The sequence below is a fragment of the Rhizobium altiplani genome (assembly GCF_001542405.1).
Lineage (GTDB): Bacteria > Pseudomonadota > Alphaproteobacteria > Rhizobiales > Rhizobiaceae > Rhizobium > Rhizobium altiplani.
On record NZ_LNCD01000091.1, the window covers coordinates 1 to 105,525 of the forward strand.

General features: G+C 61.1%; 104 protein-coding genes, 1 tRNA gene, 1 other RNA gene and 2 pseudogenes. 53 read left to right on the top strand and 55 right to left on the bottom strand.

The features are described 5' to 3' along the window. A pseudogene (locus tag AS026_RS21625) lies at positions 1-647 on the top strand (integrase core domain-containing protein); the annotation flags it as partial. Between the two features lie 44 nt (positions 648-691). Here the strand turns inward: AS026_RS21625 and AS026_RS21630 are convergent. The 4 genes from AS026_RS21630 to AS026_RS21645 all read right to left on the bottom strand — a co-directional run bounded on the left by AS026_RS21630 (position 692) and on the right by AS026_RS21645 (position 4,482). Continuing rightward, positions 692-768: transfer RNA gene (locus AS026_RS21630), tRNA-Met, on the bottom strand. Positions 769-878: 110 nt separating this feature from the next. Beyond that, positions 879-2,078, bottom strand: a complete 1,200-nt coding sequence (gene mnmA, locus AS026_RS21635) for a tRNA 2-thiouridine(34) synthase MnmA (RefSeq protein WP_018116390.1) — start codon at positions 2,076-2,078, stop codon at positions 879-881. Positions 2,079-2,256: 178 nt separating this feature from the next. After that, positions 2,257-3,666, bottom strand: a complete 1,410-nt coding sequence (gene chrA, locus AS026_RS21640; protein ID WP_062371718.1) for a chromate efflux transporter — start codon at positions 3,664-3,666, stop codon at positions 2,257-2,259. Then, positions 3,667-4,482, bottom strand: coding sequence for a chromate resistance protein ChrB domain-containing protein (locus AS026_RS21645; protein WP_025660925.1), 816 nt, complete (start codon positions 4,480-4,482; stop codon positions 3,667-3,669). It abuts the gene before it with no gap. A gap of 301 nt (positions 4,483-4,783) precedes the next feature. Here AS026_RS21645 and AS026_RS21650 point away from each other — a divergent pair, with 301 nt between their 5' ends. Further along, positions 4,784-5,992, top strand: a complete 1,209-nt coding sequence (locus AS026_RS21650; RefSeq protein WP_025660924.1) for an MFS transporter — start codon at positions 4,784-4,786, stop codon at positions 5,990-5,992. 61 nt (positions 5,993-6,053) lie between these two features. Here AS026_RS21650 and AS026_RS21655 read toward each other — a convergent pair whose 3' ends face one another. Continuing rightward, entirely contained in the window at positions 6,054-8,144 is a 2,091-nt protein-coding gene (locus AS026_RS21655; RefSeq protein ID WP_062371730.1) for a putative bifunctional diguanylate cyclase/phosphodiesterase, read from the bottom strand. Positions 8,145-8,284: 140 nt separating this feature from the next. Further along, positions 8,285-8,707: a MerR family transcriptional regulator gene (locus tag AS026_RS21660; protein WP_018859225.1), complete on the bottom strand. Its 423-nt coding sequence runs from the start codon at positions 8,705-8,707 to the stop codon at positions 8,285-8,287. Positions 8,708-8,778: 71 nt separating this feature from the next. Between AS026_RS21660 and AS026_RS21665 the strand changes: the two genes are divergently transcribed. Further along, on the top strand, positions 8,779-11,019 hold the full coding sequence (locus AS026_RS21665) for a heavy metal translocating P-type ATPase (RefSeq protein WP_062371733.1): 2,241 nt from the start codon (positions 8,779-8,781) through the stop codon (positions 11,017-11,019). A 27-nt stretch (positions 11,020-11,046) separates the two neighbouring features. On the opposite strand, the gene AS026_RS21670 is transcribed toward AS026_RS21665, so the two are convergent. From AS026_RS21670 to ybgC, 16 genes are all read right to left on the bottom strand, one after another. Beyond that, complete coding sequence (locus AS026_RS21670) at positions 11,047-12,234, bottom strand: transporter substrate-binding domain-containing protein (protein ID WP_245268003.1); 1,188 nt, start codon at positions 12,232-12,234, stop codon at positions 11,047-11,049. Between the two features lie 644 nt (positions 12,235-12,878). Beyond that, positions 12,879-13,037: a hypothetical protein gene (locus AS026_RS21675; RefSeq protein WP_025660921.1), complete on the bottom strand. Its 159-nt coding sequence runs from the start codon at positions 13,035-13,037 to the stop codon at positions 12,879-12,881. A gap of 148 nt (positions 13,038-13,185) precedes the next feature. After that, complete coding sequence (gene serA, locus AS026_RS21680) at positions 13,186-14,781, bottom strand: phosphoglycerate dehydrogenase (RefSeq protein ID WP_062371735.1); 1,596 nt, start codon at positions 14,779-14,781, stop codon at positions 13,186-13,188. An 86-nt stretch (positions 14,782-14,867) separates the two neighbouring features. Further along, positions 14,868-16,046: a phosphoserine transaminase gene (locus tag AS026_RS21685; RefSeq protein WP_025660920.1), complete on the bottom strand. Its 1,179-nt coding sequence runs from the start codon at positions 16,044-16,046 to the stop codon at positions 14,868-14,870. A 141-nt stretch (positions 16,047-16,187) separates the two neighbouring features. Next, the gene (locus AS026_RS21690) at positions 16,188-17,000 is read right to left on the bottom strand and encodes an outer membrane protein (RefSeq protein ID WP_062371738.1); all 813 of its coding nucleotides are present in this window, start codon (positions 16,998-17,000) and stop codon (positions 16,188-16,190) included. A gap of 179 nt (positions 17,001-17,179) precedes the next feature. Next, a complete protein-coding gene (locus tag AS026_RS21695) occupies positions 17,180-17,947 on the bottom strand; it encodes an outer membrane protein (protein ID WP_018859216.1) in 768 nt (255 codons plus the stop codon). Positions 17,948-18,128: 181 nt separating this feature from the next. Next, positions 18,129-19,481 carry a phosphoglucosamine mutase gene (gene glmM, locus AS026_RS21700; RefSeq protein WP_018859215.1) on the bottom strand — a complete coding sequence of 451 codons (1,353 nt, stop codon included), beginning with the start codon at positions 19,479-19,481 and terminating at the stop codon, positions 18,129-18,131. A 237-nt stretch (positions 19,482-19,718) separates the two neighbouring features. Beyond that, positions 19,719-21,650, bottom strand: a complete 1,932-nt coding sequence (ftsH, locus tag AS026_RS21705) for an ATP-dependent zinc metalloprotease FtsH (protein ID WP_025660918.1) — start codon at positions 21,648-21,650, stop codon at positions 19,719-19,721. Positions 21,651-21,748: 98 nt separating this feature from the next. Next, positions 21,749-23,074 (bottom strand): tRNA lysidine(34) synthetase TilS, encoded by a 1,326-nt coding sequence (tilS, locus tag AS026_RS21710; protein WP_062371740.1) that lies wholly within the window; start codon positions 23,072-23,074, stop codon positions 21,749-21,751. Positions 23,075-23,085: 11 nt separating this feature from the next. Then, positions 23,086-24,087, bottom strand: a complete 1,002-nt coding sequence (gene ybgF, locus AS026_RS21715; RefSeq protein ID WP_026372052.1) for a tol-pal system protein YbgF — start codon at positions 24,085-24,087, stop codon at positions 23,086-23,088. A gap of 160 nt (positions 24,088-24,247) precedes the next feature. Beyond that, positions 24,248-24,778 (bottom strand): peptidoglycan-associated lipoprotein Pal, encoded by a 531-nt coding sequence (pal, locus tag AS026_RS21720; protein ID WP_007802639.1) that lies wholly within the window; start codon positions 24,776-24,778, stop codon positions 24,248-24,250. A 156-nt stretch (positions 24,779-24,934) separates the two neighbouring features. Continuing rightward, positions 24,935-26,245, bottom strand: a complete 1,311-nt coding sequence (gene tolB, locus AS026_RS21725; RefSeq protein WP_018859210.1) for a Tol-Pal system beta propeller repeat protein TolB — start codon at positions 26,243-26,245, stop codon at positions 24,935-24,937. 22 nt (positions 26,246-26,267) lie between these two features. Then, positions 26,268-27,398 (bottom strand): cell envelope integrity protein TolA, encoded by a 1,131-nt coding sequence (locus AS026_RS21730; RefSeq protein WP_025660915.1) that lies wholly within the window; start codon positions 27,396-27,398, stop codon positions 26,268-26,270. An 8-nt stretch (positions 27,399-27,406) separates the two neighbouring features. Continuing rightward, a complete protein-coding gene (tolR, locus tag AS026_RS21735; protein ID WP_062371742.1) occupies positions 27,407-27,868 on the bottom strand; it encodes a protein TolR in 462 nt (153 codons plus the stop codon). 23 nt (positions 27,869-27,891) lie between these two features. Continuing rightward, on the bottom strand, positions 27,892-28,611 hold the full coding sequence (gene tolQ, locus AS026_RS21740; RefSeq protein ID WP_016557208.1) for a protein TolQ: 720 nt from the start codon (positions 28,609-28,611) through the stop codon (positions 27,892-27,894). A gap of 441 nt (positions 28,612-29,052) precedes the next feature. After that, positions 29,053-29,517 (bottom strand): tol-pal system-associated acyl-CoA thioesterase, encoded by a 465-nt coding sequence (gene ybgC, locus AS026_RS21745; protein ID WP_025660913.1) that lies wholly within the window; start codon positions 29,515-29,517, stop codon positions 29,053-29,055. Positions 29,518-29,636: 119 nt separating this feature from the next. Between ybgC and AS026_RS21750 the strand changes: the two genes are divergently transcribed. From AS026_RS21750 to AS026_RS21780, 7 genes are all read left to right on the top strand, one after another. Next, positions 29,637-30,857: an NAD-dependent epimerase/dehydratase family protein gene (locus AS026_RS21750; RefSeq protein WP_025660912.1), complete on the top strand. Its 1,221-nt coding sequence runs from the start codon at positions 29,637-29,639 to the stop codon at positions 30,855-30,857. Next, entirely contained in the window at positions 30,854-31,675 is an 822-nt protein-coding gene (locus AS026_RS21755; protein WP_062371743.1) for a glycosyltransferase, read from the top strand. Before AS026_RS21750 ends, AS026_RS21755 begins: the two co-directional genes overlap by 4 nt. Then, on the top strand, positions 31,672-32,556 hold the full coding sequence (locus tag AS026_RS21760) for an NAD-dependent epimerase/dehydratase family protein (RefSeq protein ID WP_062371746.1): 885 nt from the start codon (positions 31,672-31,674) through the stop codon (positions 32,554-32,556). The genes AS026_RS21755 and AS026_RS21760 overlap by 4 nt, the downstream gene beginning before the upstream one ends. Before the next feature lie 65 nt (positions 32,557-32,621). After that, positions 32,622-33,353, top strand: a complete 732-nt coding sequence (locus tag AS026_RS21765; protein ID WP_062371749.1) for a hypothetical protein — start codon at positions 32,622-32,624, stop codon at positions 33,351-33,353. Between the two features lie 96 nt (positions 33,354-33,449). Continuing rightward, complete coding sequence (locus tag AS026_RS21770) at positions 33,450-34,037, top strand: 5-formyltetrahydrofolate cyclo-ligase (protein WP_062371838.1); 588 nt, start codon at positions 33,450-33,452, stop codon at positions 34,035-34,037. Positions 34,038-34,039: 2 nt separating this feature from the next. After that, the gene (locus AS026_RS21775; RefSeq protein WP_016557201.1) at positions 34,040-34,864 is read left to right on the top strand and encodes a TIGR00282 family metallophosphoesterase; all 825 of its coding nucleotides are present in this window, start codon (positions 34,040-34,042) and stop codon (positions 34,862-34,864) included. 114 nt (positions 34,865-34,978) lie between these two features. Then, the gene (locus AS026_RS21780) at positions 34,979-35,815 is read left to right on the top strand and encodes an MBL fold metallo-hydrolase (RefSeq protein ID WP_062371752.1); all 837 of its coding nucleotides are present in this window, start codon (positions 34,979-34,981) and stop codon (positions 35,813-35,815) included. A gap of 30 nt (positions 35,816-35,845) precedes the next feature. On the opposite strand, the gene AS026_RS21785 is transcribed toward AS026_RS21780, so the two are convergent. Next, positions 35,846-36,349 carry a pyridoxamine 5'-phosphate oxidase family protein gene (locus AS026_RS21785; protein ID WP_025660906.1) on the bottom strand — a complete coding sequence of 168 codons (504 nt, stop codon included), beginning with the start codon at positions 36,347-36,349 and terminating at the stop codon, positions 35,846-35,848. Between the two features lie 174 nt (positions 36,350-36,523). Here AS026_RS21785 and AS026_RS21790 point away from each other — a divergent pair, with 174 nt between their 5' ends. After that, positions 36,524-37,270: a YebC/PmpR family DNA-binding transcriptional regulator gene (locus tag AS026_RS21790; RefSeq protein WP_062371755.1), complete on the top strand. Its 747-nt coding sequence runs from the start codon at positions 36,524-36,526 to the stop codon at positions 37,268-37,270. 61 nt (positions 37,271-37,331) lie between these two features. On the opposite strand, the gene AS026_RS21795 is transcribed toward AS026_RS21790, so the two are convergent. Both AS026_RS21795 and AS026_RS21800 read right to left on the bottom strand, forming a co-directional pair. Beyond that, positions 37,332-38,153 carry an anti-sigma factor family protein gene (locus AS026_RS21795; RefSeq protein ID WP_062371757.1) on the bottom strand — a complete coding sequence of 274 codons (822 nt, stop codon included), beginning with the start codon at positions 38,151-38,153 and terminating at the stop codon, positions 37,332-37,334. Continuing rightward, complete coding sequence (locus tag AS026_RS21800) at positions 38,150-38,905, bottom strand: sigma-70 family RNA polymerase sigma factor (protein ID WP_113472030.1); 756 nt, start codon at positions 38,903-38,905, stop codon at positions 38,150-38,152. Before AS026_RS21800 ends, AS026_RS21795 begins: the two co-directional genes overlap by 4 nt. 291 nt (positions 38,906-39,196) lie before the next feature. Here AS026_RS21800 and AS026_RS21805 point away from each other — a divergent pair, with 291 nt between their 5' ends. The 4 genes from AS026_RS21805 to AS026_RS21820 all read left to right on the top strand — a co-directional run bounded on the left by AS026_RS21805 (position 39,197) and on the right by AS026_RS21820 (position 41,760). Continuing rightward, a complete protein-coding gene (locus tag AS026_RS21805; RefSeq protein WP_062371761.1) occupies positions 39,197-40,171 on the top strand; it encodes an MBL fold metallo-hydrolase in 975 nt (324 codons plus the stop codon). A gap of 21 nt (positions 40,172-40,192) precedes the next feature. Continuing rightward, positions 40,193-40,669: a tetratricopeptide repeat protein gene (locus AS026_RS21810; protein WP_062371763.1), complete on the top strand. Its 477-nt coding sequence runs from the start codon at positions 40,193-40,195 to the stop codon at positions 40,667-40,669. Positions 40,670-40,905: 236 nt separating this feature from the next. Next, positions 40,906-41,394, top strand: coding sequence for an invasion associated locus B family protein (locus AS026_RS21815; protein WP_082728573.1), 489 nt, complete (start codon positions 40,906-40,908; stop codon positions 41,392-41,394). Positions 41,395-41,397: 3 nt separating this feature from the next. After that, positions 41,398-41,760 (top strand): SH3 domain-containing protein, encoded by a 363-nt coding sequence (locus tag AS026_RS21820; protein ID WP_062371764.1) that lies wholly within the window; start codon positions 41,398-41,400, stop codon positions 41,758-41,760. 16 nt (positions 41,761-41,776) lie between these two features. Here the strand turns inward: AS026_RS21820 and AS026_RS21825 are convergent, their stop codons facing one another. The 8 genes from AS026_RS21825 to AS026_RS21860 form a co-directional block, all read right to left on the bottom strand. Then, on the bottom strand, positions 41,777-42,112 hold the full coding sequence (locus tag AS026_RS21825) for a cytochrome C oxidase subunit IV family protein (RefSeq protein WP_018858844.1): 336 nt from the start codon (positions 42,110-42,112) through the stop codon (positions 41,777-41,779). Between the two features lie 10 nt (positions 42,113-42,122). Further along, positions 42,123-42,848 (bottom strand): heme-copper oxidase subunit III family protein, encoded by a 726-nt coding sequence (locus AS026_RS21830; RefSeq protein WP_018858845.1) that lies wholly within the window; start codon positions 42,846-42,848, stop codon positions 42,123-42,125. 10 nt (positions 42,849-42,858) lie between these two features. Next, entirely contained in the window at positions 42,859-43,569 is a 711-nt protein-coding gene (locus AS026_RS21835; protein WP_062371765.1) for a cytochrome c oxidase subunit 3, read from the bottom strand. Further along, positions 43,566-45,341, bottom strand: coding sequence for a cytochrome c oxidase subunit I (gene ctaD / locus AS026_RS21840; protein WP_062371766.1), 1,776 nt, complete (start codon positions 45,339-45,341; stop codon positions 43,566-43,568). Before ctaD ends, AS026_RS21835 begins: the two co-directional genes overlap by 4 nt. A 55-nt stretch (positions 45,342-45,396) precedes the next feature. After that, positions 45,397-46,206, bottom strand: a complete 810-nt coding sequence (locus tag AS026_RS21845; protein WP_018858848.1) for a cytochrome c oxidase subunit II — start codon at positions 46,204-46,206, stop codon at positions 45,397-45,399. 145 nt (positions 46,207-46,351) lie between these two features. Further along, positions 46,352-46,738, bottom strand: coding sequence for a c-type cytochrome (locus tag AS026_RS21850; protein WP_025660896.1), 387 nt, complete (start codon positions 46,736-46,738; stop codon positions 46,352-46,354). Positions 46,739-46,930: 192 nt separating this feature from the next. Continuing rightward, complete coding sequence (locus tag AS026_RS21855; protein WP_062371839.1) at positions 46,931-47,932, bottom strand: LLM class flavin-dependent oxidoreductase; 1,002 nt, start codon at positions 47,930-47,932, stop codon at positions 46,931-46,933. A 120-nt stretch (positions 47,933-48,052) separates the two neighbouring features. Continuing rightward, the gene (locus AS026_RS21860) at positions 48,053-50,368 is read right to left on the bottom strand and encodes a methyl-accepting chemotaxis protein (RefSeq protein WP_062371767.1); all 2,316 of its coding nucleotides are present in this window, start codon (positions 50,366-50,368) and stop codon (positions 48,053-48,055) included. 241 nt (positions 50,369-50,609) lie between these two features. Here AS026_RS21860 and ruvC point away from each other — a divergent pair, with 241 nt between their 5' ends. From ruvC to AS026_RS21880, 4 genes are all read left to right on the top strand, one after another. After that, positions 50,610-51,122: a crossover junction endodeoxyribonuclease RuvC gene (gene ruvC / locus AS026_RS21865; RefSeq protein ID WP_018858852.1), complete on the top strand. Its 513-nt coding sequence runs from the start codon at positions 50,610-50,612 to the stop codon at positions 51,120-51,122. A gap of 34 nt (positions 51,123-51,156) precedes the next feature. Then, positions 51,157-51,774: a Holliday junction branch migration protein RuvA gene (gene ruvA, locus AS026_RS21870; RefSeq protein ID WP_062371768.1), complete on the top strand. Its 618-nt coding sequence runs from the start codon at positions 51,157-51,159 to the stop codon at positions 51,772-51,774. A 79-nt stretch (positions 51,775-51,853) separates the two neighbouring features. Continuing rightward, a complete protein-coding gene (gene ruvB, locus AS026_RS21875; protein WP_007527359.1) occupies positions 51,854-52,894 on the top strand; it encodes a Holliday junction branch migration DNA helicase RuvB in 1,041 nt (346 codons plus the stop codon). 36 nt (positions 52,895-52,930) lie between these two features. After that, positions 52,931-53,494, top strand: coding sequence for a DinB family protein (locus tag AS026_RS21880; protein WP_025660891.1), 564 nt, complete (start codon positions 52,931-52,933; stop codon positions 53,492-53,494). A gap of 21 nt (positions 53,495-53,515) precedes the next feature. Here the strand turns inward: AS026_RS21880 and AS026_RS21885 are convergent, their stop codons facing one another. The 7 genes from AS026_RS21885 to AS026_RS21915 all read right to left on the bottom strand — a co-directional run bounded on the left by AS026_RS21885 (position 53,516) and on the right by AS026_RS21915 (position 62,308). Then, the gene (locus AS026_RS21885) at positions 53,516-54,898 is read right to left on the bottom strand and encodes a virulence factor family protein (protein ID WP_062371770.1); all 1,383 of its coding nucleotides are present in this window, start codon (positions 54,896-54,898) and stop codon (positions 53,516-53,518) included. Further along, entirely contained in the window at positions 54,895-57,498 is a 2,604-nt protein-coding gene (gene mprF / locus AS026_RS21890) for a bifunctional lysylphosphatidylglycerol flippase/synthetase MprF (RefSeq protein ID WP_062371772.1), read from the bottom strand. The genes AS026_RS21885 and mprF overlap by 4 nt, the downstream gene beginning before the upstream one ends. Positions 57,499-57,744: 246 nt before the next feature. Next, positions 57,745-59,853 (bottom strand): mechanosensitive ion channel family protein, encoded by a 2,109-nt coding sequence (locus AS026_RS21895; protein WP_062371774.1) that lies wholly within the window; start codon positions 59,851-59,853, stop codon positions 57,745-57,747. Positions 59,854-60,006: 153 nt separating this feature from the next. Further along, positions 60,007-61,026, bottom strand: a complete 1,020-nt coding sequence (gene gnd, locus AS026_RS21900; RefSeq protein ID WP_062371776.1) for a phosphogluconate dehydrogenase (NAD(+)-dependent, decarboxylating) — start codon at positions 61,024-61,026, stop codon at positions 60,007-60,009. A gap of 400 nt (positions 61,027-61,426) precedes the next feature. Continuing rightward, a non-coding RNA gene (ssrS, locus tag AS026_RS21905) (6S RNA) lies at positions 61,427-61,585 on the bottom strand. 59 nt (positions 61,586-61,644) lie between these two features. Then, positions 61,645-62,022 (bottom strand): cell division protein ZapA, encoded by a 378-nt coding sequence (locus AS026_RS21910; protein WP_062371778.1) that lies wholly within the window; start codon positions 62,020-62,022, stop codon positions 61,645-61,647. 13 nt (positions 62,023-62,035) lie between these two features. Next, positions 62,036-62,308, bottom strand: a complete 273-nt coding sequence (locus AS026_RS21915; protein WP_025660886.1) for a DUF4164 domain-containing protein — start codon at positions 62,306-62,308, stop codon at positions 62,036-62,038. 335 nt (positions 62,309-62,643) lie between these two features. On the opposite strand from AS026_RS21915, the gene tkt reads away from it, so the two are divergent. The 8 genes from tkt to AS026_RS21950 all read left to right on the top strand — a co-directional run bounded on the left by tkt (position 62,644) and on the right by AS026_RS21950 (position 72,127). Further along, positions 62,644-64,617: a transketolase gene (gene tkt / locus AS026_RS21920; protein ID WP_062371780.1), complete on the top strand. Its 1,974-nt coding sequence runs from the start codon at positions 62,644-62,646 to the stop codon at positions 64,615-64,617. A 61-nt stretch (positions 64,618-64,678) separates the two neighbouring features. Next, positions 64,679-65,689, top strand: coding sequence for a type I glyceraldehyde-3-phosphate dehydrogenase (gene gap / locus AS026_RS21925; protein ID WP_018858863.1), 1,011 nt, complete (start codon positions 64,679-64,681; stop codon positions 65,687-65,689). Positions 65,690-65,822: 133 nt separating this feature from the next. Further along, positions 65,823-65,951: a hypothetical protein gene (locus AS026_RS44035; RefSeq protein WP_280950902.1), complete on the top strand. Its 129-nt coding sequence runs from the start codon at positions 65,823-65,825 to the stop codon at positions 65,949-65,951. A 91-nt stretch (positions 65,952-66,042) separates the two neighbouring features. After that, positions 66,043-66,363 carry a hypothetical protein gene (locus AS026_RS21930; RefSeq protein WP_062371781.1) on the top strand — a complete coding sequence of 107 codons (321 nt, stop codon included), beginning with the start codon at positions 66,043-66,045 and terminating at the stop codon, positions 66,361-66,363. 335 nt (positions 66,364-66,698) lie between these two features. Further along, positions 66,699-68,549 (top strand): potassium/proton antiporter, encoded by a 1,851-nt coding sequence (locus AS026_RS21935; protein WP_018858866.1) that lies wholly within the window; start codon positions 66,699-66,701, stop codon positions 68,547-68,549. A gap of 70 nt (positions 68,550-68,619) precedes the next feature. Continuing rightward, positions 68,620-69,822 (top strand): phosphoglycerate kinase, encoded by a 1,203-nt coding sequence (locus AS026_RS21940; RefSeq protein WP_018858867.1) that lies wholly within the window; start codon positions 68,620-68,622, stop codon positions 69,820-69,822. 221 nt (positions 69,823-70,043) lie between these two features. Continuing rightward, complete coding sequence (locus tag AS026_RS21945) at positions 70,044-71,069, top strand: class I fructose-bisphosphate aldolase (RefSeq protein ID WP_062371783.1); 1,026 nt, start codon at positions 70,044-70,046, stop codon at positions 71,067-71,069. 140 nt (positions 71,070-71,209) lie between these two features. Next, the gene (locus AS026_RS21950) at positions 71,210-72,127 is read left to right on the top strand and encodes a PhzF family phenazine biosynthesis protein (protein WP_062371785.1); all 918 of its coding nucleotides are present in this window, start codon (positions 71,210-71,212) and stop codon (positions 72,125-72,127) included. On the opposite strand, the gene AS026_RS42420 is transcribed toward AS026_RS21950, so the two are convergent. Further along, a complete protein-coding gene (locus tag AS026_RS42420) occupies positions 72,124-72,288 on the bottom strand; it encodes a hypothetical protein (RefSeq protein WP_018858870.1) in 165 nt (54 codons plus the stop codon). The genes AS026_RS21950 and AS026_RS42420 overlap by 4 nt on opposite strands. 170 nt (positions 72,289-72,458) lie before the next feature. On the opposite strand from AS026_RS42420, the gene AS026_RS21955 reads away from it, so the two are divergent. The 3 genes from AS026_RS21955 to rcdA all read left to right on the top strand — a co-directional run bounded on the left by AS026_RS21955 (position 72,459) and on the right by rcdA (position 74,846). After that, a complete protein-coding gene (locus AS026_RS21955) occupies positions 72,459-73,739 on the top strand; it encodes an MFS transporter (protein WP_062371787.1) in 1,281 nt (426 codons plus the stop codon). Between the two features lie 22 nt (positions 73,740-73,761). Beyond that, positions 73,762-73,953, top strand: coding sequence for a DUF1192 domain-containing protein (locus AS026_RS21960; RefSeq protein ID WP_062371789.1), 192 nt, complete (start codon positions 73,762-73,764; stop codon positions 73,951-73,953). A gap of 377 nt (positions 73,954-74,330) precedes the next feature. Further along, on the top strand, positions 74,331-74,846 hold the full coding sequence (rcdA, locus tag AS026_RS21965; protein WP_018858873.1) for a protease adaptor protein RcdA: 516 nt from the start codon (positions 74,331-74,333) through the stop codon (positions 74,844-74,846). A gap of 350 nt (positions 74,847-75,196) precedes the next feature. Here rcdA and AS026_RS21970 read toward each other — a convergent pair. Together AS026_RS21970 and AS026_RS21975 are read right to left on the bottom strand one after the other, a co-directional pair. Next, positions 75,197-75,620, bottom strand: a pseudogene (locus tag AS026_RS21970) (RidA family protein). A 72-nt stretch (positions 75,621-75,692) separates the two neighbouring features. Beyond that, positions 75,693-76,127: a cupin domain-containing protein gene (locus AS026_RS21975; protein WP_062371792.1), complete on the bottom strand. Its 435-nt coding sequence runs from the start codon at positions 76,125-76,127 to the stop codon at positions 75,693-75,695. Between the two features lie 119 nt (positions 76,128-76,246). Here AS026_RS21975 and AS026_RS21980 point away from each other — a divergent pair, with 119 nt between their 5' ends. Next, positions 76,247-77,821 (top strand): winged helix-turn-helix domain-containing tetratricopeptide repeat protein, encoded by a 1,575-nt coding sequence (locus AS026_RS21980; protein WP_062371795.1) that lies wholly within the window; start codon positions 76,247-76,249, stop codon positions 77,819-77,821. 93 nt (positions 77,822-77,914) lie between these two features. Continuing rightward, complete coding sequence (locus AS026_RS41740) at positions 77,915-78,127, top strand: hypothetical protein (RefSeq protein WP_131815336.1); 213 nt, start codon at positions 77,915-77,917, stop codon at positions 78,125-78,127. On the opposite strand, the gene rpmE is transcribed toward AS026_RS41740, so the two are convergent. After that, positions 78,124-78,345: a 50S ribosomal protein L31 gene (gene rpmE / locus AS026_RS21985; RefSeq protein WP_007527409.1), complete on the bottom strand. Its 222-nt coding sequence runs from the start codon at positions 78,343-78,345 to the stop codon at positions 78,124-78,126. The two genes, AS026_RS41740 and rpmE, sit on opposite strands and share 4 nt — an antisense overlap. Positions 78,346-78,538: 193 nt before the next feature. Here rpmE and AS026_RS21990 point away from each other — a divergent pair, with 193 nt between their 5' ends. From AS026_RS21990 to AS026_RS22000, 3 genes are all read left to right on the top strand, one after another. Further along, complete coding sequence (locus AS026_RS21990; protein WP_062371840.1) at positions 78,539-80,341, top strand: ABC transporter transmembrane domain-containing protein; 1,803 nt, start codon at positions 78,539-78,541, stop codon at positions 80,339-80,341. 149 nt (positions 80,342-80,490) lie between these two features. Continuing rightward, the gene (locus AS026_RS21995) at positions 80,491-80,934 is read left to right on the top strand and encodes a hypothetical protein (RefSeq protein WP_062371797.1); all 444 of its coding nucleotides are present in this window, start codon (positions 80,491-80,493) and stop codon (positions 80,932-80,934) included. A gap of 150 nt (positions 80,935-81,084) precedes the next feature. Beyond that, on the top strand, positions 81,085-81,273 hold the full coding sequence (locus AS026_RS22000; RefSeq protein WP_018858881.1) for a YegP family protein: 189 nt from the start codon (positions 81,085-81,087) through the stop codon (positions 81,271-81,273). A 30-nt stretch (positions 81,274-81,303) separates the two neighbouring features. Here the strand turns inward: AS026_RS22000 and AS026_RS22005 are convergent, their stop codons facing one another. Beyond that, positions 81,304-82,944, bottom strand: coding sequence for an FAD-binding dehydrogenase (locus AS026_RS22005; protein WP_062371800.1), 1,641 nt, complete (start codon positions 82,942-82,944; stop codon positions 81,304-81,306). Positions 82,945-83,165: 221 nt separating this feature from the next. On the opposite strand from AS026_RS22005, the gene AS026_RS22010 reads away from it, so the two are divergent. Together AS026_RS22010 and AS026_RS22015 are read left to right on the top strand one after the other, a co-directional pair. Next, positions 83,166-83,504: a YciI family protein gene (locus tag AS026_RS22010; RefSeq protein ID WP_062371802.1), complete on the top strand. Its 339-nt coding sequence runs from the start codon at positions 83,166-83,168 to the stop codon at positions 83,502-83,504. A gap of 7 nt (positions 83,505-83,511) precedes the next feature. Continuing rightward, positions 83,512-84,762, top strand: coding sequence for an RNA polymerase sigma factor (locus tag AS026_RS22015; RefSeq protein WP_062371804.1), 1,251 nt, complete (start codon positions 83,512-83,514; stop codon positions 84,760-84,762). Positions 84,763-84,764: 2 nt separating this feature from the next. Here AS026_RS22015 and AS026_RS22020 read toward each other — a convergent pair whose 3' ends face one another. The 3 genes from AS026_RS22020 to AS026_RS22030 all read right to left on the bottom strand — a co-directional run bounded on the left by AS026_RS22020 (position 84,765) and on the right by AS026_RS22030 (position 87,802). Next, positions 84,765-85,796 (bottom strand): peptidoglycan -binding protein, encoded by a 1,032-nt coding sequence (locus AS026_RS22020; RefSeq protein WP_062371807.1) that lies wholly within the window; start codon positions 85,794-85,796, stop codon positions 84,765-84,767. 3 nt (positions 85,797-85,799) lie between these two features. Further along, positions 85,800-86,900 carry a hypothetical protein gene (locus AS026_RS22025; RefSeq protein WP_018858886.1) on the bottom strand — a complete coding sequence of 367 codons (1,101 nt, stop codon included), beginning with the start codon at positions 86,898-86,900 and terminating at the stop codon, positions 85,800-85,802. 101 nt (positions 86,901-87,001) lie between these two features. Then, positions 87,002-87,802 (bottom strand): inositol monophosphatase family protein, encoded by an 801-nt coding sequence (locus tag AS026_RS22030; protein ID WP_018858887.1) that lies wholly within the window; start codon positions 87,800-87,802, stop codon positions 87,002-87,004. 216 nt (positions 87,803-88,018) lie between these two features. On the opposite strand from AS026_RS22030, the gene AS026_RS22035 reads away from it, so the two are divergent. After that, a complete protein-coding gene (locus AS026_RS22035) occupies positions 88,019-88,597 on the top strand; it encodes a TetR/AcrR family transcriptional regulator (protein WP_062371809.1) in 579 nt (192 codons plus the stop codon). A gap of 70 nt (positions 88,598-88,667) precedes the next feature. Further along, on the top strand, positions 88,668-89,408 hold the full coding sequence (locus tag AS026_RS22040; RefSeq protein ID WP_062371811.1) for a 3-oxoacyl-ACP reductase family protein: 741 nt from the start codon (positions 88,668-88,670) through the stop codon (positions 89,406-89,408). Positions 89,409-89,464: 56 nt separating this feature from the next. Here the strand turns inward: AS026_RS22040 and AS026_RS22045 are convergent, their stop codons facing one another. Further along, positions 89,465-90,547, bottom strand: a complete 1,083-nt coding sequence (locus tag AS026_RS22045) for a tetratricopeptide repeat protein (protein WP_062371841.1) — start codon at positions 90,545-90,547, stop codon at positions 89,465-89,467. Positions 90,548-90,557: 10 nt separating this feature from the next. Continuing rightward, positions 90,558-91,211, bottom strand: a complete 654-nt coding sequence (locus tag AS026_RS22050) for a thiamine phosphate synthase (RefSeq protein ID WP_062371814.1) — start codon at positions 91,209-91,211, stop codon at positions 90,558-90,560. Between the two features lie 107 nt (positions 91,212-91,318). On the opposite strand from AS026_RS22050, the gene AS026_RS22055 reads away from it, so the two are divergent. Next, complete coding sequence (locus AS026_RS22055; RefSeq protein ID WP_062371817.1) at positions 91,319-92,083, top strand: sulfite exporter TauE/SafE family protein; 765 nt, start codon at positions 91,319-91,321, stop codon at positions 92,081-92,083. A 69-nt stretch (positions 92,084-92,152) separates the two neighbouring features. Further along, entirely contained in the window at positions 92,153-92,413 is a 261-nt protein-coding gene (locus AS026_RS22060; protein ID WP_018858893.1) for an ArsR/SmtB family transcription factor, read from the top strand. Between the two features lie 154 nt (positions 92,414-92,567). Here AS026_RS22060 and AS026_RS40225 read toward each other — a convergent pair whose 3' ends face one another. Beyond that, the gene (locus tag AS026_RS40225; protein WP_018858894.1) at positions 92,568-92,741 is read right to left on the bottom strand and encodes a YdcH family protein; all 174 of its coding nucleotides are present in this window, start codon (positions 92,739-92,741) and stop codon (positions 92,568-92,570) included. A 230-nt stretch (positions 92,742-92,971) separates the two neighbouring features. Here AS026_RS40225 and AS026_RS22065 point away from each other — a divergent pair, with 230 nt between their 5' ends. From AS026_RS22065 to AS026_RS22100, 8 genes are all read left to right on the top strand, one after another. Beyond that, positions 92,972-93,175, top strand: coding sequence for a YdcH family protein (locus tag AS026_RS22065; RefSeq protein ID WP_025660870.1), 204 nt, complete (start codon positions 92,972-92,974; stop codon positions 93,173-93,175). Positions 93,176-93,191: 16 nt separating this feature from the next. Continuing rightward, a complete protein-coding gene (gene purE / locus AS026_RS22070) occupies positions 93,192-93,686 on the top strand; it encodes a 5-(carboxyamino)imidazole ribonucleotide mutase (protein WP_018858896.1) in 495 nt (164 codons plus the stop codon). Beyond that, positions 93,683-94,759: a 5-(carboxyamino)imidazole ribonucleotide synthase gene (locus AS026_RS22075; RefSeq protein ID WP_062371820.1), complete on the top strand. Its 1,077-nt coding sequence runs from the start codon at positions 93,683-93,685 to the stop codon at positions 94,757-94,759. The genes purE and AS026_RS22075 overlap by 4 nt, the downstream gene beginning before the upstream one ends. 164 nt (positions 94,760-94,923) lie before the next feature. After that, positions 94,924-95,049, top strand: a complete 126-nt coding sequence (gene ykgO / locus AS026_RS22080) for a type B 50S ribosomal protein L36 (protein WP_003582204.1) — start codon at positions 94,924-94,926, stop codon at positions 95,047-95,049. A gap of 103 nt (positions 95,050-95,152) precedes the next feature. Next, positions 95,153-95,767, top strand: coding sequence for a tetratricopeptide repeat protein (locus AS026_RS22085; protein ID WP_062371821.1), 615 nt, complete (start codon positions 95,153-95,155; stop codon positions 95,765-95,767). 63 nt (positions 95,768-95,830) lie between these two features. Next, positions 95,831-96,904, top strand: coding sequence for an alpha/beta fold hydrolase (locus AS026_RS22090; RefSeq protein WP_062371823.1), 1,074 nt, complete (start codon positions 95,831-95,833; stop codon positions 96,902-96,904). 99 nt (positions 96,905-97,003) lie between these two features. Further along, entirely contained in the window at positions 97,004-98,743 is a 1,740-nt protein-coding gene (gene ggt, locus AS026_RS22095) for a gamma-glutamyltransferase (RefSeq protein ID WP_062371826.1), read from the top strand. Positions 98,744-98,885: 142 nt separating this feature from the next. Next, positions 98,886-99,860, top strand: a complete 975-nt coding sequence (locus tag AS026_RS22100) for a threonine ammonia-lyase (RefSeq protein WP_018858901.1) — start codon at positions 98,886-98,888, stop codon at positions 99,858-99,860. A gap of 34 nt (positions 99,861-99,894) precedes the next feature. Here the strand turns inward: AS026_RS22100 and AS026_RS22105 are convergent, their stop codons facing one another. Next, positions 99,895-100,692 carry an SDR family NAD(P)-dependent oxidoreductase gene (locus AS026_RS22105; RefSeq protein ID WP_062371828.1) on the bottom strand — a complete coding sequence of 266 codons (798 nt, stop codon included), beginning with the start codon at positions 100,690-100,692 and terminating at the stop codon, positions 99,895-99,897. Positions 100,693-100,811: 119 nt separating this feature from the next. On the opposite strand from AS026_RS22105, the gene AS026_RS22110 reads away from it, so the two are divergent. Next, positions 100,812-101,756, top strand: coding sequence for a GlxA family transcriptional regulator (locus tag AS026_RS22110; RefSeq protein WP_062371830.1), 945 nt, complete (start codon positions 100,812-100,814; stop codon positions 101,754-101,756). Here the strand turns inward: AS026_RS22110 and AS026_RS22115 are convergent. Next, a complete protein-coding gene (locus AS026_RS22115) occupies positions 101,747-102,676 on the bottom strand; it encodes a LysR substrate-binding domain-containing protein (RefSeq protein ID WP_018858904.1) in 930 nt (309 codons plus the stop codon). The genes AS026_RS22110 and AS026_RS22115 overlap by 10 nt on opposite strands. 108 nt (positions 102,677-102,784) lie before the next feature. On the opposite strand from AS026_RS22115, the gene AS026_RS22120 reads away from it, so the two are divergent. The 3 genes from AS026_RS22120 to AS026_RS22130 are packed head-to-tail and all read left to right on the top strand — an operon-like array spanning position 102,785 to position 104,150. After that, entirely contained in the window at positions 102,785-103,204 is a 420-nt protein-coding gene (locus AS026_RS22120) for a tautomerase family protein (RefSeq protein ID WP_062371832.1), read from the top strand. Further along, positions 103,201-103,602 carry a cupin domain-containing protein gene (locus AS026_RS22125; RefSeq protein WP_062371834.1) on the top strand — a complete coding sequence of 134 codons (402 nt, stop codon included), beginning with the start codon at positions 103,201-103,203 and terminating at the stop codon, positions 103,600-103,602. Before AS026_RS22120 ends, AS026_RS22125 begins: the two co-directional genes overlap by 4 nt. Next, on the top strand, positions 103,599-104,150 hold the full coding sequence (locus tag AS026_RS22130) for a DUF4865 family protein (RefSeq protein WP_062371836.1): 552 nt from the start codon (positions 103,599-103,601) through the stop codon (positions 104,148-104,150). Before AS026_RS22125 ends, AS026_RS22130 begins: the two co-directional genes overlap by 4 nt. Here the strand turns inward: AS026_RS22130 and AS026_RS22135 are convergent, their stop codons facing one another. Then, positions 104,151-104,786, bottom strand: coding sequence for a LysE family translocator (locus AS026_RS22135; RefSeq protein WP_062371837.1), 636 nt, complete (start codon positions 104,784-104,786; stop codon positions 104,151-104,153). A gap of 160 nt (positions 104,787-104,946) precedes the next feature. After that, the coding region (locus AS026_RS22140) for a group II intron maturase-specific domain-containing protein (protein ID WP_280950890.1) at positions 104,947-105,525 on the bottom strand (579 nt) is incomplete at its 5' end.

The window sequence follows — 105,525 nt, forward strand, 5'->3', positions numbered from 1 at the left end:
GCCTTCGAGACGACCCGTGAACGCGGCGTCTTCGATGCCTTCGCGCGGGTGTTTGCCGAACGCGGATTGCCGCTTGCCATCCGCTCCGACAACGGCCTGCCCTTCGCCAGCCCGAACGGGCTCTACAATCTCTCGAAGCTGTCGGTCTGGTGGCTGAGGCTCGGCATCGTCTTCGAGCGCATCCGCCCCGGCCATCCGCAGGAGAACGGCCGCCATGAGCGCATGCATCTGACGCTGAAGAAGGAAGCCACCCGCCCGCCGGGACGCAATATCCTGCAGCAGCAGATGCGCTTCGACGCATTCATCAGCGAATTCAACACGGAAAGACCGCACGAGGCCCTGTCGATGAAGGTGCCGGCCGAAGTCTACCAGACCTCGGCCGGCACCTATGAAGGGCTGCCCGAGATCAGCTACCCCTTCCACGACCGCGATGCCATCGTCACCAATTGCGGCCGTCTGTGCATCCATCGCAAGAAGATCAACATCTCAACCGTCATGGCCGGCCAGAAGCTCGGCCTCAAGAAGTCGACGACGGCATTTGGCTCGTCAGCTTCCTGCGCTATGATCTCGGATATATCGACCTCGAACAGAGGACATTGCAAACAATCGACAACCCGTTCGGCACGAGGTTGTCACCGATGTCTTAGGTACCGATTGTGACCTATGTGTCCGGGTCGGACAATCATTTGACTGGTAGCGGAGGAGGGATTTGAACCCCCGACACAAGGATTATGATTCCTCTGCTCTGACCTACTGAGCTACTCCGCCACTGGTCAACGGTGCCGTTCGCGATGCGCTCGGCCCGTGGGATGAGCGGCTTATAAGGTGCGCTTCGGCTTTGTGTCAAGCGCATGATCGAGAAAATACCACAGGCTTTTTCAGGCCGCGACCGGGCTGGCCAACAGCGCCTTCAGCGAAGCTTCCGCCGCCGGTTCGCGCTCGGAGCGTTCGATGAAACCACCGCCATACACGCGGGCGTCGTCGCCGGGTGACGAATAGAGCGCACAGGCCTGGCCCGGCGCAACGCCAGCCTCGCCAACCGCGAGGTCGACATAGATGCCGGTCGCATCGGCATGCAGGACGGCAGGCGTCGGCGCACGCGTCGAGCGAACCTTGGCAAAGCACACGAAGCCCTCGCCCGAAGCCGCCTCGACAAGCGGCTCGTCACCCAGCCAGTTGACATCCCGCAAATAGACGCGGTGCGTCTCCAGCGCCTCCTTCGGCCCGACAATGACCCGGCGCGAGCGGGCATCGAGATAGACGACATAGAGCGGCTCGCCGGTGGCGACGCCGATGCCGCGGCGCTGGCCGATCGTGTAGTGCAGGATGCCTTCATGCTGGCCCAGCACGCGGCCGTCGAGATGGACGATCTCGCCTGCGAGTGCCGCATTCGGCTTCAGCTTGTTGATGATGTCGGAATATTTGCCCTGCGGCACGAAACAGATGTCCTGGCTGTCGGCCTTCTTGGCGACGACAAGCCCCATCTCTTCGGCAAGCTTGCGGGTTTCTGCCTTGGGCAGACCGCCGAGCGGAAAGCGCAGGTAATCGATCTGTTCCTGCGTCGTCGCGAAGAGGAAGTAGCTTTGGTCGCGATCGGCATCAGCAGGGCGATAAAGGGCGCGGCGACCGGGATTGCCGGGGGCCGGATTGGCGCGGGAGCGAATGTAGTGGCCAGTCGCCAGCGCGTCGGCGCCAAGCTCCTTGGCCGTTGCCAGGAGATCCGCGAACTTGACCGTCTGGTTGCACGAGACGCAGGGGATCGGCGTCTCGCCGGCCACATAGCTTTCCATGAAGGGGTTGATCACCGTATCCCGGAAGCGCTTTTCGTAATCCAGGACATAGTGAGGAATACCGAGCGTTTCGCAAACGCGACGCGCATCGTCGATATCCTGGCCGGCGCAGCAGGAACCGGCACGGTGAACGGCCGCGCCGTGGTCGTAAAGCTGCAGCGTAATGCCGAGCACGTCATAGCCCTGGCGCTTGAGAATGCCTGCCACCACGGAGCTATCAACGCCGCCGGACATGGCGACGACAACGCGGGTATCTTCCGGCCTCTTGTCAAAATCCAGTGTATTCACAGGTGGCTGCCAATTCTAAGCTTGTTGCGGTCCGCCCATCTGAGCCGGCGGATTTCCTGCGTCAGAGCGGGATCGGCCGCCGGACTTTCGTTGGCGAGGATATAGAAAGGATTGGGGTCCGGCGCAAGAGGAAGCAAGTTTCATCACTCGCGCCGCCCTGGTTCGAAGCGCGGCTCGATCAGAACGACGCGATCAGCCTCCACGCCATTCCGGCAGCAGCACATCCAAGCAGTGTGGGGATCACCGACATCCTGAACCGGAAGATCGCAACCGCTGCGGCAAGGCTGAGAGCCAGCGACGGCAGGGCGAGCGACGACCAGACCGGCAGTTCGACCCATAGTGGACCGAACTGATGGACGCGAGCCTCGACAAATAGAAAGTGCAGACCGAACCAGATGGCGAGGTTCAGTATCACACCCACCACGGCAGCGGTGATCGCCGACATTGCACTTGCGAGCGCCGCATTTCCCCTGAGCTTTTCAATGAAAGGCGCACCGAGAAAAATCCAGAGGAAGCACGGCACGAACGTGACCCAGGTCGTCAGCATCGCCGCCAGCGTGGCTGCGGTCATCGGATCGAGGCCAGCCGGGTCGCGATAGGCGCCCATGAACCCGACGAACTGTAGAACCATGATCAGCGGCCCCGGAGTCGTCTCGGCCATGCCGAGTCCATCTAGCATCTCCATCGGCCGCAGCCAGCCATAGTGCTGCACCGCCTCCTGCGCGACATAGGCGAGGACGGCGTATGCGCCGCCAAAAGTCACCACGGCCATTTTGCTAAAGAAGATGCCGATCTGCGTGAACACGTCATCTCCGCCACGGAAAACGTAGAGCAGCAGAAGCGGCCCGAGCCAGAGTGCCAGCAACACAGCCGAGATCTTAAGCGACCACACCAGGTTTGGCCGCGCATGAACCGGCGTTTCCTCACCAAGCGCGGAGTCGACATCGGCAAGGATGTGACCCGCCGCAGTTTTGTGGCCATTACCCACCTGGAAGAGCCTTGAACCGGATTTGGAACCGAGGAAGCCTGTTATCGCCGCTGCCAGAATGATGAGCGGGAATGGGACGTGGAGCACAAATATCGCCAAGAATGCCACTAGCGCGATAACGACCATCGCGGGATTTTTGAGCGCCCTGCCCCCGATCCGAATGACCGCTTGCACGACGACCGCAAGCACGGCGGCCTTGAGGCCGAAGAACATGCCTTCGACGGCCTCGACGTTGCCAAATATCACGTAGACGTAGCTTAAGGCCAGGATGGAGAGGAAGCCGGGCAAGACGAAAAGGATGCCGGCCACAAGGCCTCCTGCCGTCCTGTGCATGAGCCAGCCGATATAGATGGCGAGCTGTTGCGCCTCTGGCCCGGGTAACAGCATGCAGTAGTTGAGGGCGTGCAGAAAACGGTGTTCGCCGATCCACTTCTTTTCGTCGACGACGATCCTGTGCATGACGGCGATCTGCCCGGCCGGGCCGCCGAAACTCAACGCCGCCACGCGCAACCAGACGCGAAAGGCCTCGCCGAAGGAGACACCGTGACCCGTCCCGCCCGTCGTGTCGTCGGCGGGCCTGTTCGTGGCAAGATTGGTCATCTAACTTCCCTTCTTCGCGGAGGGCCAGTTGTGCGTTTCGTCGGTCGCGTCGCGGCACCATCGGTAGAAGGCATCGTAAAGGGTCATGCCGGCCTGCAATTGCTCGAGGTCATCGGCAAACATCCGCGAGAGCCCGAGCGAAGCCGCCAGCAATCCCGCTGCTTCGGGTGCAAGATCGAGCCTTGCGGTGTCGGCAGCCCGGACGATCGTCGCAAGCCTGAGGAGCGGCTGGGATTGAAGGGTGAACTCCTCCAGCATGATATCGAAGGAGCAACGCTCGCCACGATGGCTCCAGAAGACATCCTCGATGTCGAACGGTGTTGCGCCGAACCGGTCGGCGACCATCAGCACTTCAGCGGTCGGAACGAACAGGAAGACAGCCGATGGATCGACGAAGCGGCGGATCAACCAGGGGCAGGCGATACGGTCGATCTTCGGGCGCGCGCGCGTGACCCAAACCGTCCGCCCCTTCGCGTCCCGCGGCGGCAGCTTATCGTCCGGCACGGCGAGACCGCCTGCCTTGATCCATGCCTCGAACCCGCCTTCCAGTGTTTCGGCCTGCGTACCCATGACGCGAAGATGCGCGGCAACGCCGTGGCTAAGCTTGGCGCCGTGGTGGCAGACAATGACGGCCGGGCCGTGGGTTTCGGCACCCCACTCCTCCACATCCTTGAATGGCTTGCGGATCGATCCGGGAATGAGACGAGGATCGGCGGAAAAGTCCTCGTCATTGCGCACATCGATCAAGACAGGCGCACCCGGCGTGCCGATGAGGCGGTTCAGTTTGTCGGCTGAGATTTCGGTGAATGACGGCATCGCGCGTCCTCCGTTTTAGCGGCTTCGTTGGACGCGACTCTTCGGCTGGCGCCTCGTGGGGTGATCGCGACCCCATGGACCATATGATCCACGCGTGAATCGGCTATGTCAACATTTTCCGCCTGCTTGCGCTGCCGGCAAACAATTGAGATGTAACGATTGATCCCGCAGCGGCTAGACTGAAGTGTCCGAGCGCACGAGGAGGACGATATCACGCTAGGCTTCGGACGCTTTTTCAGGTCGCCGTCAGATTTCGAAAGCAGAAGACCCTGGCGGGTTCGTTTGTGAAAGGTAGTTCGATATGGTCGACGTTGCCGGCTCGCGACCCGCAGCCCTGCGGGCGATCCCGAAAGGCGTCTGGGCTCTCGGCTTCGTTTCGCTGTTCATGGACATCTCCTCCGAGATGATCCACGCGCTGCTTCCGGTGTACATGGTTGCCATCCTCGGCACTTCGGCATTTGCAGTCGGCGTGATCGAAGGCATTGCCGAGGCGACCGCCGCCATCACCAAAGTGTTTTCCGGAGCGCTCAGCGATTGGCTTGGCAAGCGAAAGCTGCTCGTGACCCTGGGCTACGGAATGGCCGCGCTGACAAAGCCAGTGTTTCCCCTGGCACCGTCGCTGGGCTGGCTCGTAACCGCGCGTTTCGTGGACCGCGTTGGAAAGGGCATCAGGGGCGCACCGCGCGACGCCTTGATAGCCGACATCAGCCCGAAGGAAATCCGCGGCGCAAGTTTCGGTCTGCGTCAGTCGCTGGACACGGTCGGCGCCTTCCTTGGGCCGGCACTGGCCTTGGGTCTGATGTGGTGGACCGCCGACCACTATGCGACGGTCTTCTGGATCGCCGTCATACCGGCGTTCTGCTCGGTCGCGATCATCCTCTTTGTCGTCAAGGAACCGCCGCATGCCGACCAAGGGCGCGCTCGGGTGCCGCTCCGAGCCTCGGAACTCGTTCGACTGCCTGTGATCTACTGGCTGGTCGTTGCCGTCTCTGCTGTCTTCACCCTTGCACGGTTCAGCGAGGCCTTCCTCATCCTTGATGCTCAACAGATGGGACTTCCCGTCATGTTCGTTCCGATCGTCCTGATCGTCATGAACATTGCCTATGGATTCTCGGCTTATCCGGTAGGCGTCATGGCGGATCGTGTCGACAGGATAACCCTGCTGATGGTCGGGCTGGCGCTTCTCGTTCTCGCCGACCTCAGCCTCGCGTTTCTTCCCGGGCTGGCAGGCCTCGGGATTGGAGTACTGCTGTGGGGGCTCCACATGGGCTTTACACAGGGCCTGCTGGCGACCCTTGTTGCGGATGCCGCACCCGCCGAACTGCGCGGAACCGCCTTCGGCATCTTCAACCTGATTGCGGGTGTCGCCCTTCTCGCCGCGAGCGTGCTCGCCGGCGCCCTCTGGGATTGGGGCGGACACCAGATAACCTTTCTCGCTGGCGCAGCCTTTGCCTCGCTCGCCGGCCTTTCGCTGCTGCCGTTGAAAAGGCGGCTTAGAACTGCTTTATAAATCAGGAGCTTGCCCCGTCAGCGATCCACGCAGCAAAGCTGACACCTTCGAGGTAATGATTTCAGGAGCCGGTCGCGGCAAGCAAGGGAGAGGCTCCGCCGTGTATCAGGGCCTCCGCCTCGGCCTGCTGCATAGGCGTGCCAAGCAGGAAGCCTTGTACTTCGCTGAAGCCTTCGGCGCGCAATTTCCGTAACTGCTCTTCGGTCTCGATCCCTTCCGCAAGCGTTGTCGCGTTGAAACCGGAGCCGATGCCGACGACCGCGCGCACGATCGCCAAGTTACCCGGATCCGTTTCGATGCCGGAGACAAAGCTGCGGTCGAGCTTGATCTTGTCGAAGGCAAAGGCGCGCAGATAACTGAAGGAGGAATAACCGGTGCCGAAATCGTCAATGGCGATGCGGATGCCGAGTTCCTTCAACGCCCGCAAGAGCGGCAGGCTCTGCTCAACGTCGGCGAGGAAGACTGACTCGGTGATCTCGATCTCAAGGCGTTCAGGACGGAGACCGGTCTCATCCAGTACCGCAACAACGGTCGCAAGCAGGCTGTTGTGGCGAAATTGGCACACGGAGAGATTGACGGCGATCTTGAGGTGATCGGGCCAGGCCGCCGCCGCCCGACAGGCTTCGCGCAGCACCCACTCGCCGATCTGAATGATAAGGCCCGTCTCCTCGGCGATGGGTATGAATTCCATCGGCGGGACCAGCCCTCGTACGGGATGGCGCCAGCGGATCAAGGCCTCGAAGCCCGCCAGACCATCGTCATCAAGTTGCACGATTGGCTGGTAGTGCAGTTCAAACTGGCCCTTTAGCAGCGCCTCGTGAAGCTCGGCCGTGAGCATGTGCCTGCGCTCGGCTTCGAGGCGCATTTCAGGAAGATAAAAGCGATAGGTCGAGCGACCACTTTCCTTCGCTGCGTAGAGCGCAAGGTCCGCGTTTCGCATCAGGACATCGTCGTCCTCGGCGTGCTCCGGCGCAAGCGCAATGCCGATGCTGCAGGTAACATGCTCGTCGACGCCATCAAGATCAAATGGGGCCGATAACGATCGGAGCAGCCGTTCGGCAAAGCGTTCAATGTTCTCACGTCGCTCCAGTCGGAGCAGCAGCGCAAACTCGTCGCCGCCGAGACGCGCGACGAGGTCGCCATCGGCGACAAGCTGCATCAGGCGCCCTGCGACCTGGCATAGCAGCGCATCGCCCGCGGCATGCCCTTTGCTGTCATTGATATGCTTGAAGTGGTCGACATCGAGGTAAAGCAGCGCCAGCGGGTTTTCCGTCGTGGCGACCGGTGCCTCCCGCTGGATATGATCGGCGAAAGAGGCGCGGTTCGGCAGGCCCGTCAGCGCATCGTGCATTGCCATGTAAGCGAGACGAGCCTCGACCGATCGCTCCTCGGTTACGTCCTGGGAAATGCCCAGGACATAGCGCGGCACGCCGCCGTCCGGTGCGGGCAGAGCCCGCTTGATCGTCCGCAGAATCCGCGGCGTCCCATCGGCGCGCTGCATCGTCTCTTCGAAGCTGATGGTTGTACCTGCCCCGAGAGCTCGGGAATCCTGCTCGCGAAAGATCGCCGTTTGCTTCTCTTCGAAAATGATGGAGTCGCTCTGACCGATGATACCTTCTGGATCGTGGCCGACGATGACCCCACACGCTTCGTTGAAAAGGATGTAGCGTCCGTCTTCTTCCATGTCCTTCACGAAGACGCCTACGGGCAGGTTGTCGACGATACTGTCCAGCATTGAGCGTGTATCGCTCACCTGCCTTTGGGCTGCGTTGACCTCGGTCCGGTCCTGCACGATCGCGAGGATCGCATCCCGTCCGTCGAAGCGAACCGCCCGTCCGTAGGTTAGCACTTCCAGGGTTTCGCCATTGGCCTTCAAATGCGTCCAGCGCTCCGCACGCTCCATATCCGTACGGGCCTGCACGGCATCGAGCATTCGCTTGCGCTCTTGCTCCGGCCTGATGTCGAGGACCGTCATGCGCGCGTAGTCCTGGCGCGAATAGCCGTAGAGATCGGCGGCAGCATTGTTGACGATCAGGAAGCGAAGGCTGCCGGGATCGTAGACCCACATCGGCGACGGATGGGTTGCAAACAGCGACTGAAAATCATCGTTCGGCGCATCGATCGGAGCAAATGCTTTCTGGAAACCGGTCATACTAGATCACAAGAAGTAATGGCAGCGGATCGACGGGTTATAGGTCGAAAAGCTAAACAAAAACAGAATCATAGTTCGCACAAACTTTAGGCGCAACGCCTTTGGATTGTGCATTGCGGTATTCCTGCCTCCCCTCCCCATCAGTGATGGGCATGGCTGCACTGGCCGTGATCCGCCAGAACCTCGATGACACGGCACTGATCGACACGGCCGTGACCGCAGCCTTCCACCATCAGCTCCAGCTCCGCTTTCAGCGCCATCAGGCTTCGGATCCTCTGCTCGACTTCGATTAGGCGCGCCTTGGCGATCGCGTCTGCAGAGGCGCATGACTGGTGCGGGTCGTCCTGCAGGGTCAGGAGGGTGCGGATCGCCTCCACTTCGAAGCCAAGCTCGCGGGCATGACGGATGAAGGCGAGCCTGCGCAGATCCGCCGGCTCGTAGGAACGTTGGTTGCCTTCGCTCCGGTTCGGCTCCGGCAGGAGGCCGATGCTCTCGTAGTAGCGGATCGTCGGCACTTTGACGCCGCTTTTCCGGGAGGCTTCGCCGATCGTGATCGTTTTCATGATTTTCCTCTTGCACCTCTAGTCGCTAGAGGATGTAGGGAGGATGCTTCTGTCTGACAAGGAAGCGGATCATGGGTGAAACGGTCGAGAAACGTTACAGGGTTGGCGGCATGGATTGCGCCAGCTGCGCAGCCAAGATTGACACCGCCGTCCGACGCATCCCAGGTGTCGAAGACGTTTCTATCTCCGTGACCGCGGGGACGATGACTGTACGTCACGACGGCAGCAGCGATCTTGTCGCCATCGAAAAGAAGGTGATGAGCCTTGGCTATTCCGTCTCACAGGTGACCGGAAGGATGCCAGCGGATACACAGCCGGCAGACCATTCCCACCATGACCATGACCACAGTAATCACGACCACGCCGGGCATAATCACGCAGGTCATGAGCATGTAGCGGAAAGAGTGCCTGACGCGCTGGAAGGGCTCCACGGTCACGAGGCCCCTATGGCCGGACCTTGGTGGCACAGCAAGAAGGGCCGGCTGACAATTCTTGCCGGCGCAGCCCTCGTTATAGCTTACGTCATCGGCCACCTCGTGCCGGCAATTGCGCCCTACGTGTTCATCATGGCAGTGCTCGTCGGCCTTGTTCCAATCGCCCGACGCGCAATCGTCGCTGCCTTCGCTGGCACGCCCTTTTCGATCGAGATGCTGATGACGATCGCGGCGGTTGGCGCGGTGATCATCCAGGCCAGCGAGGAAGCCGCCGCCGTGGTCTTCCTGTTTCTGGTTGGCGAACTGCTGGAAGGCATCGCCGCCGGCAAGGCACGCGCGAGCATCCAGTCGCTGGCGACCCTTGTCCCGAAACGCGCCTTCCTCGAAGAGGATGGCAAGACCCGGGAAGTGCCCGCCGAGAGCCTCGCCGTCGGTTCGACGATTCTGGTTCGTCCGGGCGACCGCATCGCGGCGGATGGCACCATCCTGTCCGGCGAAAGTGCAATCGACGAAGCGCCGGTCACCGGCGAAAGTACGCCCGTGCAAAAAGGCGTGGGCGACACCGTTTTTGCAGGTACCGTCAACGGCGACGCGGCTCTTCGGGTCAAGGTGACGGCAGCGGCGGCGGACAACACGATTGCGCGTGTCGTCCGGCTGGTCGAAGCGGCGCAGGAATCAAAGGCGCCGACGGAGCGCTTCATCGACCGTTTCTCTCGTTACTACACGCCCGGCGTCGTCGTGGTTGCCGCCCTTGTCGCGATCCTGCCGCCGCTTCTTGCAGGCAGCGCCTGGAACGAATGGATCTACAAGGGCCTCGCCATATTGCTGATCGGCTGCCCCTGTGCCCTCGTGATCTCGACCCCGGCCGCGATTGCCGCCTCGCTTTCTTCTGGAGCGCGCCGCGGTCTGCTGCTGAAAGGCGGCGCGGTTCTCGAGACCCTCGGCAAAGTCACTGCCGTAGCATTCGACAAAACAGGCACGCTGACGGAAGGCAAGCCGCAGGTGACCGATGTGATCGCGATTGGAAAGGACGAAGGCGAAGTCCTGAAATATGCCGCTGCCCTTGAGACAGGATCCAGCCATCCGCTGGCGCTTGCAATCCTGGCGCGAGCAACCGCCGCCGAGATCACCCTCCCCGCGGCAAGCAATGCCAAGGCTCTGGGAGGAAAAGGCATCACCGGGACCGTCGAGGGCCAACCCGTATTCTTCGGGTCTCCCAAAGCCGCCAGCGAACAAATCCCTCTTTCATCGGATCAGGTCGCGCGCATCACGGCGCTCAACGACGATGGAAAAACAGTTTCGGTACTAATCGTCGGCGACACGCTGGCAGGAGCCATCGCCATGCGTGACGAACCGCGCGATGACGCCGAGCCCGGCCTTGAGAGATTGACCGAGGCAGGCATCAAGACTGTCATGCTAACGGGTGACAATCACCGCACCGCAAAAGCGATTGGCACACAGCTCGGCATCGAGGTACGCGCCGAACTGATGCCGGAGGACAAGCAACGCATCGTGACCGAGCTGAAGCGCGGCGGCCTGATCGTTGCCAAGGTTGGCGACGGCATCAACGACGCCCCTGCCCTTGCGACCGCCGATGTCGGTATCGCCATGGGCGGCGGCACCGATGTGGCGCTCGAAACTGCCGATGCCGCGATCCTGCATGGTCGCGTCAGCGACGTTGCGGCGATGATCGCGCTCTCCAAGCGCACCATGCGCAACATCGTCCAAAACATCACCATCGCGCTCGGCCTGAAGGCGGTATTTCTCGTGACCACCATCGCAGGCATAACTGGCCTCTGGCCGGCGATCCTGGCCGATACCGGCGCAACGGTGCTGGTCACCATCAATGCGCTGAGACTGCTGAAGCCGGCCAGGTAAGGGGTTAAGCAGGCACCGCTCTTTCGCTCAGCGTTTTTCTCCGAGGTACTGAAAGATCGTTCGTTTCCAACGCGGATCGTGAATCGCCTGAAGGACGGCGACGTCGATTGCCTTTCGATACGGTCTGCCGAGCGGCATGGCGAGCCCGTAGCTTTGGGGCTCGAAATCGACATCCAGGACTTGCACGCTGCTGGAGAAATGCTGCTCCACAGTCCACGCTAAAAGCGGCTTGTCGTAGACGAAGGCATCGATCGATCCTGTTTCGAGCGCCTTCAGCCCGTCGGCAACCTGGGCAAATGTGCGGTGCTTGATGCGCTCGCCGTCCAGGAAGCCGATGGTCGCCGAATTGGCAAGCGTGCCAACGCGCACGCCCGGCAGATCCTCCACGCCATTGACCAGCCCGCGCATCTGCCTCGTCGTCAGTGCGGAAGTGACGCTGGCGGTGAACACGGCGATCGTGATGATCGATACCACCATCCAGATGATCGCAAGCGCCCTCCCCGCAACGGTGATCGGCCCGCGATGCCCGGTGCTTGCCTGCGTCATGGCCTCCGCGGACCACCAGATGCTCGCTCCCAAACCGCGTCCGACCGGTCCGCCGAAGTCGTCGTTGTGGCGCCGCTCGAACAGCCACACCAGTGCGCCGACCAGCAGAGAGATACCGATCAGCGCTCCCGCCGCCTGCAGGAATCCCGCTGAGATCATTGTCCGGGTGATTTCGCGCCACACCGACACGCTGTTGACTGACACAGCGATCCCCAGGCCGGTATCGTAGAAGGGCTGACTGAAATCCACGCGGCGTTCGCGGTCGGCCGTGATGGTGATCGCTGCGACGGAAACATCGTAGTCGCCCCGCGATGTGGCTTCGATGAGTTTTTGAACATCGGGCTCTTCGGCGAGGCGAAACTGCAGCCCTAGCTTCTGCGCGACCTCGCGCCAGAGCTCTATGGAAATGCCGCTCCAATTGCCATCGGCATCCTTCATCGCAAATGGCGGTGCCTGCTTGGTGCCGATAACAAGTTCGCGCTGAGGGAAATCTTGCCTGTCGGTCTGCTGCGGAACCTGCCCATAGACATAGGCGCAGCCGACTGCAGTTCCACTGAAGGCCGAGAAAGCGATAAGCGCGCCCCGGATATGGCGGCCCGCAGTGCGCACCCACCCACGTATGCCAGTCGCAAACGCTGCAACGGAGACTGCCACGATACCCGTTCTCACCAGCCTCCAACTCCGAAAAGAACCGCGCGCCAAGGCTGCCTAGTCCTGGGCAACGGCCTGGGCAGCGGTCCGAAGCGAGCCACGAAAGAACGCAAATTAGAAGTACGTTACGGTAAAATTTGCGCTTCGCCCGCCCTTCATACGCCTACGATTTTCAAAGGCACTGGGTCAGGTACAAAACCTCTGCGTTAGTCTCGCTGCGCAATTTGCACGCAGTGGGAACATTTCGCTCGCTGGGGCGTTAACGTTGAGAGGAGGAGTAACATGACGAATGACTTCAACAGACCAAACCCGAATACCTCGGCGTCCAAGAGCAGGACGCTGTGGATTGTTTTGGCAGCCATTGTCGTTATCGTAGCATTAGCAGCCACTTATTGGCCGAGAACACAAACCGGTTCGACCGCGACGGCACCGAACGCACCGGCTCCGACCACTTCCGAGCCGGCGTCACCGCCACCTGCATCGACTGCACCCGCGACACCGCCAGCAGCTGGGACTCCTGCCGCTCCAGCTCCTGCTGCCCCGGCTACCGAGACTCCGGCCGCCCCGGCGCCAGCCGCTCCGGCTCCAGCGAACCCGCAGTAGCCGCGAGCCCGCTTGCTCAGGCGGGTTTAACCTGCAAACATAAAGGCCGGCCGCTCGACTTAGTTCGCGCCGGCCTTGAGGATGCGATGCGTGCTGACATCCAGCGCATTGCCCGCTTCCCTGCCGTCCTTGGCAAGACCGTTCGCCGTGTTTGCGCAAGCTGACAGGCTGATGAGTGAGGCGAGCGCAAGGGCGATAGCGACGACTGACTTTGTCATGAAAGCTCCCAAATTGGTTGTTCAACAACCGTAGAAAGAGACCGATGGTCGCCCCTGACAGTGATCAACGTGGTCGACCGAAAGACAAAACGAGAAAACCCGGCGCAGGTTCCCACGCCGGGTTTTCTCATTGCCTGGGGAGCAAAACTCAATCGACTGCGAACACCAGCGGCTTTGCCTGGCGGATCGCCGAGTGTGCTGTCAGCTTGGCCAGAACCTCATCGCCAATCGGACCATCGACGTAAAGCAGCGCGATAGCATCGCCCCCCTGCTTGTCGCGGCCGAGCTGGAAGTTCGCAATGTTGACGCCAGCGGCGCCTAGCGTCGTACCGATGAAGCCGATCATGCCGGGTACGTCGGTGTTGGCGATGTAGACCATGTGCGAACCGACATCGGCATCAAGGTTGATGCCCTTGATCTGGATGAAGCGCGGCTTGCCGTCAGAGAAGACCGTGCCGGCGATCGAACGCGTCATCGTGTCGGTCTTGACGGTAAGCTTGATGTAGCCGTCGTAGACGCCGGTTTTGTCACGCTTGACCTCGGATAGCACGATGCCCTTTTCCTTGATCATGATCGGCGCCGAAACCATGTTGACGTCGGCGACCTGGTTGCGAATGAGGCCGGCGAGCAAAGCCGAGGTCAGCGCCTTGGTGTTCATCGTGGCCGTCGCGCCATCGTACAGGATCTCGATTTCCTTGATCGGATCTTCCGACACCTGGCCGACAAAAGCACCGAGAACGTCGGCAAGCCGGATAAACGGCTTCAGGATCGGTGCTTCTTCAGCAGTGATCGACGGCATGTTGATGGCGTTGGAGACCGCACCCTTGACGAGGTAATCCGACATCTGCTCGGCGACCTGAAGGGCGACGTTTTCCTGTGCTTCCGTGGTCGACGCACCCAGGTGCGGCGTGCAGACGACGTTCGGCAGGCCGAACAACGGGCTCTCCTTGGCGGGCTCGACCTCGAAGACGTCGAAGCCGGCGCCGGCGACGTGGCCGGACTTGATGGCTTCTGCGAGCGCTGCTTCGTCAACCAGGCCACCACGGGCGCAGTTGATGATGCGAACGCCGGGCTTCGTCTTGGCGAGGTTTTCCTTGCCGAGGATACCGCGGGTCTTGTCGGTCATCGGAACGTGCAGCGTGATGAAGTCGGCCTTGGCCAGCAGCTCGTCGAGCTCAACCTTGGTGACGCCCATTTCCTGCGCGCGCTCGGCCGACAGGAAGGGATCGTAGGCCAGAACATGCATGCCGAGGCCGATAGCCTTCTTGCAGACGATGCCGCCGATGTTTCCGGCGCCGATGACGCCGAGCATCTTGCCGGTGATTTCGACACCCATGAACTTCGACTTTTCCCACTTGCCGGCCTGCGTCGAGGCATCGGCCTGGGGCAGTTGGCGGGCAACGGCGAACATCAGCGCAATGGCATGCTCGGCCGTGGTGATCGAGTTGCCGAACGGCGTGTTCATGACGATGATGCCTCGCTTGGAGGCGGCCGGGATATCGACGTTATCGACGCCGATGCCGGCGCGACCGATGACCTTGAGATTGGTCGCAGCGGCGATCAGCTTTTCCGTCGCCTTGGTGGCGGAGCGGATGGCGAGACCATCGTAGTTGCCGATGATTTCGGCGAGCTTGTCCTTGTCCTTGCCGAGCTGCGGCTGGAAATCGACTTCGACGCCACGATCACGGAAGATCTGGACAGCGGTTTCCGACAGTTCGTCGGATACGAGAACGCGAGGTGCCATTGCGGGGCTTCCTTCAAAAAGTTCAGCGATGGATGAAATCAGGGATGCGAGGCTCCGCCCGTTCGGCGGAGCCGGATGCTATCAGCTCAGGCAGCAGCCTGGGAAAGCGTCGCCTTCTGGGTCGCGAACGCCCAGGAGAGCCACGGCATCAGCTTCTGCATGTCGGCAGTCTCGATCGTGGCACCTGCCCAGATGCGCAGGCCCGACGGTGCATCGCGATAGTGGCCGATATCATAGGCGACACCTTCCTTGTCGAGCAGGCTGACGACGCCCTTGGCGAAGTTCGCCTGACCATCGGCGTCGAGCGCCAGAACGTCCTTGTCGACGATCTTCAGGCAGACGGACGTGTTGGATGCCGTCTCCGGCTTCACCGCCAGGTTGGCGATCCAGTCGTTGGCAGTAACGAAGTCCGCAATTACCTTGGCGTTGGCATCGGCGCGGGCCATCAGGGCCTTGAGGCCGCCGACTTCCTTCGACCAGAGCAGTGCATCGATATAGTCCTCGACGCAGAGCATGGACGGCGTGTTGATGGTCTCGCCGCTGAAGATGCCTTCGATCAGCTTGCCGCCCGAAGTCATGCGGAAGATCTTCGGCAGTGGCCAGGCCGGCGCGTAGGTGAGCAGACGCTCGACAGCGCGCGGAGACAGGATGATGACGCCATGTGCGCCCTCGCCGCCCAGAACCTTCTGCCAGGAGAAGGTGACTACATCGAGCTTGGCGAAGTCGAGATTCTGTGCGAAAGCGGCCGAGGTGGCGTCGCAGATCGTCAGACCCTTGCGATCAGCCGGAATGAAATCGGCGTTCGGAACGCGAACACCGGAGGTGGTGCCGTTCCAGGTGAAGACCACGTCGCGGTCGAAATCGATGGTGGAAAGATCCGGCAGCTCGCCGTAGCCAGCTTCGATCTTGCGGACGTCTTTCAGTTTCAGCTGCTTGACGACGTCGGTAACCCAACCAGCGCCGAAGCTTTCCCAGGCGACCATGTCGACGCCGCGCTCACCGAGCAACGACCAGAGGGCCATTTCAACGGCGCCAGTGTCGGAAGCGGGAACGATACCGATGCGGTAATCCGCCGGCACTTCCAGAACGTCACGGGTGAGATCAATGGCCTGCTTGAGCTTCGTCTTTCCGATCTTCGCGCGGTGCGAACGGCCAAGAGCCGCATCGGAAAGGGCTTCGAGCGACCAACCGGGGCGCTTCGAGCAAGGGCCAGAAGAAAAATGAGTATTGTTCGGACGTACGTCCGGCTTTGCGGTCTTCGCCATGTGCTATCCTTCCAGATAGATAGCTCCTCGTTGGGGAGGAGTGTCCCGCCGCCGTCGTTATAGGGCGGTGGGATCGAAGTCAAGCAGCCGCTGTCGCTAGGAGAGAGATTTTTAGCGTATGCGCGTCATTGCGCCGCGGACTTACCAGCCGGCGATCCGCAAGCCGACACGGATTTCGTATCGCGTCAGTCCGTCGTCGCGACCGCTTGATCCCGAAGGACCCGTAAACATGCTGCCGCCGGCAATGTCGGAGAAGCGGTAGCCGACATCGATCTTGATGGTATCCGTAACCTCATAGCTGAGGCCGGCCATCAGCGCATAAGTGAAGCGCCAGCTGCTTTCGCCATTGAGTTCTTGCTGGGAGAACGCCGCTCCCGAGCAGGTCGAAGCACCATCCGTGCACGCGGGTTGCGCATGCACGTTCCCCCATTTTACATTGGTCGCCCCGATCCCGGCACCGACATAAGGGGTGAAACCGGCAATCGTCGCGAGGTCGGCATAGCCGTTCGCCATCACGCCATAGGCCCGAAGATCGCCGCGCGCACCGAAGGCGCAGCCGGTTCCGACGGCTGCGGATGCAGCACAAGGCAAATCGGTGCGGGCTGTTCCGGTGAACGTGCTTTTGAAAAAGTCGCCCGTGAAGTCGGCGCGCCAGATGTCGGTGAATTGATAGCCGATACCGGCACCGCCTGAAATCGGCCTGGAAAAACGTGCCGGATCGAATTCGCCGCCAGCAGTGGCGCCCCCGGCGTCAGTAAAGCGGTAGGCCGGCGCTTCGTTTCCTGTCCACGGCGCATAGCCAAGATCACCGCGAAGATACCAGCCCCTTGCCGATGCATCGCCGGCAATGGTGACCTCGGGTGCCTGCGTAATCGGGGGTTCCTCCGCCATCGCCGGACCGCCGAACAGAGCGAAGCTTGCCGCCGTGGCGCGGATGATGGTGGACGATTTCATTGCAATTCCCGACCGGGCAGAGAAATGCCCGCATGACTGACCATCCGGGCATTATTCCAACCAGATGCTAACGCGCGGTTAACTATGTTTGTTAACTTCGATCGGGGACGGGGAGAAACGAAAAAGGCCGACCTGACGGCGGCCTTGAAGTCGAGGCGCTCGCAACAATGGGGTGTCGGCTATTGCAGCGAATAGCGCAGGCCGAGTTTGAAATCGTGCGAGGTAATGTTGTCGAAGTGCATCGGGCCGGTGTTCACCGTGTTGTCGTAGGAACGGAGCGGGCCGGTTTTTGCGTCGCCAAGATCGACGTAGCTATAGCCAAAATCGACGGTGAGGCGATCTGTCACTTGATAGCCGATGCCGGCATGGAGCGCCCAAGCAAAGTTCCAAGTGGATTCACTGTCACCATAAGCAACGCCTTGGGTCGGGACGTTGACGTCCCTGAACCGAGAGATCGTGTTGCGTGAGGCACCGATGCCGGCGCCGACATAAGGCGTAATGCCTTCCCATGTGCCGATGTCGACATAGGCATTGGCCATCAACAGCCATTCCGATTTGGCAGCATCGTAGTCATTCGTACCATCCCAGACGGGTCCCGTCGCATCGGTATGACCGTAACGATCGAGCGCGGAAAAATCGGTCTTGCCGCGATACTGAACGATCGCATCGCCGCGGAGCCACTGGTTGAATTGATAACCGACGCCCAACCCACCGAGCAGGCCACTGTCAAATGAGCCCTCATCCGGAAATTCGTGGAGTTCTACGTCGTCAAACAATTCGTGCTGCATACTGCCAAGACGCTGGTTAGTCATGCCCAAGTCCCCGCGCAGGTACCATCCGCCGAAGGCGGGAGGGGGCGGAGGAGCCGGATCGACATAAAGATCGGCAGCGAGAACCGGGCCACCTGCCGTCAACGCCGCAGCCAGGGCAATCAAAAATCTCTTCATAGTATGCTCCAGAAACAATCGATGCCCGGGCGTGCGTCATTCGACCACGCCCGGCTTTTATTCATCCCGGAGTCTTACAAATTAGAGTTAATGTCAGATTAAATTCAGAAAATCTTTATCATGATCTTGCGCACATGGCCGGACGCCGAAACAACGCCCGCCATGTTGACAAATACGGACGTCACGCGGCGTCGCGCGCACCACCGATTATACCAACCAGATCATTGACGATGCGTTCGATCTGGCCGCGGTCATCGCCTTCAGCCATGACCCGGATCAGCGGTTCGGTGCCGGACGGGCGGATAACAAGGCGGCCGCTATGACCGAGCTCGGCTTCTGCATCGGCGATTGCCTTCCGCACACGGGCGTCTTCAAGCGGCTTGCCGCCGGAAATGCGCACATTGCGAAGGAGCTGCGGCACTGGCTCGAAGCGGCGGCAAACTTCGCTCACCGTCTTGCCGGTCCGCTTGACCGCAGCAAGGATCTGCAATGCGGCCACCAGACCGTCGCCCGTCGTACCGTAGTCCGACAGCACGATGTGACCGGACTGCTCGCCACCGACGTTGTAGCTGTGCTGGCGCATGTGCTCGACGACATAGCGGTCACCGACCATCGTGCGTACGAGGCCGAGGCCCTTATCCTCGAGGAAGCGCTCCAGCCCGAGATTCGACATCACCGTCGCAACGATACCGCCGCCGCGAAGCTGCTGGCTTTCGGCAAAGCTCTCGGCAATGACAGCCATCAGCTGGTCGCCGTCGACAACAGCGCCGTTCTCATCGATGATGATCACGCGATCGGCGTCGCCGTCGAGCGCAATGCCGATATCGGCACGGACTTCATCGACCTTCTTCTGCAGAGCAACCGGGCTGGTCGAGCCGCAATTGAGATTGATGTTCGTGCCGTTCGGCTCGTTGCCGATGGTCACGACGTCGGCGCCGAGTTCCCAGAGAACAGCGGGCGCCACCTTGTAGGCGGCTCCGTTTGCGCAGTCGATCGCGATCCTTAAGCCTTGTAGCGTGACGTCACGCGGCAGCGTGCGCTTGGCATGCTCGATATAGCGGTCGTGCACGCCGTCAACACGCTTGGCGCGGCCGATGTCGTCGGCCTTGGCAAGCTGCGTCGAGAGATCCTTTTCGAGCAGATCCTCGATCTGCGATTCCAGATCGTCCGACAGCTTATAGCCATCTGGCCCGAATAGCTTGATGCCGTTGTCCTGGTAGGGATTGTGGGACGCCGAGATCATGACGCCGATGTCGGCGCGCAAGGACCGCGTCAGCATCGCCACGGCTGGCGTCGGGATAGGACCGAGAACAAAGGCATCGACGCCCGCAGCAGTGAAGCCTGCGACCATCGCGTTTTCGAGCATATAACCAGAAAGGCGGGTGTCCTTGCCTATGACAACGCGATGACGGTGGTTGCCTCGGCGAAAGATCGTTCCGACTGCAATCCCGACCCGCATCGCAAGGTCGGGTGTCATTGGGAACACATTGGATTGACCGCGAATACCGTCTGTACCGAAATAGCGTCTTTTCATATGCACCCCTGTGCCTTAGCGCGCCTTCAGGCTGCGCATTATTACTTGCAAAAATCACGTCGCCACGGGCGAATGTCGTTACAAGAGCTTCGAGTGAAGCCTCCCTATGTCACCGGCATGACATAAATCGCTGTCACCATCACGTAAATTCGCGAGAAAATCCATTACATCGCGTTACCGACGCGAAAGGCCGGAGTCCAGACTGGACCCCGGCCTTTCAGGCATTCTCAAGATAAATCAATGCGGCTGCGGCTCTAGGCCGGCTTCAGGCTCGTCACCCTTAGCCACCGGTCGGCTACCGGTCTTCGGAACGGCCGAGCCACGGCTGGGCGGCGCGTCGTCGCCGAGATCGCGCGAAGGCTTTTCGCCGCGAATCAGCGCCTTGATTTCCTCGCCCGTCAACGTCTCGTATTCGAGCAATCCTTCGGCCAGCGCGACGAACTCGTCATGCTTGTCGGTGAGGATATCGCGGGCCTGGGTATAGGCCTCGTCGATCAGGCGGCGAACTTCGTTGTCGATCTTCTGGGCGGTGGCCTCGGAGACGTTCTTCGACTGCGAAACAGAGTGGCCGAGGAAGACCTCCTGCTGGTTCTCGCCGTAGGCCACCTGGCCGAGCTCGTCGGAGAAGCCCCATTGGGTGACCATCGCACGAGCAAGCTTGGTGGCTTGCTCGATGTCTGAGGATGCACCCGATGTGATGTTCTCCTTGCCGAAAGTCAGTTCCTCAGCAACGCGGCCGCCCATCATGATGCAGAGGCGCGAGACCATCCACTTGTAGCTCATCGAGTAGCGGTCGCCCTCGGGGAGCTGCATCACCATGCCAAGCGCACGGCCGCGGGGGATGATGGTTGCCTTGTGCAGCGGATCGGCGACCGCCACATTGAGTGCGGTGATCGCGTGACCGGCTTCGTGATAGGCCGTGAGCTTCTTTTCAGCCTCGGTCATCGCCGAAGAGCGGCGCTCGGCGCCCATCATGATCTTGTCCTTGGCGTCCTCGAATTCCTGCATGGTCACGACGCGCTTGTTGCGGCGCGCAGCCATCAAGGCAGCTTCGTTAACGAGGTTCATCAGATCCGCGCCGGAGAAGCCGGGCGTACCGCGAGCCAGAACCTTGAGATCGACGTTCGGTGCCAGCGGAACGTTGCGGGCATGAACCTTCAGGATACGCTCGCGACCGACGATGTCGGGGTTCGGCACGACCACTTGGCGGTCGAAGCGGCCCGGACGCAGAAGTGCGGGATCGAGAACGTCAGGGCGGTTCGTCGCCGCGATCAGGATGATGCCCTCGTTTGCTTCGAAGCCATCCATCTCGACCAGCAACTGGTTCAGCGTCTGCTCACGTTCATCGTTACCGCCGCCGAGACCGGCGCCGCGATGGCGACCGACAGCGTCGATTTCGTCGATGAAGATGATGCAGGGCGCATTCTTCTTGGCCTGTTCGAACATGTCGCGGACACGGCTTGCGCCGACGCCGACGAACATTTCGACGAAGTCGGAGCCCGAGATCGTGAAGAACGGCACATTGGCCTCGCCTGCAACAGAGCGGGCGAGCAGCGTCTTGCCGGTGCCCGGAGGGCCAACCAACAGAACGCCACGCGGAATCTTGCCGCCGAGGCGCTGGAATTTCTGCGGATCACGCAGGAATTCGACAATTTCCTCAAGGTCTTGCTTGGCCTCGTCGACGCCTGCGACGTCATCGAAGGTCACCCGGCCATGCGCTTCGGTCAGAAGCTTGGCCTTGGATTTGCCGAAGCCCATCGCACCGCGTGAGCCTCCCTGCATCTGCCGCATGAAGAAGAGCCAGACGCCCAGTATCAACAGCATCGGCAACAGCGTACCGATATAGCTCAGGAAGCCCGAAGAGCCATCGGTTTCCGGGCGCGCCGAAACGAGGACATTCTTCTGCTGGAGGCGATCGAGCAGGCTGCCGTCAACAACAGGCGTATAGGTCTGGAAGGTGGTGCCGTTTTCAACATAGGTGCCGGTGACGCGGTTGCCCGTGACGACGACTTCCTTGACGCGGCCCGCATCCACTTCCCGCAGGAACTGCGAGTAAGGGATCTCGCGGGAGCTGGTCTGCGCCGGCGACGTCTGGAACATGCTGAACAGGGCAATCAGCAGAAGCGCAATGATTGCCCACAAGGCGAAATTACGTAAGTTAGGGTTCATCGAACTCCCCAGCACTGGAACAGCCACCTCATGGCGACCGTCTTATTTGGTCTCTAACATAGGATTGCCTTGGGTGAATGCCAAGGAAAACTGGACTGTTAGATAGATTTTCCGTCAATAAGACCTAAAGGCGGTTTTGGATAGGGGCGCGTTCCAAAGGCAGCCGCAAGCCTGTCAGCGAAGATGAAGTCAAATCGTGTCAAAAAACGGTCGAACGGCGAGAAATAGGGACTGATCCTGACTTTCTTGGCAACACGATCGGGAACTTCGGACCCAGCAGCGTCGACGACGCATGGCGCCGCTGACCGGGCCCGCCTGAGCACGCCCCTCGGTAGCCGGTCGCTCTGCATCTCAGCTCCGCCGGCAACGACGCCGATATCCATCGGGGCTGCATTTTCAACCAGGAACCGCCTGTCCCAGACGCCGCGCGTGCCCGGCGCCAGCGTCAACGGCAGGATCCCACGGTTTTCACGAACGAGAAAAAGCCCGTCGCGCCGAAGGTCAAACACTACCCTGCCCGCGGTCATCCGATCTGGCTGATCGCTTTTGATAAGCGCCAGCACATCGTCCGTCTGCTTGCGTCCGAGCGGGAACGCCTGCCCGCCGAAAACCGCAGCAAGGCGCGCAATGGCATAATCAAGAATGCCCCTCTCCGAGGTGAGTCCGGCCGGGAGTACCTGGCCGACCAAGGGAGAATGCATAACGAAATGCTGATCCAGCCATCTAGCCGCCGAAGCGGCGACGCTCGTGCGCAAGTCACCGGCCTCGCCCGCATCCGGGACGGCATCCACCTCGTCGGCGAGGCGGGATCGCATCCGCACACGTTCATAGGTCGGGTCATCATTGCTTGGGTCGTCGATCCAGCCGACATGTCTCGTGCGAAGATATTCGCGGATCGCCTCTCGCCGACAGCTAAGCAGCGGTCGGGCAACCCAAATGCGGCGATCAAAGAGCACGAGATCGGCGATGCCGGTGCTTGGCTGTTCTGAGCGCTCCGACCGCATGGCGAGCGTCTCGCGCTGATCGTCTGCCGTATGCGCGGTTACAACGATGTCGGCGTTGAAGTTCTCGGCGGCTTCGGCAAGCAGCGCGTAGCGGGCGTCGCGCGCAGCCGCCATGAGGCCGGCCTTGGGCTTTTCGCCCTGCCAGACTTTAACGACGTGAGGGATATCGAGCGACCCGCAGAGGGCAGCAACCTGGCGCGCCTCTTCGGCCGATTCTGTCCGCAGTGCATGATCCACTGTAACAGCGCAAAGAGAGATTTTCGAGTTGGGTACAGCCTTGCTCGCTTCGGCAAGAGCCAAAAGCAGGCCTGTTGAATCGCTTCCGCCCGAAATCGCAACAAGGATGCGCGAGGGCCCGATCAGCGAGTCAAGGAAACGGCGCGCTGCCGTCTCAGGTAGGAGGGGGCTATCCGGGCGCAAACCGGAAGGCCTTAGCAGGCGAGACGCTTTTGCTCGCTGGCAACCTTGGTTATCACGGCACGCGAAGCCTTGGGGTAACGCTTCGAGACTTCCCGCAGCGTGGCGCATGCGGTTTCCGTATTGTCGAGCGCCGCAAGCGACATGCCCAGCTTGAGAAGCATTTCCGGCGCCTTTTCGGAGCTGCCATACTTCTTGTGAGCATCGAGGAACGTCTTGGCGGCCTCATTGTACTTGCCCTGCGAGTAGAGCGCTTCGCCAAGCCAGAAATTGGCATCCGCCGCGCGGGCGCTGCTCGGGTATTGAGCGATGTACTGGGTGAACTCCTGCTCGGCCGTCGAATAGTCCCCGGAAAGCACGTGGCCGTAGGCGGCCTTGTATTGGTCGGCTTCGCTGCCGAGCGAGGCCGTCTGCGACGAACGGCCGGAATCGACGCCAGGAACCGGGCCGGATCCGACCGTGGCATTCTCGTTGACCGAGCCTCCGACCGGATTGCCGCTCTGGTCGAACTGCATCGAACCGAGCTGCTTCGGCGGCTGGCCGAGACCATCATTTGCAGGAACGTCGGTCGAGGGAGCCGTTTCGGCTCCCTGCGGTGCTTGGATTACGCGGGCGACATCGTCACCACCGCTCCGGCCCTGCGCCGGAGGAGGCACATCGGCTTCGCTCTTTTTCATCGTCTTGGAGCTGCTGCCGGCACTACTGCCGCCGCCCTTTTCCAGCTCCTGGAAGCGGAATTCGTTGTCTTCCTGCGCCTTGCGGATCGTTTCCTGCATCTGCAGGAGCTGGAAGCTCATCTCTTCGATGCGGCCGTTCAGCTGGCGCAGCTGTTCTTCCAGCTGCTGGATGCGAACCTCAGGGCCGCCCGCCTGCACGTTTACAACCGGTGCCTGCGGTTGCCGATTGGCAGCCTTGCCGCCGATCTGCCACCCGAAAAGCGACGTCGCATTCGCCGATTGGCCCGCCCCGGCCACGGCCGCGAGGCACAGCATGCCCGCAACGACAAATTTCTTCATATGGTTTGTCCTGTCCCTGTGATTCTTCGCACCCATTGGCACGAACAGGAGATTTTTCCAATTGCTTTCAAAAAGCAACGGAAACTGGCCAAAGTGTGTTCAAAAAGAAAAGGCGGCCCGCGTTGGAGCCGCCTTTCGAAATTGTAATATTTCCCGGCAATTACATGCCGGCGCCACCGAGAACGGTAACGGCCCGGCGGTTCTGCGACCAGCAGGAAATATCGTCGCAGACGGCAACCGGGCGTTCCTTGCCGTAGGAGATCGTCTTCATGCGCTGTGCCGGAACGCCGCGCGAAGCAAGGTAATCCTTGGTGGCCGCTGCACGGCGAGCGCCGAGAGCAAGGTTGTATTCGCGCGTGCCGCGTTCGTCGGCGTGGCCTTCGATGGTGATCGCGTACTTCGGATAGCGGGCAAGCCACTGAGCCTGGCGGTCGAGGGTCTGGGAAGCGTCCGCGCGGATCGAGGTGGAGTCGGTGTCGAAGAAGATGCGATCGCCGACGTTGACGGTGAAGTCCTGTGCAGAACCAGGCGTTGCGGCGCCGGCACCGAGGCCCAGGTCACCAGCGCTGTTCGCCATGTTCTTCTTGTTGGCGCAACCGGCCAAGGCAAGACCGGCGACAAGCGCGATCATGACGGGGTTACGGGCGAAATTCTGCATGCGGCTCATTGCCGGGGTGTGAATTCGGCTCATGGCCGGTCTCCTTGCGACTTGATTAAGGTTGCCGGACTGTAACCTCGTTGGGTTAATCGGCATTCAAGAATTATGGTTAACAGATGGTTGATTTGTCCCTCAGTCGCCCCAATCAGGGATTTTTGCGGCGACAAAAAGGCACATCCACAGGCTTTCCTACTCGAGAAGCGGCGACCAGGCCGGGTCCGAAGCGAAGTTCGGCGTCTTGATGAGCTGCTCGTTGTAGCCCGTCAGATCGATCGAGTAGAGCTGCGGGCCGCCGGCACCAGCTGCCTGGCGGAAGAACATGATGACGCGGCCGTTCGGCGCCCAGGTCGGGCCCTCGTTATGGAAGCCCGTCGTCAGGATGCGTTCACCCGAACCATCAGGCTTCATGACGCCGATCGAGAACTTGCCGCCCGACTGCTTGGTGAAGGCGATCAGATCGCCGCGCGGAGACCAGACCGGCGTCGAGTAGTTGCCGTCTCCGAAGGAGATACGGGTTTGGCCGGAGCCATCGGCATTCATCACGTAGATCTGCTGGTGGCCGCCACGGTCGCTCTCGAAGACGATGCGGTTGCCATCAGGCGAATAGGACGGCGAGGTATCGATCGCAGCAGTGGACGTCAGGCGCGTCGTGGTGCGCGAACGCAGATCCATCGTGTAGATGTTTGCGTTGCCTTCCTGCTGAAGGCTCATGACGACTTTCTGTCCGTCAGGCGAGAAGCGCGGCGAGAAGGTCATGCCCGGAAAGTTGCCGACCACTTCGCGCTGTCCAGTTTCCAGTTGCAGCAGGTAAACCCGCGGCTGCTGGTTGGCGAAGGACATGTAGGTGACTTCCTGGCGGTTCGGCGAGAAGCGCGGCGTCAGCACGAGATCGCTGCCGTTCGTCAGCATGCGCACGTTGTAGCCGTCCTGGTCCATGATGGCGAGCTGGCGCTTGCGCTCCTGCTTCGTGCCGGACTCGGATACGAAGACGACGCGCGTATCGAAGTAGCCCTCTTCGCCGGTGATCTGCTTGTAGATCGCATCGGCGATAATATGGGCAACGCGACGCCAGTTCTCAGGCTGGGTGTAGAACTGCTGGCCCGTCATCTGCGTGCCGGCAAATGTATCCCAAAGGCGGAACTCGGCGCGCAGGCGCCCGTCGCTTTCCTGCGTCACGCGACCGGTAACGAGGGCCTGCGCATTGATGACCTTCCAATCTTCGAAGCGCGGAGCGGCATCCGGGTTGGAGATCTTCTCGATGAAGGCGTTCTTGTTGATCGGCGCAAAGAGGCCGGAGCGCTGAAGGTCGGCGGCAACCACCTGCGACACCTGGGCGCCCATGTCGCCTTGCAGGAAATCGGTGATCGCGATCGGCAGTGGCTCGACATTGCCCTTGTTGATGTTGATTTCGACAAGCGCGTTGGCCGGCGTGGCGACAACCGCAGTGGTTATCATGCCGACGGCGACCATCAAGGCGCGAATGAGGGAACACTTGGTCATGGAGGACAAGCCTTTCAGCATTTTAAAGTGCTAGATCGCTGGGATCGAAGTTGACGATAACTTCGCCCCAGGCGTCATATTTGTCTTTCGGGAGATTGGTGAAGGGCGACGACTTCATCACGGCACGCTTGGCACCGCTTGCCAACGCCATGCGGGTCGCCTCGTTGGTGCCGCCAACCGCTTCGACCTCGGGTGAGCCGATGATGTTACCGTCAGGGTCCAGCTTCATGTGGACCTTGATGCGAACGTCGCTAGCACCTTCCATCCCCGGGATAACCGACCAGTTGCCGGCGATCGCGCTACGCAGCGCATCCATCTCGCTCATCGAGAGCTTGGAGCCACCGGTGGCCTTCTTGGCACCGAGCGAAGCAACCTCGGTCGAACTTTTGGCTCCGCCATTCGACGGGTCCTGCTTGTTCAGCAGCGCCGCGATATCGTCGGCGTTGAAGTCGCTCTGCTTAGAGGAGGCGGACTTCGCTTTCTCCTGCTTCTTGTCGGCCTTCTTCTTGTCCGTCGGCTTTTCGTCCGCCTTCGCCTGATCCTCGGTCTTTTTCTCCGGGGGCTTTTCGGCCGACTTCTGTTCCGGCGGCTTGGCTTGCGGCTTCACGACCGGAGTCGGAACCTTGTCCGGCAGCGCCTCGGCGTCCGGCTTCGGTGGCTCCGGCTGTTCCTGTGGCGTTTCCTCAGGCTTTGGCGGCGTCGGCGGGGTGATTTCCGGCTTCGGCGGCGTAATGGACGCGACCTGCTTCGGCTCGACGTCCGTCTCCTCCTTCATTATCTCCTTCACCTCGTTGGGGACGGGATCATTCTGAGGAAGAGGCTTTTCGACGGCCTTGGGGGCAGCAGCGCTCTCGTTATTGCTGGGCTTGGCGTTCGGGACCGGCGGCGTCTTGAGGTCGACCTTGTTCTCGCCCATGTTCTCGGCGTTTTCGACATTGGTCGGCTTGGCCGTCGGCTTCGGCGCCGGCTTTTCACTCGGCTTGGCCGTCTTGTCGCCCTGCTGCATCTGCGTCATTTCTTCGACGGGCACGAGGTCGACGGGCATCGCCTCGAAATCCTCGACCTTGAACTGCTCCGGGGAGCCGATCGAGATCAGCGCCCAGGCAAGCAGTGCACAGTGCAGAGCCGCAGATGTGACGATACTGGCCTTCATAGCGTTCGCTATTGGTCCTTCTTCTGCTGCGTCACGAGGCCGATGTTCTTGTAGCCGGCACCCTGGATGCGAGCCATGACGTCGGCGATCACGCCATAGGGCGCGGTCGCGTCGCCGCGAACGAAGATGCGTTCATTGTAGCCCGTCGTTGCGATCGCCTCGAGCTTCGCGGCAATCTCTTCGACCGGGATCGGTGTTTCCTGCAGGAACACCTGGCCGTCGTTCTTCACCGAGATCGTGATCGGCTGCGTTTCGGAATTCAGCGCCTTGGCCTGTGTTTCCGGCAAGTCGACGGGCACGCCGACCGTCATCATCGGTGCTGCCACCATGAAGATGATCAAAAGCACCAGCATGACGTCGACGAGCGGCGTCACGTTGATTTCGGAGATGGCACCACCTCTGTGGCCACCGCGACGACGACCACCGCGACCACCGCCGCTACCGCCACTGCTTGGAGCACCCATACCCATATCGTTGACTCCGTTCCCGTCGATTACTGCGCGGCCTGGCGCGGCTGCAGTTTTTCGTCGATCTGGCGCGAAAGGATGGCGGAGAATTCATCCGCGAAGCCTTCCATACGGCCCGAAAGCTTGCCGGCGTCGGCAGTGAACTTGTTGTAGGCGATAACGGCCGGGATAGCGGCAACAAGGCCGATTGCGGTTGCAAGCAGCGCTTCGGCGATACCGGGAGCAACGACCGCGAGGTTCGTCGACTTCGAGCCGGCGATTGCCTGGAACGAGGTCATGATACCGACGACCGTACCGAAGAGGCCGATGAACGGGCCGGCCGAACCGATCGTTGCCAGCGAGCCGAGACGGGCGGAGAGAAATTCGGATTCACGCGCCAGCGTAACGTCCATGGCGCGGTCGATACGCATCTGCAGACCGATCGGGGAGCGCGCACCGCGCTCGAACGACTTCTTCCATTCGCGCATCGCCGCAACGAAGATCGCGGCAAGGCCGGTGTTGTTGCGCTCCGATAGCGTGCGATAGAGCTCTTCCAGCGACTGGCCCGACCAGAACACCTGCTCGAACTTCTCGAACTGGCGCCGTGCGCGACCATACGCCAGATACTTGTCGATGACGATCGCCCAGGTCCAGACCGAGGCTGCGATGAGCCCGAGCATGACCAGCTTGACGACGAGACCTGCCTGCATAAACAGCGACCAGAGGCTGACGTCGGCCGTTGCTGCTGCCAATCCTACTTGTTCCATTGATCCAAAATCCCCGAATCCAAACGCCCGGCACTTGACCGGGCGGCACAAAGTGATCTCGCAAGAAGTGTCTGGCGGCCGCCGCCCAAAGCCCTGGTCAAGCTTCCAAGCTCTTATCCGCCTTCCTTGCCGTCAAATTTGGTCAAAGGAAGGCGTGCACCGCACAAACTCTGACAATCCGAGTAAGACACTATTATGGTTAATAGTTCGTTAGCGCCGGATCATGACAGCGAAACTATCGGCGAAAGATTTATCCCTTGGATTACTTGGTCAGAACTAGGTCGATGACCACAACAGCGCTTATCTTCCAGCGCGCGAATTCCTTCACACAAAACTCATGTTTATGCAAGGTCGGAATCCCGCGTCTTTTCAGCGTTCGCGATCAACCCGGGCGAATCGCCGCACGCAAAAGGTGTTAATCGCACTGCTCGTTGCGAGGGCTCAAGGTCCGCGGAGCGGCTTGCTGCCTTCCAGAAATTTCGCGGCAAGAGTCTCCGGCAGTCGTCGCGGCCTTGCATTGGCGTTGATGACGGCGATGATCACCTTGGCGGCGATCAGCAGCGTTTCGCCGCGCCGGATTTCCTGATTGAGGACCATCTTGGCGCCGCCTGCTCTTTCGGTGTGGGTCAGCACCGTCAGGATGTCATCCATCCGTGCCGGCTGCTTGAAGTCGATCTCCATGCGATGGACGACGAAGACAAGTCCCTCCTCGTCCGCATTGATAAGCTCTCGTTGCTCGACGCCGAGGCACCGGAGGTAATCTGTGCGGCCGCGCTCGAGGAAGTGCAGGTAGCGGGCATGGTAGACGAGGCCGGAAAAATCCGTGTCCTCGTAGTAAACCCGCTGCAGGAGCCGGTGACCCGTTTCCGTGAGTTCACCCGAAATCGAAAAACCGTTGTCCGCCATAATTTTCTCCAAAGCCACGCGCCCTCTTTGGCGGAAGACTTTCCGCCTTGCAAGCATTGAACAATTGTCACGCTTCCTAAGTAATTTTTGACAGAGACATTCAAGCAGGAGACACCGCGATGAAGATTGCAGTGATGGGCGGGGACGGATTCATCGGCTGGCCGACATCATTGCATCTTTCGGACGCGGGGCATGAGATCCATATCCTCGACAATCTTTCGCGGCGGTGGATCGACACCGAACTCGGGGTCCAGTCGCTGACCCCGATGGACTCGATCCAGGAGCGCACGCGCATCTGGCACGCCGAAACTGGCCGGCGCATTCATTTCAACCTGATCGACCTCGCCAAGGACTACGAGCTCCTGAAGAAGTGGCTCGCCGAGAACCGTCCGGATGCCGTCATTCACTTTGCCGAGCAGCGTGCCGCCCCCTACTCGATGAAGAGCGACCGGCACAAGAACTACACCGTCAACAACAACGTTAACGCCACCCATAACCTCCTGAATGCGCTTGTCGAACTCCAGCTCGACGCACATCTCATCCACCTCGGCACGATGGGCGTCTATGGCTATTCGACGGTCGGGGCGGCGATCCCCGAGGGGTATCTGCCCGTTGGCATCGAGACGGCGAGCGGCGAGACCGTCAGCCAGGAAATCCTCTATCCGTCCAATCCCGGCTCGATCTATCACATGACCAAATGCCTGGATCAGTTGCTTTTCCATTTCTACGCCAAGAACGACCGCCTGCGCATAACCGACCTGCACCAGGGAATCGTTTGGGGAACGCATACCGAGCAGACACGCCGGCACCCTCAACTCGTCAATCGCTTCGACTATGACGGCGACTACGGCACCGTGCTGAACCGCTTCCTCATCCAGGCGGCGATCGGCTATCCCCTAACCGTCCATGGCACCGGTGGCCAAACCCGCGCCTTCATCCATATCCAGGACTCGGTACGCTGCATCGAGCTTGCCTTGAACAACCCGCCTGCCCGCGGAGCCCGTGTCGAAATCTTCAACCAGATGACCGAAACGCATCGCGTGCGCGATCTCGCCGAAATGATCGCAAAGATGAGCGGCGCCGAAATCGCCTGGCTACCGAACCCGCGCAAGGAAGCACCGGAAAACGAACTCATCGTCAAGAACGAGAAATTTCGCCATCTCGGCCTCGATCCGATCACCCTCCAGGCAGGCCTTCTGAGCGAGATCGTCGATGTCGCCAAGAAATTTGCCTATCGCGTTGACCGGTCGCGCGTGCCTGCCGTTTCCGCTTGGACGAAGGACATTGCCGCCACGATCAACCATGATCCGGAAGGCAAGAGGCTGAAGTCCGTTTCATGAGTGAGCCCCGGTACGCCTATGTCACTCTCATCACCAACGACGATTACGCCAAGGGTGCCAAGGCGCTTGCAACATCCCTGCGCCGAACCGCTACCCCAGCGGTCATCGTCGTCCTCCATACCGCGGGCGTTGACCAAGCCAGCCTTGCCCCACTCCTAAAGCTCGACTGCCGCCTGGTGCCGGTCGAGCATCTACCGCTGTCAGCCGAGTTCAATGAGCGTCATGCTCGATCCAATCTGCACGCCGCGGCTCCCTTCACGAAAGGACGCAAGCCGGCGTTTCACTCGCCGCTCGACAATTTCTGCAAGCTGCGCCTCTGGCAGCTGACCGAATACACCAGTTGCGTCTTCATCGATGCCGATGCGATCGTGTTGCACAACATCGACAAGCTCTTCCGCTATCCCGAGTTTTCGGCCGCCCCGAACGTCTATGAATCCCTCGAGGACTTCCAGCGGCTGAACTCCGGCGTCTTCGTCGCGCAACCGTCCGAAGACACTTTCCAACGCATGCTGGAGCGACTGGATCAGCCGGGAGTGTTCTGGAATCGCACGGACCAGACCTTCCTGCAGGAATTTTTCCCGGATTGGCACGGCCTGCCGATCTATTTCAACATGCTCCAATATGTCTGGTTTACCATGCCCCAGCTTTGGGATTGGCACAGTATTTCCGTCCTGCACTACCAGTATGAGAAGCCGTGGGAGACGAATCATCCGAAGGTCGATAAACTGCGGCCGCTGATCGACCTTTGGCATGCATTCTATGCCGGCGATGACCTGCCGGATCTATCGACCATGGCGAACCCGGAAGAGGCAGCATGAAGGTATTGGTATCGGGGGGAACAGGTCTCGTCGGGCGCTATATCGTCGAAGAACTGCTCGCCGCCGGCTATACCGTGATCATCGGCGGCCGCCACGCTCCCCTGCCCCGCTTCTTTTCGAGACCGGTCGAGTTCGCCCCGCTCTCGCTCGATCCTGCGCACGATTATATCGAAGCCTTCGAGGACGCCTATTTCTTCGTGCACGCCGCCTTCCACCACCTGCCCGGCAAATACCGCGGCGGCGAGGGCGACGACCCGGAGACGTTCAAGCGCTTCAACCTCGACGGCAGCGTCCGGCTTTTCGAAGCAGCCAAACGCGCCGGCACGCGCCGCTGCGTTTTCATTTCCAGCCGCGCCGCCTACGGAGAGCATGCACCGGGAACCATGCTGAAAGAGGGCATGCCTGGAAAGCCCGAGACCCTCTACGGCCAGGTCAAGCTTGATGCCGAGTGCAGTCTCGCACACCTCGCGTCGCCCGGCTTCGCGACGGCCAGCCTCCGATTGACCGGCGTCTATGGCGACCTCCGACCGAACAAATGGGACAGACTGATCGAAGATTATCTAGCCGGCCGCCACCTGCGATCACGCGCCGGAACCGAGGTCCACGGAAGAGACGTCGGCAAGGCCGTACGGCTGATGCTGGAAGCGGACGCCGCGCGTATCTCCGGCGAGACCTTCAACGTCTCCGATGTCACGCTGGATACCTGGGACATCCTGGAACACATTCGCTGGGAGCGCGATTGCGTGAACAGGCTCCCGCTTCCCGCCGACAAGGCGCAGCTTACGCCGATGGACACGGCGAAGATCCGTGCTCTCGGTTGGTCGCCTGGCGGCATGCCGCTGTTCAATCAAACGATCCATGCGCTCGCTACGCTTGCATAGGCGGCACAGGCCCACGCAAGCGTGAAGTTGCAGACTGCACCGGATAGTGCAATCCGGAGAATAGTATGCAAGTCGGTTCCGCATCAGCGCTCAACATCCTGCGCAACACCTATTCCGCCCACAATCTCAATATGTCGGCCGACAGCACCAGCGCGCGCCTGAAGATATTGCAGAATGCGGCAAAGGCACAGGAAAGCCTGCGCGAGAGCATGGCCACCTCGGCCGAAGCGGCGAAGGCCAGAGCGGCGCGCAAGCTTGAGGAAGCCAAGCAGCAACTCGAAATGCTGAAGAGCGGGGGCTACCCGCCGGAGGTCGTCGCCCGGCTTGCGGCCGAACTTGCCCACAAGATCAGCGCCGCTGCCGCGGAATTTGCCTCGGCTGTTGCGGCCAGTGCAACAAACATCGCTTCCACAGCCAATGCCTCTGCGGCAACGGCCGATACCGGAGCGGCGTCGGCAGATGCCGCAACCGATACATCAGCCACAGACGCGGCCGCGGCATCGGACAGCTCCGACGCGAGCGCCGCCCAAGCGGACGAATCCGACGGCGCAACTGCGGCGCGCAACGCCTACCAGAGCGTCGTCGAAGACGGACAGCAGGCGTCCGCCGGCATCTCCACCGAAGACCGCAAGACAATGGAAGAGTTCAAGGCCATCCTGCAGGAGGTTCGGCAGCTCATGGACAAGGCGATGCGCGACTTGCGCGCAAGAACCGGCCAGCAGGCATCAGGCGTGAACGCCTACTCGTTTGAGGCACAGGCCGACGCCTCAGCCATACCGACCAGCATCACGATTTGATCCGATTGGCTAAGGCGGGCGGTCAAAGGTCGCATTGTCCCGTTGAAATGATCGGCAGGACCTTTATCGTCTGCTGAAAAAAGCGCGATGGACCGTATGACCCCGAAAGAAATGAAAGCCGAAATGCGAGCCGGCCGGCTTGCACTGCGCGACGCCATCCCAGAGGCCACGCGCATCGAGATGAGCCTGGCCATGGCCGAGCATGCCGGCGAGGCCGTCGCCTTCGATCCGGGCACTGTCGTCTCCGGCTTCCTGCCGATCCGTTCGGAGGCCGACATCCGGCCGCTTCTGGCACGCTTCCAGGCACGTGGGGCCCGGCTCTGCGTGCCTGCCATCCTCGACAAGCAGACGATCGCGTTTCGCGAACTTGTGCGCGGCGTGCCGTTGGTCAGCACAGGCTTCGGCACGTCCGGCCCGCCGGCGGACGCCGCCGTGCTCGATCCCGAAATCATGCTGGTGCCGCTCTCCGCCTTCGACAATCGCGGCCACCGCATTGGCTACGGTGCCGGCTATTACGACCGCGCCATCGAGCGTTTGCGGCAAAAAGGCCAGCATCCCAAGCTGATCGGCATTGCATTCGACTGCCAGGAAGTGGCACATGTGCCCGACGAGCCGCACGATGTCAGCCTGGACGCCCTCCTGACGGAAAGCGGGCTTCGCCTTTTTGCCTCTTGGATTGGATAGCAATGCGACTGCTTTTTCTGGGTGACATGGTGGGTAAGACCGGACGCACCGCCGTCTGGAACCGCCTCCCCGGCCTCATTTCTGACCTGAAGCTCGATTTCGTCGTCGTCAACGGCGAGAACGCCGCCGGCGGTTTTGGCATCACCGAGGATATCTTCCTCGAGACGATAAACGCCGGCGCCGATGTCGTCACGACGGGCAACCACGTCTGGGATCAGAAGGAAGCGGTCGCATTTGCCGGGCGTCACGACCAGTTCCTGCGACCGGCCAACTATCCGCAGGGCACGCCGGGCCGCGGCTCGGGGCTGTTCTACGCCCGCAACGGTGCACGCGTGCTGGTCGCAAATGTCATGGGTCGCGTCTTCATGCATCCCGAACTCGACGATCCCTTCAAGTCTGCAGAAGCGATCCTCGATGCCTGCCCGCTGAAGGAACAGGCCGATGCGATCATCTTCGACTTCCATGCCGAAGCGACAAGCGAGAAGCAGTGCTTCGGTCATTTCGTCGACGGCCGCGCCAGCTTCGTCGTCGGCACCCACACACATGTGCCGACCGCCGACCACCAGATCCTGAACGGTGGTACCGCCTACATGTCGGATGCCGGCATGTGCGGCGACTACGACTCCTCGCTCGGCATGGATAAGGAGGAGCCGCTGAACCGGTTCATCTCCAAGATGCCGAAGGGCCGCATGGAAGCAGCGACCGGCCCTGCCACCATCTGCGGTGTCGGCGTCGAGATCTCCGATGCGACCGGCCTGGCTGAAAAAATCGCTCCGCTGCGTCTCGGTCCCCGGCTTGCCGAGACTATTCCGGAGTTCTGGCGCTAGAGCCTTTCCCGCCATGACGCAAACGTGAGAAGCGACTCCGGATTTCAACTGGACCGCTGCTGCGCCTTGCCGCATCCTCCCGAGCCTATCCGTGAGAGCGCTGGAGGAAGTGGCATGAAGCCGCGTTTTCTTGTTTTCGCAATCGCCTGCCTGATGGTCCTGGTTGCCGCGGAAGCGGCCGCCGCTCAGGAGGAACAGCGAAACGTCAGCCAGTGCCAGGCCATCGCCCAATCGATCCCGCAAGCGACCTTTGCCAGCTTCACGGGCTCGGCACCGATCATCGATGCCACCGCCACCGACCAATCGGTTACGCTGACCTACATCGGGCACTCCACCTTCCTCATTGAAACGCCAGGTGGCGTAACGATCGCGACCGATTACAGCGGCTGGTACTCGCCGCCCCAGGCGCCGATGGTCGTCACCATGAACCGCGCCCATTCCTCGCACTATACTCTGGTGACCGACCCGGCCATCAGATACGTGCTGCATGGATGGAGCGACGTCCCGGGCGAGAAGGCCAAGATCAACCTCATGGTCGGCGACACCTACATCCGCAATGTCACTACCGATATCAGGGGCGGCTTCGGCGCGCCGCAGCAAGATGGGAACTCGATCTTTATCTTCGAGGTTGCCGGTCTCTGCATCGGTCATCTCGGCCATCTGCATTACGAACTGACGGAGGCTCACTACACGGACATCGGCCGGCTGGATGTCGTGATGGTGCCGGTGGATGGTGGGCTGACGATGGGTTCCGACAGCATGAGCCGCGTCATCAAGCGCCTGCGCGCCTCGCTGATCCTGCCGATGCATCAGCCGCGCCCACTGCAAAGCTTCCTGTCGATGTTCGGACCCGATTTCGACATCAGCTACGCGCCGACGAACACGATCTCCGTCTCGCTGCGCACCTTGCCGAAAAAGCCGCTGATCTATGTCGCGAAGGGCATGCAGTAAAAGACCCGGACTGCGCCGGGCCTATTCTTCTCAGGCGAACTGCAAGTGCTGCCTGATGCCGACATCGGGCATCTTGTCATCGTCGAGGTTGGCCTTCGCGATCTCCCAGCCGAACTTCAGCTTATTGCCTGTCGAAACCCAGATCTCGGCGTCGTCGACATGCATGGCGAGCATCGTGAGCTTCGGATCCTTCTTGCCGTCGTCATACCAGGCGGCGACGAGCGAGTTCCAATACTCGTCTACCTTTGACGGGTCGGGCCGCACCTCGATCTTGCCGGCAAGGCAGGCATGGTAGTCGTGATCCTTGCCGACCACGCAGAAATGCGCCCGAGTCCCCGGCTTGATCGCACGTACGATCGCCGCATCGGATTTCGTATAGAACCAGATCGTGTTGGTCTTCGGATCGGCGTTCGGCGCCATCGGCTGCATGTGCATGTCGGCCCCGTCCACGCCGAGCATGCCGGCATGAATGTCGTTCACCTGGTCCCAGAGCTGGCGTGCCGGGTGTTCCCGCGCCTCGTTGAAACTAGCCATTGCACTTCCTTCCATTTCGAGGGTCCGTGGGCGAAACGTCAACTTCCTGGGGTTTGTTCCGCCATTCCGGATACACGAGCGACCGGCGCGACAGAGCCGTTTTCCCTTGAATGCGGCCAATTTCGCTCTTATAAGGCGGCCCATTCCTAACAATACGACGTGAACAGGGGTGCCATGGCTGGCCATTCACAGTTTAAAAACATCATGCATCGCAAGGGCCGTCAGGATGCCGTGCGATCGAAAATGTTCTCCAAGCTCGCACGTGAAATCACGGTTGCGGCCAAGGCCGGTCTGCCCGACCCTTCGATGAACGCCCGCCTGCGTCTGGCGATCCAGAACGCCAAGGCGCAGTCCATGCCAAAGGACAATATCGACCGCGCCATCAAGAAGGCCTCCGGTGCCGACGGCGAGAACTACGATGAAGTCCGTTATGAGGGTTACGGCCCGGGCGGCACGGCGATCATCGTCGAAGCCCTGACCGACAACCGCAACCGCACTGCCTCCAACGTCCGCTCGATCTTTACGAAGGCCGGCGGCGCACTTGGCGAAACGGGCTCGGTATCCTTCTCCTTCGACCACGTTGGCGAGATCACCTACAAGCTATCCGCTGGCGATGCCGACAAGATGATGGAAGCGGCGATCGAAGCCGGCGCCGACGACGTCGAGACCGACGAAGAGGGCCACTACATCACCTGCGCCTTTGAGTCTCTTGGCGAAGTCGCCAAGGCCCTCGAGACCTCGCTCGGCGAAGCCGAAACCGTCAAGGCCGTCTGGCGCGCCCAGAACAACGTGCCCGTCGACGAAGAACGTGCCCAGTCGCTGCTGAAGCTGATCGACAGCCTGGAAGACGATGACGATGTCCAGAACGTCTACTCGAATTTCGAAGTCGACGAAGAGGTTCTGGCCAAGCTTTCGGCCTGAGACCTGCAAGGAAGCATCATGTTATCGCGCCGGCCGGATTGTTCCCGCCGGCGCTTTCGTTTCAAGGACGCTCTTCCTCGGGCGCCAAGCCGGCCTGCGCTATAAAATTCTTGCGGAATGCGGCAAGATCTTCGGCGCTGGCATCGGTTATCGCCCAGAACACCAGTCCGCCGCTCGACCATCGACTAATATTGTATCCCTCGCGTTCCGCACTGCCCGGTGCCGTCGACGTACCCGGCCATATAAAGAGATTAATCACGTGTCCGCGGAGCCGATAGATCAGAGCCGCGACGACCCGTCCGCCAACGTAGTCGACCCTGCCCCCGATCAGGGGAAACCCCTGGGCCGCGAGATCGACGACTGGCGGAGAGAAGTCGATCTTGCCGTTGAACCAGGGCTTGACGGTGTGTCGATCCGAGGTCTGCACATCAGCCAGGTGATCGGCAAGCAGCGAGCGGACATGGCTGGCGACGATCTGATCTTGGATATCTATCCCACGCGGCAGATTGACGAACAGGAAGAGACTTGCGGCCAGCGCAGCAAACGACGGCACAAGGCTCCATTGCCGGATGAACGCGAAGATCCGCGGCCAGATGCCGTTTTCGGCCGCAGCCGCCTTCTCCTGATCCACGGTTGCGGCAGTCTCGAGGGACAGGCTACTTAGGACCCGAGAACGCACTTCCTCCGGCGCGCGCCATTTGACCCCGTTTCCACCGATGACCTTCCGTATGGCAGTCACCCTTGCCAGCGCGGCGCTGCAGGAGGCGCAACCGGCAAGATGCGCCTCGAATTGCGCCGAATGGACCGAATCGAGCTCACCGTCGACGAAACCGTGCAGCATGTCGCTCCATTCGGGACAGGCTCGATGGCTTTCATCGCTCATGGCGCCACCCCGCTCTTTTCCAGGGCCAGCCAGGCTTTGCCGAATTCCTCCCGTGCCCGCGCGAGCCTGGACATGACGGTGCCGATCGGCGCGTCGATGATTTCGGCGATCTGCCGATAGGACAGGCTCTCGAGTTCCCGCAGCACCAGCACCTCCCGCATCGGGTCGGAAAGATCGCCGATGACCCGCCGTACGCGCTCGGACTCGCTCTTGCGGATCACGGACGCTTCCGGCGTGTCGTCGTCGGACGCGATCTGGCAAGTCGCGATATCCGCTTCACCGGTCGAGACGTCCTCGGCCATCGGCACTTCGAAATGCGCCTTCCGGCGGCCGTCGAGTAGCCAGGCGCGGTAGCAATTTCTGACGATCGAAAACATCCAGGCGCGCGGATCGCCGCCGCGATAGCCTTCGAAGCTCCGATAGGCGCGCAGGAAGGCTTCCTGGACGATATCTCCAGCAGCATCGGGATCGCGACTGAGGAAGCGGGCGAAATTGTAGGCGTCGTCCAGCTGCGGAAGGATGGCCTTCTGGAAGCGTTGCATCGTTTCGGCCGATGCGGCAGGCGTCCTCATCGTGGCCGCTTGCGGGTCGAGCAGCGGCCGCGTCATCGCCAACGACATGCCGATCATGGCGGAGAGGGCTTTCAGAAGGCGAGCCGCCATCCGCCCGGTACCGGCAATCGCCCGATCGGCACCTAATGGCGTGCGCTGGCATTCGAATGAAAGGAAATCCGCGATCTCAGCCTCTGTCATCGTCTTCCCCGGGTTCGGCCGACCGCATCGGATCGCCCTTATGCCTTCCGCAAGATAGATCGCCCTGACCATCATTTTATTCCGTCCCGGCGCGATTTTTTTCGAGGAAAAGCGTTCACGGGAAGGGTTCTGGATGCCGTCGCGAAAAATCTCCCATCGGTTTCATCAGCTTAGGAAGATTGCCCGGCATGCCGGGAATAACTGCCGGCCGGCCTCGATCTTGTCTGGCAGCGGCGGCACCCATTGTCGTGTTGCCGCTGCATCATAGCACCCGACAAGAGGAGACTTGCGATGTTCACCATGACACGCCGTACCGTTCTCGGCACCGCCGCCGCGGGCGCCGCCTTCGGCCTTGCCTCGAAACTGGAATTCGTTTCACCGGTCTTTGCCGAAACGCCCGACGAGCCGAGCGTCGGCTTCTACAGATATAGGGTCGGATCGGTCGAGGTCACCGCCATCTATGACGGTATCTGGCGAAAGCCGCACGACCCAGGCTTCATCAAGAACGCCTCAATTGAAGACACCAAGGAGGCGCTTGCCAAGGCCGGCCTGCCGACCGGTTTCATGCCGATCCCCCTCACCGTCGTCGTCCTCAAGATGGGCGACCGGCTGATCATGATGGATGCCGGATCGGGCGTCGGCCAGTGGCAGGCGAATGCGACACACCTACCCGCCAACATGGCGGCGGCGGGCATCGACTACAGGAAGATCAACACGGTCTTGCTCTCACATTTCCATCCGGACCACGTCTGGGGCCTGATGGACAAGGGCACCAATGCGGCCGTCTTTCCCGATGCCGAACTGATCGTCAACGCAGCCGAGTATAGCTGGTGGACGGAGTCTGGCCGCGTCGAAAAGCTTGCGGAAAGCCGTAAGGCGGCCGGCCAGCGCATCGCCAATGTTTTCCCGAAATGGCAGAACTGGAAACTCGTCGAGGACGGCGCCGAGGTAGCGCCCGGCATCCGCATGATATCAGCGCCGGGACATACGCCCGGCCACTCCGTCTATCTCGTCGACGGCGGAAACGAACAGCTGATGGTGTCGGCCGACATCATGTACGTGCCGGCCTTGCTCGCCCCGCATCCGGAATGGCAGGGCGCCTACGACCAGGACGGGCCGATGGCGATCGAGACGCGCCGCAAGCTGATCGACCGCGTCATCGCAGACAAGATCGCGATCTGCGGCTCGCATTTTCCGTTCCCGGGCTCCGGCACCTTCGTCAAGGACGGCAACGTCTACGGCTTCACCCCCAAGATCCAGGCATGAGAAACTGAAGGAGAAACGATCATGAAGAGACATGTTCTGGCAGGTACGATCGCCTTGATCGCGGCAACCGCTGCCCTTCCCGCGATCCAAGCCGTTCCGGCCTTCGCCATCGACAATATCGAATCCACCAATGCGCCAGATTTGACGTCGGTGCGCGCCAAGATCGCTGCCGGGGATTATCAGGGGGCGCGGGACGAGCTTCGCGGCCTTGCCGAGGATACGCAGCAGGCAGACGTCTACAATCTGCTTGGCTTTACCCTGCGCAAGACCGGAGACTACCGGACCTCGCTGACCTATTACGCCAAGGCGCTGGAACTCGAGCCCGACCACAAGGCCGCCCGCGAATATCTGGGCGAACTCTACGTCGAGACCGGCGACATGGCCAAGGCGAACGACCAGCTCGCACGACTGACGACGCTTTGCCCGAACGGCTGCGAGGAGCGTGACGATCTTGCCAAGGCGATCGCTCAGAAGACGGTGCGGCAGACAGGCAACTGACATCCGGAACATCAGGCGAAGAGGGGCCTTGGGCCTGCGGGCCGGCCATGGAAGACATGACCGGCCTTTCGTTTTGGCCGTCCATTCACATCAGGTGATCGATCGGTCACACGTTCGTTACCCCCAGCCCGCCGTTAAGGTCTCGGTAACCCTCGCCGACTTGAATGCGCCGCGTTCGCTCCAGCCGGTCTGTTCCAAGACCAGCGTCTCTCACACTTTCGGCGGGGAAAATGCCCATGAAAAGAATAGCTCTCGTACTCTCCTTCACTCTTGCCGGTGCAATTGCCGCCCATGCGCAGCCGACAATGGTCAAGCAGTTCGAGGACTGGGGCGTCTATTCCTACAGCAAGGGCGGCGAGACGGTGTGCTATTTGCTGACAGTGCCGACAAGCAAGCAACCGGCAAGCGTCGATCATGGCAGCAATTACTTCGTGATCGGTCGGGCGCCGGGCGCCGGATATGAGCCACAAGCGATCATGGGCTACGAACTGAAGCCCGGCTCCCGGGCCAAGATCGCAATCGGCGACAAGACGTTTACGATGTTCACCAGGGGCAAGTCCGCCTGGGTGCTTGAAGAATCGCGCGAGCATGACGTCATCAGCGCCATGCGCTCCGGTAGCGACATGACGGTCGAAGCGGTCTCCCAGCGCGGCACGGCGACCACCTATACTTATTCCCTGAACGGGGTGACCGCTGCCCTGAAGCGCATGGCATCCTGCAACTAGGCCATGGCACGCCGTCGATACCGTGCAGCACACCGGCTGGGCGTGCTGGCTGCCGGCTGCTTGCTCGGCATCGTGCTCCCCAGCCAAATGACATCCGCCGATGGCATCTCCGGCTGCATGCATCGCGCGCTGCTATCCAGCCACCGCACTGTGCTGATCGGCCCCTGGATGGCCTCGCCGGTGCCGATCCGCGCTACACCGCGCGCGTCAGCGAATGCCGTTGCAAAGCTCGCGGCGCGCGTCCGGGTCGCCGTCCGCTCATGTGATGGTACATGGTGCAATGTCGAGGTGACTGGCCATGACGTCGGCGGGTTCGTTCGCCAGTCCGCCCTATCGGGCGTCTATCCGAACGAGAAGATCATGTAGCCCTTTAACGGCCGACTCAGGGACCGGCCCCGCCGAGGAAGGCAAGCCGGGTGAAGATCGTGTAGTGCGACTCCGACGCCATCATCGCCACGAAGACGAGGACGAGCAGTGGCGGCAGCAATATCGCGTAGACGAGCGCCAGCCGTTCCCAGGCCATGTGCATGAAAATGGCAACGATCAGTCCGGCCTTCAGCATCATGAAGACGATGATGAGCGTCCAGCGGGGATAACCCTGGATGCCGAGATAATCGACGAGATAGGAGAAGGTGCTGAGGACGAACAGCAATCCCCAGACGACGAGGTAGAGCCTGATCGGATGCTGTTGGCCGGAATGTGCTTGTGCCTGTGCCATGGATGCGACCTCACCACAGATAGAAGAAGGCAAAGATGAAGACCCAGACGAGGTCGACGAAGTGCCAGTACAGGCCCATGATCTCGACGTTCTCATAGCTACCCCTGCGGCTTGTGAAGAAGCCGCGCTGGCCCGTATCGAAGTCCCCGCGCCATACCTTGCGCGCGGTAACAAGCAGGAAGATTACGCCGAAGGTCACGTGCGTCCCGTGAAAACCGGTGATCATGAAGAAGGATGATCCGAACTGTGCCGCGCCCCACGGGTTTTCCCAGGGGCGCACGCCTTCGGTGATGAGCTTCGTCCATTCGAAAGCCTGCATTCCGACAAAGGTCGCGCCAAGCGCGGCGGTCAGAAGCAGCAAAGCGGCCGTTTTCCCGCGCTCGCGGCGATAACCGAAATTGACAGCCATGGCCATCGTGCCACTGCTGCTGATCAGGATGAAGGTCATGATCGCGATGAGGATCAGCGGGACCTCCTGGCCGCCGATATTGAGCGCGAAGACCTCGCTCGGATTAGGCCACGGAACCGGCGTCGACATCCGCGCGGTCATATAGGCCAGCAGGAAGCAGCCGAAGATAAAAGTATCGCTGAGGAGAAAGATCCACATCATGGCCTTGCCCCAGGAGACGTTCTTGAACGCCCGCTGGTCCGAGGCAAAGTCGGCCGCCACGCCGCGCAGGCCGGCGGGCGGCCCCATGGCGACGTCGTCAGTTTGCATTCGGGTCAGTTCGGCCATCGTCCACCCCTTAAGAAACGAGTTGGCGGCAGAGATCGACGAAGTCGTTTGCCCAGCCGGTAAAAAGCGCGAAGAGAAGCAGCCACACGACGAGCATGAAGTGCCAGTAGGTGGCGCAGAGCTCGACACCGAGGCGCAGCCTGGCGGAAGCGGCGGTGCCGCCTGCGAGCAAGCGCAATCTGGTTCGCGCAAGCACTGCCAGCCCACCGAGGATATGCAGGCCATGCAATCCCGTCAGCATGTAGAAGAAACTGTTTGCCGGGTTATCGGCAAGGACATATCCGGCCGCGACCAGCTGCAGCCAGGCGACGACCTGCCCGGCAAGAAAGAGCACTGCGGTCGCCAGCGCTATATCAAGCGCAAGCCGCAGGCCGTCATCGGCGCCCCGGCGCGCTTCAACCACCGCCCATTGCAGAGCCGCGCAGCTGGCGATCAAGACAGCGCTATTCGCCCAAAGAAGCCGAGGAACGGGTATTGCCCACCAATCCGCACCGCTCATTCGCGAAAGATAAGCACTGGCCAACAGGGAAAAGAGCGCGCCGACCACCGCGAGGAAAATGCCGAGGCCGATCTTGGCGGTCGGGATCGGCGGCTTCGCCGGTCCGCCGATATCATCAAGCGTGCCGACCTCCATCCATGGCTTCGACATCATCCTCTGCCCGGACAGCCACCAGATGACGATTGCGGCTATTACCGCGAGAAAGACAAGAACCACACTCATGTGTGCGCCCTCGACACTCCGGCCATAGGCGGCTGGTTCTGGGGTATGAAGTCTTCGGGAGCGCCGGGTACACTGTAGTCGTAGGCCCAGCGATAGACGATCGGAAGCTCCTTGCCCCAGTTGCCATGGGCGGGCGGCGTCTGAGGAGTCTGCCACTCGAGGGTCGTCGCTCGCCACGGATTGCCACCGGCCTCGCGGCCGCGGAACAGACTCCAAATGACATTGAACAGGAACACCATCTGCGCCGCCCCGACGACAAGCGCCGCGACCGAAATGAACATGTTCAGGTCATGCACCGAAGGCGGAATGAAAACCGTGTCGCCAAGCTCGAAATAGCGCCTCGGCACGCCCACCAGGCCTACATAATGCATGGGGAAGAAGATCGCATAGGCGCCGATGAAGGTAACCCAGAAGTGGATCCGACCGAGAACCTCGTCGAGCATCCGCCCGGTAATCTTCGGATACCAGTGATAGATTGCGCCGAAGACCACCATGATGGGCGCGACGCCCATCACCATGTGGAAATGCGCTACCACGAACATCGTATCGGACAGTGGCACGTCCACCACGACGTTGCCGAGGAACAGTCCGGTCAGCCCGCCATTGACGAAGGTCACGATGAAACCGATGGCAAACAGCATCGGCAGCGTCAGGTGGATATCACCCCGCCACAGCGTCAGCACCCAATTGTAGACCTTGATCGCGGTCGGCACGGCGATGATCAACGTTGTCGTGGCGAAGAAGAACCCGAAATTCGGGTTCATGCCGCTGACATACATGTGATGCGCCCATACGATGAAGCTCAGCGCCCCGATAATCACGATCGCCCAGACCATCATGCGGTAGCCGAAGATGTTCTTGCGCGCATGCGTGCTGATAAGATCGGAGACGATGCCGAATGCCGGAAGCGCGACGATGTAGACTTCCGGATGACCAAAGAACCAGAAGAGGTGCTGGAACAGGATCGGGCTACCGCCATCGGATTTCAGCTGCTCGCCCATTTCGACAATCGCAGGCATGAAGAAGCTGGTGCCGAGCAGCCGGTCGAACAGCATCATGACGGCGGCGACGAAGAGCGCCGGGAAAGCCAGCAACGCCATGACGGTTGCTGTGAAAATGCCCCATACTGTCAATGGCATCCGCATCAGCGTCATGCCGCGCGCCCGCCCTTGCAGCACGGTGACGACATAGTTCAAGCCACCCATCGTGAAGCCGATGATGAAGATGATGAGGGACGAGAGCATCAGGATGATACCCCAGTCGCGCCCGCCTGGCGTACCTGACGTCAGTGCCTGCGGCGGGTAAAGCGTCCAGCCGGCCCCCGTCGGTCCGCCAGGAGCGAAGAAGCCCGCAACAAGCACGATCACGGCCAGCAGATAAAGCCAGTAGCTCAGCATGTTCGCATAGGGGAACACCATGTCGCGAGCGCCGACCATCAACGGAATGAGGTAATTGCCGAAGCCGCCGAGGAAGAGCGCGGTCAGGAGATAGATCACCATGATCATTCCGTGCATGGTGATGAACTGGTAATAATGATCCGCGTCGATGAAGGAAAAATAGCCGGGAAACCCGAGCTGCAGCCGTATCAGCCACGACAGCACCAGCGCCACCAGACCGATCGAAAAGGCCGTCACCGAATACTGAATGGCAATGACCTTGGCATCCTGACTGAAGACGTATTTCGTCCACCAGCTCCTCGGATGATAGAGCTCAACATCCGCCACCTCGGCGGGTGGGATAACATCGCCGGCACTGGTTGGAATATCAACCATCGCATGCCTTCCTTCCTCCTCCCGTTACGGCCGCTCCCCCGGCCGCAACGCCGGCCTACTTGGCCGGTTCAACCGCTGCCATCAGCTGCGAAAACGTCTGCTGCTGCGCGAGCCACGCCTGGTAGGCGTCCGGCTCGTCGACAACAACAGTCCCTCGCATCTGCGGATGTCCGACGCCACAAAGCTCCGCGCACAGCACTTCGAACGTGCCCGTCCGCGTCGGCGTGAACCAGAAATAGGTGACCGAACCCGGGATCATGTCCATCTTCGCCCGGAACTCGGGAACGTAGAAATCATGCAGCACATCGATCGAGCGCAGGTGTACGCGGACCGACTTGCCGATCGGCAAGTGCAGTTCGGCGCCTGAGATGATGATGTCGTCGAGGCCAGCCGGATCGTTCCTGATCACGCCGAGCGGATTGTCGGCCGTCACCGCTCGATTGTCTGCCCTGCCGAGCTTGCCATCGGCGCCCGGCAACCGGAAATTCCACAGCCACTGCTGCCCTACGACTTCGATTTCGCCAGCATCCGGCGGCACCGTCACGAACTGGTTCCACACGACGAGGCCAGGCGCCAGCATCGCTGCCACACCAAGGGCCGTGCTGCCGGCAAGCCACCATTCCAGACGCTTGTTCTCGGGCTCGTAGGCGGCCCGATTGCCCGGCCGATGGCGGAAACGAAAGATGCAGTAGGCCATGAAGGAGATCACCGCGACGAAGACGATGCCGGTGATCCAGAATGTAATGATGATGGTATTGTCGATGTAGTTCCAGTTCGAAGCGATCGGAGTCCACCACCACGGGCTGAGCAGGTGGAAAACCACCGACCCGATGACGATCAGACCGAGAACCAGCACGACAACCATGCGTTCCTCCCAATGCCCGGCCGGCTGTGGAAATTACCCGCAATCCGCTGGCACTTGCGTTAGGACTATCTCATAAACAAAACATCACGGCAATGGCGCGAAATGACGCCAACGAGCCGTCTGCCTCTACATCAATAAGCTGATTTCATTTCGAGAATTGCTTGAGATAAGCTAGCAGATTGGTGATATCGCCGTCGTCCTTCAGCCCGACGAACACCATCTTCGTACCCTTAACCTTCAACTTTGGGTCGTGAAGATAATCGCGCAGAGTCGCTTCGTCCCAGACCAACCCGGCTGTGCCCGCCGCCTTCATCGCCGCTGAATAGGCAAAATCCGGATGCGTCCCGGCTGTTCGGCCGAACAGGTGGTTTAGCGACGGCCCGACCTTGTTCTTGTCGGTGTCGGCAATATGACAGACCGCGCACTTCTTAAAGACCGTTTCCCCGGCCGCCACGTCGCCCTCTTGGGCGATTGCAGCCGAGGCGGAAAGACAGATCAGTGAAATCAAAGCAGCAAGACCATGGTAACGCATAGCAATCCTCATCCTCCAAAGGTTGCTCGAAACCGGCCGCGCGCGCGATTTGCGGCGTGCGCCGTCCATCACACTTGTGTCGCCACAACGCCGTGCAAACGACATGTATGATCAAGCAAAGCTATGGCCCGACTGCGCTAAGTCAATTCGCACAAATGGCTGTGGGCCGCGAAGCGCCCACGATGCGCGGCATTACGCCGCAGCGCGAAGGAAGTTTCCAAGCCCGGCGAAAAGCTCGACCGATTTCAATCTCGCCTCGATATCGTGGATCGGCATGGAGATGATCACTTCATCCGCCTGCGTCTCGGCAAGGAATTCGGTGAGCTTTGCCTCCGCGGTCTTCGGCGACCCGACGACGGCATAGCGCAGCGTGTGCTCGACCGTCAGCTTCTCCATCGGGGACCAGAAGCTCCCCATATCGGCGACCGGCCGTGGAAACTGGCCGCGCACATTGCGGCGCAGATTGACGAACTGCTGCTGGGCCGAGGTGAAATGGTATTGCGCCTCCTCATCCGTTGCGGCAACGGACCCCATGACACCAACCATGACATAGGGCTTGTCGAGCACGGCGGACGGTGTGAAGCGGCTGCGATAGATGTCAATGGCATCAAGCAGCGAGTCCGGCGCGAAATGCGAGGCGAAGGCATAAGGCAGCCCCAACATCGCGGCGAGCTGCGCGCTGTAGAGGCTGGAACCCAGAAGCCAGATCGGAACGTTGGAATTCATGCCGGGAACCGCAAGGATCGCCTGGTTCTCGATCGGCGTGCCCAGCAACTGCTGCAATTCGACCACGTCGTTCGGAAAGCTCTGGGCCCCCGCATCGAGATTGCGCCGCAGGGCCTGGGCGGTCCGCATGTCGGTGCCGGGCGCACGCCCGAGGCCGAGATCGACGCGGCCCGGAAACAGCGCTTCCAGCGTTCCGAATTGCTCTGCAATGACAAGCGGCGAGTGGTTCGGCAGCATGATGCCGCCCGAGCCGATGCGGATCCGCTTGGTTGCCGCGCCGACGTGGCCGATCACGACCGCCGTCGCCGCGCTGGCAATCCCCGGCATGCCGTGATGTTCCGCAAGCCAGAAGCGGTTGTACCCGAACTCTTCGGCCTTCTGCGCCATGCGCGCCGAACTCTCGAGCGACTGGCGGATCGTCCCGCCTTCTGGAACAGGAGAGAGATCGAGAATGGAGAAGGGAACCATGACGAAGCCTGTCGGTAATTGGAAGGACAGGTCTATGTAGGTGGCCGCTCGGCCCATTCCAAACGAGCGGGAAATAAAAAGGGCCGGTCTCCCGGCCCTCGTTCATCTGCCGATTACCGTTCAAGCCCGACGTCGCAGCAGGTGCACCTCGGTGCCCTGGTGATGTTCCGCCTGCGCCAGCGTGAAATTCGCCAGCTGCCGGTCCATTTCGACCGCTTCGGTCGCGAGCCGATGGATCGCAGCCGTCGTTTCCTCGACCATGGCGGCATTCTGCTGCGTCATCGCATCAAGCTCTGAGACCGCGGAGTTGATTTGACGCAGGGTGTCGGCTTCCTCGCGCGTCGTTTCCATGATCTCGCTGATCTGGCCGTTGATTGCCTCCACATGGCTGCCGATCCCCGTCAGCGCGTCGCCGGCACGCTCGACGAGCGACACACCCATCTCCACTTCATGCGTGGACTTCTGCAAGAGGCTCGAGATTTCCTTTGCGGCACTCGATGAACGCTGTGCCAGTTCGCGCACTTCCATGGCGACCACGGCGAAGCCCTTGCCGGACTCGCCTGCCCGTGCAGCCTCGACGCCGGCATTGAGCGCCAGCAGGTTGGTCTGGAAGGCGATCGCATCGATAACGGCGATGATCGAATTGATCTGGCGCGACGACGCCTGGATCGCCTCCATCGCGGCAATTGTCTCGCGCATGATCTGGCTGGAGCCGGTCGTCTCCCGCTTGGCGTCGCGGGCGATGCGTTCGGCCTGCTCCGCACGCTCGATCTGAACGCGGACCGACTGGGTGATCGCATCGATCGCATTCGCGGTCTCGGTGATAGAGGCGGCCTGCCGCTCGGTCCGACCGGCAAGCTCATCGGCACCGGTGCGCATTTCCTCGGAACCCGAACGCACGGCCATCGAGTTGCCGCCGATCGCCGTCATCGTTTCGCTGAGGGTAGCCAGCGCCTCGTTGAAGTTGACCCGGAGGCCTTCGAGTTCGTTCGGGAAGCGGGTCTCGATCTGATAGGCAAGATCGCCGTTGGCAAGGTGATGCAGGCCCTCGTCGATCGCCTTGACGACTTCCTGCAGGGTCCGTGCTTCCGCCTCGCGCTCAGCCATGTGCTGCTGGCGATCCCGCTCCGCGCTAGCCCGCGTTTCGTTGCTGGCAGCTTCCAGGTCGCGGCTCTCGACAAGCGACTGCTTGAACCGCGCCAATGCCTTGGCCATCGTGCCGATTTCGTCGCCGCAGTTCTGGCTGCCGATCTCGACTTCGAGGTTGCCGTCGGCGACGTCACGCGTGACGTCCGCGAGCCGGGCAAGCGGCGAGAACAGCAGCTTGGTGATGGCCCAGGTTGCCACGGCCATGATGATCAGAACACCAAACGCAATCATCGTCAGGAGCGTGGCGATCTCCAGCGAGCCAGCATTGAGTTCGCTGATGCGGACGCTTTCCACGACGAGGAAGCGGGAGCCCTGATAATCGATGCCGCGAACATAGGCTCGTGCCGAGCCATCGGCGCGATCGAAGTCGTCGACCGTCATACCCTTGGCCGACAGCGCGTCCTTCGCGAAGGTGAAAGGCGTGGGATCGAGCGTTGCCAGCTGGCCGGACGAGTTTACGCCGATCGCCGATCCGTCATCCGAGATGATAGCGGCTTGCGCCGTGCTACCGGACACGATGCCCTTGGCGAGAATGCTGGTGATGATGTTGTCGCGGACCTTGAAGAGCATCACGCCCTTCGCCGCGCCGAGCTTGACGATCGGCACGGCATAGAAGATTGCCGACTTGCCGTTCGCCGCGTCGACGCGAAGACCGGAAAAGCCGGTGGGGGCGGAATCGTCAGTCGCCTTCGCGGTGTTGGCGATCGCCTTGGCGAAGGCAAGGCCGGCGCCGGTCGCCTTCCATGCATCGGTCTTCAGGTTCTCCGCGAAATCGTCGTTCTTCTTGTAGGAGTAGAGGACGTTGCCATCGAGATCGGCGATCAGCAGGTCGCTGAAGGCGGTATTCTCCAGGTCGCGGGCCACTTCACCCTGCGTCGTTTCATGGTTGGAGTAGTAGAAGCCGCTTGGTGCCTGCGGCTTCACCAATTTTTCGCGCTGGTCGGCCGGGTTCGGATTGTTGGTGATGAACACCTTCTTCAATTCGGCGCGCGCATCACCCGACGTCTTCTCGATTGTCTTCCAACCGCTCTTCAGGCTTGTAATCGACATCTGCAACGCTTCGATGCGCGCAATCGAGTTCGCCTGGTTTTCCAACTGCTCAAGCTGATCCTGCAGCATGTCGCCGCGGAAGATCAGGACGCTCTCCTTGGCCTTGAGTGCCTGCTCACCGGAAATGCGGCTGCTGGCGAAGTAAGCAAGCACGTTGATGACCGCAATCGACAGTGCGGTCAGCAGTATAAAGGTCGCGATGACCTTGAAGGACAGGGATTTAAATCTCTGAACCATGAACGATGAACCCTTCCGGAACGGCTCATACCGGCAGAGCGTGGAACATCCTGCCGGCTGACCTGAAAACAGAAAACGGGAACCTTGCCTTCCTGAGAAGGGAGTTCCTCTGACATTTTGTGGATCAAAAGTCGGTTATGGAGCTTAAATTGCCGTAAACAGCGCGTGGCAAAAACAAGGAATGTTTTTGTTTTGTTCACATATCGATGGCAGTTATTTGGCGAGTGCAATAGGGTGAAGCATGCAAAATACGATTCGCATCATCGGCGTTGATCCGGGCCTGCGCCGCACGGGCTGGGGAATTATCGACACGCTCGGCAATTCCTTGCGCTTCGTCGCGTCCGGTACGGTCACCTCGGACGGCGACCTGGACCTCGCCTCACGCCTTTGCCAGCTGCACGATGGCCTGGCGGAAGTCGTGCACAGCTATCAGCCTGATGAGGCTGCCGTCGAACAAACCTTCGTCAATAAGGACGCCGTTGCAACGCTGAAACTCGGGCAGGCACGCGGCATTGCCATGCTGGTCCCTGCCCGCGCCGGTTTGCCCGTCGCCGAATATGCGCCAAACGCCGTCAAGAAGGCGGTCATCGGCGTCGGCCACGGCGAAAAGCAGCAGATCCACATGATGCTGAAAATCCTGATGCCCAAGGTCGAATTCAAGGGCAACGACGCTGCCGACGCGCTGGCCATCGCCATCTGCCACGCTCATAACCGCGGCAGCAGCCGCATGCGGCAGGCAGCGCTTGCCGGCTAATCTTCACTGAAAACCCACCGAACGGACCATTTGCATGATCGGCAAGCTCAAAGGCACCATCGAAGAAATCGGCGACGACTACGTCCTCGTCGATGTCCACGGCGTCTGCTACGTCGCCTTCTGCTCGGCGCGCACCCTGTCTCGCCTCGGCTCGGTGGGCGAGGCCTGTGTGCTTTTCATCGAGACCTATGTTCGCGAAGACCAGCTGAAGCTCTTCGGCTTCATGACCGCGCTCGAGAGAGAGTGGTTCATTCTCCTGCAGAGCGTACAGGGCGTTGGTGCAAAGGTGGCTCTCGCCGTCCTTTCGACCCTACCTCCAAGCGAACTGGCGAACGCCATCGCGCTGCAGGATCGCACGGCAGTCGCCCGCGCTCAGGGCGTTGGTCCCAAGGTTGCCGTGCGCATCGTCACCGAACTGAAGAACAAGGCGCCGGCCTTCGCCGGAGAAGCGTCGGGCACCATCGGCCTCAAGCAGGAGCTCGGTGAAGGTGTTGCCGCTGCCCCTGTCGCCGACGCGGTATCCGCGCTGACGAACCTCGGCTATTCCCGCGACCAGGCTGCCAATGCCGTTGCCGCCGCCATGAAGACCGCCGGTGAAGGCGCCGACAGCGCCAAGCTCATCCGCCTTGGGTTGAAGGAACTGGCTCGCTGATCCAATTGCCCGAGCGGGTGCCAAAAGCGTTCGGCTTGGTGTATTGGTCACGAGCGTTTGAAGATTGGGAAATGCCAGCATGAGTGAAGCCGCGCGCCTGATATCGGCAGAGAAACGAGGCGAAGACCTGGATGTGACGCTTCGGCCGCAGTCGCTGGACGAGTTCACCGGCCAGGCGGAAGCGCGCGCAAACCTGAAGGTGTTCATCGAGGCGGCGAAGAACCGTGGCGAGGCGCTGGATCACGTCCTTTTCGTTGGCCCGCCCGGCCTCGGCAAGACGACGCTCGCGCAGATCATGGCGAAGGAACTCGGCGTCAATTTCCGCTCTACGTCCGGTCCGGTTATTGCCAAGGCGGGCGATCTCGCCGCTCTGCTGACCAATCTCGAAGAGCGCGACGTGCTCTTCATCGACGAAATTCACCGGCTCAACCCGGCCGTCGAGGAAATCCTCTACCCCGCGATGGAGGATTTCCAGCTCGACCTCATCATCGGCGAAGGACCAGCCGCGCGTTCTGTCAAGATCGACCTGTCGAAATTCACCCTCGTTGCAGCAACGACCCGCCTTGGCCTTTTGACCACGCCGCTTCGCGACCGTTTCGGCATTCCCGTCCGCCTGAGCTTCTATACCGTCGAGGAATTGGAGCTGATCGTTCGACGCGGCGCACGCCTGATGAACCTGCCCATGACCGACGAGGGTGCACGGGAAATCGCCCGGCGCGCTCGTGGAACGCCGCGTATTGCCGGTCGCCTGCTGCGGCGCGTGCGCGATTTCGCGGAAGTGGCGAAGGCTGAAGCCGTCACCCGCGAGATTGCCGATGAGGCGCTGACCCGGCTGCTCGTCGACAACATGGGCCTCGACCAGCTCGACAAGCGCTACCTCAACATGATCGCGGTCAATTTCGGCGGCGGCCCCGTCGGCATCGAAACCATCGCCGCAGGGCTTTCCGAACCACGCGACGCGATCGAGGACATCATCGAGCCCTACATGATTCAGCAGGGTTTCATTCAGCGCACCCCACGCGGCCGCGTCCTGACCGCGACGGCCTGGAAGCACCTCGGCATGCAACCCCCAAAGGATCTGGAAGCGGCACAGTTTCGCTTGTTCCAGGAAGACGACTGACGCTTGCGGGTTGCCCGTCAAGAAACGGAGTTACCGATGCCGACTTTCGACCCATGCAGGACCACACGGAAGCTTGCGTACAACAACGCGCTTGCGAACTATCGCCTGCATGAAGCCTGCAGCAGGTTGAAGCCGGGAGAATTCGAGGCGGCACGCGCAAGCTTCTTCCCGTCGATCAAGGCAACGCTCAACCATATTCTGACCGTCGACTGGTTCTACGTCGATGCGCTTGAAGGCGGCACGCTTGGCCCTGCCGCCTGGGACGTCGAGGAGCCATTCGACGATATCGCGGCGCTTGCTGCCGAACAGGCGAAAGTCGATCGCAGGCTGGTCGCGCTTTGCGAGGCGGCAACGCCGGAAAAGCTGGCGTCGACGACCGAGATCCATCGTGCGGGGCGCATTCAGCGCGAGCGGATGGAAGACGTTTTGAACCACCTGTTCCAACACCAGACGCATCATCGCGGCCAGATTCATGCGATGTTGGCAGGAACGAGCGTACATCCACCGCAGCTCGATGAATTCATCGTTGCCGATGATGGTCGCTTCCGGAGCGGCGATATCGCCGCTCTCGGCTGGAGTGAAGAGCAGTTGATGCGCTAGCCTGGGGCGGCGCGACGCAGCCTAGTCCTGAAGCCGTGCCTTCAGCCCGTCGATGATCGTCTTGCTCAATAGCTCATAGTTCTCATCGAAGTGGTGATCGCCGGCAAGGGCAATCACATCGGCACCGCTGCCCTTGAGATCAGGGCAGGCCACCTCGTCGTCATCTTCCTTTCCGTAGATGCACTGGACGATCTTGGGATCGACCTTCTTCAGGTCATCAACCGGATCGCCGCCCGCACCTTCCGTCTTCTGGCCGAGCCAGCCCATGACGGAGATCTGGTAATCGACCTCATGCGACAGGGACAGGAGCGACATCTGCGCGACGGTTGCCTTGGCGGCCGGCTTCAGGCGCGTAAACGCGGCAGGCACGACATCGGCGCCGAAGGAATAGCCGATCAGCAGAACGTGCTTCACCTTCCACTGCTTGCGATAAAGCTCGATAATCTTGCCGAGATCGTCCGCCGTCTGCTGCGGCTGGCGCTCCGACCAGAAGTAATGCAGCGAGTCGATGCCGACGACCGGCACACCCTGCTTCTGCAGCGCCGCACCAACCTCCTTGTCGATATCGCGCCACCCGCCATCACCGGAGTAGATGACCGCCATTGTGTCGAAAGCCGGCTTGGCATCGAGAATGGTGAGCGGGAGGCCGAGCGGATTGTCGGCACTGCCGGAGGCGTCGATCAGGTCCGAGAGCGTGTCGGCAAGCGTCGTCTGGGCATCGTCCCCGGAATCGCGGATATCGATGTCCGAGTGCTGCTTCTTGAGTTCTTCGACATGCGCACGGCCCTCCTTTTGTGCTGCCGCCGTAAACGAGGCGATGATCGGGTCCGGCAGCGATGTTTCGCTGAGCCCATAGATCATGCGGTCGCCGACCGTCTGCTTCTTCGCCGGCGTGCACAGTTCCTTGGTAAGCGGAATCCCGGCAACTGGATCGATCGCCAGCGTCTGGCCGATCGTCGCATCCGGGGTCTGCGCCGCGATCGCCAGCGCCAGCGCACCGCCCTCGCCGACGCCGGCAACGATCGGCAGATGGTATGCACTGTTGCCCGCCGCGCGCTGTACCTGCTGGCTCAGCGATTCAAGATCGGACACCATGTAGATGCAGCCGTCATTCTGGCTGACGTCGTAGTTTCTGAGCGCCTCCATATAGGCCACGAAGTCGATGCCAATGACGACGGCTCCCTGCTCGACGAGACGGTTTGCCTCTGCCTTCTCATTATCGCCCCAGCCGGCGCCATCCGAGATCAGCACAACGGCGCCTTTCACGTCGCCTTCGGGCAGGAAAATATGCGGCGAAGGAATGAGCCCTGTCTCGAAGCTCTGTGTCGTCTCGGTCGCCGCCATTGCCGCCGGAACGGACAGCGACAGGGCGCAGACGGCTGCAAGAAGGTGTCTTTTCATCATTTCCTCACTACCCCTCTCAATCCGCCGCCGATCAGGAATGTTGCGTCCATCAGAGCGATCATCGGATTGCCTCCACCCGAAACCGCAAGATACCGCGGATGCCAGTGCGGATGGAACTTTGATTTGAAGGCCCTGAGGCCCTTGAAGTTATAAAACCGCTCGCCGTGTTCGAAGACGGTGCTGCCGACGCGGTCCCAGACCGGCGCCATCTCGCGCTTCGACATGCCCGAAAGCGGCGCCATGCCGAGATTGAAATGCGCAAACCCCTGGTCGCGCAGATATTCCATGATCTGGACGAAGAGGAAGTCCATCGACCCTTTCGGCGCATCCGGGGAGAACCGCATCAGGTCGATGGTCCCCTCGTCCTTCGCGGCGGTGATCAGGATGTTGGCGAAGGCCACGATCCTGCCTTCGCGCTTCAGGATGCCGACGGGTTGGGCAACGATATAGTCTGGATCGAACGCACCGAGCGAGAAACCCTTCTCCTTGGCATTGTGATCCTCGAGCCACGCATTCGAAACCGCGCCAAGCTCATCCATTGCGACGGGAACGTCTTCCGGCGCGATAACCTCGAATTCAAGGCCGTCGCGTTGCGCGCGGCTCGCGGTTTGCCGCAGGTTTGCCCACTTGCCGCCCTTCATCTCGAAGGTTTTCAAATCGGCAACGGCAAGCTCGCCGAGCTTGAAGGCACGCAGTCCTGCATCGGCACAATGCGAAAGAAGCGCCGGAGAGATCTGGTAAAAGACTGCGCGGCAGCCGGCGGCGCGTGCGGATTCCACGAAACGCCAGACCAGCTCTGGAATGGCGCTGCGCTCCCCGATCGGATCGAAAAGAGCGATCCAGGAGCGCCCCTGCCTTCCATACATGATGAAAGCGTCGCCTTTCTCCGAGAACATGATGCTCTTGTCGCCCATGCGCACCAAATTGGCGTCGGCAAAGCGCTGCTTCTCGACGATACCGACCGCCCGCTGCAACGCGTCGGTGGAAGCAGGTTCCGGCTTGACCGTCGCCGGACGGAGCAGACTGAAGATCGCAATCGCCGAGGAAATGATCGTAAGGCCGAGCACGGCGCGCAGACCGCGCGGGGCCTCGCCGGCAAATTCGAACTGCCACCAGAGCTCGTTGCTGTATTCGACGTCACGATAGACGAAGAGCAGGATCACGATCGCACCGACGCAGATCACGGCGATCGCCGTCAGCCACGAGGCCGTCAGCGTCTGGTTGAGAAGGGACGCATGTCTGCGAAACAGCCGGCGGCTGACGAACAGGCCGAAGATCAGGAAACCGAGGAAACAGGCCTCGACCAGTGCAATCGCCTTCAGCAGCGACAAGGTCAACGCCGCCGCGGCCGACAGGATCGACACCCACCAGGCACCGTCGAGCTTCTGGCCGAGACCGCGTGCCGCAACGACCAGTGTCAGCCCGAGCAGGCTGGAGAGGAAATGCGCCCCCTCGACGAGCGGCAACGGCAGGTAGTTCGCAAGAAACTCGAGATTCTGGTCCGGCGTCGGCGTCACGCTCGAAAAGATCAACATGACGCCGAGGAGCAGCGATAGGGTCGAGAGCAACTGCGGCATCAGCCGGATGCCGATCCGTCGGATGCCGGACGCAACCGGGTGATCGGCAAACCGGCGAAGCTCGGTTGCCGAGACGGCCAGCACGGCGATCAGCAACGGCAGAACGTGATAGATCAGGCGGTAGAGAACCAGCGAACCAAGCACTGCGTCGATGTTCACTGCGCTGCCAAGCGAAGCGATGATAACGGTCTCGAACACACCGAGGCCGGCAGGTACATGGCTCAACACTCCAAGCCCAACCGCAATGGCATAGACAGCCAGGAATACCGGCCAGCTGATCGCGGCCTGTGGCAGCAAGACATAAAGGACGGTCGCCGAGGCGGCGATGTCGAAGGCGGTCACCAGGAACTGCCGCGACCATGTGCGCGAGTCCGGCAATCGGACCGAGACGGGACCGAGGTGGACCGCGCGCCCCTCGCGTCCCAGAAACATGATGACTCCGAGGCCGGCAATGACCATACCTGCCATCAGCCGCAGGGTCACGCTGCCGACATTGATCAGAGGCGCGATTTCATCGGCGATGATCAGGAGCGAGATAGCGGCAACGCCCGCAAGTCCGAGGCCGAACGACAGCGTCACGAATGCGATGACCCGGCCAATCTCCTCAGGCGTCAGGCCGAGGCGCGAATAGGCGCGATAGCGGATTGCACCGCCGCTCAGCGCCCCGAAGCCCGCCGTATTGCCGACCGCATAGGCGCTGAAGGCGGTCAGCGCCACCTGCGGAAATGGCAGCTTGCGGCCAACATATTCAATGGCATTGACGTCATAGAAAACGAGGGCAAGAAAGCTCATGCCGGTGAACAGGAGGGCTAGAAAAATCGAGCTGACCTTGGTGTCGGCCAGCGCCTGAACGACGTCGTCATATCGCACTTCGTTCGTCAGTTGCACGATTGCGAAGCCGACGAAACAGAACAGCGCGAGCGTCGCCAGTGCCGTCAGGTGCGCACGGTAGCGCCTGAAGAATCCACGTACCGAAGATTCGTCGGCGTCTTCGATTTCTTCTAACTTGCCGTGTCCCGACATCTCGTACCGCCGCAATATTCCAGTTTGGTGGGAATCATGTCCGAAACACGTAACATGCGCGGCACGCAAGCTCTATGAGTGCGCAGCCTGCCCGACCCTGCCGATCTCGCCTGCTTCATCTCCAATTGGGGCAAATTTGGCGCAGGGCGCGCCGCCGCACATTGCAATTTCGTAACCTTGACAGGGTTGGAGCGGCAAAAAAGCACTGAACGAGGCTAGCCCGCTCCGATAAGCGAGTCCCGGATGCTACGCCGCGGGCTCATCTGAATTCGAGCGTTGCGAAAGATGGCGGGCGGCGGCTGCATGCGCCTCGGACTCGTGCCCTTCGCTCGAAACCTGCACCGTCGGCACAGCAAACTCGATGCCGTTTTCCTTGAAGGCGTTGCGGATCATGGCCAGGGCGTTGCGTCGGATGACGAATTGCTCGCCGGGCTTGGTCGTCATTGCCAGCCGGATGACAATCGCGAACTCGCCGAACTGTTCCACGCCCTTCATCTTCAGCGTCTCGATGATGTGCGGACTGTAGTCGGGATTATCCAGCAGTTGCTGTCCGATCTGCTTGATCACCTTCTTCGCCTTCACGAGGTCGGTGTCGTAGGTGACGTTCAGGGTAATCTTGTCGATCGTCCAGTCTCGGTTGAGGTTCCTGACCGCGCCGAGTTCGCCGAACGGCACCGTCGTCAGCGGCCCGCGGTGATGCCTCAGCCGCACCGAGCGCAGGCTGAAGGCTTCAACAACGCCCTTGTGGCTACCGCTCTCGATATACTCGCCGACACGGAAGGCATCGTCCCAAAGATAGAACATGCCGCTGATGACATCCTTCACGATGGTCTGTGCGCCGAAGCCTACGGCGACGCCGACCACGCCGGCACCGGCGATCAGCGGGCCAATTTCGACCCCGAGGCCCGACAGCACCATCAGTACAGCAATGACAGCAATGACCACGGCGAGGATATTGCGGAAGATCGGCAACAATGTCTGCAGGCGGGCGCGGCTGGCTTTTTCCTCATCCGTTATCGCGCCTTCGATCCTGGAGTCATCGAGCTTGCCGTTGATGTATGCGCGCGCCAGGTGCCACAACAGATCGGCAGCGAGCAGGATGACGATGCCGCCAATCGCGCCACGGGCAAGCCGATCGAGCATGGTCTCGCCGGCGGCCATGCGATCGGCCGCAAGCCCGATCATGCGGCCAAGCCAGAAAGCCGCGGCCGTGATGATAAGGGCTCGAACGCCACGGTCGAGAAGCACAGTCGCAATCCGGCGCCCGGCGAGAAAGCCCGCCTCGGCCTGGTGCAGGGAACGAACGGCCAGCGTTGCAACCGAGAGAGCACGCGGCAGGAGCACGACATAGATCCCGAGCCAGAGCAACAGGTTGAACCCTGAAACCCAGAGAAGCCAAAGGAAAGCGAAATAGAGCGTCAGCCCCCAGGAAACGGTGAAGCTGCGATGCTCTCCCTCCTCCACCGGACGGTGCCAGATCGCCTCCACTGCGATGGCGAAGAGCCCGATGCCGAGAATGTAGCCGACAAAGTAGCGCGCGCCCTCGGAAAAGCCGAGCGGCACCATCAGCTGGATCACCGCCCAGCCGAATGCGAAGTAGATCGCGAAGGTCGCGCAACGCCGGAACCAGAAAAGCCCCCGGGCGCGCGAAATCTGGCGCTCGCCATCCGCACGCGGCAAGGTAACGAGGGCGACCAGGAGCCGCCCGAGCGCGACGGTAAAGCGGGCGACGATGAGGGCGACTGCAATCGCGATGGCCATGGACCGCGTGATCGGAGGCCAGTTGAAAGCGAGCAAAGGCACCAGTGTCGCCATCGCAAAAACGATTGCGGGAACGACGCGATAAAGCAGATTTGCCGCAGCGTGGTGGGCAACGGTGACGACCTCGTCTTCGGTCCGTCGGATTCGCGGTTTCGGCACGATAAGACGGAACAGCAGCTCGACAATCGCTCCGGTGAGAAAAAGGGCAATGACTTCCGTCGTAATCAGCAGCCAGCCCGTCGGCGCGACCTCGCGTTCGACGACTTCAGACGCGGTCTCGACTTCGCCGGGAAACTCCATCGCCGCCCCGGAGACCATTTCGACATGGCGGCGCGCATGACCGACGAGTTCGGAGAGCGCCGACATTTCGCCGGCCTCCGTCAGGGTGGCCGTCGGCGCCGCCTTCATTTGCGTCGCCATCCACTCCTTCACCTGCGGCGTTTGCATCAGCTCGAGCATCTGCCGAACTTCCGCCGGCGGTTGAGCCGCACTAGTCGTGGGCGTGGAAGACGGCGACGGCGGGTTGGCGGTCTGAGCCGCTGCGCTCGTGGCCACGGCGAGGGCGAATGCCATCGATATCAGTAGTTGCATCATGCCACGCGCGCCCCATTGCCAGACCCGTGATCCCTTGCCCTAAATGCAATCTCTCGACAATGTATCCCGTTGTATAGACAATATATCCCGCTGTATAAAAGGAAAGCCCGCCCAGGCGGCGCTGCGCGGGCTTGGAAAACGAAAAGTTTCAGCCTAGCCCTTTGGCTTCTCGACGTGACCGCCGAAGCCCGCACGCATGGCCGACAGCACCTTGTTGGCGAACTCGTCGTTGTCGCGCGAGGAGAAGCGACCATGAAGCGCCGCGCTCAGCACCGGCGTCGGGACGCTTTCATCGATCGCCGCCATGATCGTCCAGCGGCCCTCGCCGGAATCGGAAACACGGCCGGCATACTTGGTGAGGACAGGATCGACATGCAGCGCGTCGGCCGTCAGGTCGAGCAGCCAGGAGGTGATGACGCTCCCGCGACGCCACACTTCGGCAATATCAGGCAAGTTGAAATCGTAACGATAGTGTTCGGGATGCGCCAAAGGCGCAGTTTCGGCATCGACCGCATGCGTGGCCGCACCGACATTGGCATGTTTCAGAATATTCAGGCCTTCGGCATAGGCGGCCATCAGGCCATACTCGATGCCGTTGTGCACCATCTTGACGAAATGACCGGCGCCATGCGGACCGCAATGAAGATACCCTTGCTCGGCCGTGCTTTCCGGATGAACAGTGCGCCCCTCTGAAGGAGCAATGACTCCCTGTCCCGGCGCCAGAGACGCGAAGATGGGCGACAGCGACTGGACGATTCCTTTCTCGCCCCCGATCATCAGGCAATAACCGCGTTCCAGGCCGAAAACGCCGCCGCTGGTACCGACGTCAACGTAGTGAATGCCCTTGGTGATAAGCTCGGCACCTCGCCGGATATCGTCGTGATAGTAGGAATTGCCGCCGTCGATGATGATGTCGTCGTCGTGCAGCAACGGCAGAAGCTGGGCGATGACCTTGTCCGTGATCGCCGCCGGCAGCATCAGCCAAACCGCGCGCGGGCGCGACAGCTTCGAAACAAACTCCTCGAGGGAGGCGCTGCCGACAGCGCCCTTGCCGACGAGATCAGCAACGCTTTCAGGCCTCGCGTCGTAGACGACGCATTCATGGCCATCGCGCATCAATCGCTGGACCATGTAGTTGCCCATGCGGCCCAAACCCACCATGCCAAGCTGCATCTCAAGTCTCCTGGAAATTAAATCGATAAGATGCGGAAACTAGCACTCGCAATACAGCAAGCAAGAGAAGTCTCCGTCACATTCGGAGCAACCGACAGGCATTGTTGTCGGCGGACCGCGGTCCGCCTAATTCATCGAGAATCTTCAATAGCGGATCACCGGAAAGCATTTCAGGATAGACAGCGTCTACCACAACCACATACAATCATAACCGGTATTACTGTATTGTTCGTTCGAAAGTTGCGATTCTGCGCTAACTGTGGCAATCTTTACTTTCAAAGTGCTCCTGGGGAATTGTGGGGTCTGAGCGATGAAGTCTGCTGCCTGCAAGATTGAGAAAGCAGACGGAAAGATATCCATCGTGCCCCGACAGCAGTAAGCGTGTATGGATTTTTGGGAAGTGCGATCCACGACAACCGATGGATGTTTACGATCCTGGGCGCCTACAAACGTAGGTGGGCACCGTGTGTCCAGGCCCACGAGCCTGGTCAGGGACAGCTCCCTTTGGATCGAGTATGGCCCCAGGGATTGTGGTTCCTGTCGAGAGGCGCAGACCGCACTCCGGTATATAAGGCCGATTTGGGCGCTGCGCCAGAGGGCCGGCGACGCCGCCCCTATTTAATTGAGTTCGGCGGGCGCACGGCCGTTCAGCTTGTCGGTGATGCTGCGGATACGGCTCGTCACCTCACCCAGGGCCGCCGCAAGGCCCTCCTCGGTGCGGGCGTTTGCCGCGAGAACGCTATCACTGCTGTTCCGCAACGTATCGAGTTCGGATTCAAGCCCGGCGACGCGGCGGGTGAGCTCCGAAATTTCGTCCATGACCATGATGCCAGCCATGACGGTGATGCGGAGGTCACCGATTTCGCCGAACTGCCCCTTGAGGTGCCCGACATAATTGTCGAAGCGCGTCGCGAGGTCCGTCAGGTGGTCTTCCTGACCCTCCTCGCAGGCCATGCGATAGGCCTTGCCGTCGATCGTTACCGTTACCTGCGCCATGTATCGCGCCTTTCTATCGGTCCAGAACCGCGCGGATCGTCTCCATGGCCGTCACCAGCCGCCGCGAGACCTCGCGATTGACTTCCTCGAGCCGGTTCGCACGGAATTCGGCCTGGTCCAGTTCTTGGGCAAGCTTCGAGCGATCGGCATGAATACGACGTACCTCGCCTTCGATTTCGCCCTGCTCCCGCTGGTGCTCGATGCGCATCTCGACTGCGTTTTCAAGCCCGGAGATGGCTTGCCTGAGCTCGTTGAGTGCTGCTTCCATTTTGCCTGTAGGCGTCATGTCTCTACCGGTTCCCCGCACAAGACCCGCGAATCGGCGCCCGAGACCGATCCAGTATTTCCAAAAGGATACGCACCTCGCCAACGGCACGTCAATAAAGCTGGCCCTGCGGCTGCAGACCTATTCTGTGGATGACGAAAATCAACTGCCGCCTCAGCGCCTATTCAACTTTTGTAAAAATCGATGATCAAATGTCTAAAATCGATTGGAGAGGCCTCCGGAGGGCCTTCCATTTGTTGACTTGGCCGTTCCAACTGCTATGTGTCACCCGCTCTCATTGATGGTCTCCCCAGGCTCGAGGCCATCCCCCGACACCCGGAACCCGTGGAATAGCCATGACCTCTCCTGAACAAAACGACCGGATGGCAAATGCGATCCGTTTCCTCGCCATGGATGCAGTCGAAAAGGCAAATTCGGGGCATCCCGGCATGCCGATGGGCATGGCTGACGTAGCGACGATTCTCTTCACGAAGTATCTGCGGTTCGACCCGAAGAAGCCGCATTGGCCGAACCGCGACCGCTTCGTGCTGTCGGCCGGCCACGGCTCGATGCTGCTTTACTCGCTGCTCTATTTGACCGGCTACCCCGACATGACGATCGAGGACCTGAAGCAGTTCCGCCAGCTCGGTTCGAAGACCGCCGGCCATCCCGAATACGGTCATGCGACCGGCATCGAAACGACGACCGGCCCGCTCGGCCAGGGCATTGCCAATGCCGTCGGCATGGCGATCGCCGAACGCAAGCTGCGCGACGAGTTCGGCTCTGAGCTTCAGGACCACTACACCTATGCCATCTGCGGCGACGGCTGCCTGATGGAAGGCATCAGCCACGAGGCGATCGCACTTGCCGGTCATCTGAAGCTGAACAAGCTCGTTCTCTTCTGGGATAACAACTCGATCACCATCGACGGCGCCGTCTCCCTGTCGGATTCCACCGATCAGGTTGCTCGCTTCAAGGCTGTTCATTGGAACACGATCGAAATCGACGGCCACGACCAGGCTGCCATTGCCGCCGCCATCGAAGCCGCTCACAAGTCCGACCGTCCGACCTTCATCGCCTGCAAGACGATCATCGGCTTCGGCGCTCCGAACAAGCAGGGCACGCATAAGGTTCACGGCAACCCGCTCGGCGCCGATGAAATCGCGGCGACCCGCAAGGCGCTGAACTGGGAATACGAACCCTTCGTCGTTCCTTCCGACGTTCTCGACGCATGGCGCGCAGCCGGCAGCCGCTCGGTCGAAACAGTCAAGACCTGGGAAGACGGCCTCGCCAAGTCCGCGCACAAGGCTGAGTTCACCCGCCGCTTCGCCGGCGACCTGCCGGAAGGCTTCGACGCCGCGATCAGCGCCTACAAGAAGAAGCTGATCGAAACCAAGCCGACGATTGCCACCCGCAAGGCATCGGAAGACGCGCTTGAGGTCATCAACGGCTTCCTGCCGGAAACGCTGGGCGGCTCCGCCGACCTGACGCCGTCGAACAATACCAAGACCAGCCAGATGCATTCGATCACGCCTACCGATTTCGCCGGCCGCTATATGCATTGGGGCATCCGCGAGCACGGCATGGCTTCGGCCATGAATGGTGTCGCGCTGCACGGCGGCCTTATCCCCTACGGCGGCGGCTTCCTGATCTTCTCGGACTATTGCCGACCGCCGATCCGCCTGGCCGCCCTCATGGGCATCCGCGTTGTCCACGTCCTGACGCACGACTCGATCGGCGTCGGTGAAGACGGCCCGACGCACCAGCCGGTCGAGCAGATCGCCGGCCTGCGCGCCGTTCCGAATCTGCGGGTCTTCCGCCCGGCAGACCCGACTGAAACGGCCGAATGCTGGCAGATCGCCATCAAGGCGAAGAACCACCCCTCGGCTCTCGCATTGACCCGCCAGAACCTGACGCCAGTGCGTACCGAGTACAGCGAAAAGAACCGTTGCGAACTCGGCGCCTACACGCTCGCCGGCAACGCAGACGCAAAGGTGACGATCTTCGCTTCGGGCTCTGAAGTCGAGCTCGCCGTTGCCGCCCGTGCAACGCTCGAAGCCAAGGGCGTCAGCGTCCGTGTCGTTTCCGTTCCCTGCACCGAACTGTTCTTTGAGCAGCCCGAAGCATACCGCAAGGAAGTCATCGGCAACTCGCCAGTCAAGATCGCCGTGGAAGCCGCCGTCCGCGAAGGCTGGGATGCCTTCATCGGTCCGGAAGGCACGTTCGTCGGCATGAAGGGCTTCGGCGCGTCCGGTCCGGCAAAGAAGGTATTCGAGCATTTCGGCATCACCGCGGACGCCGTGGTCGCTGCCGCAGAAGCAAACCTCTAAGAGAGCGCTTCGGCGCTCTCCAACTCAATCCGCAAGCCCCATCTCTAGGGAGTGAATGCACATGACTGTAAAGGTTGCCATCAACGGCTTCGGCCGCATCGGGCGTAACGTTCTCCGCGCTATCGTCGAATCCGGCCGCACCGACATTGAAGTCGTTGCCATCAACGACCTCGGCCCGGTCGAGACCAACGCCCATCTGCTGCGCTACGACTCCATCCACGGCAAGTTCCCGGCCGAGGTGAAGGTCGAGGGCGACACGATCACTGTTGGCGGCGGCAAGCCGATCAAGGTGACCGCGATCAAGGACCCGGCAACGCTGCCGCACAAGGAACTCGGCGTCGACATCGCGATGGAATGCACCGGCATCTTCACCGCCCGCGACAAGGCTGCCGCGCACCTGACGGCCGGCGCAAAGCGCGTCATCGTTTCGGCTCCTGCCGACGGCGCCGACTTGACCGTCGTTTTCGGCGTCAACCATGACCAGCTCACCAAGGAGCATCTGGTCATCTCCAACGCATCCTGCACGACGAACTGCCTCGTGCCTGTTGTGAAGGTTCTCGATGACGCGGTCGGCATCGACCACGGCTTCATGACCACCATCCACTCCTACACCGGCGACCAGCCGACCCTCGACACCATGCACAAGGACCTGTACCGTGCCCGCGCCGCAGCCCTGTCCATGATCCCGACGTCGACGGGCGCCGCCAAGGCCGTTGGCCTCGTCCTTCCGCATCTGAAGGGCAAGCTGGACGGTACGTCGATCCGCGTTCCGACCCCGAACGTCTCGGTCGTCGACTTCAAGTTCGTTGCCAAGAAGGCCACGACCGTCGGCGAAATCAACGAAGCGATCAAGGCTGCCGCAAACGGCAAGCTGAAGGGCATCCTCGGCTACACTGACGAGCCGCTCGTTTCCCGTGACTTCAACCACGACAGCCACTCCTCGATCTTCGCAACGGATCAGACGAAGGTCATGGAAGGCAACTTCGTGCGCGTCCTGTCCTGGTACGACAACGAGTGGGGCTTCTCCAGCCGCATGTCTGATACGGCTGTCGCTTTCGCAAAGCTCATCTAAGAGCGTCCCGACATGAATCGTCGAAAGCGGCTCGGGCGACCGGGCCGCTTTTCTTTTGAAGCCAAACTGACTAGCGTCATAGAGACAAGATAATGCCGGATGTTGGCTGGCGGACTCATCCATGAGAATTCTCATGACAATCATCGTTCTGCTCATGATTGCGAGCGTGCTGAGTCTCAGCCTTGTTGGCGGGCGCAACTCCAAGCAGATCGCCGAAGGGCAGCCGTTAGTGGCGTCCACACGCGTCATGGGACCTCGATAGTCCGTTTGCCCGAACGATTAGACTGGCGCGCCGCAGCCGATCACCGTACTGTTCATCGAAGCTGGACGGCACAGAAGCGAAAGAGAATTTGATGGACTACTTTACGATCGAGATCGGCGGACAGGCGATCGCAAGCTTTCGCTCCGAGAATGCCGATGATGCCGAGAATTTCTTCGAGGCAGAGGATTTCCGCGAGGATCTGACGGTCCTGCAATCGCAGGGAAAGCCGGTCTGGGACGGCGTCACGGAGCTCAAGCTGCGCAAGGCGACCGCCGAAGAGGCAAGCGAAGTCGAGCACGCCTATGAGTTCGACGATGATCCGGAGCGAACGATTGACGATGAATTTGTCGTCTTTCTGATCCCGATTTCCGACATCGCCGATGACGAGGACGATGAGGACGAAGACGCCTGAGCAGCGCGATCGGGCAAGAAGCCGACGGTGCGCCTCTCCATGACCGTTCATTGATTGAGAGGAAACGCGCGAGAGCGCAACTTCTGCCCTCCTATCGCCCGATTTGCTCATACACTCGATTCATGCTCCTTCGTGAGCACTCACCCGGTTTTGCCGTCAGGCACGCCAAAACAGCAGCATGAAGCCGCAAAACAGCACGGGGTCGACCGCAAGGCCTACCCATCCTGTTTGTTTTGCCGTTTACTCATAGCGGGCTTGAGTGACCACGAAAGGGCGAATGGATGGGCTGCGGGACCGGGGGCGGTCTGCATTGAATTGCGGGTAAGGGGACAGGCATGGAAGCGTTTTATATCGTCGTACTGGTATCGACGACGCTCGTGCTTCTCGCCGCATTCTCCAGCCTGCTCGCCTTCCGCTTCGGCGCCCCCCTCCTCCTGCTCTTCCTCGCGATCGGCCTGCTTGCTGGATCGGATGGCCTCGGGATCCAGTTCAGCAACAATTATCTGGCCTACTTCCTCGGCTCCATCGCGCTTGCCGTCATCCTGTTCGACTCCGGTTTCGGAACGCCGGTCCAAGCCTTCAAGCTTGCGGCGATACCCTCTCTGACGCTCGCCTCGGTCGGCGTTCTGATAACAGCGGCACTCATTGGTGTTGCCGCCATGTGGCTGCTGAACTTCACGTGGCTGGAAGGCCTGCTGCTCGGCTCGATCGTCTCCTCCACCGACGCTGCCGCCGTCTTCTTCCTGCTGCGCATCGGCGGCATCAATATTCGTGACAAGGTGCGCTCGACACTGGAGGTTGAATCGGGAACCAACGACCCGATGGCGATCTTCCTGACCATCGCCCTCGTAGAGATCCTTGCCAGCGGCGAGCGCTATCACGGCATCAACATCGGTATGCTCGCCATGTTCGTGCAAGAGATGGGCCTCGGCGTCATCCTCGGTCTGCTCGGCGGCATGATGATCTCGCTGATCGTCAGCCAGCTGGAAACCGATCGCGGCCTGACCCCGATATTCGTGCTGGCCCTGGCGCTGCTGGTCTTTTCGGCGACGGGCGCGGTCGGCGGTAGCGGCTTCCTTGCCGTCTATGTCGCCGGCATCTACGCGGGCAATCGCAAGCTGCAAGGCCATGCCTCTATCAAGCGCTTCCAGAGCGGCATGACCTGGCTTGCCCAGATCATTATGTTCCTGGTCTTGGGACTGCTTGCGATGCCGTCGCAGTTTCCGGCGATTGCCGTTCCCGCCGTGCTGCTCGCCCTGTTCCTGATCTTCATCGCGCGCCCGCTCGCCATCTGGCTCTCGTTGCTCCCCTTCGACTATACGCAGCGGGAGATCGGCTTTGTCGCGTGGGTCGGCTTGCGCGGCGCCGTTTCGATCCTGCTCGCCATCATGCCCATTCTCGGCGGCTTGGAGAACAGCCAGATCTATTTCAACACCGCCTTCATCATCGTGCTCGTCTCGCTTCTCGTACAGGGCTGGACGATCAAGCCGGTCGCCAAGAAGCTGGGGCTCATCATCCCGCCGCGCATGGGTGCCGTCGACAAGGTCGAAGTCGATCTGCCCGGTGCGGCAAACCACGAGCTCCTCTCCTACCGTGTTATCAAGGACAGCCCGGTGCTTCGCGGCGAACGCATCCCGCGCTGGGCGACGCCGTCGCTCGTCATCCGCGACGGCAAGTCGATGCGTTATCAATATGCGGGCCGGCTACGCGAGAACGACCTCGTCTATCTGTTCGTCGTGCCGTCCTACTCGCGGCTGCTCGACAAGCTCTTTGCCAGCCGCGCGCCGGTGGAAGAGGATGACGCCGATTTCTTCGGCGCATTCGCGCTGTCGCCCGCCCGGCCAGCGGCCGATCTCGACGCCGCCTATGGCCCCGGCCTGCTGAACGAATCCGAGAAAGGGCTGACGATCGCCGAACTGATGAAGCATCGTCTGGGCGGCAAGGCGGATTATGCGGACCGGGTCCGTCTCGGCTCGATCATTCTCATCGTCCGCGATCTCGATGATCAGGACCACATCACCTCGGTCGGCATGTCGCTGGAGGCTGTAGAGCCCGCCACCACCCTGCCGATCTTCCTCAATTTGCACGACATCATCGATCGCATCCGCGACCGCATCAAAGGTCGCAGAAGCCGGGAAGCAGCGGCCGCGGCGGCATCAGCCAAGGGCGATCAAAACCCGCAATGAGCGCCTTGCGTCTGCGGTCATCCTTGCTATGGTCGCCGCATCTTTTGGGCAATAACGAACGGATTTTTCCATGCCTTCCTTCAAGACCCTCGACGACCTCAACGATGTTGCCGGCAAGCGCGTCCTCGTTCGCGTTGACCTCAATGTTCCGGTCAAAGACGGCAAAGTAACCGACACCACACGCATCGAGCGTGTTGCCCCGACGATCCTGGAGCTCTCCAACAAAGGTGCCAAGGTCATCCTGCTGGCGCACTTCGGCCGCCCTAAGGATGGCCCGTCGCAGGACCTTTCGCTGTCGCTGATCGCTCCGTCCGTCGAGGAGGTGCTGGACCACTCCGTGGCAACCGCCGGCGACTGCATCGGCGCAGCAGCAGCGGAGGCAGTTGGTGCGATGAAGAACGGTGACATCCTGCTCATGGAAAACACCCGCTTCCACAAGGGCGAAGAGAAGAACGACCCCGATTTCGTCAAGGCGCTTGCGGCGAACGGCGACATCTACGTCAACGACGCCTTCTCTGCTGCCCACCGCGCACATGCCTCGACGGAAGGCCTCGCCCATCATCTCCCCGCCCATGCGGGCCGCACCATGCAGGCCGAGCTTGAGGCCCTTGAGAGTGGTCTCGGCAACCCGGCCCGTCCTGTCGTCGCCATCGTCGGCGGCGCCAAGGTTTCGACCAAGATCGACCTCTTGATGAACCTTGTGAAGAAAGTCGATGCGCTGGTGATCGGCGGCGGCATGGCAAACACCTTCATTGCCGCCCGCGGCACGAATGTCGGCAAGTCGCTCTGCGAGCACGATCTTGCAGACACCGCCAAGCAGATCATGATCGAAGCGGCCACGGCCGGCTGCGCCATCATTCTGCCGGAAGACGGCGTCGTTGCCCGCGAATTCAAGGCAAACGCCGCCAACGAAACGGTCGCAATCGACGCGATCCCCAATGACGCTATGGTGCTGGACGTCGGCCCGAAGTCGGTCGAGGCGATCAAGGCATGGATCGAGCGCGCCAATACGCTGGTCTGGAATGGCCCGCTCGGCGCGTTCGAGATCGAGCCTTTCGACAAGGCAACCGTCGCGGCAGCGAAATTTGCGGCCGAGCGCACGAAGGCCGGCAAGCTCACCTCGGTGGCCGGCGGTGGCGATACGGTCTCGGCGTTGAACCACGCCGGCGTGGCCGACGATTTCAGCTATGTGTCGACGGCCGGCGGCGCCTTCCTTGAGTGGATGGAAGGCAAAGTGCTCCCCGGTGTCGCTGTGCTCAACAAGCACAAATAATTCAAGCGAACGAATTTAACAAATTTTACATGTAGATAGACCGCGGCGCGAAAGCCCCGCGGTCTTTTGCTCATTTGGAGTACAAAAGCCCAAACTTTCAAACGATTAAAAAAAATTCAAACGTTTCAGACAATTTTGCTGCCGTTTTCCCACCCATAAACTTCTGTTATCCGCGACCTATATCTACTGGTTGACGATTTTTTGCTGTGGAGAGAAACGATATGAGCGAACGTTTGGAAGACATTGCCGTGCGTATGGTGGCTGGTGGCCGCGGGCTGCTTGCAGCAGATGAATCGACAGCCACAATCGGGAAGCGGTTCGACACAATCGGACTTGAATCGACGGAAACGAGCCGTCGCGACTACCGCGAAATGTTGTTCCGCACCGAAGACGCGATGCGTCAGTATATCTCCGGCGTGATCCTCTACGAAGAGACCCTCCACCAGAAGGCAGCAGACGGCACGCCCTTTGTCGACATCATCCGTGCGGCCGACAGCATCCCGGGCATCAAGGTCGATATCGGCGCAAAGCCGATGGCAGCCTATCCCGGCGAAACCATCACCGAAGGCCTCGACGGCCTCGCAGACCGTCTTGCGAAGTATTATGAAGCCGGCGCCCGCTTCGCCAAGTGGCGCGGCGTTATCGCAATCTCCTCCACGCTGCCCACCTGGGGCTCCATGAAAGCCAACGCCCACGCCCTCGCCCGCTATGCGGCGCTGTGCCAGCAGGCCAACATCGTGCCGATCGTCGAACCGGAATGCCTGATGGACGGCAAGCCAGGCGACCACAACATCGATCGCTGCGCCGAGGTCACCGAATGGACGCTGCGCACCGTCTTCGAGGAATTGGCCGACGCCCGCGTCAGCCTCGAAGGCATGATCCTCAAGCCGAACATGGTCATCGACGGCAAGAACGCCCGCAAGGCTTCCGTCGCCGAGGTCGCCGAGCGCACGGTCGAGGTGCTGAAGCGCACCGTTCCGTCGGCCGTTCCCGGCATTGCCTTCCTCTCGGGTGGCCAGTCCACCGAAGAAGCGTCGGCGCATCTTTCCGCGATCAACTCCGGTTATGACCTGCCGTGGACTGTGACCTTCTCCTACGGCCGCGCACTGCAGGATACGGCACTGAAGGCTTGGGGCGGCAAGCAGGAAAACATTGCCGCCGGCCAGCGTGCCTTTGCCCACCGCGCCGAAATGAACAGCCTCGCCGCCAAGGGCAGCTGGAAGAAGGATCTGGAGAAGGCGGCCTAAGCCATCTTCTGATCGACAAGAAAAGCAAAACCGGTCGTCGCAGACGGCCGGTTTCTGCATTGTAAGGGCGACAACTTTCCGGCTTCTGCAGACGGCGGATCGCCGGTAGAGATCGTGGTATCAGCCCGCTCGGAGCCGCCATGAGAACCGTTGCCTTCACGACAGTCGATGTCTTCACCTCTACTCGCTTCGAAGGCAACCCGCTCGCCGTGATGACGGACGCGCGTGGCCTGACGGACGCAGACATGCAGAATATTGCCGCCGAGTTCGGCTATTCGGAAGTCACCTTCGTGCTACCGCCAGAAGATCCGGCAAATACCGCCCGTGTCCGCATCTTCACACCCACCATGGAGGTTCCCTTTGCGGGGCATCCGAACGTCGGGACGGCTTATGTGCTCGGCCAACAGCGCGAGGTCTTCGGACGGCCGGTCGGCGACAGCCTGCGCTTCGAAGAGAAGGCGGGTCTCGTCGAGGTCAACCTGAAGCGTGACGGCGGTGAGGTGCTGTCGGCATCGATTCGTGCGCCGAAGCCGCTCACCATCGGCAACACGATATCCGAGGAAACCGTTGCGCGCTGTATAGTGATCGAGCCGCAGGAAATCCGGGTGGCGAAGCACCGACCGGTTGTCGCCTCCGTTGGACTGAGTTTCGCCGTCGCGGAACTGGCAGACCTTGCCGCCCTCGGTCGCGCCCGCCCGAACCTCACCTATTTCCAGGATGCCGCCGGCCCGACTGCCGAAGGCAATCACGATTTCTCGCTGTTCGTCTATGTGCGCTCCCAGGAAGAGCCGTGGACGATCCGCGCCCGGATGTTCGCGCCGCTCGACAACGTTGCGGAGGATCCGGCGACCGGCAGCGCCTCGGCAGCCCTCGGCGCCTACCTCGTTTCGCTGGAGCCGGATGCGGACATGAACGTTTCGCTCACCATCGAACAAGGCGTCGAGATGGGACGCCGAAGCATCATCGGCATCGAAGTCGTCAAGAAGGACGGCATCGTTTCCGATGTGACGATCTCGGGCAGCTGCGCGCCGGTCATGCGCGGCGAAATCACGTACTAAACGAACAGATCGCGGCCAAGCAGCGCTACCGCCCAGACCCCAAACGCGATCAGGGCGATCTTCCAGAAATCCATGCGCCGTCGCAGCCCCGGAACGCCCAGCGGCTTGATCAGCTGAATCGCCATCGCCAGGATGAGCAGCAGAGCGATCAGCTTCGTCATGTCTTTATTTTTCCATCTCTTCTGAATGTCACAGGACGGACATTTTTTCACGTCACGACTGCATTTATTCATGCCGTAAAGGCATTTGGGGGCACAATCAATCATCTCGAGGCTGGGCGACACTCCGTGTTGCCATCTGTCTTTGCAATCAACGCATAGAGTCTGGCTATATGAAAAGAAATCTGCTGTCCGTCGCCTCGCTTCTCTTCGGGACGCTGTTTCTCTTCATGGGCAATGGGTTGCAGGGCATCCTGCTTCCGGTTCGCGGCAACCTCGAAGGCTACGCGACAACCACGCTCGGCCTGCTCGGCACGTCCTGGGCTGCCGGCTTCGTCATCGGTTGCCTCGTCGCGCCGAAATTGGTGCGCCGCGTTGGCCATGTCCGTGCCTTCTCCGGCTTCATTGCGATTATCGCGATCATCGCGCTGGTCAGCGGCATTATCATCCACCCGGTCTGGTGGGTGCTGCTGCGCGCCGTCACCGGTTTTGCGACGGCCGGCACCTCGATGATCATCGAGAGCTGGCTGAACGAGCGCGCCACAAACGAGAGCCGCGGCGCAATCTTCTCGCTGTATATCGCCATCACGCTCTTCGGCGTCGTGGCGGGTCAGATGATGATCCCGCTCGAGGATGTTCGCACGCCTGTCCTGTTCATGGTCTGCGGCATCTTCTACTGCATCGCGATGCTGCCGACGACGCTCTCGACCGCAGCCTCGCCGCAGCCGCTGAAGGCCGTGAAGCTGGATCTTCCGGCCCTTTACCGCAACTCCCCGGTCTCCTGCCTTGGCATTCTCCTCGTCGGCATCGCCAACGGCGCATACGGAACGCTGGGCGCTGTCTTCGGCGCAGGCTCCGGCCTGTCCGACACCAGCATCGCCATCATGATGAGCTCCACCATCTTCGCGGGCGCCGTGATGCAGCTGCCGGCAGGGCGGCTTTCCGACCGCATCGACCGGCGCTATGTGCTGGCAGCCATGTCGGCCATCGCAGCCTTCGCCGGCCTGTTGATCGCCATCCTGCAACCATCGTCGCCGGCCTTCATTATCAGCCTCGTCGTCCTTTACGGCGCCGTTGCCAACACCCTCTATCCGATCGCGGTTGCGCACGCCAACGACTTTGCCTCGGCAGAGGATTTCGTAAAGGTTTCGGGCGGCTTGTTGCTCCTCTACGGCATCGGCACCATCATCGGCCCGACCATCGGTGGCCCCGTCATGTCGATGATCAATCCGCACGCCCTTTTCCTGGTGACGGCAATCGCCCATGTGTTGATCACCGCCTATGCCATCATCCGCAGCCGCATGCGCGCCGCCGTTCCCGCCGGCGATCGCGACGCCTTTACCACCATTCCGACGGCTACATCGCAGACGCTTACGCCCGAAAGCATGTCGCTTGCCGACCGCGGAACCGGCAAGACTCCCGAAACCGGCGATCCTGCCCTAAAATATAGCTGAGGCTTACAAGGGAGGATAGCATATGAGCTTCATCGACGATGACCGGCCGCAGAAGAAGGTTGCCCACGAGATCGGGGCCGACCTCTCCACCCTATCGGTCGACGAGTTGAGAGCGCGCGTGGAGCTGCTCAGGGCGGAAATCGTAAGACTCGAGGCGGAAGCTGCCAGCAAGACATCGACAAGATCAGCGGCGGAGAGCCTCTTCCGCTCGTAATTCGTCGGCTGACTATTGCAGAAAGCTAACGACCGAAGAGTGTTAATCCGAGACAGGTTTAAGCGGCCATTAAGCTTTATAAGGTATTACTGTACTCATCCAGTTCTTCTCTGGATCTCAGACAGTTTTCCATGCGGTGAATTGGTCTGATTTTTCTCCCTGTTTTACCTTGAGAGCCGCTTTTGCGGCTCTTCTTTTTTTATTGCGCTGGGGACCATTTCCATGAAACTGTGGAAGTTAACCCTTTCTTAAGAAACGCCTTGCGCAATTCGGCTAAAGCTACCATCTTAAAGGCATAAAGACTGGCCGAGGAAACTTTTTCCCTTCGACTGGCGTTACCTGACCATAAGTAGATGCGTGCAACAGGGACTGTTTAAATGTCAGAGCTTGGATTGAACACGATCAGTTTTGCAGGTCGCGCTGCCGCATCCTCGCAGTTCAAGACACTATATTCGGAAGGCATGTCGCTGGTTGAAGAAACCGCCGCATATCTCGATGGCCAGGGCCGCGCTGCCTCCAAGGTTCTGCCGCGCATGGCATCCGTCCTCTATGCCGCTGAATCGATGCGCCTGACCACCCGCCTGATGCAGATGGCCTCCTGGCTACTGCTGCAGCGCGCCGTCAACAATGGCGAGATGTCGCGCGATCAGGTTCTGGCCGAGAAGAACAAGGTTCGCCTCGACGGCTTCAACGTCGACCGCAATGCGCCGGGCTGGGGCGATCTGCCGGAATCCTTCCGCGACCTGATCGAACGCTCGTTGCGCCTGCAGAACCGTGTCGCCCTGCTCGATCGCGAAATCTACCGTCCGGCGGAAGCCCCGATCGTTCCCGACAACCAGAACAGCGTACAGGCTCAGCTGAGCCTGCTGCAGACGGCCTTCGGCAACAACTGAACCGCCGCAACCTGAATTCACGAAGCCGGCTGCGTCCCGCGCAGCCGGTTTTTCTTTACGCGCACAACAACCACGCGACTCAACGTAGTGGCGAGGCAGCAAATGCGTTGACGCAAGGAGGGACACCTCCTGCCTCCTTCCGGCCCTTGCGGACCCGCGGGTTCCTGCATGGGAGGCTTTCGTATGCCTGACGGCACCCGAAACCCTAAACCATATCGGTCGTGGAGGACAGCTTTGCCCCGTCCGAAAAGCAGCAGACGTGGGCGGCGACGACACCTGGAGGTCGCGGTTGCGCCATGAACGTCATTCGCGCCGCACCCAGCAAAGGTCGTGCACCGACCCCTAAGGGGTCACCCGTCAATTTCCACTTCCGCTTCACAGTTTACAGGCGCATTCAAAGGGATGGCCATGCCGATGGACGAGCGGGCGTGGGCGCCAACGTCAGGGCCGTACAGCTCCAGAAATCGGAATAACCGTTTGTGACCAGCGGGGTCTCATTGAAACCCGGAGCAACATTCACCATGGCGAAGACGCGCAGCCACGCCGTAACCCGATCGAGGTTTCCGACTGCCCGCTTGAGGCTCGCGAGATGAGCCAGGGCAACGAGCCGCGCTGACGCGTAACCCTGCTCAGGGGAAACCTCGGTCCCGACCTTGCCGAGGGGTTTCGCCAATGCCCATTCCGGTTGCACTCGACGTGACCCGATATGTCGGCGCGGTTGCCGCGCACCCGGACCCAGGCGAAAGGCATACGCAGCCCCTCGCGAACTTTCAGAGGCTAGGGCAGTTCCAGACCCATAGCGGCCAGACGTTGTTCGATGATCGCGATAGCGCACCTCTGAGCCTATTAGGGTACGATGTCGTCAAGTTCCGGCATCAGCACGACGCTCTCGTTCGCTGCGGGGTCATTGCGGGCAGCGAGGAACTCGGCGTTTTCCGTGCTGCGGTTCACGGCAAGATGCGGAACGCCGGCCGGAATGAACAGGTAGTCGCCGGGGAGGACCTTTTCGCATCGTTCAAGCTCGGCCCCCGACCAAATCTCGATCTCTTTGCCCGCGGTCATAAGCAGGGCCGTCTCGTGTCCCTGATGGCGATGGGCGCTGGTTCGTCTTCCTGCGGGTAGCGAGATCATCCCGAGCCACAGCATGCTGGATCCGACGCTCTCCGCCGAGACTCCCGAGCGATAGACAGATCCCTGCTCGGCGACATAGCTGTCACTGCCGCGTACGATTTTCGCGGTTGATGCATGAGCATTCTTCGCTTGCATTGTTTGGTTCTCCATCGTTCCCACCCACTTCAACTGCCGCATGGAGCTGAATCTGCGCGCGGAGCCGGCGCAAGTCCTGAACGAAGGCCGAAAAATTCCGAAAACTGCGAAATCGGGCGTATCATTCCTAAATCATGAACAAGCAGCACCTTTTATTCGGCCCCTTCGAGTTCATTACCGAGAACGGATGCCTTCTCCGTGATAACAGGCCTGTCGCCATCGGCGCCCGCGGCGCTTCGCTGCTTGCCGTTCTGCTCGCGGCAGATGGGCGCATCGTCGCCAAGTCGGCGCTGATGGATGCTGTTTGGCCGGGCCTCGCCGTCGAGGAGAGTAATCTTTCCGTTCAGATTGCTGCCCTTCGCAAGCTGCTCGGCCCGGCATCAGACGGCGGCGACTGGATCGTTACGGTCCCACGGGTGGGATACAGATTTTCCGGTCCGGTGGAGGGCCGGACCGACGGACCCGGTAGCGCAGGGCATGCGGAGGCGAGATCCAGCCCCGCGATCGCAGTACTGCCTTTCGAGGATCTTGGCGGAGATGCCGAGAGACAATATCTGGCCGACGGTATCGCCGACGACCTGATCATGGCGCTCGCCCGCTTCCGATGGTTCCGCGTCGCGTCGCGTGGGGCGAGTTTCGCAAGGAGAAATGGCCCGAGGGATCCGAAGTCTATCGCGCACGAACTTGGCGTTGATTTTCTGGTGGATGGAGCCATCCGGCATACCTGCGATCGGATGCGGATATCGGTTTACCTTGCCGACGCAATGAAGGACGTCACTGTCTGGTCCGAACATTACGATCTTCAGGTGGCCGAGGTATTTGCAGTGCAGGACGCCATCGCCGAGCGGATTGCAGCGGCGGTCGAGCCGGAGCTGCTGTTGCGGCATGGACTTCAGGTTGCTCCGCACACCGGCAACGTGACCGCATGGGACCTTGTACGGCAAGGTACATTCAATTTTCACAAGGTAACGCAGCCAACCCATCTTCTCGCAAGGCGACTCTTCCGGGAGGCCGCGGAGCTCGATCCCATGCTTCCAGAGGCGCAGATCTGGCGGGCACGGGTCAACGCAGGCCTCATCGCCTATGGCTGGACAGAAAATCCCGCCGCGGACGGGAAGGAAGGACTCGATGCGGCCTTGCGGGCGATATATCTCGACGCCCGAAATCCGTATGCGCACTATGCGCTGGCGATTGTGTCGGCCTACACAGGCAGGGCTGACCAGGCGATACTCGCAGCCGAGCGGTCCATCGAACTCGGTCCTAGCTTCGCCTTGGGGTATCTCGTCCTCGGCATGGCCCGCCTTTTCGTGGGCGATGCGGCCGGCGCGCGAAAGCCACTGGCTCGGGGCCTCGAACTCAACCCCCATGATCCGCAGAATGCGGCCTGGTTCAGTTTCTTGATGCTTGCGCTGTTCTTTTCGGGCGACGTCGAGGGCGCACTTGATACGGGACGAATGGCGCTAAAGGCGCGGCCTGACTGGCCGGCGCTGCTCCGCATTCAGGCGTGCTGCCACACGGCGTTGGGACATAGTCAGGAGGCTCGCCGTTTCTCCGCCGCTGTAGGCGATCTCCCGGAGCCTGCCGGCGATGCGCTTGGTCCGTTCAGAGATAGCAACAAGGAATGGGCGACCCGTCTCGAGGGCCTGCTGCAAGAGGCAGAACATCAAACGACCGGTTCCGGTCGTAACGCCATCTTTCCTGAAGACTAGACAAATGACCGCTTTCCACCCTCTCGCGACGTTCCTGCCGAGCGGCGGCAATAACGAAGCAGGTCAGCTCGAGACCTCAATCCGGATTGTTGAATGTCTGCTATCGCTTTTCCCATGCCAGAAACGGCCAGTCCGCGTTCGGCCACAAGTCGGTCGCCCGTCGCGAGCGTGTCCAAGTCCACTCACGGCGCAAAGCTGCCGTGGTGGATGCTGGAAATCGGCTTGGTGCTGTTTCCTGAGCAATTCCACAAAAAAAGCCCCGCCGAAGCGGGGCTCTTTCAAACTCTGCCAAGCGACAGCGATTAGAGGCCGAGGCCGCCGAAACGCTTGTTGAACTTGGAAACGCGACCGCCGCGGTCCATGAGCTGCTGGTTGCCACCAGTCCATGCCGGATGCGACTTGGAGTCGATTTCGAGGTTCATGACTGCGCCTTCAGAACCCCAGGTCGAGCGGGTTTCGTATTCGGTGCCGTCGGTCATGACTACCTTGATCGTGTGGTAGTCGGGATGGATATCTGCCTTCATAACAATCTTCCTGCCATGCAACGTCCAATTTGACGCATATTCGTTGCGACAAGAGGACCGATTGAATAAATGAAGCCGCAGACGCAAAAGGCTACGGCTTCCCATTAGGATGGGCTGCCTATACATGAAGGCCGGCAGGATAACAAGAGCCATCAGCCGCGGATGAGCGGTGTCGAAGGCGATCGGAGACGAATTGGCATACGCAGGGCAACCCGGGGAAAAGAAGTCTCGTTCGCTGAAGCCGCTAGGCAGGTTGACACCCTATGTGATGCACTATCGCGGCATGGTCACAGGGGCGCTTGCCGCCCTGGCACTTGCCGCTGTCACTTCGCTTGCTCTGCCGCTCGCCGTCCGCCGCATGATCGACCATGGCTTCACACAGGCCGACGGCAGTTTCATCAACAGTTATTTCCTGATGCTGATGATTATGGCGATCGTGCTCGCCATCGCGAGCGCCCTTCGCTACTACTTCGTCATCACCCTTGGTGAGCGTGTGGTATCCGATTTGCGCCGCGATGTTTTCAATCACGTCACGCGCCTGTCGCCCTCGTTCTTCGACGTCAACCAGTCCGGCGAGATCGTCTCGCGCCTGACGGCGGACACGACGCAGATCAAGTCGGCTGTCGGCGCGACGGCCTCCGTCGCCCTGCGCAACCTCATTCTCTGTCTCGGCGCGATGGGCATGATGATCGTGACGTCGCCAAAGCTGTCCAGCCTGGTGATCGGTGCGATCCCGTTGATCGTCTTTCCGTTGGTCGGCTTCGGTCGCTCCGTCCGGAAGCGCTCGCGCTCGGCTCAGGATACGCTGGCCGACGCCTCTGCTTTCGCCAACGAAACGATTGCGGCCAGCCGCACCGTCCAGGCCTTCGGGGGCGAGGATGCCGCCGCCTCGCGTTACGGGATGGCCGTCGAAACCGCCTATGACGCTGCCCGGGCCGCAATTCGCTCGCGCGCCCTGCTGACCGGCATCGCCATTACCCTCATCTTCGGCAGCGTCGTCGCCGTTCTCTGGGTCGGCGCCCATAACGTCCTCGCCGGCACGTTGTCGCCAGGCACTCTTGGCCAGTTTCTTCTCTACTCCGTCATCGCCGCAGGCTCGCTCGGCGCACTCTCCGAGGTATGGGGCGAACTCTCGCAGGCCGCGGGAGCGGCCGATCGGCTGACGGAATTGCTCGACGAGGTTTCCCCGATTTCCGCACCGCCTGCGCCCGTTGCCTTGCCCGCTCCGGCGCAAGGCCGTGTCCAGTTTACCGACGTGCATTTCGCCTATCCCTCACGGCCGGAGCGATCCGCGCTGCATGGCTTGAATTTCGGCGTCGCTCCCGGCGAAACCGTCGCGATCGTTGGCCCCTCCGGCGCCGGAAAAAGCACCGTCTTCTCGCTGCTGCTGCGCTTCTATGACCCGCAGAAGGGCGCCGTGATGATCGACGGAGTAGATGCACGCAGCAGCGACCCCGACGAACTGCGCAAGCGCCTAGCGATCGTGCCCCAGGACGTCACGATCTTTGCGGCTTCCATTCACGACAACATCGCCTTCGGCCGTCCCGAGGCAAGCCGCGAAGAGGTGCGGGCCGCCGCGATCGCTGCACAGGCCGACGAATTCATCGCTCGTTTGGAGAAGGGATACGACACCGAGGTGGGCGAGCGCGGCATCACGCTTTCCGGCGGTCAACGCCAGCGCATCGCCATCGCCCGCGCCATCCTCAAGGACGCACCGGTCCTGCTTCTCGACGAAGCGACGTCGGCCCTGGACGCCGAAAGCGAAACGCTTGTGCAGAAGGCCCTCGACGGGTTGATGACCGGCCGCACCACGCTCGTCATCGCCCATCGCCTCGCGACCGTGCTGAAGGCCGACCGTATCCTCGTCATGGATCAGGGACGCCTTGTCGAAGAGGGAACACATCAGAGCCTCATCAGAGAGGGCGGCATATACGCCAAGCTTGCGAGGCTGCAGTTCGAAACCGGCGCCGGGGACTTTCTCGCCGCTGCAAGATGATTGCCTGACCACACGCTCTTCCTCGACCCCCGGCCTCCGCCGGTTGCAACGGCGTGTAATCTTTGCGTGTATATTGACATAATGCACGCAAAGATTACACCCGGTTTATGGGTGAACGCCATGTCGTCGCGTTCTGAGGGGAGGCTCAGTTGAACTCGATAAGCTTTGCAGAGATGCTAGTCGTACTCGTCGCCGTAGCCGTCGTCATGTCGATGCTGCTGTGCTATCGCTCGCTGCGGGAGGCCCGGGATTGGTCGCTCACCGATGCCTCGTCGGAGGGAGTCGCCTTGACGAAGACTGATACGGCCGGAAACGCCATTGATGCCGCGGGCAATGCGCTCGCAGCAGGGCAAGTCCCTCTCACCGTCACGATGATGAAGGCGAGCTCGAGCCGCTTTATCGCGCTTGTCGGAACCGTCGCGATCCTGATGATCTATGTCGGCTTTGGCCTTGCCTGCCTCCATCGCTTCGCCAGCGGCAACGAGATCCCCGATATGACGAAGGGCGCCAACTTCTTCTATTCCGGCCTGGTGCTCTTCGCGCCCTACCTGATCAACAAGTTTTCGTCGGTCTTCTCGATCTTCAAACCGTAAGACCTATACATCAGGGGCGTATGTCGTCCCTGACGGCCCGTCAGTCGCGTCGGTTGCAAAGCGCGCAAATATCCCGATGGAATAGTTGCGTTTTTTGTTCTAGGCTGCACCTGCAGATAGGACAACATCCTGATTCCGGGAGAAAAATCGATGTATAAGTTCGAAGTTTACAAGGACAAGGCTGGCGAGTTCCGTTTCCGTTTCAAAGCTCCGAATGGCGAAGCCATGTTCGGCTCCGAAGGCTATAAAGCCAAGGCATCGGCGCTCAGCGCCATCGAATCCATCAAGAAGAATTCTCCCGGCGCAGAAGTCGTCGACACGACGAAGGCTGAGGCCTGATCACATAAGGCGGCGCCACAAACGCCGCCTTTAAACTGCCCGCCCGGCTACCCTGGCGGAAAAGATGCAGCCGCCGAGGAAGGTTCCCTCGAGCGCATTGTATCCGTGCATACCTCCACCACCAAAACCCGCCACTTCACCCGCCGCATAAAGCCCCGGAACCGGATCGCCACCATGGCCGATCACGCGCGTGGATAGATCCGTCTCCAGACCACCGAGCGACTTGCGTGTCAGGATGTGCAGCCGCACGGCAATGAGCGGCCCGGCCCTGGGGTCAAGCAGTGCATGCGGCCTGGCCGTCCGCATCAAGCGATCCCCGAGATAGCGTCGCGCCCCGCGAATGGCGACCACCTGTGCGTCCTTGGCAAAGGGATTGGCGAACTCCCTGTCGCGCGCCTCGATCTGCGTTCTGAGGCGGCTCGCATCCACACGTTTTTCACCCGTCAACCCGTTCATGCCGTCGACAAGCGATTCCAGCGTGTCGCGAACGACGAAATCCTCGCCTTTGTCCATGAACGCACGAACCGGCCCCGGCGGCTCCTTGCCCAACCGCTTGAGAAGCAGGCGGATATCCTTGCCCGTGATATCGGGATTCTGCTCGGAACCGGAAAGGGCAAACTCCTTCTTAATGATTGCCTTGGTCAGGATGAACCAGCTGTGGTCCTGCCCGGTTGCGCAGATCGCCTTCAGAGACCCCAGCGTATCGAAGCCGGGCATCGCTGGCGGAGTAAAGCGGTTACCCCAGGCGTCGCACCAGAAGGAGGAGGGACCCGGCAGGATGCGTATGCCGTGATTGCGCCAGATCGGGTCCCAATTCCTCACGCCCTCCGTGTAGTGCCACATCCGATCCGAATTGATCTCCCGCCCGCCAGCACGCTCGGCGATCTCGATCATTCGACCGTCTACATGGGCGGGCACGCCGGCGACCATTTTGGCCGGGGGCCGCCCCAACCTATCGACCGGCCATCTCCGGCGCACCGCGTCGTGATTACCCCCGATACCCCCTGATGTGACGATCGTCGCGCCGGCCCGAACCTCGAAGAGCGCCGAAAAGATACGGTTTGTCTCCCGCCCTCGCACGGAAGCATCGGGCTGAAGGACCGAGCCGCGGGCGCCGCAGACGACGCCGTCCTGAACGAGAAGATCATCCACCTGATGCCGGAACAGAAGCGTAACAAGGCCCTTCGCTTCCGCTTCGCGCACGCGGCGAACAAAGGGGGCAAGCACAGCCGGCCCGGTTCCCCAGGTCACATGAAAGCGCGGCACGGAGTTTCCGTGGCCATGCGCCAAGCCGCCTCCCCGCTCGGCCCAACCGACCACCGGGAACCAGCGCATTCCCTGCTGATAAAGCCATGAACGCTTTTCGCCTGCGGCGAACTCCAGATAGGCCTCTGCCCAGCGACGCGGCCAATAGTCTTCCGGCCTGTCGAATGACGCGGACCCCATCCAGTCCTGTCGCGCCAGGCCGAGGTTGTCGCGAATGCCCAGCAGCCGCTGTTCAGGGCTGTCGACGAAGAACAGCCCGCCCAGAGACCAGAATGCCTGCCCACCGACGCTCTGTTCGCCCTCCTGCTCGACGATGCAGACCTTCCGTCCGCGCTCCGCTGCCTCCGCCGCCGCCACAAGCCCGGCAAGTCCTGCGCCGATGACCAGCACATCACATTCAATCAAAGCATTCTCCCCCAAACGCCACGAGCCTACGCGGAGCCCCGCCCGGCGACAACGCCACTTTTCCGCCGTGAGATTTTTTTGGCCGGATGTCGAAATGAGCCAACGCCGAGTCTCATTCTCTCGGAACGGTCTACCGCCGATCCCCCAAGCGTTGCAGCTTTCTGCTTTTGGTTCTTAGATGCCTGCACGCCGGTCAACACAACCATTCTGGAGGAATACACATGCAATACGCGCTCATCGTTCGCGAATCGTCGCGGGATTTTGCCCGCCGCGCCGATCCCACCTACCGCGACGGCTGGATCGCCTACACGCAGGCTCTGATCCAAGCCGGCATCATGACCGGCGGCGCCGGCCTGACCGCACCCGAAACCGGCACGGTGGTGCGGCGCAAGGGCGAGGACCACGACGTGCAGGATGGTCCATACCCTCAGGGCAAGGAGCAGTTGGGAGGCTTCTATCTGATCGACGTACCGGACTTCGATACGGCGCTCGAATGGGCGACCCGGGTTCCGGTCTCCGCAGAAGGTTCGGTCGAAGTGCGCCCTCGCCTTCAGATGTGAGGCGGACATGACGGTCGAAGCCGAACGCGTCGCCGAAAGGATGGCGCGTCAATCCTATGGCAAGCTGGTCGCCTTCCTGGCGGCCCGCTCCCGCGATCTGCCGGCCGCCGAGGATGCGTTGTCACAAGCGCTCGTCGATGCTCTGCGGGTCTGGCCGGAACGCGGCATCCCCGACAGGCCGGAGGCGTGGGTGCTGGTCACTGCGCGGCGCAACCTCATGCAAGCTGCACGCCATCGATCCGTTCGCGAGAATGCGCGACCAACGATCGTCCTGGCCTTCGAGGAGGCCGAGGCGAGGATGAACGAGGCGGCCACAGACGCGTTCCCCGACGAACGCCTGAAGCTGCTTTTCGCCTGCACTCATCCGCAAATCGACAAAGGCATTCACACGCCGCTGATGCTGCAAGTCGTGTTGGGCATCGACGCAAAAGCAATCGCGCAGGCCTTCGTGGTTTCGCCTGCCGCCATGGGCCAGCGGTTGGTCCGGGCCAAGGCGAACATTCGCGATACCGGCATCGGGTTTGCCATACCCGATCGACACTCTCTGCCCGAGCGTCTTTCCGCCGTTCTTTCCGCAATCTACGCGGCCTACGGGCTTGGTTGGGACGATCTCGATGGCGCCGATGGCGGTCGCAGTGGCCTTTCCAGCGAAGCCATCTGGCTCTGCCGGGCGCTGCTTTCAATGCTTCCCGAAGAGCCAGAGGTGATCGGTTTGCTTGCCCTGATGCTCTATTGCGAGGGTCGACGTGCCGCGCGGCACAATGCCGAGGGCGAGTACATCGCGCTCGACAAGCAGTCGACGGATCGCTGGAATGCGATCATGCTCGCCGAAGCCGACACGCTGCTCCGCAAGGCCGGCGCCGCCAACCGCTTCGGTCCGTTCCAGTGCATGGCCGCCATTCAATCCGTTCATGCCGCCCGCCGGCTGACAGGCCTGACAGACTGGGACGCTCTCGTGATCTTGTATGATGCGCTGCTGATGATGCAGCCGACGATCGGCGCCCGCGTCAGCCGTGCCGCCGTCCTCGGTCGCACGAAGGGACCCAAAGCTGGGCTGGCGTCTCTCGACGCCATGGACGCAAAGGAAATCAGAGCCTACCAGCCCTATTGGGCCGTTCGCGCGCACTTGCTGACGGAAGTTGGAGACTATCCGGCGGCAGAGGCCGCCTACCTTTCGGCAATCGGCCTCAGCGACAGCCCGGCGGTGCGCTGTTTCCTGATGGATCGCCTCACCGGCGTTCGGTCGGGCGTCGCGTAACCCTACTTCTCAGTCAGCTTGAGCTCGATACGACGGTTGGTTGCGCGCGCCTCGGGCGTGTCGCCTGGTGCGATCGGCTGGAACTCGCCGAAGCCGGCGGCGACGAGACGGTCGGCCGGCGCGCCGTGGGAAATCAGGAACTTGACGACCGAGATCGCACGTGCGGATGACAGCTGCCAGTTATCGACATATCGTCCGGTGCCCGCGAGCGGCACATTGTCCGTATGCCCATCGACACGCAGTACCCAGTTGATCTCAGGCGGAATTTCCTTGGCAACGTCGAGGAGCGCCGTCGCAAGCTTTGCCATCTCGACCTGCCCGTCCGGATTGAGATCCGCACTGCCCGAGGGAAACAGCACTTCCGACTGGAAGACGAAGCGGTCGCCGACAATCCTGATATTCTCGCGGTCGGACAGGATCTCGCGCAGGCGCCCGAAGAAGTCTGACCGGTAGCGGTTGAGCTCCTGCACGCGTTGCGCAAGAGCGACGTTCAGGCGCCGTCCGAGATCGGCGATCTTCGCCTGCGAACTCTGATCCTTCTGCTCGGAAGCCTGCAGAGCAGCTTCGACGGCGGCGATCTGGCTGCGCAAGGCGGCGATCTGCTGGTTGAGAAGCTCGACCTGGCTCATCGCCCGGTCACTCATCTGCTTCTGTTCGTCGAGTTCCTTCGTTAGGTTGCCGACACGTGCTTCCGCAGCGCTTTGTCCGCCCGACCCAGCATCAAGGAGCGCCTTCAGGCGGGATCTTTCGCTCTCGGCGGACGCTAGGGAGGCCTGCAGATTGGCGACGCTATCCTCGAGGTCCTGCTTGCTTCCCTTCTCCAGGGCGAGAAGCTGCGTCAATTCGTTGATCTGGCTGTTCAGCCGATTCAACACCTCGTCCCGGCCCGTAATCTCACGACTCAGGATATATTGTCCGACCACGAAGACGGTCAGCACGAACATGATGGAGATCAGCAGTGTCGATAGTGCATCAACGAAACCTGGCCAGTAGTCCACCGCGCGTTGGGGGCGACGATTGCGGGCAAGAGCCATGGCTTACTTGCCCTCGGTCTTTTCGGGTTGCTGCATGCGTTGAGAGCGTTCGCCTGAGCCGTGCTTTTCCTGCGAGCCGATCCTCTCAGCCAGGCGATCGAGCGTGCGCCGCATCGCCTTCGTCTCGTCCTGCTGTGCCTCGATCCAGTCGCGAAGCATCTGCTGTTCATTGCGCATGTTCTTGACTAGGCCCTGAATGCCTTCGGCAAGGTTTGCCATTGCCGCAACCGACCTCTGGGTGCCGCCGCTGCCTTCCTCTGAGATCCGGCGCATATATTCGGAGAGCGCCCGAACGTCGTCCGGTGAGACCGCCGAGTTGGGATTGATGGTCGGGATCGCCACATCGGAGCCGACGTCGGTCACTGACGAAAGCCAGTTCTCCAGCTCCATGTAGAAGCGGTTCTGAGCACGGCCTGCCTGCAGATCAAGGAAACCCAAGATGAGCGAGCCGGACAAGCCAAGCAGCGACGACGAGAATGCCTGGCCCATGCCCGAAAGCGGCATCGAAAGCCCCTCCTTCAGCGCTCCGAGAACATCGGTCGAACCGTTCGAACCCGCGTCGAGCGTCTGAATAACCGAGCTGATCGAACCGATCGTGCCGATAAGACCCCAGAACGTACCAAGCAGGCCGAGAAAGACGAGGAGGCCGATCAGGTAGCGCGACACGTCGCGCGATTCATCGAGGCGGTTGGCAATGGAATCGAGAATGGAGCGAAACGCCGCCGTCGAGATTCCCGCCGAAGCGCTGCGGCTGCCGATCAGAGTCCGCATCGGAGCAAGCAGCTTCGGATTGCGGCCGACCTTGTCGGCGCTGCCTGCAGCACGGAACGAATTGAACCACCGTACTTCCGGGCGCAACGACAGCACATGGCTGAAGACGAGGATGATACCGACCGCCAATACGCCGAGGATCAAACCGTTAAGGCCCGGATTGTGCATGAAAGCGGTCTGCGTCTGCCGGAAAAGAATGGCTGCGATGAACCCGACGATGATCAGAAACAGCACCATCGTCCAAAGAAACGGCATCGGACTGGATAGTTTATAGCTGTAATTACCCGTGGTTTTTTCGGTCGAGCCGAACTCAGCCACATTCACATTTTCCATAGGTTCCGCAGCCTCCGGATTCATTTCAGCCGGAGACTAGAGCAACATTGTGCCGAATTGAAGTATCCGCGGAACGAAAACCGTGCCTTTACAACAGCGATTTACCGAGCCGGGATCGGGCGCTTGGCGACTTCAAGCAATGCCTTCTGGATATACTCGTTGCCTGCAACCACCGAGCCCGTCTCGAGAATGGACGAGCCGCCTTCCCAATCGGACACGTAGCCGCCGGCTTCGCGGATGAGCAGGATGCCCGCAGCGATATCCCACGCCGACAACGCAGTTTCCCAATAGCCATCAAACCGACCGGCAGCCACATAGGCGAGATCGAGCGACGCCGCGCCCATGCGACGAATCCCGGCAACTTCGCCCATGACGTGCCGGAGTTCAACGAGGAACTTGCCGTGGTTTCCGCGGCCGAGGTGCGGTACGCCGCAGGCAATGACGGAATCAGACAGCACGCGGCGTGCGCCGACACGCAGACGGCGATCGTTCAGGAAGGCGCCGCCGCCGCGTTCAGCGGTGTAGAGTTCGTCCGTCGCAGGATTGAAGACGACACCAGCCACGATTTCATTGTTGCGCTCGAGCGCGATCGATACCGCAAACATCGGAATGCCGTGCAGGAAGTTTGTCGTGCCGTCGAGCGGATCGACGATCCAGCGATGCGCTCCGTCCGTGCCCTTGATTTCCTCGCTCTCTTCGCCGAGGAAGCCATAGGTCGGGCGGGCCTTCAGCAGTTCGTCCTTAACGATCTTTTCGGCCTTGCGATCGGCATTCGAGACGAAATCGCCCGGGCCTTTCACCGAGACCTGCAGGTTCTGCACTTCCCCGAAATCACGTCCCAGCGACTTGCCTGCCTTGATGGCAGCCTGAACCATGACATTGAGGAGAGCTGAACGAGCCATGTGAGCACTTTTCCTTGAGCGGTAATACGGTATGCGCTGTCAGGGCGGGAAAGGTCCCTGATCGCCGGAGAAGGCAGCGCTCGATAAGATTGGCGGCCTCAAGACCACAAAATCGGGAAAATTTCAAGAGGAGACCGTAGAACCACGACGCCGACGGAGAAATGCGACTAAGATATTTTCTGGACAGATTGATCCGGAATTGCTATTTGCGTGTCCATGGCAAGGCACAAGGAATTCGACAAAGACAATGCTCTCGACGCTGCGATCGGCGTCTTCTCCCAGCATGGCTATGAGGGCAGCTCCACCGACACCCTGCTTGCGGCGATGAAGATCAGCCGGCAGAGCATGTATGATACCTTCGGCGACAAGCGCAGTCTCTACCTCCAGGCTCTGAAGCGTTACAATACCGACAGTATTCTGCGCATCATCGCGGACATGCAAAACGGCGCGCAACCGCTTGATGCCCTGGAGGCTGCCCTGTTTGCCTTCGCATCTCGACCTGCCTCGGAGGCGTCGAAGGGCTGCCTCGGCGTCAGCGCGATTTGCGAGTTTGGCCGCACCGACGCAGATGTGGCGACCTTGACTGACAGCGCCTCGGCAATGCTTGCCAAGGCAATCTTCACGCTGGTGAAGGATGGCCAGAGGAAAGGCCAGCTATCGGCGGAAATCGATCCCGAAGCTGCCACCCAGTTTCTCGGTGCCATCCTATCCGGCATGAAAGTCAGCGCCCGCAACGGCGCAAGCCCCGAAACCCTGCGCACCATCGCCAGTCTCGCAATCCGCAGCCTTCGATAACAGCCCAATAAAAAGGGCTGATTGTCCGCACCCGATTCTAGATTAAACAGTCCAATAAGGAGAAATGAAAATGACGAAACCACTTGAAGGAAAGGTCGCAATCGTGACCGGCGGCTCACGCGGCATCGGCGCGGCGATCGTTCGCAGGCTGGCGATGGATGGCGCCTCAGTCGCCTTCACCCTTGCCAATTCCAAGGAGAAAGCTGAAGCAATCACAGCTGAGATCGAGTTGAAGGGCGGCAGGGCACTTGCCATTCAAGCCGACAGCGCGGATGCCGCAGCACTGCAGCGAGCCATCGACAAGGCTGCCGATCACTTTGGCTCCATCGACATTCTCGTCAACAATGCAGGAATCCTGTTGTTGAATAGCTTGGAAACCTTCCCTCTGGAGGACTTCGACCGCATGTTCGCCGTCAATGTGCGGGCCGTCTTTGCCGGCACGCAGGCCGCAGCGAAACATATGCATGAAGGCGGTCGGATCATCACCATCGGCAGCGTGACCGCGGAACGCAGCGGCTTTCCGACATCCGCTGTCTACAGCATGACCAAGGGCGCAGTCGCTGCGATGATGCGCGGCATCGCGCGCGATCTCGGCCCGCGCGGCATTACCGTCAACACGATCCAGCCCGGACCTACCGAGACGGACATGAATACCGATCCGCATGCCAATGAGATGTTGAAGGGGTTGATAGCCCTCGGTCGCATGGGCAAAGACCGCGAGATTGCAAGCCTTGCGGCCTATCTCGCAAGTTCAGAAGCGTCCTTCATCACCGGCGCCAGCCTGACGATCGACGGCGGCTATCTCGCCTGAGACAGAAAGCCGGCGGCACGTGCCGCCGGTCCATTCAGAGCCTTTCAGGGGTTAAATCACTGAAGCCGGCGGAATTTGTTGGCAGCATCGATGGCCGCCTTCTGCTGGTCGTCCTCGATGCCGAGATAGAAGTCTTCAAGTTCCGGGTCGGGCAGACCGGCGCGGCGCGACAGGACATACCATTTCGCGGCCTCGACAGGATCCGGCTTGGTTCCAAGCGCGTTGATATAGAGGTGCGCGAGCTTGTTCTGCGCAACGACGTTGCCACGATTGGCGGCAAGCCTCAGCCACTGGAAACCCTTGACGAAATCGCGCGGGCCGTTTTGACCGTTGACCAGCCAGATGCCAAGATCGACTTGGGCGGTGTCGAAGCCGGCATGCGCAGCACGTGCCATCCATTCGCGCGCCAGCTGCTTCTTTTCCTCCGGCAAGTCGGGCAGCGAGGCGTAAATCTCCGCCACCGCATACTGCGCGTCGGCGATGCCCTGTTCGGCAGACTTCTCATAATAAGGCAGCGCAAGCTTCAATCCCTTGTCGCCGGGATTGTCGGTCGTGAGGATCTGGCCCCAGTTGAATTGCGCCGAAGCATTTCCGCCATCGGCCGCCTTGTGCATGTATTCGTCGGCCTTGGCCTTGTCGCGCTTGACGTACCGGCCCTCGATCAGCATCAGCGCGTATTTGAACATTGCTGCAGCGTCGCCGCCTTCCGCACCCTTGCTGTACCAGAAGGCCGCGTTCTTCATGTCGCGTTTGACGCCCAGCCCGTCCGCCAGAAGCTCACCCATAAGCGTCTGCGCTGCCGGATCGCCGAGTTGTGCCCGGGGCAGAGCCTTTTCCATCGCCGTCAGATAGTAGCCGCGCTGATAGGCGCCGTAGGCCTCATCGACAACGCCCTTATAATCTTTTTCCGGCGGCAGGTCCGGCAACTTCGCACCCATGCGGTCGAAAACGCCAACGCCCGTCGAGGGTCCCGTGCCATCGGTCTGCGGCCGCCCGGCTTTGAGCGACTCTGGGGCGGTCGCCAGTGGCCGTGTCACGACATTGTCGACAACCTGGGCCGAAGCGCCATGGGTAAATCCCACCAAAATGGCGACAGTAAAGGCAGCGGACAGGCGCAGATGACGGGCTAGGATCGGCATGAGCGCGATATCAATCCTCAAACCGTGGCGCTTTTTCGTCCAAGAGCGCATTGATCTCGGCGACGATGGACGGCGCACGCCCGGCGTCCGCGAAAACCGCCAGCCGCAGCGCGACGAACTCCGCGCCGGTTTCGGCAACGGCCAGTGCGGAAGCTAGATCCGTACCGCCCATCACGATGCACGGGATCTCGATCATCGAAGCCCACCACTCGCCGAGCGCGAGGTTCTTGGGGTGCGCCTCCGGCTTGATGTCGCCGTCGAGCTTACCGAAGAAGATGTAGTCCGGTCGCTCCTCGCCGATCTCAAGCGCATGGTGGCGATCAGCGGCATTGCCGCCGCCGACGATCAGCTTGTCGGCATACTTGTCGATTGCTTCGGAAATTTCGCTCGCCGGACCGGTCAGATGCAGGCCATCCGCCTTGCTGCGCCCAACGACGCGGCTGTCGCCCGCTAGGAGTGCGGCCGCACCTGACTCCTGAATGATGGGAACCAGCTTCTCGGCGTGCTTCTGGAACTCGCCGTCATTGAGGCTGTATTGCGGTACGATCACCGAGGCGACGTCACCGCCCTTCAAGGCGACGCCGACGATCTTCGCCTGCTCGTCGACATCGGCAATGTCGGGCGCGATCAGAACTAGGCGGCAGCGGTTTTCCGGTTCGGTCATGAACTCTTTCCATTTATAGCAGGACAGGTCGTTTTGCGGCCTATCTGCACTCGTCTCGTGTGAGTAGTTCCGTTAGACGGGACTGGCAAGGGGAGGATTTCAAAAGCATGCCGATGGACTTGTCATTTTACTACGCCGCCGTTCCTGCTGTCATCCTCGTCGGATTGGCGAAAGGCGGCATGGGTGATGCCTTGTCGCTGATCGGATTGCCGTTTCTCGCTCTCGTCGTCTCGCCCGTTCAGGCCGCCGCGATCCTGCTCCCGATCCTCGTTTTCATGGACATGATCTCGCTCGTGATCTGGCGCGAACACGGCGACTGGACAACGCTGAAGATCATGCTGCCGGGCGCATTGTTCGGCATCGGGCTCGGCTGGGCGACTTCGGCGCTCGTTCCAGGCAATGCGCTTCGCGTCGTCATCGGCGCGGTCACCATCCTCTTTTGCCTTCGTTACTTCTGGAACAACTTCGGCCCGGCAGCCGGAAAGCATACGCCACCTCGAGCCCAACGGCCGCTGCTTGCGACGACGTGGGGAAGCCTGTCCGGCTATGGCAGCTTCGTCGCTCATGCCGGCGGAGCACCGTTCCAGATCTATGCCCTGCCGCTGCAGATGCAGCCACGGGAATATACGGGAACCAGCGTCCGCTTCTTCGCAATTCTCAACGCCGTCAAGCTCATACCCTACTTCGCGCTCGGCCAGCTCGACACCCAGAACCTCTCCACATCGGCTACGCTGCTGCCATTCGCGCCGCTTGCGACGATTGCCGGCGCCTGGTGCGTGCGCCGGATGAAGCCCGCGATCTTCTACCCTTTCATGTACGCCATGGCGCTGATTGCCGCCGTCCTGATCGCGAAGGAAGGCTTGGGTTTCTGACAATTTTGGGTTTCGTTGCGTCGCACAATTTCCTTGCCCGATTGCGCCGTTTGACGTAGCGTTTTCGCTATGTCGAACGTGGATCCCTTCACCGCGATAGCCGACCCTCACCGGCGCTTCCTGCTGGAGGAGTTGCGACGCGCGCCGAAGACCGTGAGCGAACTTGCCGAGGGGTTGCCGATCAGCCGCCCCGCCGTCTCCCAGCACCTCAAGGCGCTGCTGGACTGCAATCTGGTTTCGGTGACCGCAGAAGGCACCCGACGCATTTATGCGGTCAACAATCGCGGCTTCGACAGGCTCAATCTCTGGCTCGATCAGTTCTGGGCCTAGCCCGACCGCTCAAACGAAGGACGCCGGCTCGCGACTTTCCGTCGGAGCCGGCGCCATAACCGCCTGTCGAGCACGAACTGGTCTAAGCTTTTGGTGAAATTGGAGTTTTGCCCTCCTCGCCTAGGGCCGCGTTCGTTGATTTATTGCATCCTACTCAATGGAAGGATGATTTAAGGCGCTCAATCTCGTCCTTGATCCGCAATTTTCTGCGTTTGCACTCAGCTACTTCATTATCGTTTCGGGAGGGGGATGTCATAAGCGAATGCAACTCCTCCTCGAGAGCAACATGCTTTTTCTGGAGTGACTCAAGATGAGCTTGAACAGTCATTTGACCCTTCCTTCCTCTTACCTCTCCCCGGCCAACACCGCCGGAGATCCAAGGCGTCAACCCTTCGACTGTGACATATTTTTGAAGCCTTGTCGAAGGTGAAAGCAAGGAGAACACGTGGCAAAATCATGACGAACAGCCGCTAGCCGTTACCTCCAATTGGTGATAGGAGCTTGCGGAAATTATCGGCAGAACGGACGATGTCCGAAGACGGTTATGGGGAATGCAAAATGGCCGATCAGGAACAGGCGGAAATCAGGCTCATGGTCGCAAGACTGCGCCAGGAGCACGAGGATTACGACGCCGCCATCAACGCCATGATTGCCACTGGATGCGACGCATTGCGCATCCAGCGCATGAAGAAGAAGAAACTGGTCATCAAGGACAAGCTGTCCAAGCTGGAAGACCAGATCATCCCTGACATCATCGCCTGAAGGGAACGCCGTGACGATGACAGACAGACCATCCGTTGCCATCATCATGGGAAGCCAGTCCGATTGGGAGACCATGAAGAACGCCGCCGACACGCTGGAGGCGCTCGAAATTCCCTATGATGCGCGCATAATATCGGCCCACCGCACACCGGATCGCCTGGTGAACTTCGCAAAGTCCGCCCGCGATGAAGGCTTCAAGGTGATCATTGCTGGCGCCGGCGGCGCGGCCCACCTTCCCGGCATGGCCGCAGCCATGACGCCGCTGCCCGTTTTCGGCGTCCCGGTCCAATCCAAGGCACTGTCAGGTCAGGACAGTCTTCTTTCCATCGTCCAGATGCCGGGCGGCATCCCGGTCGGCACGCTTGCCATCGGCAAGGCGGGTGCGATCAACGCCGCTCTTCTGGCAGCAGCCGTACTGGCATTGTCGGACGAAGAGATTGCCGACCGGCTCGACGAATGGCGCGAGCGCCAGAGCGCGGCGGTGGCCGAATATCCGATGGACGACCTATGACCGTAAGAACGATCGGCATCATTGGCGGCGGCCAGCTCGGCCGCATGCTTGCCATGGCCGCTGCACGACTGAACTTCCGCACCGTCGTCCTGGAACCGCAGGCCGACTGTCCAGCAGCGCAGGTCGCCAACGGACAGATCGTCGCCGCCTACGACGATCCTGCAGCGCTGGCCGAACTTGCGAAGGCTTGCGACGTCGTTACCTATGAGTTCGAGAATGTCCCGGTAACCGCCGCCGAAACCCTTGCAAGCAAGGTCCCGGTCTATCCACCGCCGAAGGCTCTCGAGGCCGCACAGGATCGGCTGGTCGAAAAGCGCTTCATCAATGGATGCGGCATCCCGACGGCGGGCTTCCACGCGGTCGACAGCCAAGCCGATCTCGAAGCGGCCCTGAAGGACTTCGGCGGACGCGGCGTCCTCAAGACCCGCCGCCTCGGCTATGACGGCAAGGGACAGAGAGTATTCCGCTCCGCAGCCGATGCGCCGGATGGCGCCTTTGCAGCACTCGGCAACGTGCCGCTCATTCTCGAGAGCTTCGTTGCCTTCGAGCGCGAGATCTCGATCATCGCGGCGCGCGCGGCCGACGGCACCGTCGCCTGCTACGACCCAGCCGAAAACATTCACCGCAATGGCATCCTGCACACGTCGACCATACCCGCTTCCATCGCTGCGGAAACGGCAGCCGCCGCCAGCGAAGCCGCCGAGAAGATCCTGGCGGCGCTCGGCTATGTCGGTGTCATCGGCATCGAATTCTTCGTGCTCGCGGACGGCAGCCTGATCGCCAATGAAATGGCGCCCCGTGTCCACAACTCCGGTCACTGGACGGAAGCCGCCTGCGTCGTCTCGCAATTCGAGCAGCATATCCGTGCCGTCGCCGGCCTGCCGCTCGGCAATGCCGACCGCCACTCGGACTGCGTCATGCAGAACCTGATCGGTGACGATATTCTGGCCCTGCCCGACTGGCTGCAGCGACCCGACACGCTGGTCCACCTCTACGGCAAGACGGAATCCCACCCCGGCCGCAAGATGGGCCACGTCACCACGTTGACCGCAAAATTGCCGGTTTTTCCCTGACAAAAGCCGCTTCGGCCACGGGAAAAACACCGTCATGTGGTTGACACAGCGGAACCGTCGGGTTATCTGCACGCCCAACCTGAAGAGCGCGCCCTGAGCGCGCTTTTGAATGTAATAGATACGGGCGAATGTGAATTCCCCCTCAAACATCGCGGATCAAAACAATGAAGATCAAGAATTCGCTCAAGTCGCTCAAGGCTCGTCATCGTGACAACCGCCTGGTTCGCCGCAAGGGCCGCATCTACATCATCAACAAGCTGAACCCGCGCTACAAGGCTCGTCAGGGCTGATATAGCGCGCCTGTACGGCTTCGTGGCATTCTGCGCCCGCCGTCCGGGGATTGCTTCTGCAATCAAATCAAATTGCTTTGATCTTCAGCGATGGCGGGCTACTATGTCCGCCATGCGCTTTTTTGCTATGACCTGCGCGGCGATGCCGCTGTCCCTTATCTTGTTCGCTCCTGTTTTTCCTGCCGCAGCTGCGGACAAGGATGTCATCGTCGAGCAGCCGGACGCAAACCTCTCACCCAAGCAGCATGTGAATCAGCTCTTCGAACAGCTGAAGCGCGAGCGCGACCCTGACAAAGCAAGCGGTATCGCCGATGAAATCCGTACCGAGTGGAACGACTCGGGCAGCGCGACCGTCAATCTCCTGATGCAGTGGGCCGACAAGGCGATCCAGGAGAAGCGCACCGCCGCCGCCCTCGACTTCCTCGATCAGGCGATCGCCCTCAAGCCGGATTACGCAGAGAGCTGGAATCGCCGGGCGACGCTCAACTACGCCAATGACAACTATCGCAAGTCCATGTCCGACATCGAGCGCGTGCTTGACATCGAGCCCCGTCACTTCGGCGCGCTCTCCGGCATGGCCGCCATTCTAATGGAAACGGGCAACGACGCGCTGGCCCTGAAAGCCTGGGAACGTTTCCTGGCGATCTATCCTGCCAATCGAAGCGCCCAGGAGCAGATGAATACACTCTCCGAAAAGCTGGCCGGCAGCCGCACCTGATCTTGACGGCGGCGCGCGCAGCCCAATCTTAGCCTCGGTTACGTGATTTCAGCAGATATTGCCATGCTTGCCGAAGCCTCCGCTTTCATTGCCTCTGTTGCCGCCGCTGTCGGCTACTCCGTCTACATGGAACGGCAGTTCGAGGCCAACTATCCCAACATTGGCGAACGTACCGATATCGGCGGTTACCAGCTGAATGCCGTCCATGTTCCACGTCCCGAAACCGCCGATCTACCGCCGCTGGTCTTTATCCATGGAGCAGGCGGCAACCTGCTCGATCAAGTCGGCGCCTTCCTGGGACCGCTTCACGGCCGCGCCGAGATGCTGTTCGTCGACCGGCCGGGTCATGGCTACTCGGAACGCGGCGGTCCCGAGAATGCCCTGCCGTCCGGACAGGCGGATGCGATCGCAACGCTGATGGAGAAGCGGGGAATCAAACGAGCCGTCATCGTTGGCCACTCCTTCGGCGGCGCCATCGCGGCCGCCTTCGGCGTGCGCCATCCCGACAAGACGGAAGGTCTGCTCTTTCTCGCCCCCGCGACTCATCCCTGGCCGGGCGGCATCGATTGGTATTATCACCTGGCTGCAATGCCCATGCTCGGCTGGCTCTTTACCCACGCCATTGTCGTGCCGCTAGGTTTGCGACGGCTGGAGCAGGCGACGATGAACGTCTTCCGTCCCAATCCGCGCCCGGAAGACTATATCGCGAAGACAGGCCCCACCTTGGCGCTGCGTCCGCGCGCCTTCTACAACAACGCCATCGACTGCACCCGCCTGCTGGCTTACCTCAAGGCGCATTCTCCGCAATATTCCAGGATCACCGCACCTGCTGTCATCATCACCGGTGACAGCGATGCCATCGTCTGGGAACACATTCATTCGCAGGGGCTGGCCCGTGATATCGCCGGCTCCGAACTAGTGACGATACGCGGCCTCGGCCACAAGCCGGACTATATGGTCACCGACGTCGCCATTGCCGCCATGGAGAAGATCGGCGGCGCCGCTCGCGACCTCCAGGCCGCCGCCCGCCAGGCCGAGCACCGCCTGGGGCATGAAAAGCCCGCGCGGCCAACAGACATTGTCGCGCCCTTCGGCGATCCAGCCAGCCTGTCCGGGCCCGTCGCAACCGAAAACTAACCTTTCAGCAGCGGAACACACACCACTGCTGAGCGCGGTGCATTGCCGAGCGCTCGTTGCGTCCCATATCCATCGCACCGTCATGCTTTGAGGGAAGTCATGGATCAGCCCAACATCAGAATATTCGCGGTTGCCGCCGCACTGTCGCTCTCGCTTGCACCGTCGGCGTTCGCCGCCTCGCCCGCGCCCGCTGAATCCGAGCATGGCATGGTCGTAACCGCCCAGCATCTGGCGACCGACGTCGGCGTCGATGTGCTGAAGAACGGCGGCAATGCCGTCGATGCCGCGGTTGCCGTTGGCTACGCCCTCGCCGTCGTCTATCCGACGGCCGGCAACATCGGCGGCGGCGGTTTCATGACGATCCGGCTGAAGGACGGGAAGACGACATTTCTCGACTTCCGCGAGCGCGCGCCGCTCGCAGCAACCAAGACGATGTATCTCGATGCCAAGGGCGATATCGTTCCCCGCGCCAGCCTCGACGGCTATCTCGCCGTCGGCGTGCCCGGATCCGTGATGGGCTTCGAGACGGCGCGAGAAAAATACGGCACGAAGTCGCGACAGGATCTGCTGGCGCCGGCCATTCGCTACGCCAAGGAAGGCTTCACGCTGGAACAAGGCGACGTGGCCAACATTTCCGGCAGCGCCAAGAGGCTTGCGAAGGATGAAGCCGCTGCAAAGGTCTTCCTGAAAGCAGAAGGAAAGCCATACGCCGCAGGCGAAAAACTGGTGCAACCCGACCTCGCCGCCGTTCTTTCCAGCATCGCCGACAAAGGGCCTGACGCTTTCTATAAGGGCATGCCGGCCGACGCGATCACCAAGGCGAGCCAGGCGAAGGGCGGCATTCTCGCCAAGGAGGATTTCGAGCAGTACGCGGTGCGTGAACTGAAGCCCGTCGAATGCAGCTACCGCGGTTATGACATCATCTCCTCGCCTCCCCCCTCCTCCGGTGGCGTCATCATCTGCGAAATCCTCAACGTGCTCGAGGATTACCCGCTCTCCTTCCTCGGCTACGGTTCTGCTGAGACGGTTCACCTGATGGTAGAGGCGATGCGCCATGCCTATGTCGACCGCAACGCTGCCCTCGGCGATCCCGACTTCGTGGAGAACCCGATGTCGACATTGCTCGACAAGAGCTACGCCAAGGCGATCCGCGCCAAGATCGATCCCTATAAATCCGGCACGTCGGCCGACCTGAAGCCGCTCGGAGCCAAGGAAAGCGTCGAGACCACGCATTATTCCATCATCGACGATGAAGGAAATGCCGTCGCGGTCACCTATACGCTGAATGGTTCCTTCGGCGCTGGCGTTGTCGCGCCCGGCACCGGCATCCTGCTCAACAACGAGATGGACGACTTCACCTCGAAGCCTGGCGTTCCGAACCTCTACGGTCTCGTTCAGGGCGAGGCCAATGCGATTGCGCCGAAGAAGACGCCGCTCTCCTCGATGAGCCCGACGATCGTGACCAAGGACGGCAAGCCCTTCATGGTCATCGGCAGCCCCGGCGGATCGCGCATCATCACCATCACCCTCGAGGCGATCCTCAACGTCATCGATTTCGGCATGGACATCAGCCAGGCGGTCAACGCCCCACGCATTCACCACCAATGGCAGCCGGACAAGATCTATCTCGAGCCCTACACGCTCTCGCCTGATACGATCCGGGCGCTGATCGCCATGGGCCATACACTGGATGACGGCAGCGGCCCGCCGCAATGGGGGCAGGCCGCCGGCATCCTTGTCGGCGGAAAGAGCCTCGCCGATATCGAGAAGGGTGGCGGCGCACGCTACAACGGCGCGATGGACAGCCGCGCCTCCGAGGGCTCCGCCGGCGGATACTGATTGTCGGATGCGAGCGCGGAGGTAGTCGCCATTGATGCCGGCGCGTAGTCTCGCGCTTTTCGTGTCACGGTGACAAAGTCGTCGTTCACAAGCATCACGTGTAGCCTTATGCAGGGGCGTACCGTCATTCGAAAGAGTCTCCATGACCAGCATTGAAATGATCGTTGCCGCCCGCGCCCGTCTGCGCGGACATGCGCGCCGCACGCCCCTTCTCTCCTCTCCCTTCATCGACGAGCTTGCCGGACGGCGGGTGTTCGTGAAGGCCGAGTGCCTCCAACATACCGGCTCCTTCAAATTCCGCGGAGGCTGGTCCGCCGTTTCCGCACTCGATTCGGCCGTACGCGCGCACGGTGTCATCGCTTTCTCGTCAGGCAATCACTCGCAGGGTGTGGCGCTCGCCGCCAAGCTTCATGGCGTGCCTTCGGTGATCATCATGCCGTCGGACGCCCCGAAACTGAAGATTGCCAACACCCGCGCCCTCGGCGCCGAAGTCGTGCTCTACGACCGCGCCACACAGGATCGCGACGCCATCGGCGCCAAGCTTTCGGGCGAACGCAAGCTGACCCTGATCAAGCCGTTCGACGAGCCCCAGGTGATCGCCGGCCAGGGCACGACGGGTCTCGAGATCGCCGAACAGGCGGAAGAGGAAGGCATCAAGGCTGCCGAGGTGCTGGTGCCCTGCGGCGGCGGCGGCCTGACGTCGGGGATCGCGCTTGCGCTCGAGGCTAGCGCGCCTGCGTTCCGCGTGCGTCCCTGCGAGCCTGAAGGCTTCGACGATACGACACGGTCGCTGGCCTCAGGCAAGATCGAGCGCAACGCGGCGATGACCGGCTCCATCTGCGATGCGATCATTACCCCACAGCCCGGCAATATCACCTTCCCGATCCTGCAGCGCCTTGCAGGCCCCGGTATCGTCGTGACAGACGAGGAGGCGCTTCGCGCCATGGTGATAGCCTTTGTGCGACTGAAGATTGTCGTCGAACCGGGCGGCGCGGTTGCCCTTGCCGCAGCGCTGTTCCACGGCGATGAGATGGAGGAAGACAACGTCGTCGTCGTCACCTCGGGAGGCAACGTCGACGCCGATATCTTCGCCGGCGCTCTGGCCCGGCACGGGTAGAGGCAGAACAAGCCTGCCCACCCCGTCTCTTACGCTACGCAGCCTTGTAGCGCGCCGCGGGTGCCGACCGTGACAGGTTCGGCATCAGCGCCTGGCGTGCATCCTCGTAGGCCTTCAGCAATCCGGCATCCTCGAGGGCCGGGATCGTCGCGAATTCACCTTGGTCAAAGCCGGAAAGAGACGCATCCACCATGTCTTCCGCCTGCATGACGATCTCGGTCGGCAGGTGTTCGACCGGCGTACCGGCAATGCCCCAGAATTCGGTCGCCGTCGCCCCCGGCAGCACCGCCTGAACGCGGATATTCTTATCCGCCAGCTCGTGCTTCAGCGATTGGCTGAAGGCAAGAACGAACGCTTTGCTTGCCCCATAGACCCCATTCAGAACTTCAGGCGCGATCGCCACGATCGACGCAATGTTGATGATCGAGCCGCCGCCGCGGGCCGTGAAACCGGGCACGGCTGCGTAGGTCAGCCGCATCAGCGCTGTAACGTTGAGATCGACCATCGCCTGCATCTTGTCGACATCGGAGGCCAGCAGCGGCGCGGTGCCGCCGACGCCGGCATTGTTGACCAGAAGGGTGATGCTGCGGTCGTTCTTCAACACCGCCTCGACACGCGCCAGATCAGCCTTGTTGCCGAGATCGGCAGGCACCGTTTCAACCGTCCTGCCCGTCTCCCGGGTCAACTTGGTCGCAAGCTCGGAAAGGCGCTCGGCATTGCGCGCGACTAGAATGAGATCGTAGCCCCGCTTTGCGAGCCGGTGGGCGTAGATGGCGCCGATCCCCGATGATGCGCCCGTAACGAGTGCGGTTCCTTTCTGCTGCTCGGTCATTGTCGTTCTCCGTGTTGGGCAACAGCGCCTGCTGTTGGCCTGAGGAGAGTCTTACGCCTGATTGCCAATGTCTTGAATGTCATATAAACAACCTTTTAGGACAAACGGAGTTTCGAACCATGCAGCGCATTGCCGTCCTGCTCTTTCCCGGCTTTCAGATGATGAGCCTCGCCGCCATCTCCGCCTTCGAGTTCACCAACCTCGAACTCGGCGAACAGGTCTACGACATCGCCTATCTCTCCGAGACCGGTGGGCCGGTGCGCGGCTCCTTCGGTGTCACGATGGAGACGACGCGGTTCGACGATCCCGCTTTCGATACGCTGCTGGTGTCGGGCGCCGTCGGCATCAAGCTGCCGACCCCAGGAGAAGGCGAATTCATCCGCAACGCGCTTGCCGCCTCCCGCCGCGTCGCCTCGATCTGCACCGGTGCATTTCTGCTTGCCGACGCGGGTGTGCTGGACGGCCGGCGCTCCACGACGCATTGGCTGCTCGCTCGAGAGCTGCAATCGCGCTACCCCAAGGTCAGGCTCGAGGAGGATCGCATCTTCATCATCGACGGCTCTGTCTGGAGCTCGGCGGGCATGACAGCCGGGGTCGATCTGGCACTTGCCATGGTTGAGAAGGATCACGGCGCCGACATCGCCCGCGCCGTTGCCCGCAAGCTCGTCGTCTACCACCGCCGGGCCGGCGGCCAGTCGCAGTTTTCCGCGCTGTTGGAACTGGAACCCAAATCGGACAGGATCCAGAAGGCGCTGGCACATGCGCGCAGCAACCTGAAGAACACGCTATCCGTCGAAGAACTGGCAGAAGCAGCGGCGCTCAGCCCCCGCCAGTTCAGTCGGATCTTCCGCGCCGAGACAGGGCAATCGCCCGCAAAAGCGGTGGAGAACCTGCGCCTCGAGGCGGCCCGGCTGATGATGGAACAGGGCCGGCATCCGATCGACGTCGTTGCCACGGAGACAGGCTTCGCGGATCGTGAGAGGATGCGACGCGCATTCCTGCGCGCTTTCGGCCAGCCACCGCAAGCGATCCGCCGCAACGCGCAGCGCGAATATCAGGCATAGGCTCTCGCCGCCGGGCGGACCGCCTGCGGCACGACGTCAGCGACGGCCTCCCGCACCGATTGCAACATGATGGACGCAAGCCGCGCCGTCGCCGGCCCAGGCTCCGCCTCGGCGCGATGCAGGACGAGACCGAGCGAGGAAAGCTCCGGCAAGCCGGCTGCGTCTGCGACAAGCGGCTTGACCTTTCGCGGCAGCCCGATCGGTGTGCGGATGGTAATGCCGAGCCCAGCGGCCGTCGCCGCCCACAATCCGCCGAGGCTCGGACTGACGAAGGCAAGCCGCCACGGAATGCCCGCCGCGTCGAGCGCCTTGGTCGCCGCGGAGCGCAACAGGCACGGGGCTTCCAGCGAGGCGAGCGGCATCGGCTCGCCGCCGCCGAGGCTCCAGTCAACAGCTGCTTCCGCCGGCCCGATCCAACGCATCGGGACTTCGGCGATCTGCTCGCAATGCGGCGTCAGCGTGCCATCGCTCCACGCGAGTGCCAGATCGAGCTTTCCTGATGTGACGCGCTCGATCAGTTCGACATTGCGCACCACGCGCGCCTCGATGCGGACCTTCGGATGCGCGCGCGCAAAACGGCCGAGCACGTCGGGCAACAAGACCTCGCCGAAATCCTCCTGCAATCCGAGCCTCACCCAGCCTTCGAGCTCGATGCTCTTTACGGCTGCAGCCGCTTCGTCGTTGAGTTCCAGCAGCCGCCGCGCATAGGCCAGCATCGTCTCGCCGGCATCGGTGAGCGCAAGGCCGCGCCCCGCCTTGCGGAAGATCGGCGTGCCCGCCTGCTCCTCGAGCTTCTTCAACTGAGCGCTGACCGCCGAGGTCGAGCGGCCGAGCCGGTCAGCCGCTCGCGCGAAGTTGCCGAGCTCCATTCCGGTCGCAAAGGTTCTGAGAACATCGAGATCGAAGATCGTCCGTCGCATCACTTTCGTCCCGTTTTTGTGAATCGTAAGTTCAAATAATTCTGATTTTCAGCATTATCGTGGCGTGCGATGCTTCTCCTGTCAAGAATTCACTCAAAGGAACTCGCCATGCCTTTTGTTCGTATCTCTCTACTGCGCGGCAAGACGCCGGAGTATTTGCGCGCTGTTGCGGACAGCATTCATCGCGCCATGGTCGAGACGTTCAACGTGCCGCCCGCCGATCGTTTCCAGATCATCCACCAGCATGAACCGGGCGAACTGATCTTCGACCGCAACTATCTTGCCGGACCGCGTTCCGACGACTTCGTGCTTTTCGCCATCACCGCCGGAAAGCCGCGCTCGACCGAGACCCGCCAGGCCTTTTTCAAGCGGGCCACCGAGCTTCTCGGACAATCGCCGGGAATCCGGCCGGAAGACATCATGATCGTCGTCACCACCACATCACCGGATGAATGGTCGTTCGGCGACGGAAAGGCGCAGATGAGCGAACCCGGCTGGGAAGCCCGCGCCTTCGGGAGTGCGGCATGATGGGCAACCCTGAACGTATGACGATCCAGCGTCCGGGCAATGCCGTCCGCTCGCCCGTCGATATTGCCACCGCACCCTTCTGGGTGGAGATGCTGCTGGAAGGAACAGCCGACGGCGAGAACACGGCGATGCGGGCGACGCTCGATCCGGGCACGATCACACGCTGGCACACGCATCCGCGCGGGCAGCTGCTCTATGTTCTATCAGGCAAGGGTCTGGCGCAACGCGAAGGTGGGGCAGTCGACGAATTGCTGGTCGGAGATGCTGTCTGGTTCGCCGCCGGCGAGAAGCATTGGCACGGCGCCGGACACGACAGCCCGTTCAGCTATCTCAGTATTCAGGCAACCGAAGCCGGCCGCAACGTCGACTGGCTTGAGCCGGTGGAGATCCTCTCATGATGGCGATGCAGTACAGCTTCACCCTTCCGGCCGATTACGACATGTCGATCATCGACCGGCGCATCCGCGACAAGGGACCGATGCTGGACGGATTTCCCGGTCTCGGCTTCAAGGCCTACCTCAGTGCCCGCAGAGGCGAGTTCGGATCCCGCGAAAACCTCTATGCGCCCTTCTATCTCTGGCAGCAGCCGGAGCGCGCCAGCGACTTTCTTACCGGCACCGGCTTCGAGGGACTGATGCAGTCCTTCGGCTGGCCTCGCGTGAAGACCTGGATCGCATGGCACGCGGAAACCGCCTCCGCGATTGCAGAGGCAAAATTCGTTACCACAGAGATAGTCGCCATCGAGCCCTATTCCCCGCTCGCCGAGATCAGAGACGTGGAGGTCAGGCAGGCGCAACGAGAAGCACGACAGGCCGACGTCCTGGCCTCGGTTTCGGCCTTCGAGCCAACCAACTGGACGCTGGTGCGCTTCAGCTTGCGCCGATCGGCGCCGCTCATTGCAGGTTCAGGCCAGATCTATCGTGTCGGACACGTATCACTGCCCTAATCAGGCCGCCGCCCGACGATAGAGCGCAAGCGAACCGGCCAACGCCAACAGCGCGCAGCCGCACGCGCGCTCAAGCCACAACGCGCCGTTCGTCGTGAGGAATCGGACGGCCTGCACGCCGAACACGGCATAGGCCAGCATGATGATGAAATCGAGGGAGGCGAACACCAGTGCCAGCACGCCATACTGCGTTGCCTGCAGGCCGGTCGGATCGATGAACTGCGGTAGGAAGGCCGAAAAGAAGAGGTAGCCCTTCGGATTGGTGACTGCGACCATGAAGCTCTTCAACGCGATCGAAACCGGCGTGCCGCCCGCATCCGCCGCCTCCTGCCTCAACGCCGCATCGATCGTGCCTTTCGACCGCAGCATCATGATCCCGAGAAACGCCAGATAGGCTGCCCCAACGTACTTCAGGGCCGAGAACCAGAATTCGGAAGCCGCAAGCAGTGCCCCGAGACCGATCGCAACGGCGCCGATCAGGACAAAATCCGAGAGCACCGCTCCAACCATGCCGGCAGCGGCACGCCTGACACCGTAGCGGGAGCCGTTGGTCATTGCCAGGAGTACCGTCGGCCCCGGCGTGGCAATACCCACGAAGGAAACGACTGCGAACGCAAGAAGTGTGACTGTCTGCATGGTGCCCTCCCGATCTCTGCAGGGGAAACTTGCATGTGCATCGGCCATACACAAGGGGCGTGGGCTGACTGAAATCGGCATAGGGGACGATCGATGTGATCGCACCCCTGCCACACCACCCGGCATGCGGGTCCGCACCGGGCGGTTCGAGAGATTGAGGTTAGACGAGCCTGGGCATTCCAAGTTGGTCAGCCCATCTAATGGTGAGGGTGGCGTTAAGGAGCTTGCCGCTGTTGCGCCACCAGCGACCGGCATTTGCTGCCACTTGCTGGGCCACCCCAGGTTTCGCTCCCCTTGCCATCATTTCCCGAAAGATCGTCCTGCCGTGCTTCCATTGCTTGAGCTGGATTGCCCTCACACGATGGCGCATCCACTCGTCCAGCGCTTGCCAGACCCGAGGTGTTTGCGCCAGCCGGAAGTAGGCTTTCCATCCGCGCACGAAGAGGCGCAGCCGTTCTGCCACCGCTTTCAGGGATCGACCCGTCACGCGCGGTGTCAGTTCGCGAATGCGCTCCTTGAACGCCTTGATTGCCTTGTCGGCAACCCGTCTCTTGACCACCCGCCCTGGTGCTTTGAAGAAAGCATAGCCGAGGAATTTGCGGCCGAAGACGGTGGCAACGGCGCTCTTGGTCTCGTTCACCTTAAGGCGAAGTCGGCCATAGAGACGCCGCAGCAGAGCCATCACCCGCTCGCCCGCCCGCTGTGACCGCACGTAGACGTTACAGTCGTCGGCATAGCG

What these genes read in the sequence shown, in the direction of transcription:
- AS026_RS21770 (WP_062371838.1), top strand. Translation starts at nt 33,450, where the DNA reads ATGACCCCGAAAGAAATGAAAGCCGAAATGCGAGCCGGCCGGCTTGCA.
- AS026_RS21850 (WP_025660896.1), bottom strand. Translation starts at nt 46,738, where the DNA reads ATGCGTTACCATGGTCTTGCTGCTTTGATTTCACTGATCTGTCTTTCC.
- AS026_RS22035 (WP_062371809.1), top strand. Translation starts at nt 88,019, where the DNA reads ATGGCAAGGCACAAGGAATTCGACAAAGACAATGCTCTCGACGCTGCG.
- AS026_RS21835 (WP_062371765.1), bottom strand. Translation starts at nt 43,569, where the DNA reads ATGAGTGTGGTTCTTGTCTTTCTCGCGGTAATAGCCGCAATCGTCATC.
- AS026_RS22100 (WP_018858901.1), top strand. Translation starts at nt 98,886, where the DNA reads ATGACCAGCATTGAAATGATCGTTGCCGCCCGCGCCCGTCTGCGCGGA.
- AS026_RS21650 (WP_025660924.1), top strand. Translation starts at nt 4,784, where the DNA reads ATGGTCGACGTTGCCGGCTCGCGACCCGCAGCCCTGCGGGCGATCCCG.
- AS026_RS21945 (WP_062371783.1), top strand. Translation starts at nt 70,044, where the DNA reads ATGAGCGAACGTTTGGAAGACATTGCCGTGCGTATGGTGGCTGGTGGC.
- AS026_RS21795 (WP_062371757.1), bottom strand. Translation starts at nt 38,153, where the DNA reads ATGAGCGATGAAAGCCATCGAGCCTGTCCCGAATGGAGCGACATGCTG.
- AS026_RS21785 (WP_025660906.1), bottom strand. Translation starts at nt 36,349, where the DNA reads ATGGCTAGTTTCAACGAGGCGCGGGAACACCCGGCACGCCAGCTCTGG.
- tkt (WP_062371780.1), top strand. Translation starts at nt 62,644, where the DNA reads ATGACCTCTCCTGAACAAAACGACCGGATGGCAAATGCGATCCGTTTC.
- AS026_RS21910 (WP_062371778.1), bottom strand. Translation starts at nt 62,022, where the DNA reads ATGGCGCAGGTAACGGTAACGATCGACGGCAAGGCCTATCGCATGGCC.
- AS026_RS21885 (WP_062371770.1), bottom strand. Translation starts at nt 54,898, where the DNA reads ATGATGAAAAGACACCTTCTTGCAGCCGTCTGCGCCCTGTCGCTGTCC.
- AS026_RS21975 (WP_062371792.1), bottom strand. Translation starts at nt 76,127, where the DNA reads ATGGAGAACCAAACAATGCAAGCGAAGAATGCTCATGCATCAACCGCG.
- AS026_RS22030 (WP_018858887.1), bottom strand. Translation starts at nt 87,802, where the DNA reads ATGGCTCGTTCAGCTCTCCTCAATGTCATGGTTCAGGCTGCCATCAAG.
- AS026_RS22015 (WP_062371804.1), top strand. Translation starts at nt 83,512, where the DNA reads ATGACGGTCGAAGCCGAACGCGTCGCCGAAAGGATGGCGCGTCAATCC.
- gap (WP_018858863.1), top strand. Translation starts at nt 64,679, where the DNA reads ATGACTGTAAAGGTTGCCATCAACGGCTTCGGCCGCATCGGGCGTAAC.
- AS026_RS22125 (WP_062371834.1), top strand. Translation starts at nt 103,201, where the DNA reads ATGATGGGCAACCCTGAACGTATGACGATCCAGCGTCCGGGCAATGCC.
- AS026_RS22115 (WP_018858904.1), bottom strand. Translation starts at nt 102,676, where the DNA reads ATGCGACGGACGATCTTCGATCTCGATGTTCTCAGAACCTTTGCGACC.
- tolB (WP_018859210.1), bottom strand. Translation starts at nt 26,245, where the DNA reads ATGACCAAGTGTTCCCTCATTCGCGCCTTGATGGTCGCCGTCGGCATG.
- AS026_RS21690 (WP_062371738.1), bottom strand. Translation starts at nt 17,000, where the DNA reads ATGAAATCGTCCACCATCATCCGCGCCACGGCGGCAAGCTTCGCTCTG.
- AS026_RS22010 (WP_062371802.1), top strand. Translation starts at nt 83,166, where the DNA reads ATGCAATACGCGCTCATCGTTCGCGAATCGTCGCGGGATTTTGCCCGC.
- AS026_RS22060 (WP_018858893.1), top strand. Translation starts at nt 92,153, where the DNA reads ATGTCGAACGTGGATCCCTTCACCGCGATAGCCGACCCTCACCGGCGC.
- AS026_RS22105 (WP_062371828.1), bottom strand. Translation starts at nt 100,692, where the DNA reads ATGACCGAGCAGCAGAAAGGAACCGCACTCGTTACGGGCGCATCATCG.
- AS026_RS21675 (WP_025660921.1), bottom strand. Translation starts at nt 13,037, where the DNA reads ATGACAAAGTCAGTCGTCGCTATCGCCCTTGCGCTCGCCTCACTCATC.
- chrA (WP_062371718.1), bottom strand. Translation starts at nt 3,666, where the DNA reads ATGACCAATCTTGCCACGAACAGGCCCGCCGACGACACGACGGGCGGG.
- AS026_RS21730 (WP_025660915.1), bottom strand. Translation starts at nt 27,398, where the DNA reads ATGAAGGCCAGTATCGTCACATCTGCGGCTCTGCACTGTGCACTGCTT.
- AS026_RS21830 (WP_018858845.1), bottom strand. Translation starts at nt 42,848, where the DNA reads ATGGCCGAACTGACCCGAATGCAAACTGACGACGTCGCCATGGGGCCG.
- ctaD (WP_062371766.1), bottom strand. Translation starts at nt 45,341, where the DNA reads ATGGTTGATATTCCAACCAGTGCCGGCGATGTTATCCCACCCGCCGAG.
- AS026_RS21915 (WP_025660886.1), bottom strand. Translation starts at nt 62,308, where the DNA reads ATGACGCCTACAGGCAAAATGGAAGCAGCACTCAACGAGCTCAGGCAA.
- rcdA (WP_018858873.1), top strand. Translation starts at nt 74,331, where the DNA reads ATGTCAGAGCTTGGATTGAACACGATCAGTTTTGCAGGTCGCGCTGCC.
- AS026_RS21860 (WP_062371767.1), bottom strand. Translation starts at nt 50,368, where the DNA reads ATGGTTCAGAGATTTAAATCCCTGTCCTTCAAGGTCATCGCGACCTTT.
- AS026_RS21820 (WP_062371764.1), top strand. Translation starts at nt 41,398, where the DNA reads ATGGCACGCCGTCGATACCGTGCAGCACACCGGCTGGGCGTGCTGGCT.
- AS026_RS22050 (WP_062371814.1), bottom strand. Translation starts at nt 91,211, where the DNA reads ATGACCGAACCGGAAAACCGCTGCCGCCTAGTTCTGATCGCGCCCGAC.
- ruvC (WP_018858852.1), top strand. Translation starts at nt 50,610, where the DNA reads ATGCAAAATACGATTCGCATCATCGGCGTTGATCCGGGCCTGCGCCGC.
- AS026_RS22120 (WP_062371832.1), top strand. Translation starts at nt 102,785, where the DNA reads ATGCCTTTTGTTCGTATCTCTCTACTGCGCGGCAAGACGCCGGAGTAT.
- AS026_RS22020 (WP_062371807.1), bottom strand. Translation starts at nt 85,796, where the DNA reads ATGGCTCTTGCCCGCAATCGTCGCCCCCAACGCGCGGTGGACTACTGG.
- AS026_RS21790 (WP_062371755.1), top strand. Translation starts at nt 36,524, where the DNA reads ATGGCTGGCCATTCACAGTTTAAAAACATCATGCATCGCAAGGGCCGT.
- AS026_RS22110 (WP_062371830.1), top strand. Translation starts at nt 100,812, where the DNA reads ATGCAGCGCATTGCCGTCCTGCTCTTTCCCGGCTTTCAGATGATGAGC.
- AS026_RS22075 (WP_062371820.1), top strand. Translation starts at nt 93,683, where the DNA reads ATGACCGTAAGAACGATCGGCATCATTGGCGGCGGCCAGCTCGGCCGC.
- AS026_RS22025 (WP_018858886.1), bottom strand. Translation starts at nt 86,900, where the DNA reads ATGGAAAATGTGAATGTGGCTGAGTTCGGCTCGACCGAAAAAACCACG.
- AS026_RS22130 (WP_062371836.1), top strand. Translation starts at nt 103,599, where the DNA reads ATGATGGCGATGCAGTACAGCTTCACCCTTCCGGCCGATTACGACATG.
- AS026_RS21880 (WP_025660891.1), top strand. Translation starts at nt 52,931, where the DNA reads ATGCCGACTTTCGACCCATGCAGGACCACACGGAAGCTTGCGTACAAC.
- AS026_RS21815 (WP_082728573.1), top strand. Translation starts at nt 40,906, where the DNA reads ATGAAAAGAATAGCTCTCGTACTCTCCTTCACTCTTGCCGGTGCAATT.
- ykgO (WP_003582204.1), top strand. Translation starts at nt 94,924, where the DNA reads ATGAAGATCAAGAATTCGCTCAAGTCGCTCAAGGCTCGTCATCGTGAC.
- AS026_RS44035 (WP_280950902.1), top strand. Translation starts at nt 65,823, where the DNA reads ATGACAATCATCGTTCTGCTCATGATTGCGAGCGTGCTGAGTCTCAGC.
- AS026_RS22065 (WP_025660870.1), top strand. Translation starts at nt 92,972, where the DNA reads ATGGCCGATCAGGAACAGGCGGAAATCAGGCTCATGGTCGCAAGACTG.
- AS026_RS21660 (WP_018859225.1), bottom strand. Translation starts at nt 8,707, where the DNA reads ATGAAAACGATCACGATCGGCGAAGCCTCCCGGAAAAGCGGCGTCAAA.
- AS026_RS21695 (WP_018859216.1), bottom strand. Translation starts at nt 17,947, where the DNA reads ATGAAGAGATTTTTGATTGCCCTGGCTGCGGCGTTGACGGCAGGTGGC.
- pal (WP_007802639.1), bottom strand. Translation starts at nt 24,778, where the DNA reads ATGAGCCGAATTCACACCCCGGCAATGAGCCGCATGCAGAATTTCGCC.
- AS026_RS22040 (WP_062371811.1), top strand. Translation starts at nt 88,668, where the DNA reads ATGACGAAACCACTTGAAGGAAAGGTCGCAATCGTGACCGGCGGCTCA.
- glmM (WP_018859215.1), bottom strand. Translation starts at nt 19,481, where the DNA reads ATGAAAAGACGCTATTTCGGTACAGACGGTATTCGCGGTCAATCCAAT.
- ruvB (WP_007527359.1), top strand. Translation starts at nt 51,854, where the DNA reads ATGAGTGAAGCCGCGCGCCTGATATCGGCAGAGAAACGAGGCGAAGAC.
- AS026_RS21780 (WP_062371752.1), top strand. Translation starts at nt 34,979, where the DNA reads ATGAAGCCGCGTTTTCTTGTTTTCGCAATCGCCTGCCTGATGGTCCTG.
- AS026_RS21755 (WP_062371743.1), top strand. Translation starts at nt 30,854, where the DNA reads ATGAGTGAGCCCCGGTACGCCTATGTCACTCTCATCACCAACGACGAT.
- AS026_RS21750 (WP_025660912.1), top strand. Translation starts at nt 29,637, where the DNA reads ATGAAGATTGCAGTGATGGGCGGGGACGGATTCATCGGCTGGCCGACA.
- AS026_RS22000 (WP_018858881.1), top strand. Translation starts at nt 81,085, where the DNA reads ATGTATAAGTTCGAAGTTTACAAGGACAAGGCTGGCGAGTTCCGTTTC.
- rpmE (WP_007527409.1), bottom strand. Translation starts at nt 78,345, where the DNA reads ATGAAGGCAGATATCCATCCCGACTACCACACGATCAAGGTAGTCATG.
- AS026_RS22090 (WP_062371823.1), top strand. Translation starts at nt 95,831, where the DNA reads ATGCTTGCCGAAGCCTCCGCTTTCATTGCCTCTGTTGCCGCCGCTGTC.
- AS026_RS21685 (WP_025660920.1), bottom strand. Translation starts at nt 16,046, where the DNA reads ATGGCGAAGACCGCAAAGCCGGACGTACGTCCGAACAATACTCATTTT.
- AS026_RS21825 (WP_018858844.1), bottom strand. Translation starts at nt 42,112, where the DNA reads ATGGCACAGGCACAAGCACATTCCGGCCAACAGCATCCGATCAGGCTC.
- purE (WP_018858896.1), top strand. Translation starts at nt 93,192, where the DNA reads ATGACAGACAGACCATCCGTTGCCATCATCATGGGAAGCCAGTCCGAT.
- AS026_RS21930 (WP_062371781.1), top strand. Translation starts at nt 66,043, where the DNA reads ATGGACTACTTTACGATCGAGATCGGCGGACAGGCGATCGCAAGCTTT.
- AS026_RS41740 (WP_131815336.1), top strand. Translation starts at nt 77,915, where the DNA reads ATGTCTGCTATCGCTTTTCCCATGCCAGAAACGGCCAGTCCGCGTTCG.
- AS026_RS22135 (WP_062371837.1), bottom strand. Translation starts at nt 104,786, where the DNA reads ATGCAGACAGTCACACTTCTTGCGTTCGCAGTCGTTTCCTTCGTGGGT.
- ybgF (WP_026372052.1), bottom strand. Translation starts at nt 24,087, where the DNA reads ATGAAGAAATTTGTCGTTGCGGGCATGCTGTGCCTCGCGGCCGTGGCC.
- AS026_RS21845 (WP_018858848.1), bottom strand. Translation starts at nt 46,206, where the DNA reads ATGGTTGTCGTGCTGGTTCTCGGTCTGATCGTCATCGGGTCGGTGGTT.
- AS026_RS22045 (WP_062371841.1), bottom strand. Translation starts at nt 90,547, where the DNA reads ATGCCGATCCTAGCCCGTCATCTGCGCCTGTCCGCTGCCTTTACTGTC.
- AS026_RS21765 (WP_062371749.1), top strand. Translation starts at nt 32,622, where the DNA reads ATGCAAGTCGGTTCCGCATCAGCGCTCAACATCCTGCGCAACACCTAT.
- AS026_RS21895 (WP_062371774.1), bottom strand. Translation starts at nt 59,853, where the DNA reads ATGATGCAACTACTGATATCGATGGCATTCGCCCTCGCCGTGGCCACG.
- AS026_RS21950 (WP_062371785.1), top strand. Translation starts at nt 71,210, where the DNA reads ATGAGAACCGTTGCCTTCACGACAGTCGATGTCTTCACCTCTACTCGC.
- gnd (WP_062371776.1), bottom strand. Translation starts at nt 61,026, where the DNA reads ATGCAGCTTGGCATGGTGGGTTTGGGCCGCATGGGCAACTACATGGTC.
- ruvA (WP_062371768.1), top strand. Translation starts at nt 51,157, where the DNA reads ATGATCGGCAAGCTCAAAGGCACCATCGAAGAAATCGGCGACGACTAC.
- AS026_RS22055 (WP_062371817.1), top strand. Translation starts at nt 91,319, where the DNA reads ATGCCGATGGACTTGTCATTTTACTACGCCGCCGTTCCTGCTGTCATC.
- ftsH (WP_025660918.1), bottom strand. Translation starts at nt 21,650, where the DNA reads ATGAACCCTAACTTACGTAATTTCGCCTTGTGGGCAATCATTGCGCTT.
- AS026_RS21935 (WP_018858866.1), top strand. Translation starts at nt 66,699, where the DNA reads ATGGAAGCGTTTTATATCGTCGTACTGGTATCGACGACGCTCGTGCTT.
- AS026_RS21855 (WP_062371839.1), bottom strand. Translation starts at nt 47,932, where the DNA reads ATGGTTCCCTTCTCCATTCTCGATCTCTCTCCTGTTCCAGAAGGCGGG.
- serA (WP_062371735.1), bottom strand. Translation starts at nt 14,781, where the DNA reads ATGGCACCTCGCGTTCTCGTATCCGACGAACTGTCGGAAACCGCTGTC.
- AS026_RS21980 (WP_062371795.1), top strand. Translation starts at nt 76,247, where the DNA reads ATGAACAAGCAGCACCTTTTATTCGGCCCCTTCGAGTTCATTACCGAG.
- AS026_RS40225 (WP_018858894.1), bottom strand. Translation starts at nt 92,741, where the DNA reads ATGACTGTTCAAGCTCATCTTGAGTCACTCCAGAAAAAGCATGTTGCT.
- AS026_RS42420 (WP_018858870.1), bottom strand. Translation starts at nt 72,288, where the DNA reads ATGACGAAGCTGATCGCTCTGCTGCTCATCCTGGCGATGGCGATTCAG.
- AS026_RS21810 (WP_062371763.1), top strand. Translation starts at nt 40,193, where the DNA reads ATGAAGAGACATGTTCTGGCAGGTACGATCGCCTTGATCGCGGCAACC.
- AS026_RS21805 (WP_062371761.1), top strand. Translation starts at nt 39,197, where the DNA reads ATGTTCACCATGACACGCCGTACCGTTCTCGGCACCGCCGCCGCGGGC.
- AS026_RS22085 (WP_062371821.1), top strand. Translation starts at nt 95,153, where the DNA reads ATGTCCGCCATGCGCTTTTTTGCTATGACCTGCGCGGCGATGCCGCTG.
- AS026_RS21800 (WP_113472030.1), bottom strand. Translation starts at nt 38,905, where the DNA reads ATGACAGAGGCTGAGATCGCGGATTTCCTTTCATTCGAATGCCAGCGC.
- tolQ (WP_016557208.1), bottom strand. Translation starts at nt 28,611, where the DNA reads ATGGAACAAGTAGGATTGGCAGCAGCAACGGCCGACGTCAGCCTCTGG.
- AS026_RS21940 (WP_018858867.1), top strand. Translation starts at nt 68,620, where the DNA reads ATGCCTTCCTTCAAGACCCTCGACGACCTCAACGATGTTGCCGGCAAG.
- AS026_RS21645 (WP_025660925.1), bottom strand. Translation starts at nt 4,482, where the DNA reads ATGCCGTCATTCACCGAAATCTCAGCCGACAAACTGAACCGCCTCATC.
- AS026_RS21665 (WP_062371733.1), top strand. Translation starts at nt 8,779, where the DNA reads ATGGGTGAAACGGTCGAGAAACGTTACAGGGTTGGCGGCATGGATTGC.
- ybgC (WP_025660913.1), bottom strand. Translation starts at nt 29,517, where the DNA reads ATGGCGGACAACGGTTTTTCGATTTCGGGTGAACTCACGGAAACGGGT.
- AS026_RS21775 (WP_016557201.1), top strand. Translation starts at nt 34,040, where the DNA reads ATGCGACTGCTTTTTCTGGGTGACATGGTGGGTAAGACCGGACGCACC.
- AS026_RS21960 (WP_062371789.1), top strand. Translation starts at nt 73,762, where the DNA reads ATGAGCTTCATCGACGATGACCGGCCGCAGAAGAAGGTTGCCCACGAG.
- AS026_RS21955 (WP_062371787.1), top strand. Translation starts at nt 72,459, where the DNA reads ATGAAAAGAAATCTGCTGTCCGTCGCCTCGCTTCTCTTCGGGACGCTG.
- ggt (WP_062371826.1), top strand. Translation starts at nt 97,004, where the DNA reads ATGGATCAGCCCAACATCAGAATATTCGCGGTTGCCGCCGCACTGTCG.
- AS026_RS21760 (WP_062371746.1), top strand. Translation starts at nt 31,672, where the DNA reads ATGAAGGTATTGGTATCGGGGGGAACAGGTCTCGTCGGGCGCTATATC.
- tolR (WP_062371742.1), bottom strand. Translation starts at nt 27,868, where the DNA reads ATGGGTATGGGTGCTCCAAGCAGTGGCGGTAGCGGCGGTGGTCGCGGT.
- AS026_RS21655 (WP_062371730.1), bottom strand. Translation starts at nt 8,144, where the DNA reads ATGACCGGTTTCCAGAAAGCATTTGCTCCGATCGATGCGCCGAACGAT.
- mprF (WP_062371772.1), bottom strand. Translation starts at nt 57,498, where the DNA reads ATGTCGGGACACGGCAAGTTAGAAGAAATCGAAGACGCCGACGAATCT.